Genomic DNA, 108,667 nt, shown 5'->3' with positions numbered 1-108,667 from the left:
AGACGCCTAAAAATTGCGCCGCGGCGGGGGTGTAACTCCGGTCGGGCTACGCCCTCCCTTCGTCACACCCCCGCCGCCGAGTCTCATCCTGATTGACGCTGAATCTCACCTTGTTTGTCGCCGCGCAGTCCCGACACCTCGCGGACGTGCCGGGTGATGCGCAGATCGTTCTGAACCAAAGTTACGCCGGACACGCTGCCGATCTCAGAGGCGTCGATCTAGGTGGCATCGGTGAGGCGGTCGCTGACAGCGTCCTGGATCTGGATGCCTCGGCGAACGAAGTCTCGCGGCCCGTTTCCTCGACTCCGGCCCCCCGCTTACCTTGGCGATGGCGTTTCCGGGAGCGAATATTTGTAATTGTCGCGTAGATCGACCTGCCGCTGGCGCAGATTGACCTCGCAGCGTCCGGATGCAATTCCAATCTTATGACTAGCAATAGCAACAGTCATCAAAACCTCCGCTCTCTTTCTTAACTGCCCAACGGGTTGCACAGCGAAACGTCGCGGCTCTGATTGTTCCGGTAACGGTCCGATAGTCCCCACCTGGAACAAATACGCGGTTGACCGGTTGGCCGTGGGTCAAAGCCTGAAGAACTCATTCGCCGGCGTGCCTATGAAATCTGGGCGAACGAGGGACGGCCGGAGGGTGATGTACCGACGAGAGAGCGCTCGCACGACCGAGCGGCGGAACAGACGGAACCAGAGGGCCGGACGGCCTATCAATGACCGTCATCGAGCGGAGTAGACCCATGCGAGTAGCTGACATTATGACCAAGGATGTGTGCGTTGCGAGCCCCGAGGATACCACCATCGCACTGGAAGGGGCCGAGAGCGGTATCGGCCTTCTTCCCGTTGGCGACAACGATCGGTTGGTTGGGATGATAACCTATCGGGCTTTCGCAGAGCGTTGTGTGGGTGACGGGCGTGACGATCGTGCGCGCGTGGCCGAGATCATGACGGCCGGCGTCAAATACTGCTTCGATGACCAGGAGGTGTCCGATGTTGCGCCCAACATGGGCGACGCGCAGAACCGGCACCTGCCGTTCGTTGACCGCAACAAGCGGCTTGTCGGCATCGTTTCGCTGGCTGACGCAGCGCGACGGGACCCTTCCCTTGCCGGGATAGGCTTGCGGAGCGTGACGAGCCCCGATGGGCTACATAACCGGACTCAGTAGCGATGGCCGGCGTCCGCGAACAGCGCCCCTCGTGGCGCCCTCCCGTTCTCTCTGCATCCGAGGAGCGTGTGTGGGCGAGAGAAGTCGCCCTTCACGCGCACGCGGGCCAATTAGACAAGGCTGGAGAACCCTATATCCGCCACTGCCAACGGGTGGCCGAGGCCGTTGACGGCGACAAAGCCAAGAGTGTTGCCTTTCTTCATGACGTTGTCGAAAAGGCGCCTGGCTGGACATCGGAGCGACTGCTTGATTCTGGCTTTTCCCCGGAGGTGGTGGCCGCCGTTGAAAGCCTGACGCACCGCACCGGGGAAACTAAGGATGCCTTAACGATCCGCGCTGCGTCAAACGCGCTTGCGGCTGTCGTAAAACGCGCCGACCTTTTGGACAATCTCTCCCAAGTGGAAAGGCAAGGCAAGGATGGGACGCAGTATAGGCGAAGACTGGTTCTGCTCGACGCTGCGGCAGCGTACGACGGTCATCGGGCGGAAAGTGAGTCCGCCGACCGAAAGATCGCCGCGTCATCAGCTCGGGGTGAGGCTGGCGAGATCCGCCGCGAAGCCGCCGATCGCGAACGACTTGCTTTGCTTTTGGGAATGGCAGCGGCCGCTTTGATCTATCTTGTTCTCCGGTTCTGAAAGATGGTCGTCAGCGGGGCGCAAGGCTCGATCACTCGAGGGGAACACCATTCATGCGATAGGCAAGTTCGTCGCGCGCACGGCTGAGCCTGCTCTTGATGGTGCCGATCGCACAATCGCACATATCAGCTGCCTCCTTGTAGCTGAGGCCGTATCCGGCAACGAGTACCAGTACTTCCCTGTGGTCGGGTGCTAGCCCCTCGAGGGCGGTACGCAACTCGCCATTCAACACGCACCAATCCTGCGGGGCCGGAATGGGAATTGGAAGGTCGGCGCAGTTGACGGCACCCGGCGCCTCGCGCTTACGCAGCTTGTACTGCGTGCGAAACGCGTTGTGCATGATTGTGAAAAGCCAGGATTTGAGATTTGTTCCAGGTTGAAAACCATCGATACCGCGCAACGCGCGAAACAGCGTTTCCTGCAGGAGATCGTCAGCCTCGAAGCTTGAACTGACAAAGGTTCGCGCAAATGCGCGCAAGGCCGGGATCAGATCGACCACCTGCGTCTCAAGCGGCCGCGTCTGATCGTCGAGAACTGGAATAGAAGGCATTGTAGCTGCCTTTCGGGGTTGCCGGATTTCAATGTTAGTCAATGCGTGGCCGACAATTAAGTTCCCTTGGGTTTTAAGGCAGCGCCGGCCGGGAACCAACGCCCCCTGCGCTTGTTTTTGTTTCGTGTCGTGGATGTGCCTGCACGAAGATCTTGAAGGCTGCTCGAACGGAAAGCGAGGTTCCCGATGGAAGCGCTTGAACTGCAACTGATGGCCCACCGCAAGATCCTGACCGCGCTTATGACGATCGCGGCAGGCGATCCGGATTACTGGCACAAATTGATGGAACACCTTCGCGATGACCTTGTCATCCAAGGCCACGAGGAAGATCCAGGTGTCGTGCCGGGAATGGCGTTCGCCTCCCAAAATGCTCTTAGCGAGGCGCTGAGGACCATTGTCAGCCGTGCCGAACTACGCGCCGGCGATCGGACTAGCTCGGAATAGCCAAGCTTCATTTCTTCAACCTGTTCGCGGTCGTCGGTCCCAGAGCAGTCTGATGCGCCGGCGACCACCAAGGAGGCATTCGGAATGATGGATTTGGAGGTTGACCGGCTTTGGAACGAGCCGGTGATACTGGATCGCGAGGGGCATTTGCTCCGGGTGCAAAGCACGCGGAGCTTATCTGTGTTGGAAAACCATTGGTCCCTGCACGAAGGGCCGGCATATGCGTTGGCTATTGCCACCTGCTAGACGGGCTTTCTAGTGTCCAGGATGCCGGACGCAGCGCGTCGTCGATGCAGCTGCATCACTAACCTTAAGATTGTAGATCGATGTGGCTCCAAGGCGTTTAACTGCCAGATGGACAGCTTGTTCCAGCCGACATCTGCGCAGTCGCGGAGCCTCGCATCCTTTGAGCGTTTGTTGGAACGCACGGCGCCGTAAAAAGCGCGATTGTCGAAGCTGGCCGGCAGGTTACCGCCGATTGTGAATCCGCGCGAGAAAATCACGGATAAGCAGCGCTACCTGATCGAGGTGGGTCTCTAGGAGCCAATGCCCGCCATAGATGAAATGAAGTTCGGCGTCCGGCAAGTCGCGGAGATATGCTCGGGCAGATTTCTCCGGCATGTAGTGGTCGTTGTGTCCCCAGACGATGAGGGCAGGGGGCTTATGGTCCGCCAAATATCCGCGGTGTTGCGGAAACCATGACCGGTTCTCCTTCAAACCTGCGATCAGGTTGACGGCGATTTCCTTCCGCTTTGGTGTCATGAGGGACCAATGCAGTTTCCATAGGTCGGGAGGAATGGCCTCTGCGAGACTAGGCTCCAGGTCGTTCAGGAACTCTTCCCGGAAAATCTCCTCGGTCACCGCCTCGGCCAATGCGCGTTTCATTTCCGGCAACGGAAGCGCCCAGGTCTTTTCAATGTCTGCATATTTGGGGCCCAAGGCATCTTCATAGGGGATGTCGCCGTTCTGAATGATGAGCCCGACGACGGATGCCGGCCGTAGAATGGCCATGCGAATTCCGATCGGCGATCCGAAATCATGCAGATACAGAACGAAGCGATCGATCTTAAGTGCGTCGATGAAGCTGCTCAGAAATGCTGCGTATCCGTCGAAGCTGTAGTCGAAATCCTCCGGCGTCCCGCTGTAGCCCGCACCGGGGAAATCCGGAGCGATCAGGTGCCAGCGGTCGGAAAGCCGTGGCATTAGATTGCGAAACTCGTAGGATGAACACGGATATCCGTGTGGTAGCAAGACAACCGGAGCATCTTGTCGTCCAGCTTCCCGATAGAAGACCTCAATGCCGGCAACCATGATCCGCCGATGCCGTACCAGCGTGTCCATAGCTAATCCTCCACACGATGAGCTGACTGCTTTCGAAGGGCATCGACCGATCACCAACAAGCGCAGCCGCTCGTGACCGGGAGATAACTGGTACCATCGCCGGTTGTTCCCTTTCGGGGAACCGGCGAGCGAATATGCTTGATACCCGAAGGTTGCCGCAAGGGCGACAGCGCATTCAATTTCAATATCTTGCGCATATATCTTGAAGCGACAGATGATCCGTGCCCTAATGTTGCTGACGCCGGCGCGCCTTCCCAGTCTCGATGATCGGCTATGCCGGCCGTCTTCGCGCTCCGGTTATGCCGTCGAAGCCGAAGCACGACGCAATGCCAGATACTCCCAAATGGCAACGCCAAAGAGGGTCGCTGTCGCCAGAAACTGGAGATGATAATTGGCGGCAAGCGCAGAAAGCACTCCTGCAAGGGCAAGGATCGCGAACCCGACAATGTGCGAAATCGGGAACTGGTGCGCCGCGGCCAACTTTATCCAGATGTTGCCAGCCAAAAAAAGCGCCGGGCCTCCGAGTATCGCCAGAGCGGTTTGCATCGTGCTTTCATCTTTGGCATGGGACAGGCTGAAGTCCTCTCCGACTGCCGTCAGGATGACGCCAGAAACGATTGGCAGATGGCCGTATGTGAAGAGATTGAGCGCCAATGTCTCGGGTTTCGACGTAGCCTCCGCTTTGTTGGCGGCTTTTTCCTGGCCGTGATGGAAGTAGATCCACCACATGAAACCGGTGCTTAAAAACGCGCTGCAGAAGACAGCGAAGGTCATGTCGTCCGCCATGTGCTCTGCGGCGGAGCGGCCGGTCGTCAGGATCGTTTCACCGAGGCAGATGATTACGAACAGCGCACAACGTTCTGCCATATGCTTGCCAGAAACGTCCAACGTCTCGGGCGCTGATTTCCCCAGGCCAGGAAGATAGTACCGCAGGGCCGGAGCCAGATATTCGACGAGAAGAGCGGTACTCCAAAATGCAATTCGCGGAGTCGTCTCCATTTGAGAACCCACAAGCCAGAAGGCGCTTGCAAGGACTAGCCAGAGGGTAATCCGCAGGAACGTCAGGAAAGAGGCCGCATCGACGCGATGATAGGCGTAGAGCATGAAAAAGGAACGCCCTATCTGAATGGCGCAGTAGATCACCGCAAATGCAAATCCATGGTCTCCAAACGCGTCCGGCAAGGCGATAGCCAGCAGGATACCCCCAAACATCAGGAGAAAGAGCATCAGCCGTACTGGATCTTGCTCGGTATCGAGAAGGTTTGTAACCCAGGTCGAGTGAATCCAGATCCACCAGATCGCAAGAATGAGCAGCGCCGCCTCGACAAGGGCTGTGGGGCCGAAGTCGCTAGCAAGTGTCTTTGCGAGCTGGACCAAAGCGAACACAAAAACGAGATCGAAGAACAGTTCGGGAAAGCTTGCTCTGGTCTGGTCGGCGTCGGCCTTCCTTATCCATTGCTTTCCAGTTGCCGCCCCCTTGGCCTCTGTCGGTTCTGCCGCTCGATGTCGCGACGCTGGGTGCATTATTGTTCCTCCGCCCGAGATGGAGAAAGAGGTAGAGCGGGACGGAGTTCCAGCAATATCCCACTCGATGAGGAGAAGGCCTCTGAAGGGATTGGAGAGGAGCACGATTGCTTACAACTATTCCCCCTTTTCGAAGGGGCCGCTCGCTTGCAAAGCGGGGCGTTGATGATGCCCACTTCGACAGAAACCGCCCCTCGAGAGCCGTCCACACACTCCATTTCATGCGGGATCCGAACTAGAAGGCGCAAAGCGGTACTCTGGGTTGTCTAAGCGCTGAGCAGGGTCAACGATCTTCACGCGCCCACATTACAGTCACCGCGATACAACGCATATGCACGGAAGGCCTCGGTCTGCAGGTTAGAGCGCGTTGGATACAACCTGAGTTGCTACCGATATCAACACAGCCGCCAACGCGACCACGGTCCCAAGTCGCAAAGCCTTCATCCAACGTACCCGCGTGCCGTTCCAATCATAGCCCATTTTGCTCCCCTGTCGGGATCATGCCGCTTGGGAATGGTCGTCTCTTTTCCTGTCGAGGACGTAAAACGTTTGCGTCCTCGTGGAAACTAGCCAAAGGATCCCCAGGCGAGGCCTGTCGCTATGATGGGAGCGCCAGGCCTCTGGCCGTCTCCTCCCCGTCCGAAGACGACTGGTGCTCGCTATCACACCGCTTGCCGGAACTCTATTTGCCCATCCGGGCTAAACCCTGTGGCTAATGAGGATATCGCGATGAAATCCCTTGAGTGCAGATGAGTAGCTTGACAGGCATTAACCTGTGGGCTGAGAAATCGGCTCATCTGAATTGGTGCTTGATCGGGAAGTGGCCGCTACTGGTATGGGAGGCGGGAAGGGCGCGTTTTGCCACGTTCAGCTGCGCCGGGGAAGTGTTTGGGGCAGGATATTTCGCAGGAACAATAGCCTTTATGCGACTTTCGAAATACGGAGCCACAGCGCTCTGGGTTGTGGTCCGTCTCGCCGCTGGTCAAATAGCGATCACGTCAGGGACGTCCCCGTTCTGGCTTCGGCAAAACGATGCAAAATCCTTGAGGAATTTCTCCCCCGCCGGACGATGAGCGGGGTCCATGAGCTTTTCCATGATTGCGTCTGGCGTCTCCTTCATAACGGGAAGCCGGAAGAAAATCGTCTCGGAGAAATTTGAGCTTAATGTCAAAAGGACGGTGCGCAGCGCTGCGAGCATGTCGTCGCCTCGGTGCGAAGCGTGGATGAGGGCTATCGGTTTTGCGATTACGGCCTCCCCCGAGACAAGCCAGTCGATGGCGTTCTTGAGGCCTCCGGGAATGGTGCGAACATACTCGGGGCTGGAGATGATTAGCCCATCACTTGCCGAAATTTTCTCGACGAAGCGGATGACGCTTTCTGGGGCGTTTGCGCCCTCCAGATCGGGAGAAAAGATCGGCAGCTCACCAATATTATCAAAGACTTCAATGGTGATATCGGCTGGAGCGAGGAATTGGAAAGCCCTCAACAAGGCCGAATTGGTGGAAAGCCGACGCGTACTTCCTGAAATTCCTAGGATCCTCATTCCTCAAGGATAGTGAAAATTCCGCAGCCAGCAAGCCATCGTGGACGCGGCGCCGCTTTCAAAAGCACATTGTCAACGGTGAGGAAGGTAAAACGAGGGAACAACGGGCGGCCTTTCCTCGTTGAGAAAAACCGGGCGTAGGAGGACCAAACAATGAGTGACGAGCCGCGCGAACGCGATATTTTGTCGTTGAGTGACGACCCGCTGCCAAAGGCCGAGTTTGTTCTCAAGACACCACGCCTGGCGACGCAAAGAGAGCAGCTTGATGTGTTGCGGGCCGACGTGGCCCGGCTTGGCGAGCGCCTCATCGCCATAGCGGAGGGGACTTCCAGACTGGCGGCGCTCGAGGCGACCGTTGTTTTAGAAACGGTAGAAAGCGGTATCAGACGTCATCTCACGCCGGTTCTGATCACCGCGGGTGTTGCCGGTTATATCTGGAGCGCGTTCTTGAGGCGACGATAACTGTGCCCACCTGCTTTCTGCGACGGTGCAGCGCACTCGAAAAGACGTGGCTGAAAAAAGACGATCCCCAAGGAGGGAGCCATCTTACACACGATCCGGAGAGATCCTGGATCGCTTGCGGGTGCATCAATAGAACCGCTCGATCATAGGAATTTTCCCATGCCTGCGCGGCCGTTTCGCTGAAAGCCGTTTTTCAGCCTTGGATGTTCGAGCGCCGTGCCCTTCACTCTCATCTCCAAAAACAGAACGCGATTGCCTTGTCGCAATCGTGGCCATGCCCTAGTTCTTGAAGCGATTTTAGTCTGGGGCCTGCCTCGGCCACGTGCCACAGAACGGGTCGTATTTTATGATTAGGCGGAAAATGCATGCGCGGAAGTGAACGCGTTGAATTGAGGAATAGGACGCGGGATGCACATCAGCGGGTAGACGCCGCGGTCGGCGAGCTCAGCACTATCGAGGACTATCGCCGGTACGTAGCGCGCGTGTTGCCGTTTCGTGCGACAATGGACGAAGCGCTGAGGAACGTCTCTTGGCCTGAAGGCTGGAATTGGCGACCATCAGGGGTTGCAGAGCTGCTTGCTCAGGACGCGTGCGATCTCGGCTTGGCACCGGCGCGCCGCATTCGGACTGATTTCGATTTTTCCGACCCAAGCGCGCTGCTCGGTGCCCTCTACGTGGTGGAAGGGTCGTCTCTCGGTGCGCGGGTCTTGCGTCAGAGGGCGTTGAAGCTTGGTTTCGATGAAACCTTCGGCGCGAAGCACCTTGTTTCGATGGCGAACGACACGACCCGATGGCCGTCCTTCCTGTCGCTCCTCGAACGAACCCGCGATTTTGACGTCGTTCGGTCTGCCGTCACGGCGAACGCCGTGTTTGCTCTCGCCCAAACTTGCTTTGAAAGTACATATCTTGTCGCCAGTTGAACCCGTCACCCTCGAGACTTGCGACAGGGAGCCCATTCATATCCCCGGGAGCATCCAACCGCACGGTTGTCTTCTGGCGTGCAATGTCGGGTTCACGACGATCGAACGCATATCGGCAAACGCTGCGAAGATGCTCGCCTGGGAGGGCAGCCTCCTTGGGCGGCCTCTTGTCGACGTGCTCGGCCCAAAGTTGTTGCATGATCTGCGCAATGCGCTTGCGGCCGCGGGAGCGGCCTCACGACCGGCCCTTTTGCTCGATGTCGCTTTTGGCGACCGCGTGTTCGACATTGCCGTCCACCTTCACAAGTCGGCCGTCATCATTGAGTTCGAGCCGGCGCCGTCGATCGGTCAGCCCTTGCATATCGCGCGCGAGATGATTGGCCGTATCAAGGACATCACCGACGTCGACCGTCTCGTGCAGCGCGCGTGCCGGATCGTTGCCGGTACCATCGGCTATGACCGCGTGATGATCTACCGCTTTGAGCAGGACGGATCAGGCAAGGTCGTCAGCGAAGCGAAACGCGCCGATCTTGAGAGTTTTCTGGGCCAGTATTTTCCAGCAAGCGATATCCCCCAGCAGGCCCGCGCACTTTATCTCAAGAACACCATTCGCGTCATTTCGGACGCGAGCGGTGCGCGCGTCCCGGTCGAGCCGGTTCTGGACGGATCCGGCGAACCATTGGACCTCAGTTTCGCGCACTTGCGCAGCGTTTCGCCCATCCATTGCGAATACTTGCGCAACATGGGCGTCGCCGCGTCGATGTCGATTTCGGTTGTTCTGGACGGCCAGCTCTGGGGGTTGATCGCCTGCCACCATTATTCGCCGCGCGCCCTGCCGATGGCTCAACGCGTTGCGCTTGAAGTGTTCGGCGAATTTTTCTCGCTGCACCTGAAATCTCTGAAGGAACGTCGCCGGGTTGCGGCCGTCGCCGGCACACGCGAAGCGCTCGACCGTTTTCTCATTTTGTCCTCCCATCACGAGGATGTGGGTGAGCTGTTGCGCCAAAGCCTGCGTGAATTCTCGCAGTTGCTGGCAAACGACGGCATCGGCGTCATGGTCGATGGCAAATGGGCGGGGATCGGCACCGCTCCGCCGGACGAAGAAAGAGCCGCTCTTCTGGACTTCATCCGCACTGTCAGCGAAGGGCGCGTTTGGGCGACACATGCCCTGTCACAGAAGTTCCCGGAGGCATCGGCCTACAGCGAGCGGCTTTCGGGCGTTCTCGCCATTCCCCTTTCGCAAACCGGCTCGGATTGCCTGGTGTTTTTTCGCAAAGAACTGGTCCAGACCCTCAACTGGGCCGGCAATCCTGAAAAGACCTATGAGGCAGGTCCACTCGGCGACCGTCTCACACCACGCAAGAGCTTTGCGATCTGGAAGGAGACAGTCCAGGCGCAGGCGCAGCCCTGGTCGGAGGCCGAGCGGGAAATCGCCGAGATCGTCCGGGTCGCGATCGTCGAGGTGGTGCTGCGACACAACGAGCTGATGGCGGGCGAGCGCCGCAAGTCCGAGGTTCGGCAGCGGATGCTGAACCAGGAGCTTAGCCACCGCGTCAAGAACATCCTCGCCGTCATCAAATCTCTGGTGACAAGCCCCCAACAGCACAAGAAATCGCTCGAAGAATATGTTTCGACGCTGCAGGGTCGCATCGAGGCGCTCGCAATCGCGCATGACCAGGTCGTGCGCGGAGATGGCGGCGGGATCCTGGCGGATCTCCTGGAGGCCGAACTCCAGCCTTACCGGACAAATCTGTCGACAATTACGCTCGAAGGTCCTGCCGTCTGGCTCGACAGCCGCGCTTTTTCGGTAATGGCGCTGGTGTTTCACGAGCTCGCGACCAACGCCGCCAAATACGGAGCGCTTTCGGTGACGGCTGGCGAAGTAGAGGTGCGCTGGACGATGACCGGCTCCGATTGCGACGTCTCCTGGCGCGAGCGAAACGGTCCACTCGTCACTCTGCCGTTACGCAGGGGATTCGGTAGTGCCCTCATCGAGCGCAGCGTCCCCTACGATCTTCATGGGCGCAGCTCCGTCCGCTTCGAACCATCGGGGCTTGAGGCAGAGTTCAGCATCCCCTCCCCACACGTCAAACTCACCGCGTTAGGTCCGACAATGGAAACATATACGGTCGGTACCGCCGCTCCCGAACAAAGCGGCCTTGGCCGTGCAAACCCCAGGGTTCTGATCGTTGAGGATCAGATGCTCATAGCGCTTGATCTCGAAGCGATGCTGTCGGACGAAGGGTTCTCGGAGGTTTCGACGGCGAGCTCCGTGCAGCAGGCCATGGCACATATCGAGAGGACTGCTCCGGAACTGGCGATTCTCGATATCAATCTCGGGCAGACCAATTCGTTCGGGATCGCCGGCGAACTCATGCGCAGAGGCACTCCATTCGTTTTTGCTACAGGCTATGGCGAGGGAGCAGAACTGCCGCCGGACCTTATCGGCGTGCCGATCGTGCGCAAACCCTACAGCAGAAATGCCATCGTCGGAGCGCTTTCACTGCTGTGGGACGAGACCCTGTCCAGAGACGCGCAAAGGGCAGTGACAGGAACGACGAAGGGAAAGACCGAAATCGATGTCTGACATCAAGTCGCTGTCTCGCGAGCAACTCGAAGACGAGATCCTGAGGCTGAGGGCCCTGTCGCAGGGAGGCGCCGCGCTGAAGGTCCATAACGCCAGCGACGACGACGCGCGAGAGGCACGCTATCGAGCCCTTTTCGAGGCGATCGACGATGGTTTCTGCATTATTGGCTTCATCGACGGACCACATGGTCCGCTCAGCGATTACGTACACCTTGAAGCAAATTCCGGCTATGGCCGGCATACAGGCATCTCGGACATCGTCGGCAAACGGCTTCGGGAGATTGAACCCGGCAACGCGGATGTCTGGTTGGACGTCTATGGCAGCGTGTTGCGCACCGGCAAACCAGTGCGCTTCGAGCAGGAGTTCAAATCAGTCGCCAGGCATATCGAAGTTTCGGCCACCCGCATCGAGCCGGCAGGCCTGCGCCAGGTGGCGGTCCTATTTCGCGACGTAACCGAGAGGAAGAAGGCCGAAGCGGCGCTACGCGAGAGCGAAAGCCACGCGCGCGATAACATACAGCGTGTGCAAATGGCGATGGCCGCAGGGGCGATCATCGGCACGTGGCTGTGGGACGTGCCTACCGATCGCTTTACGGTCGACGAAGCTTTTGCGACCGCGTTTGGGTTCGATCCGCAGCAAGGGCGCTCAGGCCTGAGCCTTGCCGATATCGTCGGCGCCGTTCATCCCGACGATCAGGAACGAGTGACGGCCTCGGTCCGAGAGGCCCTGGCAAAAGGCGGAGCCTATGCCCACCAATACAGGACGCGTCGCGAGGACGGGAGGTATCGCTGGCTCGAGGCGAACGGTCGCGTGGAATGCAGCAGTGACGGTGTTGCGCTTAAATTTCCGGGTGTCCTGATCGATATCGAGGAGCGGCGCGCGGTCGAAGCCGAACGTGACCATGCCCTTGCGGCCCTCCGCACGCTCAACGAAACGCTAGAGCAACGGGTAGAGGAACGCACCGCAGCCCTTGTCCAGGCGGAAGACGCCCTGCGGCAGGCGCAGAAGATGGAGGCTGTCGGGCAACTAACCGGGGGCCTGGCGCACGACTTCAACAACATCCTCGCCGGCATCAGCGGCAGCCTTGATCTGATGAAAACTCGGCTCGCCCAGGGCCGTGTGGGTGAGATCGACCGTTATATGACGGGAGCACAAGGGGCGGTGAAGCGGGCTGCGGGCCTAACTCAGCGCCTCCTTGCCTTTTCCCGCAGGCAGACGCTCGATCCGAAGCCGTCGGACATCAATCGCATCGTCGCGGGTATGCAAGATCTGATCAGCCGAAGCGTCGGTCCTGGGGTGGCGGTCGAGACTGTCGGAGCAGGAGGGCTGTGGACGGCCTTCGTCGATGTTGGCCAGCTCGAGAACGCTCTGCTCAATCTTTGCATCAACGCTCGCGACGCGATGCCGGATGGTGGACGCTTGACGATCGAGACCGGCAATCGGTGGCTCGACGAACGCGCTGCGGCCCAACGTGGATTGCCGCCGGGGCAATATGTCTCCTTGTGCGTCAGCGACACCGGTACGGGCATGTCGCCGGATGTGGTCGCCCGCGCCTTTGATCCGTTTTTCACGACGAAGCCGATCGGACAGGGGACGGGGCTTGGCCTTTCCATGGTCTACGGTTTTGCCGGCCAATCCGGTGGTGCCGTGCGCATATACTCCGAAGTGGGCAAGGGCACGATGATCTGCATTTATTTGCCCCGCCACGCGGCCGAAGATCATAGCTCCGACATACCAGCCGACGCGGGGCCCGCGCCTGCAGCGACCGGAGTTCACACCATCCTAGTCGTGGACGACGAACCCCTGGTCAGGATGGTCGCGGTCGAAATTCTCGAAGAGCTGGGCTACGAAGTGCTGGAGGCGAGCGACGGCCCTTCCGCCCTTAAAATGCTTGATGCACGCCCCACAATCGATCTTCTGGTTACCGACGTCGGGCTGCCGAACGGCATGAACGGACGGCAGCTTGCGGATGCGGTGCGCGTCCAGCGTCCCGGTCTTAACGTACTCTTCGTCACAGGGTATGCGGAGAACGCAGTACTCAACCACGGGCACCTCGACCATGGCATGGAAGTGGTCACCAAACCCTTCACAGCTGACGTGCTGGCGCGGCGGGTCGAAAGCTTGATCCGCCAATGACAACTGGGTCTGGCGCGCCAGGCTTGCTGCATTTCGCCGATGGACAGCCAACTGCGCTCAGCTGACGGGACCACCGGGCAATCTGCAAGTCCGCGCTCTTTTCAGGAGTTTCGAAGTGCTCGATAACCCTCGTTCTGGTCAAGCTACGCCCTTGGTCTGAATTTCCGTCCGACCAAAGCCCGTAAGGGGAACAAAAAATCAACCTCCGCATTTAGCTGTCGGCGACGACGGTCGTCGCGGCAAGGCGTTTTCGTTGGAAATTCAATCGCTTTCGATTTCGCGCTGATACCAAAAGGCATTCCCAGTGACGGGCAGAGGAGCAAAACCATGAAAGCGATCGGATCGCTGGCATTTGGCATCGCATTGTCCGTTTGCGCCAGCGCCGCGGCTGCGTCCGTCGCCTCACTCGTGCTGGCCAAGCCCACCGAACCTCCTCTGCTGAAGTCGGCTTCGGCTCCAGATCTTTGGACCGCAACACCGGTCCGGATCGACCGGAGCCAGCAGAACTACCAGCGTTTGCCGCCCGTCTATTCCACTTACGTCACGAACCCGGTTTCGGCGAAGCGAACATCGGGGCGTCTGGCACTCACCGCTCCAACCTTGGTGACCTCCCATACCGGCCTCTCGACAGCCCACCGCGATTGGTGCTCAAGCCGCTACCGGTCCTATAACCCCGAAACCAACGCGTACCGCTCATACGGTGGACAAATACGAACGTGCCAGTCGCCTTACGCGGTCATGTACCCGATCCACAAAGACCGGACGGCGCAAATCGATCGGCGGTTCGTGGGCTACGCGACGGCCGAATCGCGTACCGTCTCGTGTACCGTCCGCTATCAGTCGTATCGAGCCGATGACAACACCTACCAGCCCTACAACGGCCCTCGAAGGCACTGCCTTTATCCATCCCAAGATGCGCGCCTCGAAGCGAGCAACAGCGTGCGGCCCGTGTCGGGGCGATGAGCAGCCCGCAAGTCAACTGCGGCACGAACATTCTTCGGCGGCACCGGCCTCTCCCGGGCGTGCGTTGCGACGGCTGAGGCATTCAAGGGATCGCGATCCCGATGGATAGCGAGAGTAAAGCGGAAGAATGAGCGTTCGTCCGGCTATCCAACCTCTACCGGAACATGGAGATGCAAAGAGTTGGAGAAAATCACGCGAAAGCGCAAATTGCGGTCCAATCGGCCACTGTGGTCCAACACGCGTCATATCAAGGTTGTCGCGCAAAGTCGCATCTCCGTTGACAAAGTCGATGTGTTGATCGTCGGCGCCGGCATCGGAGGGGCGCTGATGGCGTTGTCCCTTGCCAAGCGAGACATGAAAATTCTCGTCGTCGACCGACGCGGCCCGGTACAAGGCAGCACTTTGGCGAGCACTGCGATGATCCAGCACGAGATCGATGTGCCGCTCCACCAGCTCACCTCGATGATTGGAAAGGACAAGGCGCGGCGCGCATGGCAACGCTCCGCAAGAGCAGTGGAAACACTGATTACGCTCGTCGATAATCTTGGAATCGACTGTGGCTTTGAACGAAAGAAGTCTCTTTATCTGTCCGGCAATGCCCATGGTGCCCGAGCGCTTCGCCTGGAGACTGACGCACGTCAGAGCGCTGGCATTTCAGCAAGGTTTCTCAAGTCTGCTTGCTTGCGCGAAGAGTTCGGTCTCAATCGGACTGCGGCAATCGAGTCCGATATTTCTGCAGCCGCAAATCCGGCGCAATTGACAGCCGGCTTGTGGCGCAAAGCCCAGAGGGACGGTGTTTCGCTCATAGGCGACACGGAGATTACCGACGTACGCAGCGTTGAAGGATGGAACGCCGCTGCGACCTCGACAGGCGAAATCATACTGGCCAAGCACGTTGTGTTTTGCACGGGCTACGAGTTTCTCGACGTCGTGGCCCACCAAGGCCATCGGATGGTATCCACCTGGGCGCTTGCGACTAAGCCGCACCATCCACGGCCTGACTGGCTTAAGAACTATGTTCTTTGGGAGGCATCCGATCCATACCTCTATTTTCGCTCGACCAAGGATGGTCGCCTGATTGTTGGAGGGGAGGACGAAGAAAGCGCCACCGCATTTGCGGATCCTATCAAGCTTAGAGCCAAATCCCAGATCTTGCGCGCAAAGCTGTCGGCGCTCCTGGAAATACCAATCGGCGAACCGGATTATCTTTGGGCCGCGCCTTTTGGCATTACCTCTGACGGATTGCCGCTTATCGGAAACGTTCCGGGGCTGGAGAATGTCTATGCTGTGATGGGTTATGGGGGCAATGGCATTACCTACAGCCAGATCGCTGCGGAGGTCGTGTCGTCAGAGATTTTGGGCTACCGCGACCCAGATAGCGAATTGTTTGCCTTTCGCTGAGCTTTGAAGCCAGGCAGCAAGCAGAAAGGCCGCCGGAACGGCGGCCTTTGAAGATAAAGAGTGGAGGTAGCTTTGGATCAATGGAAACGCTGGTTTGAATACCAGTCGTCGATATCTTTCCTCGCCTGATCCTTGGCATATCCATAACGCTCCTGGATCTTGCCTTCGAGTTGCTCGCGTTTACCGTTGATCTGGTCGAGGTCATCGTCGGTGAGTTTGCCCCACTGCTCCTTGACCTTACCCTTAATCTGCTTCCAGTTGCCTTCAACACGGTTCCAATCCATTTTGGGGACGCTCCATTGCTATTTCAGGTACATTTCTTGAACGAGTGAGCTACGCACTTGTTCCGTTATTTGTTGAGACGAATGATGGTGCTGTTTGTCGGGCCCGGCTCTATGAACCTCGAGACAGTTTAGCCGACTGCAGGCCCTGCCTCGTTGGTTTAGGCAATGCTTATCCGTTGCCAGCGGCATTATGCCGGTATGCCGGCAACGGATGAATTTAGGACCCGAGAAGACGCCTTGGGGACATCAGCGCCTGTAGCGCCGCCGCTCCTGTTCAACCTCATCGGGAGTATAGGGAGCGAGCGTCGGATCAAAGCGCCGCCAGCCCTGCTCGGAATAAGAAGCTCGACGCTGCACCGGGTCGACCCAGCTACCGCGGCGTAGGATCGCTTCGGCATCCGCCTGGAGCGCGTCGTCGACCCGTGCCGTGACGACCGCGCCACCGCGCCGTACGCCTTCCGCATAGACATGGGCATGTTCTTCCGGAACGCCCGAATCCGTCATCGCTCCGATAATCCCGCCGGCGGCACCACCTGCTACCGCGCCGGCGGCAGCACCCGCCGCGGTCGCGGCAAGCCAACCGGCTGCGACCACCGGACCGACACCCGGGATGGCCATGACCCCAAGGCCAGTCAAAAGGCCGCCAATGCCACCGACCGCAGCGCCGACACCGGCGCCTGTCCCAGCGCCTTCAGCCGCGTTGCTTTCGTTTGCAGTGCCGTACCGATCCCCAACATTGTTGGAAACGATGCTGATGTCGTCCGACGGCACGCCGCGATCTTCAAGGGCTGACACAGCGGCGCGGGCGTCCGAATAGTCGTCAAAAAGTCCACTAACGGTTTTCATGGGGATTTCCTCGTTCTGGAGTTAGTTGGCAACAATGTTGCCCTGGTAGTCGAGCGCGACCTGCATGGATTTGCCGTCCTTCGAGGCAGTTGCGCGCCAGACGCCCTTGTCGTCGAGCTTTAGACCGGTCACATCGGTGTAGCCGGCGTCAGTAAGGCGATCCTTGGCCTGTTCTTCAGTGAAACTGTTGGCGCCGGCGACGGGCGCTGTTGGATTGGTGGTGTCTGGTGTTGCCACGGCAGGCGTATCACCATCTGCTGTAGCGGGAGGTGTGGCGGTCTGCGCGAGCGCGCCCAAACTCGATCCGCCGAGGAAGACCGCGGCGAGCAGGATATTTTTCATGATTTTGTTCCTCGTTTCGATCCTCGAGATGCGGGCATCCGGAGGAAAAATTTGAGATCATAAGAGCCACATCTCCGTTCGTTTCGACCCGGTGAGCAGCATGATGGATTATATGCAGCAGACTGAGGGAACACTGCGCTTCAGCATCAATGCTCCCTTCAGACGGACTCTACATGGCGTCCATGCCCTTGATGGCATTGTCGAGATGCGACGTGCATTTCTCCATGTCGTTCGCCATCATGGCATCTCTCGCCATGGTGAGTTCCTTGGTGGACTCGATCTTTTTTGCGCCGTCGGAGATTTGCGCGACTTGCTGTTCGGCCTTAGCGATTGAAGCTTCATCGCAAACGACCTTTTGCTGTGCCAGAGCGGGGCTGGCAAATGCCGCGATGAGGGCGAAAGTAGCAATCCGTTTCAGCATTTGTATGTTCTCCATTGGGCCGATACGACACCGGCGTTCACCGCGATTGAACGGCAAAACGGGTCGTTCTGTTCCGTTGATAGCGGGCCGAAAAGCGAAGTTTTTTCAAGGAACATCCAAGCGTTTGGTGCGTTAGGAGCGCGTGCAACTGTGGGTCTAGATGTGCGCTTTTTATGGGCTTTTGGCCGCCTTGAGAGTGAACAGCGAGCGCGGGTGCCGGTGCATAGGACGGAGGGCTTTGCGCGCTAGTCTTGTGGGTGGTCGTCAGGGGCGAAGATGCTCCCCGTCTCATCGCCATCCCAGTAGGTGACTTTCGACGCGTGAACCTTGATCATTAAAAGACCGGGGGTGTCCACGCCTTGGGGAAACCATCTTTCAAGCTCGCTCATCCAATGCTCGGCAAACGTCTGCTTGTCACCCACGAGCGAAGCATTCCCTTGGATTGCAATGAAAATACCGGGTTTGCCGAGAAGGCTCGGACGAGCGGTGTAAGTCAGGGTTACCTTCGGATCTGCCTTGATCTCGGTGATTTTTTGTGACTGCTCAAAGCAAAAGAACCAGGTGTCCCCCCTATAGTCCACGTCGCCATTGTTGCTCATTGGTCGACTGGAGATGGTTCCGTCTGCCTTCTTTGTCGAAAGCATGCCGAAGTCGATATTCTTCAGTTCGTTGGAGATGTCGTTGAGCGTCAAAGTCATCGTGCACTCCCGTTGGCGTTCAGGTCCTAACCGCGAGAGCACAAACAGGTTCCTTGACACCGCCCTGGCGCACGTCGTCGGTCACGGTTCGCTGAAACCGGTCGCGGAAACACGGGAGCGACCTGCAGGATCGTTGCGAAAGATCAGTCCACCCCGCGCCTTCGATCGCGCAGGCACGTAGTCAAGCGTGATCTCCGCGGTCTCTATGACATTATCGTTGTCGGTGATTTCGCCACGTACGACGACGGCGGCCGCCGTTCGGTCGGCTGCATTGTTAACATCGAACATGACCAGATATCCGCCAGCACTCCCCGCGCTGCTGACGATCGTCACCGAGAGGTCCGGAGGCCCATCGGCCTGGGTTGCAGCCTGATAGCTGATCCAGCCAATAAGCGCCGTGATCAGGATGGTGGAAACCGCACCGGTCGTCCATTCGATCCAATGCGCTCGACGATTTTCAACGGAGCCTGGTTTCGGGGTCTTTGCCATCACGTTACCTACAGAATGAGGCGCGCTGCGGCTGCGCCGATTGCGCTCGGGAAGGCGAGGACAGCCGTGGCGACAATCGCTTGTGTTGGATCGAGGCCGTCCAGCCGATGAAACGTCCATAGGCAATAGAGGCTGATCGCGAATGCGATGACGTAACCCGGCGTTGTGAAGCGGATAAGGGCATGCCAGCCAGGTGTGTTCTCATCGAGTTCATGGCCGCCTATGAAAGACAGGGCGTAGACGAAGCCATGCATCAGCAGGATCGACGCCAAGATTGCGGCAATGGCGTGCCACAGCGACATCTTAAAGGATATCAGGATCATTTCTTCGGTTGGGGCGACGTTGAGACCGAGAAACAGAGCCCCAACGACCATCATAAAAAGTTCGCCACCGTAACCATCGCCCCGCGTCTCGCCGATCGGATCCTTCTCGTCCTCGCCGCTTTCGGTTCGTGTCCCCAGTTCGCTGCGGCCGAGCAAGGCGCCAATGCTGGCTGGGACCGCCTGAATGGCGATCATTCCAAGCACTTCCGGCAGGGCCTGGCCAATTTTTAGGACGCCAATCATGAAAAGAACAAAGACACTCGCCGCGATACCCAGGCAGTATGCAATGCTTGCGTCTCGCAGCGCTTCGCGCCACGTCGATACATTTTCAAAGCCGATCCGACGCGCAAGGAGGACAAGCAGCGGAATGTTGACCACAAGCAAAATAAGCAGCCGGTCGCGGTCGATGTAGAGGCCGAGTTCCCACATTTCCATCGTGAGGAACATAGGCAGCGCAAAAAGCAACGCGCCGGCGAAGCCGCGTGCGAGGCCCTTCGCGAAGCGGCCCTGGTCAAAATCGGCCCGCGTCCCGCCCTTGGTCATCTTTCCCTCTCAAGGTTGCTGTCGGCCTCGCAAGGACGCGGCAGCATTTCTCTGACAGAGGTAACGTCGAGAGACAGCGCAAGTTCCTGATGTCCAGCCGGCCGGTCCAGCCCCTCAATGTCGGCGTTTCCTTGCTTGCATCGATCAAGTGCACATCGAACCCGTTCAGCCGTCCGCACTCCGGTGATCGCGACCGGCGCGTAGCGCTCATGCTTTCGTTGCTCAGGGCATTGGAACAATAACAACGTCCACGTCTTTCCACGGGGTTGGTAGCCCTTGGGAAAGGGAATGTTCGTGAAGTTGGAGCAGTAAGCTATGCCCTTGGGTTCTTTCGACAAGGCGGGGAGTGAAGATATCTTGCGAGCGAGGCTTGCGGCCATTGTGGAGTCGTCCTTCGACGCCATCGTCAGCAAGGATCTCGATGGTACCGTGCGAACCTGGAACGGCGCAGCCGAACGCATGTTCGGCTACTCAGCCGAGGAGATGGTCGGGCGATCAATCCTGACGATCATACCCACTCATCTTCACGACGAAGAGCGAGATCTGCTGCAGCGCCTGCGCAAAGGTGAAAGGATTGAACCGTTCGAAACCGTCAGGCAGCGCAAGGACGGCAGCTTTGTAACCGTTTCGCTGACGATCTCCCCGATCCGCAACTCCAAGGGCCGCATCATCGGAGCATCCAAGGTTGCGCGCGACATCACATCCGCAAAGGACCGTGAAAGGCGAATTCGCCTGCTGCTGCGGGAGGTCAACCACCGGGTCAAGAACCACTATGCCATCATTCTTTCGATGATCCGGCAGAGCAGGAGCGAAGAAACGGAACCTGCGGTTTTCCAGAAGGACCTTGAAAACCGCATATGGGCCCTTTCGGCATCCCACGACCTGATTGCGTCGGCAGATTGGCAAGCAACAGATCTAAGAGGCCTGGTCGAAAAGCAGATCGCAGCGTTTCATGCTGAAGCGTTCTGTCAGATTTCTGGCCCGGGCATCGCGCTTGCCCCAGCTGCAATCGAAAATCTTGGGATGGCGATCCACGAGTTAGCCCTTCATTCGTCAAAGGGCGGCGTATTGCGGTCGCGTGCCGGCACGATTTCAATTACCTGGGCGCTGGCCACTTCCCCGGCAGGCCTTGCCTTTTCGATGTCTTGGGATGAGCACCCTGGCCCTGAAGGTCGCGACTATCAGTTGCCGCGCTCGGGTTTTGGCGCGGTCGTGCTAAAGAGGACAGTGCCGCAGGCCCTAAACGCCAAGGTGGAATCCGCCCACGGAGACGGATTTGCCCGGTGGCGGTTGGTCGGGCCCGCGGACCGCTTCCTGGAGTGGCCGCGCTTCTCTCTGTGAAATCACTGCAGTGACCACTGTGCACTGTCACCAAAATGTGACAGGCGGTGCCTGGCGAGAATGAGGTGGCGGCAGGGAGATGGAAAAAGAACGAGGGAGCCATAGTTAGAGCTCGCAAATTCAGCATTCCGCGGTTTAGCGGGAAAGGTTTTGGGGGCAGACGGGTGAACAAACGGCCTGTTATTTCAAAAGTTTGTACGCTTCGGCGGGCAGGTTTGATAATGCAACATAGAATCAGCGCGAATCCGTCAGGGCTGGTCGAATTCCGACTTCGGCAGGAACCGCCGCTGAACCAGAACGTCTTCGCAATCCAGCCACGCACCGTCAGCACACGGTCGCTGTTTCCACTCAATGCTTGCTCTTTCCTCGGAGTCTGAATGTCCGCCACCGCAACCAGAAGATCGAGCTTGAGTTCGCGCTCGTTCCGCGCGCTTTTGGGCCTAGAAGCGGGCGTGGCCCTCGGCCTGGCAGGCACCCTCTTCTTTTTTGTCGCAAGCAGCGTCGTTGCCTATCTCAACCTGGAGGCCCTGCAACGGGGCAACGAGAGGATTGTACAAACCCACGTTGCCATTGTTTCTCTCGACGAACTGCTGTCGCTTGTTCAGGATGCCGAGACCGGTCAGCGTGGGTTTTTGTTGACCAATAGTGGGGGCTACCTTGCCCCCTACAACGCGGCAGTTCGCGCCATTCGGCCAAAACTCGATCAGATCGGTCAACTGACTGCGAGCAATCCGGGCCAAAGTCAGCGGCTGGTGGCTCTCAGGCAACATGTGGACGCCAAGCTCGCGGAACTCGGGGCGACCATCGATCGGAGACGGGCCGACGGTCTTGAGGCGGCGATTGCGATGGTAAACTCCGATCGCGGCAAGATCGAAATGGATGCCGTCCGCGCGCAGATTGCGGCCATGTCGGGCGCTGAGCTGGAAGTGCGCCTTGATCGATTGGCCGAAATGGAGAATGCGCAGAAGACTGCGCGGCTCAGCACTCTGCTTTCTGGTCTTCTCGGAATTGCTTTGACCGCAGCAATCGCCCTCCTCATTCGCAAGGCCACGATCGTCCGCCGAAGGGATGAATGGCTTCAGGCTGGTCAGGTCGGGTTGGCGTCGGCGATGATGGGCGATCAGTCGATCGAGCAGCTGAGCAAAAGTATTCTCGACTTCCTGGCGCCTTACGCAGGCGCCATTGCCGGTGCGATCTTCATTCGCGGTGATGGTTCGTTCCAGCGGGCTTGTAGTCGTGGCGTTCCGCCCGAGGCGAACTTGCCAATGACGGTTCGACCCCGCGAAGGCCTCTTGGGTCAAGCGGTTGCGGAAGGGGGTTCAATCGTCGTCGACGATGTCCCGGATGGTTACCTGGCCTTCGGTTCCGGGCTTGGGATGGACAAACCACGCCATCTCGCGATCCAGACCGGAAAGGTCGATGGTTCAGTGAATTCGGTGATCGAGCTCGGCTTTCTTGGGCCAATCGACGAGACCATCGTCACCTTTCTTGACCGCGCATCGGAGGCTATCGCGATTGCCGTGAAGGCAGCGACCTATCGCGGCCAGCTTCACGACCTGCTGGAGGAAACGCAACGGCAGTCCGAAGAGTTGCAAACGCAAAGCGAGGAGCTGCGCGTTTCAAACGAAGAGCTTGAAGAGCAGGGGCGGGCGCTGAAGGAATCTCAGGCGCACCTCGAGCAGCAGCAAATTGAACTTGAGCAGACCAATGCTCAGCTGGAAACACAAGCCCAGCGGCTTGAGGCTCAGCGCGACGAGCTGGAGCGCGCGAACGTATCGATATCGGCCAAGGCGAAGGAACTAGAGCAGGCAAGCCAATACAAATCCGACTTCCTTGCCAATATGTCCCACGAGTTGCGCACGCCGCTGAACTCTTCTTTGATTTTGGCCAAGCTGCTTGCGGACAATCCCGACGAAAACCTGACTGAGGAGCAGGTGAAGTTTGCCAAGACGATCCAATCCTCGGGCAATGATCTCTTGAACCTGATCAACGATATTCTCGATCTCTCCAAGATCGAGGCCGGGCATGTCGAAATCCGGCCGGAAACCGTTTCGCTCGAGCGACTGGCCGGCAACCTTCGTCAGGTGTTTCTGCCGCTGGCGACCGAGAAGAAACTCGGGTTTTCCGTTGAACTTGCTGAGGAATGTCCGCTCACTATCGAGACCGATCCGTTGCGGCTTGAACAAATTCTCAAGAACTTGCTTTCAAATGCGATCAAGTTCACCGAGACCGGCAAGGTCACCTTGGTGATTGGTTCGGTTGGCGAGGGCAAGGTTAGCTTCTCCGTCAGCGACACCGGAATCGGAATTGCACAGGAACATCAGCGGGCGATCTTCGATGCCTTCCACCAGGCCGATGGCACAATCAGCCGTAAGTATGGCGGCACCGGGCTCGGCCTTTCCATCTCTCGGCAACTGGCGCGGCTTTTGGGCGGAACGATCGTGCTTCAAAGCCAGGCGGGACGGGGTAGTACGTTTACCGTTACCATCGGGGAACGGTTCGATGTGGCCAAGCCGACAGCTCTTGCGCCAAGTCCAGGAACGCTCGCAACGACGGTCACGGCGCAAAAGGCAGGTACGGTTACGCCCAGGCCGATCCGCCGGATCGACGACGACCGAGATGTTCTGACAAATACAAAACGCGTGCTGCTGGTAATCGAAGATGATGACACTTTTGCCGGCATCGTGCGTGATCTGTCGCGGGAAATGGGCTTCCAGGCAATTGTCGCGGCAACCGCCGAAGAGGCGCTTTTGCTTGCGAAGGAATTCATGCCAAGCGCCGTCGTGCTCGATATAGGGTTGCCGGACCAATCGGGCCTCGCCGTCCTCGACCGGCTGAAGCATGATGTCTTGACCCGTCATATCCCGATCCATGTCGTGTCGGGGAGCGATCACGCCGAGAGTGCCTACTCTCTCGGGGCTGCCGGTTATGCCATCAAGCCCGTCAATCGAGAAGAACTGTTGAAGGTTCTGCAAAAGCTCGAGGCGCGGTTTACGAAACAAATGCATCGCGTCCTGGTCGTCGAGGACGATCCGGTGCAGCGCGAAGCGGTGGCAAAACTGATCGGCACGCAGGACGTCGAGACGGTGACCGCCAGCACCGCCGCCGAATGCCTTGACCTCCTGAAGCACCAGACTTTCGACTGCATGGTGCTTGACCTGTCGTTGCCTGACGCGTCGGGATATTCGTTGCTGGAGACGTTGAGCTCACAGAGCGCTTATGCCTTCCCGCCTGTCATCGTCTATACTGGACGCGAACTCTCGGCGGATGACGAGCAGAAGTTGAGGCGCTTCTCGAAGTCGATCATCATCAAGGGGGCAAAATCCCCCGAGCGACTGCTCGATGAAGTGAGCCTGTTCCTGCATCAGGTGATATCGGAACTGCCGGACGAACAGCAAAAGATGATCCGCAAGGCGCGCAACCGCGATGCGCTGTTGGAGGGGCGTCGCATTCTCGTGGTGGAAGATGATATCCGAAACGTCTACGCGCTAACCAACATTCTTGAACCGCGCGGTGCGATCGTCGAGATCGCGCGCAACGGCCGCGAGGCACTGGAGGTTCTCGAAAAAGCTTCATCTGGCCCCGGGCGCCCGATTGAGCTCGTGCTGATGGACGTCATGATGCCTGTGATGGATGGTTTGGTCGCGACCGCTGAAATCCGAAGGAACCCGACTTGGAAGAAGTTGCCGATCATTGCGCTGACCGCCAAGGCAATGCCGGACGATCAGGAGCGCTGCATTGAGGCTGGGGCGAATGATTACATGGCCAAGCCGCTGGACGTCGACAGGCTGCTGTCGCTGGTGCGTGTATGGATGCCCAAATGAGCGAAGCCACCGCCGTTGAAAAGGTAGAAGACATCGAAATCCGGTTGCTGCTGGAAGCACTGTTTCTCAAATACCACTATGACTTTCGCAACTATGCGATGGCCTCGATCAAGCGCCGCCTGAAAAAGGCGCGCGAACAACTGGGGTTCGATACTTTCTCGGCGATGCAGGAGGGACTTCTGCACGATCAGGCAATGCTGCCGCAATTGCTGCGTTTTCTGACCGTCCAAGTGAGCGAGATGTTTCGCGATCCGAGTTACTTCCAGGCGATCCGGGAAAAGGTCGTTCCCCACTTGAGGACCTACCCTTCCTTGAAGGTGTGGATTGCTGGCTGCAGCAGCGGCGAGGAGCTTTATTCGCTGGTTATCCTGTTTCGCGAAGAAGGCCTCGAAGATCGAACGATCTTCTATGCCACTGACATCAGTCATGAAGCGCTGGAGGCGGCCGAGGCCGGCGTCTATGCACTCGACAGGATACAGCTTTTCACCGAGAACCATCGCAAATCGGGTGGAAAATCATCGTTGTCGGACTACTATCAGGCGGCATACGGCAAGGCGCTGTTCGATAAGACCTTGCGCCGCCATGTCGTGTTTTCGGATCACAGCCTGGTGACCGACGCCGTTTTTGCAGAAATGCACCTCATATCGTGCCGAAACGTCATGATTTACTTCGACCGCGCGCTTCAGGACCGCGCGGTGGGTCTTTTCAAGGACTCGCTCGCTCGCAAAGGTTTCCTCGGGCTCGGCGCCAAGGAGAATTTGCGCTTTTCCCTTCATGCCGATGCGTTCACGGATTTCGTGCGTGAGGAGAAGATCTACCAAAGGCGTGTCGAATGACGCCAGCAAAAGCTCAAGCGGTGATCATTGGCGCTTCGGCGGGGGCTGTCGAAGCACTTTCGGCAATCCTGCCGGCGTTGCCGCGAAGCTTCCCGTTGCCCGTGATCGTGGTCGTTCACGTTCCATCCGACAGGCCGAGCCTTATGGTCGACCTGTTTCGTGCAAAGTGCCGGTTGCCTGTCGAGGAGGCCGAGGACAAACAGTCGCTCGAGGCCGGCACGATCTATTTTGCACCGCCGGACTATCATCTGCTCGTTGAAACGGACAGGAACCTGTCCCTTTCCTCTGATGAGCCTGTCCTCTTCTCCCGCCCGTCAATCGACATACTTTTCGAAAGTGCTGCCGATGCCTTCGGGCCGGATCTTATCGCGATTGTCCTGACCGGCGCCAACCGAGATGGGGCAGACGGCCTGGCGGCTGTCCACAATGCAGGCGGAACGGTGATCGTGCAAAACCCCGAAGGCGCTCACGCTCGCGCCATGCCGGAAGCTGCAATCCAATCATGCCCGAGCGCCCTCGTCCTGTCGCTCGATGCCATTGCCGAATACTTGAAAGAGGTCTGAGAACAACTATGGAGCCCGTCCCGTTTCTACTGGTCGATGACCTCGAGGAAAATCTCATATCGCTGGAGGCACTGCTCCGCCGAGACGATCGCCTTCTCATGAAGGCGCGGTCCGGCGATCAGGCGCTTGAGATCCTGCTTCGACAAGACGTGGCGCTCGCGCTTGTCGACGTTCAGATGCCGGGTCTGGACGGTTTCGAACTTGCCGAGTTGATGCGCGGCAACGAACGCACGCGACACATTCCCATCATCTTTGTGACGGCGGGTATTGCAGACGGCCGACGCCGTTTTCGCGGCTACGAGGCTGGCGCGGTGGACTTCATCCAAAAGCCGATTGAACCGGACGTTCTGTCAAGCAAAGTCGACGTGTTCTTCGAACTGTACCGGCAAAGGCAGCAACTCGCCGCTCAACGAGATGAACTCGCTGCCCAGGCGCAGGCGCTTAAGCAGGCAGCAGAGCACAAGGATATTCTGCTGCGGGAAATCAATCACCGCATCAAGAACCTGTTCAGCCTCACCGCCGGGTTGATCTCGGTGAGCGCCAGGCAAGCCACAACCGTTTCCGATCTAGAGGCTGATCTACGGTCGCGGCTACACGCACTGTCTCGCGCCCACGAACTTACGCTGCCCGACCTTGTCGGGGAGGACGATCGCGGAGATATTGCGACGACGGTTGTGGCTCTGTTGAAGGCGATCGTTGCGCCACACGACCACGCTCACGGCTCTCGAATCCTGATCTCCGGAACGGACGCTCCCCTCGGCGACAAGGCACTGACGTCAATGGCGCTCCTTCTGCACGAACTGACCACCAACGCTGTCAAGTATGGTGCCCTTTCCGGCCCTGCGGGGCAATTGAGCATCGACCTTTCGACTTTCGACGAAGAACTTCACGTCAAGTGGAGTGAACACGGATCACATCCGTTGTCCCAGAGCTCCGAAAGGACGGGATTTGGAACAACGTTGGAGAAAGCGGCAATCTTGGGATTGAACGGATCGCTGGCGCGAAATTGGCGGACAGATGGGCTTTGTCTGGCGCTCCGCATCCCGCTAGCTAGTTTAAAAAACTGATCGGTCCCCGCAAGGACGCTTGACGCACTTTTGTTTGTGGTGTGCTGGCATAAAGCTGCTAATCGAGCAGTTTACCGGGGTTAGTGCCCATTCCCGGTTGCTCCTAAAATCGGTACTCGCCGACGTCCCATTTAATAGGTTAATCGCTCATTCTATAAGGGCGCGCGACCAGAGATATTCATTCGCCCTGCGGACGGGACTCGACGCTGCTCGGGCTTGAATTCCGGTCTGCCTGCCACACCTAAACTTTACCCGGGCCTGCGGAAATATAAACGCTCGTTGTCGCAGTCCCTATCGAAACCGAGCCCGTACGGGCTCGTCCCAGCGGGGCGCATATGAGCCAACGTGAACCTGCCGACGACACGCCCTGGATTAAGAAGGCCGACGAGTTGGAGGCGCTGTTGACGGACGGACTATACCGCGCAGAGTCCGAGACCGATGCTTTCGATGCGACATTCGATGCGATCGAGCGGGCGCTGGGGTGTTCGCGGGCTTCGATCCTGCTTTTTGACCGCCACGGAGTGATGCGATTCGTCGCTTCCCGCGGGCTCTCGGAGGACTATCGTCGGGCAGTTGATGGACACTCGCCGTGGAAGCCGGGAGATCGAGATCCTATTCCCATTTTCGTAAGCGACATAGAGCTTTCTGACGAGCCTCAGGCGCTCAAGAACGCCATACGAGGGGAGGGTATCCGCTCCCTCGCATTCATTCCTGTGACCGTCGATGGCATCGTCGTTGGCAAATTCATGACCTACCGCGACGTCGCTCACGTCTATTCCGCTGACGAAGCCACCCTGTGCCTCACTATCGCCCGGCAACTCGGGTTCAGCATCGAGCGGAAGCAATCGGAAGAGGCGCATCAACGTGCCGAAGAGGGACTTCGCCGCACCAATGAACGGTTGCGTGTCATCCTCGACAGCGCGAGCGAATATGCCATCATAACGCTCGACGCCGACGGACGGATCGCAAGCTGGAACAGTGGCGCTGAACGCCTTTTGGGCTATCTCGACAGCGAGGTCCTTGGTCTCTCCGGCAGTATTTTCTTCAGTCCTGAGGATCGAGCCTTGGAAATCCCACAACAGGAAATGCGAACCGCGGCCGAACGGGACGTGCCGCGAACGAGCGTTGGCACTATCGCAAGGATGGGTCACGGTTTTGGGGCTCAGGTGTCATGCTTCGTGTCGAGGAGAGCGGGCCTGATCGCTACCTCAAGATCTTCCGGGATCGAACAGAGGAAAGAAGGGCGGAGAAGAGGCAGAAGCTCTTGGTGGGAGAGCTCAATCATCGGGTGAAGAACACCCTGGCTACCGTGAATTCCCTCGCGGAGCAAACATTGAAAAGCTCCGAAACGCCCGAGGCGTTCGCCCAGGCTTTTAACACTCGTCTGCTCGTTCTTGCCAAGGCGCACGACTTGCTTACGCGGGAGGCTTGGCAGGCCGTAAACCTGAGCGATATCGCTCAAACGGTTCTTACCGCTTGGATTGAGGACGGGCGCGTCTCGATCCAAGGCGCTGCGATCCGCATCGATCCGAAAAAAGCTCTGGCGCTTTCCATGGCGTTCAACGAGTTGCTGACCAATGCGATCAAACACGGTTCACTTTCGAACCAGGTTGGTCGGGTCGCATTATCATGGCAATGCCAGGAGGTATGCAGCATTCTTTGGGAGGAGCGCGGCGGACCTCCGACGTCTGAACCGGACCGCCAAGGGTTCGGTCTACGGGTTCTAAACCGAGGTCTAGCCCACGAACTCGGATATCCGGTCGAACTGCGGTTCGAACCGGATGGCCTCAGATGCACAATGAGCATGGATTTCAGTAGCAAACAGCCCTCGGGAGCGCAGTAAAGTTGACAATTTCAACAACATTAGCGGGACGTCGAGTGCTCGTCGTTGAAGACGAAATGCTGGTGGCAATGTCAATCGAGGACACTCTGCTTGCGGCTGGAATGCAGATTGTGGGCCTTGCTCCGACTGTGGATCGGGCGCTGCAATTACTTAACGACGCGACGAAAATCGACGTCGTCGTGCTCGACATGAACCTCAAGGGACACAGCGGGCTTCCCGTGGCTGACGCGTGTTATCAGCAATCGATTCCGTTTCTTGTCCTAAGCGGATATGGGACGTCGGCCTTGCTTGGGACCAGCCACACAGCTCCAGTTCTCTCCAAGCCGTTTTCGAACTCTGTCCTGGTGGAAGCGCTGGACGCGGTACTTGAGCAGAAGAACGGGGAGGCATCTTCATCCGTGTGATCAGAATGAATGCCCTGCCCCGAGGTAGCCTGCCCGTCCTTTCGGCCTCCTCTGGTGCGATTGCCTAACGTCATTTGGCGCGATGGTGGCTCTTGGCCTGCACCGGCTTACAGATCGGCAATGTCGCCCTGCTCGCTGACGGGGGGGGCGTCTGTTTCCATGACCGTCGCAGGCCACTCCAAAAGAAGGCCAGCGCAGCTCCGAGCTCCGTCGACGTCATCGAGGAAGGATCTACAATCTGTGTGCCATCGACACGAATGATCGTCACTTGGACGCGGGCCGTCGCGGAACTCAGCGTCAACGAAGGAGCGGAAACTAAAACCGTTCCAGCATCTTCTTGAGAGTTACGTTCTGCGCACGGAGTTGTTCCCCCAGCAGTTTTCGGAGGCGGCTGTTTTCCGCATCAAGTGAAACCAACTCTTCCAAGAGCATCGTTGGCGCCGATCTCGACTCCAGATCCGACTGTTGCTCTGTAGGTTCCGAAGCGGTCCTCGGGGAGGGGCGGGGAGGATGCTTCCCGCTGGCGCGTTTCGGTAAACCGCGGGTCCTGGCGACAGTGAGCGGGCCGATTGCGGTCTCGCGAGCTTCATCAGCGACATTGGAAATTAAATGCGCCGCAGCGACCTGGTCAGCCACCTCATTCGCCGGCTCGGGCGCCGTGATCACGGCCGGTTCGTCAACAAAACTCGGGACATGAGCATCAGAGGCGGGATCAATGCCGCCGTCGGCATTCAATTCTTGACGGCCGAACAGATGAGCCGCTTCGTTTTCAACCTCGCGCGCAAGGGTCTTGAGATCTGTGTTGCCCCAGATCGAACCCGCTTGCACTTTTGGCTGACGGCGGCCGGACTTGAACTCAACAACGAACCTGCGTTGTGGCGTTTTCATATAGTTTGAACCCAATGTAGATCGACGTGCTGCGGCATGATCGGCTGCACAACGTTGGGTGCAACCTCGCATCTCAGCCGCCCGCCAAAGGAGCGGTGGAGCCACAGCGCCCAGCGCGTGGCTTCTCCGGGCCTCAATCTATGCCAAGCCTCTTGCGCAGGTCGGCATTCTCAGTGCGCAGTTTTTCCGCCAGGAGTTTTCGCAGCTTCTGGTTCTCGGCGTCGAGCTTCACCAGTTCGGCGAACTCGTCGCTGGCCGACGCGGGCTTTTTGCTCGTCTTATCATCCGCCTTTAAGCTACCCTTCCAATTATAGTAGGTCTGCTCGGATATTCCTGCGCTTTTAATCGCATCTTTGATCGTGCTCGTGCCGTCTGCGACCTGGGCCCCGATCTGCCTCAGCTTCTCGAGTTTATCTTGTTCGCTGAACTTACGGGACTTGGTGGGTTGCGTTGATGCTGTTGCCTTCGAAGTCGCCCGTGTGGTTTCCCCAGCCGCTTTCTGACGCTTCGTCGCGCTTCGCTTTGCTCGCTCGGGTGTGTGCACAGTCGTTGCGTCCTCCGCAACCAGGGTGGTTGGCGTCGTGTTTTCGTCAGGCATTAGTGATCCCTTTTTTATGGTCGCCCTTTTTTCAACCGAGTGAAGACCAGAGTCAACATTACTTGCCGGTCGATTTTTGGTGTCGATCCAATAGGGTATACGGATTGGCTAGAACTTTCCATGCTGGAGCAACTAGACACTAAACCCGAGGGTCCAGATCGGCGTTCGTCGACAAGGCTTCAATTGCACTGCAGGCTCAACGGTTGTCGATGGGGCGGCGTAGCACTTCCCCATCGACAGAAAGGTTCAAATTGCGTGCATTGGCAGCTGTACTCATCTTGCCTTTGCTTTGCCAAGGACAGATGTGACGGCCTCGACCGCCGCTTTCACCACAACATTGGCCTCGTCCTTTGTGAGGCAAAGCGGTGGCGCAAAGCCGAGGATATCACCTTGCGGCATGGCCCGCCCGATGACGCCGCGCTCAAGCAGGGCAGCCGCAACTTGCGGGCCGATCTTCTTTGCCGGATCGAAAAATACCCGGTCGTCCTTATCCTCGACGAACTCAATTGCGGCCATCAGGCCATCGCCACGTACTTCGCCCACATGTCTGTGGTCAGCGAGTGACTTCGTCAGTTCAAAGCGGAAATAGGCACCCCTGCTGCCGGCATTTTCAACCAGGCCCAACTCGTCGATCAGTTCGAGGTTGGCGACCCCCGCGGCCGCACAGATCGGATGGGCGGAATAGGTCCAGCCATGGCCGATCGCGCCCAGTTCGTCAGATCCTTGCACCAGCACCTGCCACATCTTATCCGATACGATCGTGCCGGAAAGCGGCGCGTAGGCCGAGGTCAGACCCTTGGCAATGGTGATGAGGTCGGGCTTCATGCCGTAGTGGTCCGATCCGAACATCGTGCCGAGACGGCCGAAGCCGGTCACCACCTCGTCTGCGACGAGCAGGATGTCGTATTTTTCGAGTACAGCCTGGACCTTCTGCCAGTAGCCCTTCGGCGGCGGCACGATGCCGCCAGTACCGAGGATCGGCTCGCCGATGAGGGCGGCGATCGTCTCCGGTCCTTCCGCAAGGATCATCTCCTCGAGCTTGTCGGCGCAATATTGCGAGAACTGCTCTTCATCCATCGAGCGATCGGGGCGTCGGAAGAAGTAGGGTGCTTCGGTGTGCAGGATCGGCGCGCGCGGCAGGTCAAAGGCGTTGTGGAATAGATGCAAGCCGGTCAGGGAGCCCGTCATGACGCCGGAGCCGTGATAGCCGCGCCAGCGGGAGATGATCTTCTTCTTTTCCGGCCGGCCAAGGATGTTGTTGTAGTACCAGATCAGCTTGATGTTGGTCTCGTTGGCATCGGAGCCTGAAAGACCGAAATAGACGCGGCTCATGCCCGCCGGCGCACGATCGATGATCATCTTGGAAAGCGTGATCGACGCTTCCGTACCGTGGCCGACATAGGCGTGATAATAAGCAAGGTTCTTCGCCTGCTCGGCGATCGCGTCTGCGATCTTCTGCCGGCCGTAGCCCACATTGACGCAATAAAGGCCAGCAAAGGCATCGAGGCTCGTCCTGCCGCTGGTGTCGGTAATATACACACCTTCGCCGCCGCCGATCACCCGGGTCGGTGTTTCACCACGCGCATGCATGCCCATATGCGTGGAGGGGTGGAAGAAGTGATCACGGTCCCAGGCGCTGAGTTCGTTGCTTTTTTCGAGCATGGTCTTTCCTTTCGCGTATGAAATGTGGCGCCTGCGCTCAGGCGGCCGTGTCGATGCAGAGATATTTGAGTTCGGTGAAGGCCTCGATGCCGTGGCGGGAGCCTTCGCGGCCAAGGCCCGACTGTTTCCAGCCGCCGAAGGGGATCGGTCCACCGGTGATTTTCACCCGATTGATCGCGACCATCCCGTACTCCAAAGCCCGTGCAAGACGCATCTGGCGCGCTCCGTTTTCGGTGACGACATAGGCGACGAGGCCGTACTCGGTGTCGTTTGCCCGGGCGACTACTTCGGTCTCGCTGTCGAAAGCGGTGACCGCGGCAACCGGGCCGAAGGTCTCCTCACGCATGATCAGCGCATCGTCCGGTACATCCGTCAAAAGGGTCGGCTCGAAGAACAGAGCGCCTGTCTTGTGGCGCTTGCCGCCCGCCAGCAGCTTTGCGCCGCGCTTCAGCGCATCGGCGACCTGTTCTTCCACCTTGGCGACGGCACGCTCGTGCATCAGGGGGCCGATCTCGGCGTCTGGTTCGAGGCCCGAGGCAACCTTCAGCGCTTCGATGCGAGCCTTGAAGGCCCGCGTGAAGTCCGCAAGCGCAGGGCGCTCGACATAAATACGGTTGGCGGCGAGGCAATCCTGCCCGGATGTGGCGAACTTCGCCGCCATTGCGATGTCGGCAGCCTTCTCGATGTCGGCATCGGCAAAGACGATCAATGGTGCATGGCCACCGAGCTCCATCACCATCCGCTTCATGGTGTCAGCGCACTGGCCCGCAATCAGCTTGCCGATCTGCGTCGAGCCGGTGAAGCTCATGGCGCGAATACGCGGATCGGCATTCATGCGGCCGACGATCGTGGCGGCATCGCCGGTCACCGCATTGAAGGCGCCCGCGGGAAGCCCAGCCCGCTCGCCAAGTTCGGCAAGGGCGAGCGCTGAAAGCGGCGTTTCGCTGGAGGGATGCGCAACGACCGTGCAGCCGGCGGCAAGGGCAGCTGCGGCCTTCCGGGTGATCATGGCTGAGGGGAAGTTCCACGGCGTCACGATCCCGACGACACCCAGCGCCTCGCGCCGCACGATCATTTCGGCTCCGGGCAGATGGCTGGTGACGCTTTCCGCATTCAGCCGCTTTCCTTCCTCCGCGTACCATTCGACGAAGGAGGCCGCGTAGTCGATTTCACCGCGCGATTCGGCGAGTGGTTTGCCCTGTTCCAGCGTCATCAAGAGCGCAAGGTCCTCGCGCGCCTCCAGTATCAGGTCGTGCCACTTGCGAAGAATAGCGGAACGCTGCTGCGGCAGCATGCTGCGCCAGGCGGGCAGTGCGTCACTCGCCGCCGAGATGGCTTCTGCGGCCTCATCGGCACCGAGGGCTGCGACCCAGGCAAGCGTCGCCGACGAGGCAGGGTCCGTCACCTTGAAGCTTGCGCCGTCGCGGCTAGCAATCCAGCGCCCACCGACATAGGAGAGCTCCCTTAAGAGGTGCGGATCGGCAAGGCGGGCAAGCGCGTCGTGAAAGGTCGTGCGGGCAAATACGGCGGTCATGGCAGCCTCCTCTTGGTGTCTGGAGGGAGTCTGCCAGAGGGCGAGGGACAGATTGTCCATTGCCGGGGTGGGCGTCAGAGACTTTGGCTAAAGATTGGCCCGGCCGTAGACAATCTCTCTATTCGGAAGGGGGAAGCAACGTCTCGAGTGGAAGCACGGTCTCCTCCTTCACCGTCTTGGTGACTATGTAGGTGAAGTAGCGGTCGATGCCGAGCTCACGGTCAAGCAGGCTGTCGACAAGGCGCTGGTACGCATCGATATCACGCGCCACGATCTTCAGGATGTAATCGACGCCACCGCCGACCGACCAGCAGGCCACGATTTCGGGCGTTGTCGCGACAGCTCGTTCGAAGCGTTCGAAATCCACTTGCCGATGATTGGCGAGCGTCACCTCCATCATCACGCTGGCAACAGGCGCAACGCGTCGCACCGCAACACGCGCGTGATATCCCGTGACGATGCCGGCCCTTTCCAGCTTGCGCAGGCGCAGCCAGCAGGGCGTTGGTGATAGACCCGCCCGTTGCGCCAGCGCCAGCTTGGTGATGCGTCCGTTCTGCTGGATCGCCTCCAGGATACGCAGGTCGATGGCGTCGAGTTTCATTCGGGGCGCCCTCCGGGCGGGGATCGTGTCAAAGCGGAGGAAAAGACAATGGGAAACCATTTTGGCATTGTCAATTGAACTGATTTTGAGCACTGTCGAAATCATGACAAATTGGCGACCCGACATATCCCAGTTGCGCCGGCCGGCCTATCTCTCCCTCGCCGAGCAGATCGCCCGCGCCATCCAGGAAGGGCATCTGCCGAACGGGACGCGCCTGCTGCCGCATCGCAAGCTCGCCGACGACCTGAAACTTTCCGTGCAAACCGTCAGCCGCGCCTATGACGAACTGATCCGACGAGGGCTCATTTCCGGAGAAATTGGTCGCGGTTCCTTCGTGCAGACAAGGCCGAAGGAGCCTGAGCCACCCTACCTGCCGGAGCGTCTTGGCGAACTGGTGGATCTCTCGATCCTGAAACCTGTGTGCGAGCAACTCCATCTGGAGCGCATGCGCGCAGCCTTCGGGTGGCTGGCGGAGAACCTGCCGTCAAGTTCGGCGCTTTCCTTCCGGCCGAATATGGTTTTCCCGCGCCATCGCACCGTCGCGGCCGAGTGGCTGTCGCGGTGCGGTCTCGATGTATCACCCCTCAATATCAGTCTGACGAATGGCGCAACCTCAGGCATGACAGTGGCGCTGATGAGCGTCGCTCCGCCGGGCTCGACCGTTGCGACCGAGGCGATCAGCCACCACACGCTCGTGCCGCTTTCCAGCTACCTTGGCCTTCATCTCGAGGGCTTGCCGATCGATCGCGAAGGCATGATCCCCGAGGCGTTGGATGAAGCTTGCCGCACCGGCGTCATCCGCGCCGTCTTTCTCCAGCCCTCGGTGATCAATCCGACCGCGGCGTTGATGGGGCCCGAGCGCCGGCAGGCGCTTGCCGAGGTTGCACGACGCCACGATATCGCGATCATCGAGAACGACATCCTGGGGCCGCTTGTGGAAGGTCGGGCGCCGCCGATTGCGGCCTATGCGCCGGAGCGCACCCTCTACGTCACCAGCTTCACAAAGATCACGGTACCGGGCCTGCGCATCGGCTATCTTGCCGCTCCGGATCGCTATGTCGCAGCGGTTGCCAACCGCCATCTCGTCTCCAACTGGATGGCGACGCCTTCGATCGCCGAGATCGCAACACTTTGGGTCAGCGACGGCACGGCGATGGAACTCGTCAATTGGCAGCGCCGGGCACTTGGCGTACGTCACGCGATCGCCGAGGATGCGCTTGCGGGCTTGCCCTATTATAGCCATCCGCAGAGCCTGCATGTGTGGCTACCCTTACCGGAAGGGCATGCGGAGGAAGGGTTCGTATCCCAGGCGCGTCTGCGCGGTGTCGCTATTGCGCCCGGCTCTTCGTTCCGCACGGCCGACCAGGGTTGGCAGCCGGCGGTGCGCATTTCGCTCGGCTCGACCACCGAGCAGGAATTGCGCACCGGACTTGGCATTCTCGCCTCACTCGCCAGCGGAAATCCAGAAGCGCTGTTGCTCGCGATTTGAGTGAACTGCCTTGCAAATGGGCGATGTCAGAATAATTGTACTGATATTATTATTGACATTGACATGATTTTGTTTGCCGCGCATCGTTGCTCCATCACTTGTCTCAATAGGGAGAGACATGCATGGCAGCGCCGATCATCCGCATCGACAACATCACCAAACGCTACGGTCCCTTGACCGTACTCGACGGTTTGTCGATGGACGTGCTGCCGGGTGAAAAGCTGGCGCTTATCGGTCCCTCCGGATCGGGCAAGACAACGATCCTGCGCATTCTCATGACATTGGAGGCGATCAGCGGCGGCCATATCGAGGTCGACGGCGACCAGCTCTATCATATGCCGAAGAACGGCAGCCTCGCGCCGGCCGACGACCGCCATCTGCACAAGATGCGCGAGAAGATCGGCATGGTCTTCCAGCACTTCAATCTCTTCCCGCACAAATGCGTGCTCGACAATGTCACGCTCGCGCCGATGCTGACGAAAGGCATGGCGAAGGCCGCGGCGGAGAAGCGGGCGATGGAGCTTCTCGACATGGTGGGCATGGCCGACAAGGCAAAGAGCATGCCCGCGCAATTGTCCGGCGGACAGAAGCAGCGCGTTGCGATCGCCCGGGCGCTGGCTCTTTCGCCAAAGATCATGCTGTTTGACGAGGTGACCTCGGCACTCGACCCGGAACTGGTCGAAGAAGTGCTGAATGTCATGCGCAAGCTTGCGGTCGAAACAGACATGACCATGCTGCTCGTCACGCATGAGATGGGTTTCGCCCATGATTTTGCCGATCGCATTCTCTTTTTCGACCGCGGCAAGATCGTCGAGGAGGGCAAGCCGGACGAGATTTTCCGCACGCCCAAGCAGGAACGCACGCAGACCTTCCTGCGCAAGATCATCGCGGCAGGGCACCGCGTCTGAGCGGCTTTGCCGCCCGGAAACAAGGCTCCAAACAAAAACCCGGGACAGCCAGAGGAGTTCGCAACTATGAGCATGAGAACCTATTTGACCATAACCGCCAGCGCGGGCGCCCTCACGGCAATGGTTGCCGCAGCGCCAGCCTGGGCCGACGGCAAGCTTGAGGAACTGAAGGAACAGGGTTTCGCCCGTGTCGCCATCGCCAACGAACCGCCCTTCACGGCAGTTGCCGCCGACGGCAAAGTTTCTGGCGCAGCTCCGGACGTCGCGCGTGAGGTCTTCAAGCGCCTCGGTGTCGAAGACATCGTCGCCTCGATCTCGGAATATGGCGCGATGATCCCGGGTCTTCAGGCCGGCCGTCATGATGTCATCACTGCCGGCCTCTTCATGAAGCCGGAACGTTGCAACGCGGTTGCCTATTCAGAACCGATCCTTTGTGACGCCGAAGCCTTCGCGCTGAAAAAGGGCAACCCGCTGAAGCTCAAGAGCTACAAGGATATCGCCGACAATCCGGACGCCAAGATCGGCGCGCCAGGTGGCGGTACGGAAGAAAAGCTCGCGCTCGAAGCCGGCGTCCCGCGCGATCGTGTCATTGTCGTTCCGGATGGCCAGAGCGGCCTGAAGATGCTGCAGGACGGCCGTATCGACGTCTATTCGCTGCCGGTGCTTTCCATCAACGCTCTTGTCGCCAAGGCGAACGACCCCAGTGTCGAAGTCGTGGCGCCGGTTGAAGGCGCGCCGGTCTATTGCGACGGCGCGGCCTTCAAGAAGGGCGAGGAAGCCTTGCGCGATGCCTTCGACGTGGAACTCGCAAAGCTCAAGCAGTCGGGCGAGTTTGCCAAGATCATCGAACCCTATGGCTTCTCTGCCGCGGCCGCGATGTCGACGACCCGCGAAAAGCTCTGCGCCGCCAAGTAAGGCCTCAGCAATCGGGCCTCTTCCCAAACCGGGGAGAGGCAGTCCGCTCCCTCGTATATGGAAGAACGATGACCGACTGGTCCGGCTACATAGGGCTGATCCTTGAAGGCGCGCTCGTGACGCTTGAGCTTACCGTGCTCGGCTCATTGCTCGCGCTCGTCATGGCATTCGTCGCGGGTCTTGGACGCGTCAGCCGCATTTTCGTGGTTCGCGCGCTTGCCACCACCTATATCGAGTTTTTCCGCGGCACGTCGATCTTCGTCCAGCTGTTCTGGGTCTACTTCGTGCTGCCATTCGCCGGCGTCACCTTGTCGCCGCTTCAGGCCGGCGTACTGGCGCTGGGACTGAACGTGGGAGCTTATGGGGCGGAGGTCGTGCGCGGCGCGGTCAAGGCGATCGGCCGCGAGCAACGCGAGGCCTGCATAGCGCTCAATCTCTCGCGCTATCAGTCGATGCGTTACGTTGTCCTTCCGCAGGCCCTGCCGCTGATGCTTCCGACCTTCTGCAACAACGCGATCGAGCTCTTGAAGGGTACGGCCGTCGTGTCGCTGATCTCGCTCACCGACATGACCTTTCAGGCCCAGGTGGTCCGCGCCCAGACCGGCAGCACGCTCGTTCCTTTCGCAACGATTCTCGTGCTCTACTTCCTGATGGCACTCGCCATCTCCAACGGCATGCGCTGGCTGGAACGCCGGGTAACACGCGGCCTTGATGGCGTGAGGACCTGACGATGGAATGGGACTGGAATTTCGTTTGGGAAATCATGCCGACCCTGCTTGAGGGTCTGAAGATCACCATATTGGCAACCGTTTTCGGCGCGGCACTCGCTGCCATCATCGGCCTCGTCTTTGCCATCCTGCGCATGACCGCGCCTAAGCCGATTGCGAAGGTCACGGGCTTCATCGTGGAGTTCATTCGCGGCACGCCGCTCCTTGTCCAGCTCTACTTCATCTTCTTCGTGTTGCCGGATATTGGCGTTCGCCTGCCGGCAATGCTCGCCGGCATCATCGGCCTTGGGCTCCACTATGGCACCTATGCGGCGGAGGTCTACCGCGCCGGTATCGAGAACGTGCCGCGCGGCCAATGGGAGGCGGCCAAGGCGACGAACCTCACCGGCCGCCAGACCTGGGTCCACGTCATCCTGCCACAGGCGATCCCGCCGATGATCCCGGCGCTGGCCAACTATCTGATCGCCATGTTCAAGGAGACACCGCTCCTTTCCGCCATCACAGTGCTCGAACTGATGAACCAGGCGAAAAGCGTGGCCAACAGCAGCTATCGCTACATCGAGCCGATGACGCTGGTCGGGGTCTTCTTCCTGATCATGAGCCTGATCTCCGTCGTCTTCCTGCGCTGGCTGGAAGAACGATACGCCCAAGTGGAGGAGCGCTGATGCGAGCGGCCGATCTTACACTTTCCTCGCGCATGCCGAAGCTGGATGAGCGTCCGCTCGACAAGCGCATCGGCCTGATCATCCTTGCGACCGACCACACCACGGAAGTGGACTTCCATCGCATGGTGGCAAGCGAGCGGATTGGCGTCTATGCGACGCGCATTCCCTACGCGAACCCGGTGACGCCGGAGAACTTGCGCGCCATGCAGCCCTCGCTGACATCAGCGGCCGCACTGATCCTGCCGGACGAACCTCTAGACATCGTCATGTATTCCTGCACCTCCGCGTCCGTCGTCATCGGCGACGCGCAAGTCAAGGCGGCGGTCCATGCGGCCAAGCCAAGTGCGTCCATCGTCACGCCGACTGCGGCGGCGGCCTCTGGCCTCAAGGCGTTCGGTGCCAAGCGGATTTCCGTACTGACGCCCTACACGATCGAGACCAGCGAGCCGATGGCTAACTATTTCGTGTCGCTCGGCTTCGACATCGCCCGTTTCACTTGCCTCGGTCTTGATGACGACCGGGAGATGGCGCGCATTTCTCCGGACGAAATCGTCGCCTTTGCGAAGCAAGCGACGGCGCCAGACAGCGACGCGCTTTTCGTATCGTGCACGGCGGTGCGGGCGGCAGGCGTCGCGGCCGAGATCGAGGCCGTCATCGGCAAGCCGGTCGTTACCAGCAATCTCGCCACCGCCTGGGCCTGCCTGCGCCTCTGCGGCAATGAGACGGCACGGCCGGATCTCGGGCAGCTCATGACACTTGCCTATTTGGACCGGTAGCGATGTCGAACCTTCCCGTAACAGTGGCGGATATCGAACAGGCGGCGCGGCGCATAAAGGGCCGGGTCTTGAATACGCCATTCGTGCTTTCCGCTTCGCTCTGCGAACGCTTCGGTGTGCCCGTCGGCCTGAAGCTTGAGCACCACCAGACGACAGGCAGCTTCAAGCTCCGCGGCGCCACGAATGCCGTGCTCTCGCTGACGTCGGAAGAGCGGGCGAGGGGTATCGTCGCCGCCTCGACCGGCAATCACGGCCGGGCGCTCGCCCATGCCGCCAAGGCCGCAGGATCAGTCGCGACAATCTGCGTGTCCAAACTCGTGCCCAACAACAAGGTGTCGGACATCCGAAGGCTTGGGGCCAATGTCCTGATCGTCGGCAAATCGCAGGACGAAGCCCAGCTTGAGGTGGATCGGCTGATGGCTGAAGAGGGTCTCGTCATGGTGCCACCCTTCGATAATCGAACGGTCGTTGCCGGGCAGGGCACGCTCGGTCTGGAGATCGTCGAGGCAATGCCGGATGTGGCGACGGTTTTTGTGCCGCTTTCCGGCGGTGGGCTTGCGGCCGGTGTCGCGGCGGCCGTGAAAGGGCGGTCACCGAAGACCCGCGTCATCGGCCTTACGATGGAACGTGGCGCGGCAATGAAGGCGAGCCTTAACGCAGGGCGGCCGGTGCAAGTCGAGGAGGTGGCAAGCCTTGCCGATTCCCTCGGTGGCGGCATCGGCCTTGATAACGCCGTGACCTTCGAAATGTGCCGCGCGCTGCTCGACGACGTGATCTTGCTGTCTGAAGCCGAGATCGCGGCCGGTATGCGGCATGCGTATTCCCAGGAGCGCGAGGTGATCGAGGGGGCAGGGGCCGTCGGCATCGCGGCCTTGCTTTCCCGCCGGTTTGGCCGGCTGGAGGGGCCGGTGGCGGTCATCCTCTCCGGCCGCAATGTCGACATGGACCTGCATCGACGGGTCATCAATGGCGGGGTCGATCCGCTAGCGGAGACCGCGGCATGACGGCGATGAGAATTCTTACCGAGGCGGAACTCAGGCGTATCGTTCCGCTCGATCTCGATGCCATTGCCTGCGTCGAAGGAGCGTTTCACGCGCTTGCCACCAAAGCGGTGGCGATGCCGCCGATCCTGAGGCTCGACATCCCTGAAGAGCGCGGTGAGGTCGATGTTAAGACGGCTTACATGCCCGGTCTCGACGGTTTCGCCATCAAGATCAGCCCCGGCTTCTTCAATAATCCGAAGATCGGCCTGCAGAGCACCAACGGCCTGATGGTGCTGCTTTCGGCGAAGACCGGCCTGGTAGAGGCCGTCCTCCTCGACAACGGTTACCTGACGGATGTGCGCACAGCGGCGGCCGGCGCGGTCGCGGCTCGACAACTTTCGCGCCCGGATGCCGCGGTTGCCGCCATCTTCGGCGCCGGCATGCAGGCAAGGTTGCAACTTGAGGCCTTAAGTCTGGTGCGGCCGATCCGCGAAGCGCGCATCTGGGCGAGAGATGCTGCTAAAGCCGAGGCCGTCGCTGCGGACTTGACGGTGAAGCTCGGCTTTCCGGTTCGGGCGGAGGCCGACGGCCGGGCGGCTGTCGATGGTGCGGAGATCATCGTCACCACCACGCCTTCCGAAACACCGGTGCTTCGGGCCGAATGGCTCCAGCCTGGCCAGCATGTCACGGCCATGGGGTCGGACGCCGAGCACAAAAACGAGATCGAGCCCGCCATTGTCGCCACCGCCGGCCTCTATGTCGCCGATAGCCTGAAGCAGACGCGCAGGCTCGGCGAATTGCATCATGCCATCGAAGCGGGCCTCGTGACGGAGGATACGATCTTCCCCGAACTCGGCGAGATCGTCGCCGGGCGCAAACCGGGCCGCAGCGGCCCCGAGCAGATCACCGTGGCGGACCTTACCGGCACGGGCATTCAGGACACGGCCATAGCTACGCTTGCTGGCGCCCGCGCGGCAATGACGGGCGCCGGCACGATCTTCGAGAGTTGAGACCGGCTTTTCGCCGGGTATAGAGGAAAAACCGATGAAACAAGCGAACCTGAAGTTCTCGCTTCCGGAGTATGAAACGCGTCTTCAAAAAACGCGAAAAGCGATGGAAGCCAAGGGCATCGACGTGCTGATCGTCAGCGATCCGTCGAACATGAACTGGCTGACCGGCTATGACGGCTGGTCTTTCTACGTGCACCAATGCGTCGTCGTGCCGCCGACGGGCGAGCCCATCTGGTACGGACGCGGCCAGGATGCCAACGGCGCCAAATTCACCGCCTACCTCAAACACGAGAACATCGTCGGCTATCCGGACCACTATGTGCAGTCCACCGAACGCCACCCGATGGATTACCTCTCGGCCAAGCTCGCCGAACGGGGCCTCGACAAGCTGACGATCGGTGTGGAGATGGACAATTACTGGTTCTCCGCCGCCGCCTTCGCTTCACTAGTGAAGCATCTGCCGAATGCGCGTTTCATCGATGCGACCGCACTCGTCAACTGGCAGCGCGCGGTCAAGAGCGAGGCCGAAATCCGCTACATGCGCAACGCCGCGAGGATCGTCGAAAAGATGCATGAACGCATCTTCGACAAGATCGCGGTCGGCATGCGCAAATGCGATCTGGTCGCGGAGATTTACGATGCCGGTACCCGAGGGGTCGATGGCATCGGCGGCGATTATCCAGCAATCGTGCCGCTGTTGCCCTCGGGCGTGGAGGCTTCCGCGCCGCACCTGACCTGGGACGACCGGCCGATGAAGAGAGGTGAGGGCACCTTCTTCGAGATTGCCGGCTGCTACCACCGTTATCACGTGCCGCTGTCGCGCACCGTCTTTCTCGGCAAGCCGACACAGGCGTTCCTCGATGCCGAGAAGGCGACGCTGGAAGGCATGGAGGCAGGCCTCGAAAAGGCACGGCCCGGCAATACCTGCGAGGATATCGCAAACGCTTTCTTCGCCGTGCTGAAGAAGTACGGCATCGTGAAGGACAATCGCACTGGCTACGGCATCGGCGTTTCCTATCCGCCGGACTGGGGCGAGCGCACGATGAGCCTGCGTCCAGGTGACCGCAGCGAACTCAAACCCGGCATGACTTTCCACTTCATGACGGGCCTCTGGCTCGAGGACATGGGCTTTGAGACCACGGAAAGCATCCTGATCACCGAGAGCGGTGTCGAGTGCCTCGCCAACGTGCCGCGCAAACTGCTCGTGAAGGATTGAGCCATGCGGGAAATCAACCTTCGTCCTTCGCCGATCAGTTCTACGGTCGATTTTTCGGCCGAGGGCGTTCAGCATGGTTTCCTGCGTCTGCCTCACAGCCGCGACGATTCCGCCTGGGGCTCGGTGATGATCCCGGTGACAGTCGTGAAGAACGGGGAGGGCCCGACGGCCCTTCTCACCGGCGGCAACCACGGCGATGAGTATGAGGGCCCGATTGCGCTCTTCGATCTCGCCCGCACGCTGAAGGCCGATGACGTCACGGGCCGCGTCATCATCGTGCCGGCGATGAACTATCCGGCCTTTTTGGCCGGCACCCGCACCTCGCCGATCGACAAGGGCAACATGAACCGAAGCTTTCCAGGCACGCCGGACGGCACGGTCACCCAGAAGATCGCGGACTATTTCCAGCGCACGCTGTTACCGCTTGCCGAGATCGTGCTCGACTTTCATTCAGGCGGAAAGACGCTCGACTTTCTGCCTTTCTGCGCCGCCCATGTGCTGCCAGACAAGGCACCGGAGGAAAAATCCTTCGAACTCGTCAGGGCCTTCGGCGCCCCATGGTCGATGAAGATGCTGGAGATCGATGCCGTCGGCATGTACGACACGGCGGCGGAGGAGATGGGCAAGGTCTTCATCACCACCGAGCTCGGCGGTGGCGGCACGGCGACGGCCAGGAGTGCGCGTATCGCCAAGGCGGGCGTTTCCAACGTGCTGAAGGCGGCAGGTATCTTGAAAGGGGCAGTCGAAAGCGGCGAAACCACGTGGCTCGACATGCCCGACGGCAACTGCTTTTGCTTTGCCGAGGACGGCGGACTTGTCGAACCTTTCGTCGATCTCGGCGACCAGGTGAGGAGCGGGGAAATCGTCGCCCGCATCTATCCGATCGGCCGTACAGGCGACGAACCGCTGAACATACGGGCAAAGATGGACGGCATCCTCGTCGCTCGCCATTTCCCCGGCCTCGTCAAATCCGGTGATTGCGTCAGCGTGCTCGCAACTATTGTCGCGGCATAGGGCTTAAGGACCACCGGCGACCGTCGCGTGCGAGGCATCCCCTAACCGAAAGGGGACGCCTCGCTGACGTCAATAAAACAAGGCCAGGATTTCTAACGCGCCCTGCGAAATTGGCTAACGTCAAGGTCGGACAGTTCTCTCCAAGCGTGTTCGAATTTCGAACTCGCAGATTGCCAGGGTGGCATTGCCCTCCTGGCAGTCACGCGGGCCAGAACAACGCCGCCGGCTCGTTCGACAGTCACGATGACGCTACGGTGCCTGTCGTCTTCAGCGATCTTGTCGGCGATCGACCTGCCATTGGTCACCGCCTGACTGTCATTCGCGTGAAACGCTCCATGGTCATCGCGACTGATCCTGCCGGACAGGTGAATATGAAAGAGGTATCGGGGCATGTTGCCACTCGAGCAATGATAACTTTTCTACTTCTTAGCAGTCTCGTTGATCTATTGCGCGTGACAGTTGCGTGACATGGCTTGTGGGGCGTGACGCGGCCATCCATCGATGGCAGGTGAGGTGCGGCCACGCTTGAGAGTGGCCGTGTGGTTGACCACATCATTTTACGGCTCCGCGCTCCCGACACACGGGTCTCGTCCGTCGAACGTGGTGCGCGCCAGGCAGAGGCGCTTTCGTATCCTGCTACCTCTTACGCTCTTTTCGCGTGAGGGCTGCTCCTTGGTACGGCGACTGTGGAGCGTTCAACCAAGCGGACGCCGAGATTGACCCGGCGCACATTGATTTCGGGGTCGTTGATCCGTTCCAGCAGGAGTTGGATGCCGGCACGGCCAAGCTCACCCCGGTCGATCCGCATCGTCGTCAGCGGCGGGCGGCTGTGCCGGGCGATCGCGATATCGTCGACCCCGATGATCGAGAAGTCTTCCGGAACCGAGTGACTACTCGCTTCGAGAGCTTGCATGACGTTGATCGCGATTAGATCGGTGCTGCAGAAGAACGCGGTTGTGTCGGTGAAACGCCCCTGCTTTATGGCCTGCCGTATCGCCGGCGTGGTGTCGGGCTCTTGCAGGCCCATGCGACCGAGATCAAAGATGTGTCTATTTTCGTCGAAGGCAATTCCGGCCTCCTCCAGCGCGATCCGGAAGCCTTCAAGGCGCCGGCGTAGCGACAGGCGGTGGGGAATTGTCACGTGCACGATCTCGCGGTGGCCGGCCGCAAGTAACCTTTGTGCAGCGAGCCAGCCGGCAGACCAGTTGTCGGGCAGCACGCATGAGAGCCGCATCGTCCGGTCCATGCCGTTGATGATGACGGCCGGGATGCCGCTATCGACAATCCTGTCGATCATGACGGGATGGTCCATGCCGAGCACGACAAGGGCGCCCGGCCGGATGTCGCGCAGAATGTCAGAGATTTCGCTGATCGCGATCTCCGCATCCAGCGAGACAAGCCTGACGTCGATCCTGAGCGAGCTTGTGCTGGCCTCTGCAAGCACGCCCTGGATCACGTCCTCGTAGAAAGCCGAACTGGCATAAAACTGTGCCGGCATCACCAGCACAGTGCTCTCGACGCCGGCGCGGATCAGCGAGCGGGCCGCCCGGACCTGGTAGCCCAGGCGCTCCGCATGGTCGAGGATCTTGCGCCGGCTTTCGTCGCCGACGCCACCGCGATTGTTGAGCACCTTCGATACGGACGCGACCGAAACGCCCGCGGCGTCGGCGATGTCCTTGAGTGTCGGGGCGTTCGATTCGTCATCCATTTCGACGAAGGTTCCTATCTGGCCGGAGTGGGCGAGATTGATCGCGGCTGCATGGTCATGATCGTCCACTACCAGAAGAAGCGCGTGTGCCCAAGCGAACGCATCAGCGCCTCCATGAAATAATAGTCGCCGTAGGGCAGCATCGCATCGGAATAGCCGGCGCTGGCATGGGCTGCGCCATGGGCGAGCAGCCCTTCGGCCTTGGGATCGCCCGTCAGATCGCAAGTGTCGAGCAGGCCACCGATCAGGCGATCGCCGAATGCGTACCAGCGTTGTGCCTCCTCCGGTTCACAAAGCCCGGCGAGGATGAAGATGCCGGCCGCCATGATCGCGCCGGCGGAACTGTCGCGGGGCGCTGACTTGGCATCAGGAACCGAATAGTCCCAGACGGGGACGCCGTCGTCGCCCATCAGAGCTTCGGCCTTGGCAGCCAGACGTCTGGCGGCGTCGGCGAAGTGAGGGTTGCCGGTGGTTGCCGCGCACTGCGCATAGCCATGGATCAGCCAGGCCTGGCCGCGTGACCAGCAGGAATCATCCGCATATCCTTGATGGGTCTCCCCGCGCAGGGGCTTACCGCTTGAAGGGTCGAACAGGAAGGTGTGGAAGCTTGTGTCGTCGGCGCGAACCAGGTGCTTCAGGGTCGTTTCGGCGTGGCCATCGGCGGCTTCGGCAAAATCGCCGCGGCCGGTCTCGCGGTGGGCCCAGTGTAGCAGCGCGAGGTTTTGCATCGTATCGACGATGACGCGCCCATTGACGAATTCGGAGCGAATGCCACCGTGGATCGAGCGAGCATTCCAGGCCTGGATATATCGTGCATCCGGGCGATAGCGCTCAAGCAGCCTCGCCGCAGCTTCAAGAGCGAGGTCGCGAGCCTCCCGGTCGCCTGTCAGCAGCCACTCCGCAACGCAGCTCAAAGAAAACTGGAAGCCGAGATCGTGGTCTTGCGCATCGCGATGGCGCAAGATGTCGCGAAAAATGGCGCGGCGGGCCCGGGCGGCGTTCAGGAAGCTGGGATCGCCCGTGAGTTCCAGCGCAAGCCAGAGCTGGCCGGCGTGAAAGCTCACGACCCAGTCAAAGGGCCCGCAATAGCTCCACGTCTGATCCGGCAGGCCAATCTTCGGATTGCGCAGACCGATTGTCGGCATGGTCTGGCGCAATTTGGCAATGCAGCGTTCCAAAGCCTGCTGGTGACGTTCGCGATTGGGGCGATTGCCAACCATTTCGACCGCGTTGAAGTAGCTGTTTCGTTCGATGCGCATGATAAGCCTCACGTTGGTTTCGTGAAGTTTTCGCACAAATACGATAATTTCGTCAACTACGAAACTTTCTGTTGACGGGAAAATTTCTAACCGCTAGGAATCGGATGCTCGGGAGGAGCCGGGCATCGCTGGAGAGAGATACAATGTCCACATTAGGGACAACTGAAAGGCCGGCTGCCGGCAGCGGGTTCAGGCTCGCAGAGAGCCTGGCCGGGTACGGCTTTATCACGCCGTGGCTTATCGGCTTTTTTCTGCTGACGCTCGGGCCTGCTGTCGCCTCGTTCTATTTGTCTCTGACCGACTACAGCGGCCTTGACGCAGCAAACTGGGTTGGCGCGGAGAACTACGTGCGCATCGCGACCGATGATCCGCGCTTCTGGACGGCGATGAACGTGACCTTCACCTTCGTGCTGCTGTCGGTTCCCTTGAAGTTGCTTTTTGCGCTTGCCGTGGCAGTGGCGCTAAACCGGGGGCTTGAAGGCCTGTCGCTCTTTCGTGCGATCTTCTATCTGCCGTCACTGGTCGGCGGCAGCGTCGCCGTGGCGGTCCTGTGGCGACAGGTGTTTGCCGGCGACGGATTGCTCAATCAGGCGCTTAATGCGTTGTTCGGTTTCGAAGGGCCAAGCTGGATCTCGAACCCTTCGACGTCGCTTTATACGCTCGTTCTCCTGGCGGTTTGGCAGTTTGGATCCTCGATGATCATCTTTCTTGCCGGTCTGCGCCAGATCCCGCAGGACATGTACGAGGCGGCAAGCATAGATGGCGCCAGCAAGGCCCGGCAGTTCTTCAAGATCACCTTGCCGCTTTTGACGCCGGTGATCTTCTTTAATGCCGTGATCCTGACGATCGATGCCTTCAAGGCCTTCACCTCGGCCTTTGTCATCAGCGACGGAACCGGCGGTCCGATCGACTCCACGCTGTTTTACACGCTCTACCTCTACCAGGAAGCCTTCACCAATTTCCGCTTCGGCTATGCCTCGGCGCTGGCCTGGGTCCTGGTGCTCATCATCGCCTTCTTCACCGCCATGTCATTTCTGACAGCCAGGTACTGGGTTCACTACGATGACTGATGCCGCTCTTTCGACGACCACCATCGCTTCGCGCGCCGACGCCGGCGTATCTGGCACATCCCCGTGGAAACGTGCTCTGCTTTATGCGCTGCTCGTCGCGGTCAGCTTTCTCATGCTCTATCCGCTGCTCTGGATGGTCGCGAGCTCGTTCAAGCCGGACAGCGAGATCTTCACCTCGACGGGGCTGATCCCGACTGACCCGACAGTCGATGCCTATCGCCGCGGCTGGACCGGCTTGAGTATCGGCTTTGGCTGGATGTTTTTCAATTCGCTGGTGATTTCGCTGCTCGTCGTCATCGGCAACCTCATTTCCTGCTCGATGGCGGCCTATGCCTTCACGCGCCTGCGTTTCAAGGGGCGCGGTTTCTGGTTCACACTGATGCTCGGCACCTTGATGATGCCGCAGCATGCGGTGCTGATCCCGCAATATGTGATGTTCCTGAAGCTTGGCTGGGTGAACTCCATCCTGCCACTGGTGGTGCCGAAATTCTTGGCGATCGACGCCTTCTTCATCTTCCTGATGGTGCAGTTTTTCCGGGGCATCCCGCGCGAGCTCGACGAGGCGGCCATCATGGATGGTTGCGGCCCGCTGCGCATCTTCCTGAAGGTGATCCTGCCGCTCTCAACGCCGGTGTTGGCGACGGCAGCGGTCTTCTCGTTCATCTGGACCTGGGACGATTTCTTTGCGCCGCTCATCTACCTGAATGACATCGAAAAATACACCGCCCAGCTCGGTCTGCGCACCTTCGTCGACTCCACCGGGACGTCGGACTGGGGCTCGCTCTTTGCCATGTCGACGCTGACGGTGCTGCCAATCTTCATCCTCTTCATGCTGTTCCAGCGACTGCTGATCGAAGGCATCGCGACAACCGGCATGAAGCGCTGACACCAACTGGAATTGAGAGATAGGGACGGAAACGATGACGACGCTGGCTTTGAGCAAGATCAAGAAGAGCTTTGGCAATCTCGACATCATCCGCGGCGTCGATCTGGCGATCGGCTCCGGAGAGTTCGTGGTTTTCGTCGGCCCATCGGGGTGCGGCAAGTCGACCCTTTTGCGCATGATTGCGGGGCTCGAGCCGATCAGCGGCGGCGAACTTTCCATCGGCGGCGAGCGCATGAACGAGAAGGAGGCGAGCCAGCGCGGCATCGCCATGGTCTTCCAGTCCTATGCGCTCTACCCGCATATGAGCGTCTACAAGAACATGTCCTTCGGTCTCGAAACGGCAAAGATGCCGAAGCCGGAGATCGACAAGCGGGTCCGCAAGGCCGCCGACATCCTGCAGATTACCCATCTGCTCGACCGCAAGCCGAAGCAACTCTCTGGCGGCCAGCGGCAGCGCGTAGCGATCGGCAGGGCAATCGTGCGCGACCCGAAGATCTTCCTGTTCGACGAGCCGCTGTCCAATCTCGATGCGGAGCTTCGCGTCCAGACGCGCGTCGAGATAGCCAAGCTGCACAAGGATATCGGCGCGACGATGATCTACGTCACCCATGACCAGGTGGAGGCAATGACGCTTGCAGACCGCATCGTCGTCTTGCGCGCCGGGGTCATCGAACAGCACGGCACGCCGCTCGAGATCTATAACCGGCCCGCCAACCGCTTCGTCGCCGGCTTCATCGGCTCGCCCAAGATGAATTTCCTCGATGCCGTCGCACGCGACATCCGCGACGGCGGTATCTCGATCGATGTTGCCGGCAGAATTGCGCGGCTCCCGATCGAGGAGCGCATCGCGGTTGGCACAAAGGTCAGCCTCGGCCTGCGGCCCGAACATATCGGTATCGACGCGACCGGCGGGCTCGAACTTGGCGCGCTGACGGTCGTCCATGTCGAGCATCTCGGCGGTCAGACCATCGTTTACGGGCGGCTCACCGACGGGCAGTCGCTGACGGTTGCTCTCGATGGCCAACGCCCGATCACTGCCGGCTCAACGCTGGACGTCCGGATTGCCGCGGAAAACTGCCACCTGTTCGACGGGGCCGGCGACCGCATCGGCCATTGATCGCAAAGAGAGATCTCAAGGAACAAATCATGGAGGAGGAGAACATGATCAACAGACGCCATTTTTTGCGTAACGCCGCGCTTTTCGGGGCCGGCGCCACACTCGCGACGATGCCCGCGTTCCGCGCCTTTGCGGAGGATTCCATGCGCCTTTATTGGTGGGGTACACCCAGCCGCGCCGAGCGCACGCTTGGCGTTGCCAAGCTCTTCGAGGCGGCGCATTCCGGCGCCAAGATCGTCGGCGAAGTGGGCGGGAGCGATTACTGGGCCAAACTGACGACGATGATCGCCGGTGGGAACGCCCCGGACATTTTCCAGCTCGAGCCCAGCCGCTTTGCCGATTATAGCCGCCGGTCCACCAACCTGCCGCTCAACGACTATCTCGGCAAGGTCATCCGCACGGACAAGCTGGTGCCAGGTGTGCTCGATCTTGGAACGGTCGACGGCAAGGTGACCGGTATGCCGTTGTCGCTGAACGCCTTTGCCATGATCTACGACGCTGATGCGGTCACGAAAGCCGGGCTTATCCCGCCTTCGGCCAAAACCACCTGGGACGACTTCGCCAAGTTCTCGATCGACCTTACCAAGGCAATAGGCAAGAAGAACGTCTGGGCGGTTGGAAACGCGTCGCGCTACACGTACGCCTTCGAGGCGTTTTTGCATCAGCGCGGCAAGAAGCTCTACACGGAAGCCGGAAAGCTCGGCTATGAGGCCAGCGATGCGGCCGATTGGTTCGGCTATTGGGAGAGCCTCACCAAGAACGGCGGCTGCGTCTCCGCCGAGATACAAGCGCTCGACAAGGTGCTGGTCGACAGCAACCCGCTGGCGACCGGCAACGCGGCCATCGCGATTGCCTTCTCAAACCAGCTCCCTGCCTTCCAGAAGATTTCCAAGAGCACGCTCGATATCACGTCGCTGCCGGTCAGCAGTGCGGATGGTCCCTCCGGACTTTTCTATCGCCCCGGCTTGCACTGGTCGATCGCAAGCACCGCGAAGAACCCGGAACTCGCAGCGCAATTCATCGACTTTTTCGTCAACGACCTGGAGGCCGGCAAGATCCTTCAGGTCGAGCGCGGCGTGCCTGTAAACACCGACGTGCAGACCGCCGTTCTTCCCTCGATCGACGCCACGGCGAAAAAGACGGTCGACTATGTCAACGGCATTGCGGATCGCGTCGGCACCTACCCGCCGGCCGTGCCGCTCGGTGCTGGTGAACTTGACGAGCGCGTCTTCCGGCCGCTCGCCGACAAGGTCGCCTTCGGCCAGCTGACGCCGGCGGAAGCAGGCAACGAACTCGTCTCATCGGCCGACCGCATTCTCAAGGCCTGAGCATCCGCTCCACTTTGCCGGGCCGCGCGGGAAGTCATCCCCCCGCGCGGCAATGTTCGAACGGAAACCTTTGGCATGACCGACACGATCTTCCCCGAAACCCTGTTTAAACCGTGGGCGGGCAATCCGCTCAAAAGCCGCGCCGATGTCGAGGCCGCGCTCAAGGCGCTGGTGGAGCCGGTTGAACAATATCGGTCTGCCGGCGGCGCTCGCATCCGGCTGGATGCGCATGCGGCACATTTCGACCAGGCGTCCGCCGACTTGGAGGGTTATTCCCGTCTGCTCTGGGGCCTGGCACCGGCCGAGGTCGGCGGCGCATCGTGGATCGATTGGACGCCGATCGCGCGCGGTCTTGCCAATGGCTGTGATCCGGCCCATCCGGAATACTGGGGCGACCCGTTCGACCGCAGCCAGCGCCTCGTGGAACTCGCAGCGATCGGATTTGCACTGAGGCTCGTTCCAGACAAGCTCTGGGCGCCCCTGTCTACGGCCGAACGGCGAAACGTTGCTGCCTATCTGCTCAAAGGCCATGCCTGCGAATATAGCGACAACAATTGGAAGTTCTTCCGGTTGCTCGTCAGCATGGGTTTGAGACATGTCGGGGTCGATTGTGATCGAGAACTCGACGACCAGTACCGGCAGGAACTCGACGCGTTCTACCTCGGCGATGGCTGGTATCACGATGGGGATACGCGCCGCGCCGACCACTACATTCCCTTCGCCTTTCACTTCTATGGCCTGATCCTGGCGGCCCTCGATGGCGGCGACTGGACGAAAAGGTATCGGGAGCGGGCTCGACTGATCGCCGGAGACATGGCGAGATGGTTTGCCGATGACGGACCGGCGCTCTGCTTCGGTCGCTCGATGACCTATCGTTTTGCCATTGCCGGCCTCTTCGGCGCCATGGCGCTCGCAGGCGACGAGGAGATCCCCTTCGGACAACAGAAGGGTTACTTCCTGCGTCATCTGCGCTGGTGGGCGAAGCACCCCTTCGCCGCGCGCGATGGCGTGATGCCCGTCGGCTACGCCTATCCCAACCTCATCATGTCGGAACCGTACAATTCCGCGCAATCGCCCTATTGGGCGCTGAAGGCCTTCCTTCCGCTGATGCTGCCGGCGGACCATCCGTTCTGGGCGAGCGATGAGGACGCCTGCCCACAGCGATCCGCCGTCTCCACGCAGCGCCATATCGGTTTCCTGATCGCCAATCCGGCAGGGGATGCCATTGCGCTCTCCTGTGGCCAGCACACGAGCGCCGAGAACACCTTCATCCGCTTCGCGCCTGAGAAATACGCGAAGTTCGCCTATTCGGGGCGATACGGCTTCAGCATCGAGAACGATCTCTGGCGGTTCGACAATTCCGTGCTCGAATCCATGATCGGCTTCAGCGATGACGGCGTGCATTTCCGCGTGCGCGAAACCAACGAAGAGGCGCTCGTCGCCAACAACCTTCTCTATGCGCGTTGGCGGCCCTTCGCCGATGTCTTGGTCGAGACCTGGCTTTACTGGGACGGCGATTTCCAGGTTCGGCTTCACCGCATCGACACGCCGCGGACGCTCGCCACGATCGAAGGCGGCTTTGCAGTCGGGCGAGACGCCGGCGAAGTTTGCAAACAGGGTGCCGGCCGCGCTGTCGTTGCCACGGCGACGGACCTGTCAGCCATCCTCGACATCGGTTCGACGAACCCTCGGGAGGGCCGCTGCCATATCGCTGCCCCAAACACCAACCTGGTTTCCGCAAAAACCTTGGTTCCGCAATTGCGCGGTACTGTTCCAGTCGGCGTCAGCACGCTCGCCGTCGCCGTGCTTGCGCAGGCCGATGCAACAGAGGGGACAAGGAAACTATCCCGCTTGCCTGCAGCACCCGACGTCGGAGCGCTGCGACGGCGCGTGTCCGAGACGGGGACAACCGTAACGCTGATGCGCGGCGTACCGCTCTGACATCCTCGATCCTGCCACAACGACCGAAAGACTTGATATGACGATCCCCGATTTTACATCCCGCCACGCCATCGATCCGCTTGCTGCCGCAGCGATGGGAACCGACGAGCTGCGTCACAATTTCCACATTGGCGGTTTGTTTGCGAGCGATCGCGTCAACCTCACCTATACCCATTACGACCGCATGGTGATCGGTGGGGCGATGCCGGTCGAGGCGGAGCTGACGCTCGAAGCCATCAAGCCGATGGGAACGAAGACGTTTCTCGAGCGCCGCGAGCTGATTGCCGTCAACATCGGCGGGCCGGGGCGGGCCGTCGTTTCCGGAAAGAGCCATGTGCTCGGTCCCCGTGACATGATCTATGTCGGCATGGGGTCGGACGTGGTGTTCTCGTCGGACGACCGGTCGAAGCCGGCAAAGTTCTATCTGTTGTCAGCCCCCGCGCACCGTACTTACCCGACAGCGCTTTTGACGATCGCAGGCGCGAAACGTCTCGATCTCGGCAGCCTGGAAACATCGAACGAACGATCGATCTTTCAGTTCACCAATGGGATCGAGACCTGCCAGCTGGTCGTCGGAATGACGGAACTGAAGGAAGGGTCGGTGTGGAACACGATGCCGGCGCACATCCATGATCGACGCATGGAGGTCTATCTTTATTTCGACCTTCCGGAGCCGGCGCGGGTTTTCCATTTTCTCGGAGAGCCTTCCGAAACCCGCCATATCGTGATGGCGAACGAAGAGGCGGTGCTGTCGCCGGTGTGGTCTATACATTCCGGTTGCGGCACCTCCAGCTATGCCTTCATCTGGGCGATGGCGGGGGACAATGTCGACTACACCGACGCCGACCCGGTCCCGATGGAGACGTTGCGATGAGCGATCTCTCGGCCTTCAGCCTCGACGGCAAGCGCGTGCTGGTTACGGGTGCCAACACCGGGATCGGCCAAGGCATCGCGGTATCGGTCGCCCGGGCTGGCGGCGAAGTGGTCGCGGTCGGACGCTCGTCCATGGCCGAAACAGTCGAAAAGGTCGAAGCGGCGGGCGGCCGGATCCAGCCGTTTGCCTGCGATCTTAGCGATGGAGAGGCGGTCAAAACGTTGCTTGACCGCGTCTGGGGACAGTGCGGCCCATTGGATGGACTGGTCAACAATGCCGGCATCATTCGTCGGTCGGCCTCCACCGAGCTCTCGGAGGCCGACTGGGATGACGTGATCGACCTCAATCTCAAGGCGGCCTTTCTTCTTTGCCAGGCCTATGGCCGAAAACTCCTGGACGAAAAGCGAGCCGGGCGGATCGTCAATATTGCCTCGTTGTTGTCCTTCCAGGGCGGCATTCGTGTCGCATCCTACACCGCCTCAAAACATGGAGTGCTGGGCATTACCCGCATCCTTGCCAACGAATGGGCAAGCAAGGGCATCAACGTCAATGCGATCGCGCCTGGCTACATCGTCTCCAACAACACCGAGGCGCTGCGCGCGGATGCGGACCGCTCAGCGGCAATCCTTGACCGCATCCCGGCCGGTCGCTGGGGCACGCCCGATGATATTGGCGAGGCTGCCGTTTTTCTCTTGGCGCCGGCATCCCGCTACATGCATGGCGCGGTCGTCCCGGTTGATGGCGGCTGGTTGGCGCGATAAATTGCGTTGCTGCCGTCCGGGTAGCGATCAGGCCGGCGCAGAGGTTAGCCTGCGGGCAATGTCGAAAAAGGCGCTGACCAGTTTCCCGTTGCTGCGCTCGCGCAAACAGATGAGTGCTTCGTCCATCAGCATCTCGGGCGCTTCGATCTCGATGGGAATGAGGCGGCTGTCCTGCCCGAACTCCGCCGACGAAACGAAGCCGACCCCGCCGCCGGCGGCGACGATCTCGCGCACCGCCTCACGACCTTCGGCTTCGATGAGCGGCGTCAGTTGCACGCCACATTGCTGCGACATCGTTTCGAGCTTTTGGCGGGTCTTGGAGCCTTGCTCGCGCATGACCAAGGGGTGCTTCACGAGTTCAGCGAAAGTCACCTTTTTCTTGCCTTGCAGCGGATAGTCACGGCTCGCAAAGGCTATGATCGGCGTGGAGTTGAGTTTCAGGATGTCGAAGTCGCTCGATTGCGGGATCTCGCCGAGAACGCCGATGTCTGCCTCATAGGCGTGCAGGCTGGTGATGACGGTTTCGGTGTTGCCGGAATCGATCGACACCTGGACGGTCGGATAGGTGCGCCGGAAAGCGGCAAGGATATGCAGCAGGTGATGGGCGGCATCGGCAACGATCCGAAGTTTTCCCGCTCTCAGCGCCCGTGATTCCGACAAAAGATCCAGGGCCTGCTGCTCGACGTCGAACATGCGGCGGGTGACTTCCAGGAGCTGTTGGCCCGCCTGGGTCAGCGTCACCTGCTTCTTGTTCCGGTTGAAGAGGAGGACATCATATTCCTCCTCGAGCTTGCGCACCTGATCCGAGACTGCCGGCTGAGTAAGGAAGAGCGCTTCGGCGGCACGCGAGAAACCGCCGTGGATGGCCACGTTATGAAAGGCGCGGAGCTGGACATAGCGCATGCGTACGACGCCTTCTTGAATAGATTTGAACGATAGTTTGATTAAAACGAACGATTTGATTTATGTAAAGCGGGCGCGGATAGTTTTCGGATTCCACCTCTATCCGGAGCGCGCCTCATGAACCTCCCGGCCGTCGTCCTCGAGCTTGCCGCCGCCACCGTCCTCTTGCTCTACGCCGTCAGCCTCGTGAAGAAAGGTGTTGAGGCGGCGGCAGGCGACATCGTCGCGCGTACCGTCGGTGGCGCCGGTGGACGACCGCGTGCGGCCATCTGCGGCTGCGCGGTTGCCATTGCGCTGCAAAGCTCGACGGCGGTCGCCATGCTTGCCGCCGGTTTTGCCGTCAGCGGCGCGCTGGCGCTTGATACCGGCCTGGCGGTGCTGCTTGGTGCCGATCTCGGCTCGGCGCTTGTCGTCAAGATCCTGTCCTTCGACTTGCATTGGCTGGCGCCGCTTCTGATCGCCGCTGGCGGTCTTGCGCATCTGAAGGCATCGACCCGCAAGTCCGTCGAGACCGGGCGTGCAGTGCTCGGCATCGGTCTGCTGCTGCTCTCGCTGCAGATGATCGGCCATGCGACGCAGCCGCTCTCTCAGAGCCCGATGCTGCCTTCCGTCGTCGCTTTCGTCGGCAAGGATGCCTTGAGCGTGATGATCCTTGCCGCCTTCTTCACTTGGGCGCTGCACTCCAGCGTGGCAGCGATCCTGCTGATCCTGACCTTTGCCGTGAAGGGCATCGTGCCCCTGGACGTCGGCATTCCCCTGGTGCTCGGCGTCAACATCGGCGGCGGGCTCATCGCGCTGTGGCTGACCCGCGGTCTGCCGGTCGAAGGCCGACGCCTGCCGCTTGGTAATCTCCTCTTCCGCGCCCTGTTCGCCGCAGCGATCTTCGGACTCTTTTCGCTGCATTCCCCGTTCGACTGGCTTCCTGGGGAGACTGTGGCCGGCAAGCTGGTCAATCTGCATGTGCTCTTCAACGCTGCCCTGGTTCTCGTCGGGGTGATTTTCTGCGGCCCGATGGCGCGCCTCGTTCGGTTGCTCATGCCGGAGGCCGCCGGTGCCAATGATCGTGCGGCTCATGTCAGTGCGCTTGACCCGGCGCTGATCGACAAACCGGCGCAGGCGCTGGCGGCCGCGGCACGCGAGGTGTTGCACATGGGCAATCTTATCGCCCGGATGCTGGAGCCCGTCATGACCGTCATTCACGCGCCGACACCGCAGGCGGTCAAGGCGCTCAGAAGCATCGATGGCGACATCCACGTGGCCCATAGCGCAATCAAGCTCTACATCGCCGCCGTCAACCGCGGCATCCTGACCGAAGAGCAATCGCGGCGCGGCATCGAACTCACCGAGGCAGCGATCCATCTCGAATATGCCGGAGACGTCGTCGCAAAGAGCCTCCTGCAAATGGCCGAGGAGCGGCTTGCGGGCGCAGGGACCTTCTCGCAGGAGGGATGGCGTGAACTCACCTTGCTGCATGCGGCCGTGTCTTCCAACGTCAGGCTGGCGGCCAATCTTCTCGTCTCCCCGGACCCGGTGATCGCGCGCGAAATGGTTCGGCAGAAGGAACATGTGCGTCGCCTGGTCGAAGAAAGCAGCAAGTGCCATCTGGAGCGGCTTCGGCAGGGCATCGCGACCAGCATCCTGTCGAGCGACATGCATCTCGAGATCGTTCGGGCGCTGAAGGAGGTCAATTCGCTGGTGACGACGATGGCCTATCCGCGCCTGCGCGAGAGCGGGGACCTCCTGGAAAGCCGGCTCGTGCCTGCTGCTTAGATATATAAATTGAAACGATAGATTGATACAAAAGAACGATTTTACAGATAGATGTTTCCGCCCCATTGTCGTTCTCGAACACGCCAACCGCGAGGACGGACAATGCCAAACACCGCTTCTGAAAGAACCATCGCGCCCCTGGAAACACCGAGGCTGGGCGAGCCCTATCTCTTGACGCCCGGCCCGCTAACCACGGCCTATCGGGTTAAGGAAGCCATGCTGCGGGACTGGGGTTCCTGGGATGGCGATTTCCGGGCAATGACCGCCAAGCTTCGCCAGGAACTGCTCGAGATTGCCGGCGATGCCAAGGGCGAGTTCGATTGCGTGCCGATGCAGGGCAGCGGTTCGTTTTCGGTCGAGGCGATGCTCGGCAGCTTCGTCCCGAAGGACGGCCGTGTGCTGGTGCTGATGAACGGCGCCTATGGCAAGCGCATCGCCCAGACGCTTTCCTATCTCGGTCGTGACCATGTGACGATCGACAAGGGCGACTACATGCCGCCACGCGGTCCGGAGGTTGCAGCAGCGCTCGATGCCGACCCTGGAATCACCCATGTCGTGATCGTCCATTGCGAAACGAGCTCCGGCATCCTCAACCCGTTGAAGGAGATTTCCGACACAGTCTATTCCCGCGGTCGCAAGTTGCTCGTCGACTCCATGAGCGCCTTCGGCGCAGTGCCGGCCGGTATCGGCGATTTCCGCTACGAGGCGATCGTTTCTTCCGCCAACAAGTGCATCGAGGGTGTGCCGGGCTTCGGCTTCGTTATCGCCCGCAAGAGCGAACTGGAGGCAGCCAAGGGGCGCAGCCATTCACTCAGCCTCGATGTGCATGCCCAGTGGGACTACATGAACAAGACCGGCCAGTGGCGCTTCACGCCGCCGACCCACGTTGTCGCGGCGTTCCTGGAGGCCTTGCGTCTGCATCGGGAAGAGGGCGGTGTCGCCGGTCGCGGAGCCCGTTATGCCCGCAACCGCGACGTCATGGTCGCGGGCATGCGCGAGGCCGGTTTCGAGACGTTGCTTGCCGACCAGTGGCTGTCGCCGATCATCGTCACCTTCTTCAGCCCGGCCCACCCGGCCTTCGCCTTCGACCGCTTCTACGACCTGATGAAGGACAAAGGCTTCATAATCTACCCGGGTAAGCTGACGGTGGTCGACAGTTTCCGCGTCGGCTGCATCGGTCGCATGGACGAGCATGTCATGCGCCGCGTGGTCGAGGCCGCCCGCAACTCACTCTCCGAAATGGGCGTCGACAGCGCCGCTCCCCCGGCCGTCGCCCTTGAAGAACGTCGCCGTCTCGCTGCCTGAACTGAGGAAATTACGATGAACAAGATGTCCAAGATCACCGTTACCGCCAACCGTCGCACCTATCCCTGGCCGAATGTCCCGGCCATCGCCATCTGCCTCGACGGCTGCGAGCCGGCCTATCTCGACGAAGCCATCAAGGCCGGGCTGATGCCGACGCTCGAGCGCATCCGCAAGACCGGGACGGAGCGCACCGCGCTCAGCGTTATCCCGAGCTTCACCAATCCGAACAACCTTTCCATCGCTACCGGCCGGCCGCCGGCGATCCACGGCATCTGCGGCAACTATCTCTACGAACCGCAGACGGGTAACGAAGTGATGATGAACGATCCACGCTTCCTGCGCGCCCCGACCATCTTCAAGGCATTCTACGATGCGGGTGCGAAGGTCGCCGTGGTGACGGCGAAGGACAAGCTCAGGGCGCTGCTCGGCCACGGGCTGAAGTATGACGAGGGCAGGGCCATCTGCTTCTCGTCTGAAAAGGCGGACAAGACGACCGAGGCGGAAAACGGCCTCGACAATGCCTCGGCCTGGCTCGGTCGCGCTGTACCGGAAGTCTATTCGGCCGATCTCTCCGAATTCGTCTTTGCCGCCGGCGTCAAGCTGCTCAAGGAATTTCGGCCGGATGTCATGTACCTGACGACCACCGACTATGTGCAGCACAAATATGCGCCGGGCGTACCCCAGGCGAACGCCTTCTATGAGATGTTCGACAAGTATCTGACCGAACTCGACGCGCTCGGCGCGGCCATCATCGTCACGGCCGACCACGGTATGAAGCCGAAGCACAAGGCGGACGGTTCGCCGGATGTCATCTACGTGCAGGACCTGCTCGACCAATGGCTCGGCAAGGACGCCGCGCGCGTCATCCTGCCGATCACCGACCCCTATGTCGTGCATCACGGCGCGCTCGGCTCGTTTGCCACGGCCTATCTGCCCGAAAGTGCGGACAAGGAGGAGATCATCGAGCGGCTGCAGGCGATCGAAGGCATCGACGTCGTGCTCTCCCGCCCGGAAGCCTGCGTACGCTTCGAGCTGCCCGACGATCGGATCGGCGATCTCGTGCTGATCTCCTCGGAAAACAAGACGCTCGGCACCAGCGAACATCGCCATGATCTGGCGGCGCTGAACGAACCGCTGCGCTCGCATGGCGGCCTGACCGAACAGGCGGTGCCTTTCATCGCCAACCGCAAACTGCCCGAATTGCTGACATCCGCGTCGTTGCGCAATTTCGATGCGTTCTACTACGCGCTCGTCGCAGCCGCCCAGACAACGCACTAGGGAGGGAGCGATGACCAAGGTGGAAACAGCATTTGCAATTCGCCACGAGCCCATGCGGATCGCCGGCAAGACAGTCGATACCGAAGGGCGCATCGAGGTGCGCTACCCTTTCAACGATGCGGTGATCGGCACGGTGCCTGCGGGCAGCGCCGAGCATGCGCGCAAGGCCTTCGAGATCGCGGCCGCCTACCAGCCGAAGCTGACGCGTTACGAGCGTCAGCGCATCCTGCTCAAGGCTGCGGACCTGCTCGTTGCCCGCAAGGAGGAGATCTCTGATCTGATCACGCTGGAGCTCGGGATCTCCAAGCAGGACTCGCTCTACGAGGTCGGCCGCGCCTTCGACGTGCTGACGCTCTCGGGCCAGATGTGCATTCATGACGACGGCGAGATCTTCTCCTGCGACCTCACACCACACGGCAAGGCGCGCAAGATCTTCACCACGCGCGAACCGCTCAACGCCATTTCGGCGATCACGCCGTTCAACCATCCGCTCAACATGGTGGCACACAAGGTCGCGCCGGCGGTTGCGACGAACAATTGCGTTGTGCTCAAGCCGACAGAACTGACGCCGATGACGGCGCTTATCTTCGCCGACATTCTCTATGAGGCCGGCCTGCCGCCGGAAATGCTCTCGGTCGTGACCGGCTGGCCCGCCGATATTGGCATGGAGATGATCACCAATCCGAACTTCGACCTCATCACCTTTACCGGCAGCGTTCCAGTCGGCAAGCTGATCGCGGCCCACGCCCACTACAAGCGGCAGATCCTGGAGCTCGGCGGCAACGACCCGCTGATCATCCTCAACGATCTGTCGGACGACGATCTCGCAAGAGCCGCGGATCTGGCCGTTGCCGGCGCGACGAAGAACTCCGGCCAGCGTTGCACCGCTGTGAAACGCATCCTCTGCCAGGAGAGCGTTGCCGACCGCTTCGTGCCGCTGGTGCTCGAGCGAGCGAAAAAGCTGAGGTTCGGCGATCCGATGGACCGGGCGACGGACCTTGGCACGGTCGTCCATGCCAAGGCGGCGGAAGTCTTCGAGCGGCGGGTGCACCGGGCAGCGGAAGAAGGGGCGGAGATCCTCTACGATCCCGGCCGTAAAGGCGCCCTCTTGCCGCCAATCGTTGTCGACCGCGTTAAGCATTCGAGCGAACTGGTGATGGAAGAAACCTTCGCGCCGATCATACCGATCGTGCGCGCGCCCGATGATGACGACGCGCTGATCGCGCTCTCGAACTCAACCGCCTTCGGCCTTTCTTCCGGCGTCTGCACCAATGACTTCCGGCGAATGCAGAAATACATCGCCGGGCTGAAGGTCGGCACGGTCAACATCTGGGAAGTGCCGGGTTACCGGATCGAGATGAGCCCCTTCGGCGGCATCAAGGATTCCGGCAACGGCTACAAGGAAGGCGTCATCGAGGCGATGAAGAGCTTTACCAACGTCAAGACATTCTCCTTGCCATGGTGATTTCAAGCGTTTCCCCCGCTGATTCACCCCTCTGGGAGCCGCCATGGCGGCTCCCTTTTTATTTGCTCCCGCAGCGTCGCGGGGCTCTGCGCGACGCGCAATCTTAGATCTGCTCCTTCATCCGGCAGATTGTGCGAAATCGTATCGAAACCTGCCGCCGCCTTGGTCAAGCGCGGTTTCCATGCCCAGTTCTGCGGCAGAACATCCATAGTTTTTTTCTTCTAATCGATAAGAATAATAAATTTTACTTACAGGAAACCGCTGCGCAGAATGTTTCCCGAAGCCGATCACAACAGGGCAACGACAAGATTGTCCGCCGCGCTTCCCCGGTTTTACCAGGACCTCAGAGGAGAACTTCAATCATGAACAGACGCATGCTCTTTGTGCTTGCCGGCGCCGTTTCCGCTGTGCTTCCTGCCATCGCTGCCGCTGAAACGCAGCTCACCGTCTACACCGCCGTCGAAGCCGTCGACCTCGACCGCTACAAGGCGACCTTCGAAAAGGCCCACCCGGACATCAAGATCAACTGGGTGCGCGATTCCACAGGCGTCATGACCGCCAAGCTGCTTGCAGAAAAGGACAATCCGCAGGCCGATGTCGTCTGGGGGCTCGCTGCAACCTCGCTGCTTCTCTTGAAGACCGAAGGCATGCTGGAACCTTACCAGCCCAAGGGCGTCGAGACGCTCGACCCGAAATTCGTCGACAAGGACACGCCGCCGAGCTGGGTCGGCATGGACGCCTATGTCGCGGCTCTTTGCTACAACACGGTCGAGGGCGAAAAGCTCGGCCTCAAGCCGCCGACGAGTTGGAAAGACCTGACGAACCCCGAATACAAGGGCCACGTGGTGATGCCGAACCCGGCATCCTCGGGCACCGGTTTCCTCGACGTCTCCGGCTGGATGCAGATGTGGGGCGAGGAGAAGGCCTGGGACTACATGGACAAGCTCCACGAGAACATCTCCGCCTACACCCATTCCGGCTCCAAGCCGTGCAAGATGGCAGGCGCCGGTGAAGCCGTCATCGGCGTGTCCTTCGAGTTTCCGGGCGCCAAGGCCAAGAGTGCCGGTGCACCGATCGACATCATCTTCCCCGCCGAGGGTTCGGGCTGGGAGGCCGAGGCAACCGCAATCATCGCTGGCACGGCAAACCTCGAAGCCGCAAAGACGCTCGTCGACTGGTCGGTCACCAAGGAAGCGAACGAAATGTACAATGCCGGCTATGCCGTCGTTGCCTATCCGGGCGTCGCCAAGCAGGTCGAGCACCTGCCCGACGACATCGCTTCCCGGATGATCGTCAACGACTTCGAGTGGGCCGCAAACAACCGCTCTGACATCCTCAAGGAATGGCAGAAGCGTTACGACGCCAAGTCTGAACCGAAGAGCTGAGCCTGATCGGCTGGGCGCAGCGCCTTTGCGCTGCGCCCGATCGCATTTCTCGGAAAGAAAATCCCTCAAGCCAGCGGAGCTTGCAGATGAGGCATGCCCTGTCGATCGAACCGACGCCCACCAGCCGTCAGCACTTCGCCGATGACGCGGCCGCGGAGCCGGCCCCCTACTTGCAGATCTCGGATCTCTGGAAGACCTATGGCGATTTCGTCGCGCTTCGCGACATTTCGCTGTCGATTGCCAGGGGCGAGTTCGTCTGTTTTCTCGGCCCGTCCGGCTGCGGCAAGACGACGTTGCTGCGAGCCATCGCCGGTCTCGACCTGCAGACGCAAGGCACCATCCTGCAAGACGGCCGCAATATCTCGACGCTGCCGGCTTCCCGCCGCGACTATGGCATCGTCTTCCAGTCTTATGCGCTCTTTCCCAATCTGACGATCGAGCAGAACATCGCCTTTGGCCTGGAAAACACCGGCCGATCGAAGGCGGGGGTCGCATCCCGGGTCGCCGAACTCTTGGAAACGGTCGGCCTTTCGGCGCACGGCAAGAAGTATCCGGCCCAGCTTTCCGGTGGCCAGCAACAGCGCATCGCGCTTGCCCGCGCCATCGCCATCTCGCCGGGGCTATTGTTGCTCGACGAGCCGCTGTCGGCACTCGACGCCAAGGTTCGCGTGCACCTTCGCCATGAGATCAAGGCGCTGCAGAGAAAGCTCGGTGTGACGACCGTCATGGTGACGCACGACCAGGAGGAGGCCCTCGCCATGGCCGACCGGATCGTCGTCATGAACCACGGCGTCATCGAGCAGGTCGGCTCGCCGACCGAAATCTACCGTCATCCCGAAACGCTGTTCGTCGCCGACTTCATCGGCGAGACCAATCAGTTCGAAGCCCGGGTTCTTGGAGATGACGAAGTCGAGATCGGCCACTCCGCCTTTTGCTGTTCGACGGAGGATTTTTCCGCCGGCCATGCGGCAACGGCGGTCGTCCGCCCGGTCGACATCATTCCCCACGGAGCCGATGCCCATGCCGTCAACGCCAGCGACCGGCCGGCCACACCGCAGAACCTGATCGATGCCGAGGTGCGCGAGATGGAGTTCCTCGGCATGTTCTGGCGCACGCGCCTGACGGCCCCGCGTCTCGGCGAGCGCACGCTGGTTGCCGACTTCTCCGTCAACGCGGTGAGACGCCTCCGGATCGAAACCGGCGGCGCCATCCAGGTGGAGATCCCGCGCGAACGCCTGCTGCTCTATCCGAGGGGGGCTGGACGATGAACATGGTTCTGGAAGCACCCCACCTTCCCCTGATCGGCAAGCGGCTGCGCCAGGAATCCTCCAAAGACGACCGCATCAAGCTCGGCTTCATGGCAGTCATCGGGCTATATCTGGTCGTCGCGCTTGGCGCGCCGCTCTTCGTCATGCTGTCGAAGTCGCTGTCGACCTACCGGTTCGAGCTTTCGGCTTTCGAGTTCCAGGTGAGCGACGAGACGGGGGCGAACTGGGGGCCGGTCGTCACCGCCGAAGACCTGAACCGGGAACTCGGGGCGGTGACGGAAGCCGAGCTTTCCAGCAGTTCCGACGGACGGCTCGCGGCCACAAAATTATTCCCGGATTTCAAGTTCCGCAGCCCCGTTCACTACCGTATTCGCGGCACGAACGACGATGCCGCCTTCCTGGTCGGCTCCACCCTCGAAAAGGGGACTGAGTGGCGGGACTATGATTCCGGTACCTTCCGGCGCGTCGTGCTGCGACCCGCGCGCGCTCTGGGTTTTACGAACTTCACGACCTATTTCTCGACGCCGGCGCTTGCGCAGTCGATCTACAATTCCGTGCTGATGGCGGTGATCAGCACGGTGTTCACGATCTCGGTCGCCTTTGCGCTTGCCTACGGCCTGACGCGCAGCTGCATGCCGCTCAAAGGGCTTTTCCGCGGCATCCTGACGATCCCGATCCTGGTGCCGTCACTCTTGCCGGGCATTGCACTCGTCTATCTCTTCGGCAATCAGGGCATCTTCAGGGATTGGCTTTTTGGCTATTCGATCTACGGGCCGATCGGCATCGTCATCGGCTCTGTTTTCTTCACCCTGCCGCATGCCTTCCTGATCATCCTGACGGCGCTCTCGATTGCCGATGCTCGCCACTATGAGGCGGCCGCATCGCTCAAAGCCAGCAAATGGCGGACCTTCACGACCGTCACGGTGCCCGGCGCGCGCTTCGGCATCGTCTCTGCGGCCTTCGTCGTCTTCACGCTTGTCATCACCGATTTTGGCCTGCCCAAGGTGATCGGCGGACAATACGGCATGCTCGCCGTCGACATTTACAAGCAGGTGATCGGCCAGCAGAACTTCGAGATGGGCGCGGTCGTTTCCGTCATCCTGCTGGTGCCGGCGGTGCTTGCCTTTTACGTCGACCGGCACATGCAGAAGCGGCAGGTAGCGCTTCTGTCGGCGCGCGCCGTGCCCTATCAGCCGAAGCCCAATGCCCGCATGGACGGTCTGTGCTTCACCTTTGCCTGCTTCGTCAGCCTCTTCATCCTCGGCATGATCGCCATGTGCCAGATCGCAGCGGTGGTGAAGTTCTGGCCCTATGACCTGACGCTGACAGCCAAGAATTTTGCCTTCGACCTGATGGACGGTGGCGGCTGGGCCGCCTATGGCAACTCGATCCGGCTCGCGCTTTTGACGGCACTCTTCGGTTCGATCGTCGTCTTTGCCGGCGCCTACATGGTGGAGAAGGCCGATGGCTTCCGCTTCGGCCGTGGCCTCTTTCACTTCCTGGCGATGATGCCGATGGCGGTGCCCGGCATGGTGCTCGGCCTTGCCTATATCTTCTTCTTCAACAACCCGGCCAATCCGCTGCACCCGATCTACGGCACGATGACGATCCTCGTCGTCTCGACCGTGACGCACTTTTATACCGTCGCGCACCTGACCGCGCTGACGGCGCTGAAGCAGATGGACCCGGAGTTCGAATCCGTCGCCGCGTCGCTGAAACAGCCCTTCCACCGGCTGTTCTTTCGGGTCACGGTGCCGGTCTGCCTGCCGGCGATCCTCAACATCGCTATCTATCTCTTCGTCAATGCGATGACGACCGTCTCGGCGGTGGTGTTTCTCTACTCGACCGACACCAAGCTCGCGTCAGTCGCCGTGCTAAACATGGACGACGCCGGCGATATAGCGCCGGCCGCGGCCATGGGCATGATGATCTTTTACACTAATGTTGCGGCCAAACTTGTCCACGCGCTGATCGCGCGCGGTCTGCTCGCGCGCACCCAGGCTTGGCGCTAACCCGCAACCAGCCCTTCGCAAAGCGCCGCCGTCCTTCGTTCTGAAGGACGGCGGCGCTTTTGTCCGCGTCACTCTACGCCACCCGGAGCTCCGCCATCACCACTTTGCGGTCGTTTCCTGCGCGCAGGCGCTCCATCTCGTTGAGACGCGAACGCTGCGGCGTAAGGCCGTAGCGTTCGCGGTAGGTGCGGGAAAAGTGCGAGGCGGTGGAAAAGCCGCAGGCGACCGCGATTTCGATGACCTGAAGCGACGAGGTTATGAGCAGCAGGTGAGCGCGCTCGAGCCTGAGGTCGAGATAGTAGCGCGCCGGCGTGCGCCCCATTTCTCTTCGAAACAGGCGCTCGATCTGGCGCCGGGAAAGTCCGGTCGAGGGCCACATGTCGGCGAGCTTCAATGGCTCGGCAAGATTTGCCTCCATCTTTTCGATGACACGGATCAATAGAGGGTTGTCGATGCCGAGACGTGCCTGCAACGGTAATCGCTGGCGCTCGCCGGTCTCACGCAGCCGCTCGCAGAGTGCCGCCTCGCAGATACGGGTGGCCACGTCCCGACCAAGGTCCTCTTCGATGATGTGCAGGAACATGTCGAAGGGCGCGTTGCCGCCGGCGCAGGTATAGATCCCGCCGTCGATCTCAAAGGCGGTCTGGCGCGGGTCCGCGATGAAGAACCGCTCGGAGAAGTCTGGAAAGTGTTCCCAGTGAACGGCGCAGCGACGCTCATCGAGCAGCCCCGCGCGCGCTAGGCAGTAGACGCCGCCGCCAAGCCCGGCGAGGCGCGCGTTGCTGCGAGCGCCTGATCGCAGCCAGGCCTCCAGGGCCCTGTCGGCCGATGGCTTCTTGCGGCCGCCACAGATGACGATGAAGCCCGGATCTGCATCGCGGCCAAACCGGTTGCGTTCGGCCGAGAGCGGCGCCGCTACCGGAATGCCCGTGCCGCAGGATGAAACGGCGGGTGCTCCATCCGCCGCTACAAGGTGCCACCCGTATACCGGGCGGCCGGCCACGTCATTGGCGAGGCGTAGCGCTTCGATCGCCGCGGAGAAGCCATGGAGGGTAAATCCATCGAGCAGGTAGAAGGTGAAGTGGCGAGCCTGCGTACATGGCTGTTGCATTGTCTCTTCCTGAGGGCGTCGAAGTGGTGCGCGGAAAGAATAGTTACATTATGCAACATATTGGACCGTTGCCAATCCCGTTAAAACGAGGATCCGAAGAAATCCGCTCGAAATCCGTGCGGGTGAGGGGCTACTACGCGTGCGCTGCGGCGTGGACAGCCGTTGCAGCTTGTCAAATGGACAAAAATGGACACAGATAGTCACATGTCAGAACAACAAAACGCCCGCGCTCTTGCTCCACGCCGTCACGGCGAGATCCTCAGGCGGCTTGCAGCCGACGGTACCGTTGGTATCACCGAGCTTGCGGATTTCTTCGATGTTTCGCGTCAGACCATCAGGCGCGATCTGAAGCTTCTTGCCGATCGCGGCCAGCTCGATCTTGTCCATGGCGGCGCCACCCTGTTCGAGCCGACGGAAGCGGCCTTCGTCGAGCGGCGGGAGGAGAATGCCGGGCCAAAAGCGCTGATCGGTCGTGCAGCAGCAGGTCTCGTGCGCGACGGCATGGTGATCTTCCTTGATTCCGGCACGACGACGCTTGCTGTGGCCCATGCCCTGACTGGGCGAAAAAACTTAACGATTTGCACGACTTCGCTATCGATCGCCTTGCTGATGTGCCGACAGCCCCAGGTGCGCGTTCATATGCTCGGCGGCGAAATCGATCCGGATGAAGAAGCGGCCATCGGTATCGATGCGCTCGAGGCGATCAGCCATTTCCGCGTCGACGTCGCGTTCTTAGGCGGCGGGGGCCTGTCGCCCGATGGAGAGGTGACCGACTTTACCCGCAGCGGCGCCGAGCAGCGCTCGCGCATGGTGGCAACGGCGGCCAAAGCCTATTTCGTACTCGACAGTTCCAAGTTCGGACGGCTGACGCCGCTTCGCATTCCCCGCTTCGAAGCCGCCGCCGGAGTGATTGTTGACCGACATCCGCCGGAGGCGATCCGCGAGGCGCTCGAGCGCAAAGGTCCAGCCCTGGTCGTTGCAGAACAACAAATGTAATCTTTTGTAACTTTATGTCTTGTTCTTTGTCTACGTTTTGTTACCGTGCGGCCTTCCATGGGTTCGGGAGGTCGTTTCATGGCGCAGGAATTTCCAACACAGGCACAGGTCGTCATCGTCGGCGGCGGTATTATAGGCTGCTCGGTCGCGTATCACTTAACCAAGCTCGGCTGGAACGACGTCGTTTTGCTGGAGCAGGGGCAGTTAAGCGGCGGCACCACCTGGCATGCGGCCGGTCTCGTCGGTCAGTTGCGCAGCCACGCCAACATGACGGGCCTCATCAAATATTCGACCAAGCTCTATAGCGAGCTTGAGTCCGAGACCGGCCTTGCCACGGGCTGGAAGAATTGCGGCTCGCTCTCGGTTGCCCGCACGCAAGACCGCATGACCGTGTTGAAGCGCACGGCGGCCTCTGCTCGCGCCCAAGGCGTCGCGATCGAGGTGATCTCGCCGAAGCAAGCGCAGGAGCTCTGGCCGGTCATGGCGATCGACGATCTCGTCGGCGCCGTCTGGCTGCCGGGCGACGGCAAGGCCAATCCAACAGACCTCACGCAGTCGCTCGCCAAAGGCGCCCGCAATCGCGGCGCCCGCGTGATCGAGCGCGTCCGGGTCACAGGCATTTCGACCAAAAACGGCGTCGTCACCGGCGTCGAAACCGATCGGGGGGCCATTGCCGCGGAGATCGTCGTCAACTGTGCCGGTCAATGGGCACGCAAGGTCGGCCAGATGTGCGGCGTCACCGTGCCGCTGCACTCGGCCGAGCACATGTATATCGTCACCGGCCGCATCGAGGGCGTACATCCTGACCTGCCGGTCATGCGCGATCCGGACGGCTACATCTATTTCAAGGAGGAAGTCGGCGGGCTCGTCATGGGTGGCTTCGAGCCGGAAGCCAAGCCCTGGGGCATGGCAGGCATTCCCGACGATTTCGAGTTCGCCCTCTTACCTGACGATTGGGATCAGTTCGAAATCCTGATGCACAATGCGCTGCAGCGCGTGCCGCAGCTTGAAACATCCGAGGTGAAGAAGTTTTACAACGGCCCGGAGAGTTTTACCCCGGACAACAATTTCATTCTCGGCGAGGCGCCCGAACTAAAGAACTTCTTTGTCGGCGCAGGCTTCAACTCCATGGGGATTGCCAGCGCCGGCGGGGCAGGTCGAGCCCTTGCCGAGTGGATCGTAAACCGCGCGCCGACCATGGATCTTTGGCCGGTCGATATCCGTCGCTTCGCGGGCTTCAACAACAATCCGCGCTGGCTTCACGATCGCGTCAAGGAAACGCTCGGTCTGCACTATGCGATGCCTTGGCCGAACCGGGAGCTGGATACGGCACGCCCCTTCCGCCGTTCGCCTCTCTACGATCGGCTTGCCGCCAAGGGCGCGTGCTTCGGTTCGAAAATGGGATGGGAACGGGCCAACTGGTTTGCTGCGGAAGGCGAGCGCCCCGTCACCGAGTATTCCTTCGGTCGGCAGAACTGGCATGAAGCGGTCAAGCGCGAGATGAAGGCAACGCGCGAGGCCGCCGGCATTTTCGACCAGACCTCCTTCGCCAAGCTGCTTGTGCAGGGGCGGGATGCGGCAGCAGCGCTTAACCGCATCTGCGCTGCCGACATCGACGGCGAGATCGGCCGTTCTGTCTATACCGGACTCTTGAACGCGCGGGGCGGCTACGAGAGCGACCTGACCGTCATGCGACTTGCGGCCGATCGCTTCATGCTGATCACAGGTTCGGCCCAAGCGGTGCATGATGCGGACTGGATCCGCAAGAACCTTGCCGCGGACGCCCACGTGACTTTGACCGACGTGACGTCGTCCTATGCAGTCCTGGCGCTGATGGGACCGAAATCGCGCGACATCCTCTCGAAGCTTACCTCGGCGGATATCTCGAACGAGGGCTTTCCCTTCGCGACTATCCGCGAGATCGATATCGGTTACGCCACGGCCCTTGCCAACCGCATGACCTATGTCGGCGAACTCGGCTGGGAACTGATCGTGCCGACAGAATTCGCTGTCGGTGTTTACGAGGCGCTGCACGAGGTCGGTCGCGCCTTCGGCCTGACGGATTGCGGCTACTATGCGCTTGAGGCTTTGCGGCTGGAGAAGGGCTACCGCGCCTGGAGCCGGGAACTGACGCCCGACATCAACCCCTACGAGGCTGGTCTTGGCTTTGCGGTTGCTCTGGGAAAACCCGGCGGCTTTGTCGGCCACGATGCGCTCGTGGCCGCAAAGACCAAGGGCCTGCCCTCGCGCCGCATCGTTCAGTTTACCCTGGACGATCCCTTGCCCATGCTTTGGGGCGGCGAACTGATCCTGCGTGCGGGAAAACCGGTCGGCGAGGTCCGCTCCGCCGCCTACGGTCACACGCTTGGGCGTTCGGTCGCACTCGGCCTGCTTGAAAACCCTGAAGGCGTGGACAAAACGTTCCTCGAGGGGGAGCGCTTCGAGATCGATCTTGCAGGCATTCGCTATGCCGCGACGGTGCATCTGGCCCCGGCATATGATCCGCGTGCGCTGAGGGTCAAGATTTAGACCATCTTTTCGCGATGCGACGAATTGCGCGTGTTGATCTTCCCGCGAGCCCGTCTAGGCGGGCTCGCGTTCCAGCAAGAGCTTTGCCGTTTGCCAGAGGTCCTCGACCCTGCGGCTGCGCGTCGCGGCGTGACGGTAAAGCCGAATTTCGAGGTCGAGATTCCAGCCCTTATCCGTAGAGGCGGGTACGAGGCCACCGGCATCGATCGCGTCACGGGCAAGGCTTTCGGGCAACCAGCAGACGCCGGCACCCGACATCGCCATGTTCATCAGCCCGGCACTGATCGTGTTTTCATGCGTCGTGCGGCGCCGGAAGGGCGGGCGCCGCAGCATGAGACGCGAAAGGGCGACCCCGAAGAACGAATTGAACCCGTAGCTCAGATAGGGAATAGCGAGCCGCGGCTGCGCCACAGCCCGGTCGAGAATATTCAGCCCCGGTAGCGTACCATCGGGGATAGAGACGTTTGCGGCGGCGAGCGGGATCAGCCGATCATGGGCGATCGTCAGCGACGAGAATTGTGCGCGGTCGAGATGGAATGGCACCTCCGAATGCGCATAAGTCAGGAAGAAATCCGCCTCGTCACCGATGAGGGCGTCAAGATTGGCCTCGATGCCGCCGCGGTCGGGCATCAGCGAGGTGCTGAAAGCGCCACCTGCGTTTTCGAGCAGTTTGAGCCAGCCAGGGAAGATCGTTACCGTCAGCGTATGGAGCGCGGCAAAGCGGATGAGGCCTTCTTCGTGAGACGGGCGTAGCGATTCGCGCGCTGCATAGAAGGTTCGGATTGCCTCCTGCGCTATGGGCAGGAAATTGCGACCTGCCGGCGTCAGTTCCGCCGGCATGGTGGCGCGGTTGATCAGCGTTGCCCCGAGCCAACGCTCCAACTGTTTGATGCGGCGGCTGAACGCCGGCTGAGTCACGTTGCGCAACTCGGCAGCGCGCGAAAAACTCCACGTGTCGGCGAGGGTCACGAAGTCCTCCAGCCACTTGATCTCCATGCCCAGATCTCCCCTGCGTTGCAGCTGAGGGGATCATAAGTCGTTGGAAAGAAATCGCTATGCCGATATTGCATCAGCCTTTGCTAAAAGCGAATTAGCCAAACCCCGACAAACCTTCCACGTTGCGCCCAAGGCAAACAGTTCTGATTTCGAGGCAGCGAGGAGGCTCACGAAATCAGGCTGATAACAAAAGGGGGATTGTTAATGGCCTTCCAGCTTCACGCTGATCTTATTCTGCACAACGGCCGAATCTGGCGAGGCAGGGAGGAGGGGATCAGCGAGGCCGTTGCCATTTGGCAGGGCAAGGTTCTGGCCACCGGCAGCGATGCCGAGATGGCGAGCCTCAAGGGGCCCCATACCAAGGTGATCGATCTCGAAGGCCGTTTTGCCAGCCCCGGTCTTATCGACAATCACCTTCACCTGATCTCCACCGGCATCACCATGGGCTGGGTCGACGCGACCCCTGCCGCTGCGCCGACGCTTGCCGCCCTTATGGAGAAACTTGCCGAACGCGCGGCCGTCACGCCGAAGGGCGCATGGGTGCGGGCACGGGGCTATGACCAGGTCAAGCTCGATGTCGGCCGGCATCCGACCCGCGAGGAACTCGACCGCGCCGTACCGGATCATCCCGTGCTGCTGACGCGCGCCTGCGGCCATGTGGCCATCGCGAATTCGCTGGCGCTGAGCCTGGCGGATGTCACCGAGGCGACGCCGGTGCCGGACGGCGGCGTAATCGGCACCACGGACGGGCGCCTCAACGGGTTCCTGGCGGAAAACGCGCAGAACCTCATCAAGACGGCTATTCCCGAGGTGACGACGGAGGAGTTGATCGACGGCATCGAGCGGGCAGGGCGCTATCTTCTGTCGCTCGGCATTACGAGCTGCATGGATGCGGCGGTCGGCCAACTTGCCGGCTTTGCGGAAATCCAGGCTTATGAGATGGCCAAGCTTTCCGGCCGCCTGCCGGTGCGCGTCTGGCTGACACTGCTCGGCGATCCCGGCGTCTCGATCGTAGAGGATTCCTGGCGTGCCGGGCTCATTTCCGGTGCGGGCGACGACATGTTGCGCGTCGGGGCCGTGAAGATCTTCCTCGACGGCTCGGCCGGCGGGCGCACCGCATGGATGTCGAAGCCCTATCTTGGTGAGCCCGACAATATCGGCGTACAGATGCTGCCGGATGCCGACGTCGAGGCGATCGTCAAATCCTGCCACGACCGGGGCTATCAGATGGCTTGCCACGCCATCGGCGACGGTGCGATCGAGCAGCTGATCACGGCCTACGAAAAGGCGCTGGCCGGTAATCCCGATCCGGATCGGCGCCATCGCATCGAGCATTGCGGCTTCTCGAGCCCGGAGCAAGATCGGCGCATGAAGGCGGCAGGCATCCTGCCGGCGCCGCAGATGGCCTTCATCCACGATTTCGGCGACAGCTACGTTTCCGTGCTTGGTGAGGAACGGGGCAAGGCCTCCTACCAGATCGGCACCTGGATGCGCATGGGTCTCAAGCCCTCGACCGGCTCGGATTCGCCCGTCTGCTCGCCCGATCCCTTCCCGAACCTTCACGCCATGATCACGCGCAAGACCGGCAAGGGTACCGTGATGGTGGAGGCGGAAAAGCTGAGCCGCGAGGAAGCGTTGCAGGCCTACACGGAATACGGCGCCTATTCTCAGAAGGCCGAAGACGTGAAGGGCAGGCTTGTGCCGGGACAATGGGCCGACATCGCCGTCTTCGACAACGACCTCTTGGAGGCACCGGCCGATACCATTCTCTCAGGCACACGCTGCCTGATGACCCTGCTTGCAGGCCGCGTCGTGCACGACGCACGCTGACGACCTGAAAGACCAATCAACACAAAGCCGAAAACGGCACGAGAGGGAAAACAGCATGCTGAAAAGATTGACATTGGCCGCAATGCTCGGCCTCGGGGTGGCAACCGGAGCGCTGGCTGCCGGCGAACGCCACGGCGGAACGCTCGTCTTTACCGCACCCTATGGCTCGAGCTTCGCCACGCTCGACGTTCAGGCAAGCCCGAACACCCAGGAGGAATTCATCACCCAGGCGATCCACCGCGCGCTCTACAGCTGGGATTCGATCCAGAACAAGCCGGTCCTGGAACTCGCTAGCTCGGAAGAGGTGTCCGAGGATGGTACGGTGCACACCTATCGCCTGCGCGAAAATGCCGTCTTCCACAACGGCAAGCCACTGACGGCCGACGACATCATCTACAGCTACAAGCGCATCGCCAACCCGAAGAACGCCTTCCCGGGCGCAAGCTACATTGCCGTCATCAAGGGTGCGGATGCGTTCATCGCCGGCAAGGCTGAGGAGATTTCCGGTCTCAAGAAGATCGACGACCACACGCTGGAGATCACCTATACCGGACCGATCAACCCCGGCTTCCCGCTGATGCAGAACACGACGGTGATTTATCCGTCTGATGTCAAGGATGAATCGAGCTTCGCCAAGACCCCCGTTGGCCTCGGCGCCTTCGTCTTCAAGGAGCACGTGCCGGGATCGCAGGTCGTTGTCGAAAAGTTCGACAAGTACTACGAAGAGGGCAAGCCCTATCTCGACCGCATCAACATCGTGCTGATGGCCGAGGACGCCGCGCGCGACGTCGCGTTCCGAAACAAGGAAATCGATGTCTCGATCCTTGGCCCGACCCAATACCAAGCCTATCAGGGTGAAGACGCCTTGAAGGATCACCTGCTCGAAGTTGCCGAGGTCTATACGCGCAACATCGGCTTCAACCCGGCCTTCGAACCCTTCAAGGACAAGCGGGTCCGCCAGGCGATCAACCATGCGATCAATGCGCCGCTGATCATTGAACGGCTCGTCAAGAACAAGGCCTACCCCGCCTCCGGCTGGCTGCCGCTGTCTTCGCCGGCCTTCGACAAGGACAAGGTGCCCTACGCCTTCGATCCAGAGAAAGCGAAAGCGCTCCTGGCGGAAGCAGGCTATGCCGATGGCTTCGAGTTCGAAGTCACGGCGAGCCCGAACGAAAGCTGGGGCGTGCCGATCGTTGAAGCCATCCTGCCGATGCTGAAGAAGGTCGGCGTCACCGTGAAGCCGAAGCCGGTCGAAAGCTCGGCGCTTGGCGATGCCGTGACGTCGAACAACTTCCAGGCCTTCATCTGGTCGAACCTGTCCGGTCCCGACCCGCTCAATGCACTGCGTTGCTTCTATTCCAAGACGGCGCAGTCCGCCTGCAACTACGCGAGCTATGCGAGCCCGGATTTCGACAAGCTCTATGAGGCGGCCCAGCAGGAACGCGACCCCGCCAAGCAGAGCGATCTGCTGCGCCAGGCCAACAACATCGTGCAGGACGATGCGCCGGTCTGGTTCTTCAACTACAACAAGGCGGTCATGGCCTACCAGCCCTGGATCCACGGCCTTGTCCCGAACGCCACGGAACTGGCGGTCCAGCCCTATGACGAGATCTGGATCGACGACACGGCGCCGGACGCACGCAAGTAAGCCCTGAGAGGTTCGGGGCGGCTTCGGCCGCCCCACACATCAGTTGTCCCACCCAACCGGGTGGCCAAAATGGAACCGCTCATGCTTCGTTTTACCCTGCGCCGCATTCTGCAGGTCGTCCCGACGATCGTCGTGGTGGCGCTGCTGATCTTCGTTATCTTCTCCGTCGTCCCCGGTACCTTCGCGGCCAGTCTCTTTGCCGACGGAAAGCGTGCCGCCGATCCGCAAATGATCGCTCGCCTCAATGAGGAGTTCGGTCTGAACAAGCCGCTGATGGAGCGCTTCGTGACCTATGTTACGGATCTCGCCCAGTTCGATCTCGGCACCAGTTTCCGCACCCGCCAGCCGGTCATTGACCTCATCAACGACCGGCTGGGCGCCTCGCTTCAGCTGGCCGTCGCCGCCATGGTCTTCGCCATCGTCGTCGGCGTGCCGCTCGGCTTTCTTGCAGCACTCAGGCCCGGTTCGATCCTCGATACGGTGACGATGATCGGGGCGGTTTCGGGCCTCTCCATGCCGCAGTTCTGGCTCGGCCTTCTGATGATGTATCTCTTCGCCCTGCAACTGAACTGGCTGCCCAGTTTCGGTTACGGCGACGGCTCGTTTCGAAACCTCATCCTGCCGGCCGTGACCCTCGGCGTCACGCCGCTCGCGCTGCTGGCGCGCACCACCCGGGCGGGCGTGCTCGACGTTTTGAACGCCGACTTCATTCGCACCGCCCATTCCAAAGGCATGAGCGAGGCGAAGGTGGTGCGCTGGCACGTGGCGCGCAATGCGCTGGTGCTGATCGTCACCACGGTCGGCCTGCAGTTCGGCTCGCTGATCGGCCAGGCCGTCGTCATCGAAAAGCTGTTCGCCTGGCCGGGCATCGGCTCGCTGCTGGTCGACAGTGTGGCGATCCGCGACATTCCCGTGGTGCAGGGCACGATCCTCGTCATCGTGCTGTGGTTCCTGATCATCAACACCGCCGTCGATCTGGTCTATGCCGCGATCGACCCGCGCATCAAGCAGGAGTGACGACCGTGCGCCTCGGCTTCAACTTCTGGCTCGGTGCGACGCTGACTGCGCTCGTCATCTTCGCCGGTGTCCTTGCCCATTGGATCGCGCCCTTTGACCCCGTGCTCGATGCGGACTTGATGAACTCCGAACTGCCGCCGGACGCCACCTTCTGGTTCGGCACGGACGGGCAGGGACGGGACGTCTATACCCGCATTCTTTACGGCGCGCAGATCTCGCTGACTGTTGGCATCGTGTCGCAGGTGATCAACTCGATCATCGGCGTCACGCTCGGCATGACGGCCGGCTATTGGGGCGGCTGGTGGGACGATCTGGTCAACGGCCTGACCAACGTCATGCTCGCCATCCCCTCGTTGATCTTCGCGCTTGCCGTCATGGCGGTGCTTGGCCCCGGCCTGCCGTCGCTCTTGATCGCGCTTGGCCTCACCAACTGGAGCTGGACCTGCCGCATCGCCCGGTCTTCGACGCTCTCGCTGAAATCGCAGGGCTACGTGCAGGCGGCCCAGACGCTGGGCTATGGCGACCTGCGCATCATGTTCACGCAGATCCTGCCCAATATGATGGGGCCGATCCTCGTCATGGCGACGCTCGGCATGGGCTCGGCGGTGCTGTCAGAGGCGGCGCTCTCCTTCCTCGGCCTCGGCATCCAGCCGCCATTCCCGAGCTGGGGTTCGATGTTGACCGATGCCCGCCAACTCATCCAGCTCGCCCCCTGGGCGGCGCTCTTCCCTGGCCTTGCCATCTTTCTTTCGGTGCTCGGCTTCAACCTTCTCGGCGATGGTCTGCGTGACAGCCTCGATCCGCATATGAGGACGCGCAAGCCATGACCGCGCCGCTTCTCGACATCAAGAACCTGCGGCTTGGCGTTTCGCTCGGCCGTTCCAGCTACCATCCACTGCTCAAGGGCGTCTCGTTCCAGATCATGCCCGGCGAGGCCTATGGCCTCGTCGGCGAATCCGGGTCCGGAAAATCGGTCACATCGCTTGCCGTCATGGGCCTTTTGAAACGGCCGCTTGCCGTTACCAGTGGCGAGATATTGTTCAAGGGGCAGAACCTGCTGGCGTTGCCGAAACGCGAGATGCGGCGCCTGCGCGGCAATCGCATCGCCATGATCTTCCAGGAGCCGATGACGGCGCTGAACCCGCTTTCAACGGTCGGGCGACAGATCGCCGAGATGTTCGTGCTACATCAGGGAAAAAGCTGGGCGGAAGCCGAAAAGCTCGCCGTCGAAGCGCTCGGGAATGTGCGCGTGCCCAACCCTGATCGCCGTGCCAGGAACTATCCGCACCAGATGTCCGGCGGGCTGCGCCAGCGGGTGATGATCGCGATGGCGCTTGCCTGCAGCCCGGACCTGTTGATCGCCGATGAGCCGACGACGGCACTCGACGTAACCGTGCAGGCCGAGGTGCTACGCCTCATCAAGGAACTCTGCGCGGCGCGCGGGACGGCCGTCCTCTTCATCAGCCACGACCTTGGCGTCATCGCCAGCATCTGCCAGCGCGTCGGCGTGATGTATTCGGGCTGCCTCGTCGAGGAGAACGAGACGCGGGCGCTCTTTGAAAGCCCGCGGCACGAATACACCCGCGGCCTGCTCGGCGCCCTGCCGCGCCTTGGCAGCCGCAGCGAACATGGGCGGCAGCGGCTCGTCGACATCGACAGCATCATCGCCGACCGCTCGAAGCTGACGGAAAGCCGCTTCATCGCGCCACGCGAACGGGAAGGGAGCCAGCCATGACCGCGCCGCTGCTTCAGGTGGACGATCTCCATGTCCGTTTCCCCATTTCCGGCGGCGGCCTGCTCGGCAAAGGACGGCGTACGCTTCACGCCGTCAACGGCATCAGCTTCGAGCTTGCCAAGGGCGAATGCCTGTCGATCGTCGGTGAATCCGGTTGCGGGAAATCGACGACGGCGCTTTCCATTCTCGGCCTGCAGGAACCGACTGAGGGCATGATCCGCTATCGCGGTCAGCCGCTCGCGGGGCCCGGCGCGCCGCAACGGATGGACCGGGCGAAAGCGGTGCAGATGGTGTTCCAGGATCCTTATGCCTCGCTCAACCCCCGCCAGTCCGTGCGCACCTCGCTTGCAGCACCGCTGCGGCTGCACGGCATTACCGCCGCCTCGGAAATCGAAGGCCGCATCGAGGCGATGCTCAAGAATGTCGGCCTGACGCCCGAACAGGCCAAACGCTATCCGCACGAGTTCTCCGGCGGCCAGCGCCAGCGTATCGGCATAGCCCGCGCGCTGATCCTCGAGCCTGAGATCGTCGTGCTCGACGAGCCGGTCTCGGCCCTCGACGTGTCGATCCGTGCGCAGATCATCAATCTGCTGCTCGACCTTCAGGAAAAACTCGGCCTCTCCTATCTGATGATCAGCCACGATCTGAGCGTGGTGGAACATATGAGCGACCGGGTGCTGGTGATGTATTTCGGCGAAGTCGTGGAAGAGGGCGGCTGGCGCGAGATTTTCGAAGTCCCCACCCATCCCTACACGCGCCGCCTGATCGCCGCCATTCCCGATCCGGATGCTGCGCTGAACCCGGCGGAAAGGCAGGCGAGCGACGCCACCGTGCCGCAACTTGCCGGCCGCAGCTTCGTTTCCGATGGCAGCACCGCGCCGGATGTTTTTACCGCGCCTGTTCGATCCGAACTGATCGAGATCGGCGGGAACCATAGGGTTCGGATGGCTTTGGCCTAACCGATGGAATGCGCTGAGCGAAGCCCCGTTCCGCCCCGCGGCAAAGATAGGCTAGGTTGCTCAACGTCCGAACTTGGAATCATTGAAATCTAGGATGAACCCGATGAAACGCATGCCGAAGATCGCCGTGATCATGGATGAAAACACCAGTGCGGGCGGTGGACGCTATGACGTCTCGAGAAATTACTTTTCCGCCCTGCGCCGCGCCGGCGCCTTTGCCTTCGGCATCCCCTATGTTCCCGATCTCGTCGACCAGGTCGTCGAAGATTTTGATGGGTTCTTAAGCGTCGGCGGCCGCATCAACTTCCCGAAAAGCTGGTATGTCGAAGGAGACCAATCCCAGTATCCGCCCTCGGATCGGCTAGCCGTCGACATGGCATTGATGGAAAGTTTCCTTGCGCGCGACAAGCCTGTGCTCGGCATCTGCAACGGCATGCAGATGCTCGGCTGCCTCAACGGTTGCCGGATGGTTTCCGATGTCCATTCGTCGTGGCCCGACGCGCTCAATCACGACCAGGCCAATTTCTCGCATGACGTCAGCGTTGTCCCCGGTACCAGAATGGCCGACATCCTCGGCATCGAAACATTCACCGTGAACACGTTTCACCGCGAGGCGATCGTGGAGGTATCGGGCGCGGTGACCGTTACGGCCCGAGCCCCGGATGGTGTCGTTGAAGCGATCGAGATCGGCTCGCAGACCTTTGCCATGGGCCTTCAATGGCACCCCGAAATGCTGGATGCCGACAGCCATCCGGGCGCTCGCGTCTTCGACGCCTTCGTCGAGGCGTCAAGCCGACACCTTCGATAACCTGTTCCAAGGCCCTGCTGCGTTCTGTCGGAAGCACATTCTGCCCTCTCCCGATTGACGTTGGCGGCTCCAGCAAATAGGGCCAAGCCGACAGGCGTGCCAAACGCCAACAAGACAGCAACAGGAGTGTATAGTGAGCGAACCGACCGTAGCAGAGGCAACAGATCGCATTTACGCATCGCTGCAGGCAGACAATGCCGACATCGATCTTCATATCGCAACCCTCAAGGCAGCATTGATGCGGGCAGGTTTGAAAGAGGCCGTATTCGACCCGACCAGGCTCGTGCAAAACAACCGTTCCGGACGGAAGCTGATGCAGGCGTACTTTCGGCAGCGCGGCGTAACGGTGAAATTCTCGGCCTAGCAAGGTCGTTCAATGATGCCAGAAAGGCCGCAGTCGGGTGGCCGAATGGGTGCCTGCCTGGTCGGACTGCGGTGGCTCACCAGGCTCAGCGATCCCGGTTTCCGCTCGTCGGCTGGCTGCCAAGGTGAACCTCTCGGCGCGCGACCCTTTCAACCGGTCAGGTCGCGCGCAAATGGGCTCTGGCCGCCTTTCGAAGCGGCAGTCCGGTAAGCTCACCAAGTTCGTGCTTCAACTCCGCGCTTTGGCGATGGCGTCCTTCAGTCCTTTTTCATCCAGAACGCCGGGAATGATCGCCGAACCGATGACGAAGGATGGCGTGCCGGCGAAATTGAAGGCGAGTGCCTGACTGTAGTTGCGGTCGAGCAGCCCGGAAATCTTGGCATTGTGCGTGTTCACGGCTGCGGTCAGCTCCTTCATCGAAAGACCCGCCCCGGTCAGCGCCTTCTCGATGTCGTCCTGCGACAGCCTCGCCTTGGTTTTCATCAGCGCCTCCATCGCCGGCTGGTATTTGCCGATCTGGGCGGCTCCAAGCACTGCCTGTGCGGCGAAGACGGAGGCTTCGCCCAAGATCGGCCAGTCCTTCAGCACGAGCCGCACGTTGCCGTCGGCCTTGACCACCTTCTCGACCGTCGGATGCACTTTCTTGCAGTAAGGGCACTGATAGTCGAAGAACTCGACGATGGTGACATCGCCCTTCGGATTGCCAAGGACGGGCGCGTCCTTGTCGAAAAACACCTCCTCCTTGGTCAATTGCTGGGCGAAGGATGATCGGCCTCCGACAAGCACGGCGGCGGCGGTCGCGACCGTGGCCGTCAGAACGGTTCTGCGGGTGAACATCAGATTTCTCCTTGTGCGATTGGATTGGGGCCGAGAGCGACGGCGCGTGCGGCGATTTCGAGGATCATGCCGCGCAGGCAAACGACGAAAGTCGGAAAGGCCGGGGCTGTCATTCTGCCTGCTTCCTGTCCTCAGATGCAAAGGCGGCGAGCCGTTCGGCGATTGCCTCGCGGGAGATTTCGCCGAGATGGGTGGCGGCGAGCGTACCGTCCGGGTTGATGAAAAGTGTGGCAGGAAGGCCGATCGCGCCGTAGTGCCGGGATAGGCCCGAGAAAGGGTCGAGAAGGATGGTTTCCAGGTCGACGCCTGTTTGGCGCAGATAGGATTCTATCGCCGCGCGGCTTTCGCCCTGGTTGGCGAAGAGAAAGTCGACCTCAGGATTCCTTTCGGTCATCTCCGCCATCATCGGCATTTCCCGCCGGCAGGGCGGACACCAGCTTGCCCAGAGATTGAGAACCGCCGGGCGGCCCTTGCGCTCGGCGATGGCGAGGCTCTCGTTACGTGCGAGAACGGCATAGGACGTTTCCGGGGCACGGGGTGCAGCGCCGCTATCGGTGAGGGTTGTGGCGACGACCCAGACGAAGAGGCCGGCCGCAAGCGGCAGGATCGCCCAAGGAGCGGCTTTCGGTGCGTTTCGCCAGAGCATCACTGCGGCGAGGAAAACACCGAGGAATCCGCCCGTCGGGGAAAAGCCGCCCTGCCAGATGGCGAGAACTCGCAACGGCTCCTGCAGGAAGCTCTCGGCATGGATGAGCACATGCCCGGCGCGCGCGCCGACAACGCCGAAAAGTGTGGCAGCCGTCGTAAAGGTGCCAAGCCGGTTGTGGATGCGGGCGGCAAGGAGCGAGCCGACAAGCATGAAGACGATCAACCCGGCGATGACCGAAAAGCGATCGGCGGAAAAAGCGAAGGGACCTATTGCGACGGCGTTCATTGCGCGCTGCCCTTGGCCATCCGTGCCGCCTCCGCAAGCGAGCCGGCCGTGATTTCTCCGACGAGGCGCGTACCGGGGGCCTCCTCTTTGCTGCGGTTGAAGAAGATCATAGTCGGCGGGCCAACGACGGCAAGTGATCGCATCAGTGCGCCATTCTCCGCATCGAGGGTGCTGACGTCGAGGCTGACCAAGCGGATCCCGTCAAGGCTCGCCGCGACATCAGGCTTTGTCAGAACGGACCGCTCGATCGTGCGGCAGGTGACGCACCAGCCAGCGGTGACATAGACGAGGGTGGGTTGCCTCCCGGAGGCTGCGGTGTCGAGAAGGCGGGAGAGTGCGCCGGCCGAGCCGACCTTGGTAAAATCCGACTTCTGGATGGCGGCTGTTTGGTCAGCACTCGCCGCCCCCTTGAGCGGGCCGAGCGGAGTGAGCGGATCGCTGGCTCCAAGGCCGAGGCCCACCAGCAGCAGACTACCCCAAATGAGCGAGACGACGGCGGTCAAGCGCGTCAGTACGCCGTAGCCGCCTGTGGACCGCAGCCCGTCGGGAGCGACCGCGTAGATGCCGAAGGCAAGGGAAAACACGGCCCAGGGCAGGAGGACGAAGCGCTCCGGCACAAGCGGCGTCGCAAGCCAAATCGCCGTTCCCAGGAATGCGAAGCCGAAGACGTGCCGGACACGTTCCATCCACGCGCCGGCGCGTGGAAGCGCCTTGCCGCCGATTGTCGCCATGATGATGAGCGGGATGCCCTTGCCAAGGCCAAGGGCGAAAAGGGCGAGTGCGCCGACCGCAATGTCACCGGTCCGGGCGATGTAGAGGAGGGCGCCGGCAAGCGGCGCGGTTACGCAGGGGCCGATGAGGAAGGCGGAGGAAAGACCGAGCAGGGCGGCGGCGGCGACCGAGCCGCCCTTCTGCCGGCCGCCGCTCAGGCGGTTGCCGATCACTGCCGGCAGCTTGATGTGGAAGAGCCCGAAGCTGGAGAGCGCCAGCAGGACGAACAGTGCCGCGACCACGCCGATCGCGACGGGCGATTGCATCACGATCTGGAGGTTTTGCCCCGACCAAGCGGCCACGATGCCAAGGAGACCGAAGGCGGACGCAAGGGCAAGCACATAAGCGGAGGCGAGCATGAAACCGCGTCGTGCCGTCAGCCCCTCTCCCTCGCGCGTGAGCATGGCCGCGACGATCGGATACATCGGGAAAACGCAGGGCGTGAAGGCGAGCAGCAGTCCGAAGCCGAGGAAGCCTGCAAGAAGAAGCGCAAACCCGCCACCGGTCATGAGCCGGTCGACCGCCGTTTCTCCGCCGTCAGCTGCGATGGAAAAACCTGTGTCCGGCGCTTCCACGGGCCGTGCGTCCTTGGCAGGCGCAAAGGCAAAACCACCGACCGGTTTGCTGATGGTCATCGCGGCGGTATCGATCGTCCGCGTTGTCGGCGGATAACAAAGCCCGCCATCCTGGCAGCCCTGATAGGTGAGGCGAATGACCGGAGGCGCATTCGCGATCCGGGCCGAAGCCTTTTGGTAATAGACCTCGGTTGTGCCGAAGCCCGGATCGTCCTTGACTGCACCCGGTTCGGTTTGCAGGGTGATCGGCCGGTTACCCTCATCTTCTGCTGCCAGGAAGTCCCTGTAGAGATAGTAGCCGCCAGCAATCGTCCATGTGATCGCCAGCCGGCCGTCGTCTTGCCTGGCGATCCCAGGTACGAAGGCCTCGTCCATCGGCAGGGGCGCCTCGAGCGCCCGGGCTGGCAGGATGGCCGCAATCAAAACCCAAACCAGTGCCAGCAGACTTGCTTTCCGCATCGTTCTTGCGTCCTCGTCTTCAATCGAGGGCGGAGCGATCAGGCCGCTACCTTAAGGCAGCCTTAAAATGATTGACCAAGGCGAAGGATAGAAACGGGCCGCGCAAGTTAATCCGCTAAGACCTTGGCGCTGGCTCTCGGTGTAATTCCGGAAGTAAAGGCCGAACGATGGTGGGGCAACCGGCGCTGCCGGTTCACCTGCTTATGGACACCGGCCCTTTGGCCGGCGTCCAGACTTCATTGCCTGTGTTGCCTAGTGGGTTGCGCCCGACCCACCGGCTGCGACGATTGCGAAGGGTTGTCCCTCGACCGCGATCGTGCGGGTCTCCTTCAGTGTTTCCGTGTCGATCACGCGTACCAGGCTTTGGCGCGGATCAGTGATGGCGAGGTGATTGCCGGCGACGGCGAGGCGGGGCCTTGCGTCGCGCCAGTGGCCATCTTTGCTGTAGGGCTCCGTGACGATTTCCGATTTGGTGATCACGCCATCCACGACGTCAAGGAGGTGAAGCTTGCCGTCCTCCGTCAGGATATAGGCGTTGCGTGACTTTGCCGGATCGAGGATGAAGTCCACCCGCCGCAGCGGCAGTTCGACGAGGCGGTAGGGTTCCTTCGCGTCGGCGTCGATCAGTACGACCTTGTCTTCTCCGTAGTTCCCAAGGAAGAACTGCATAGAAGTGCCGCCGAGCAGTGTGGATACCTTGCCTTCCGGCAGCTTGTCGCCATAGGCGAGCATCTCGAGCTTGGGGCCATCGAGCCCACCTGGGCGTGCGACCAGGACGCCCTCGGCGCAACCGAAGGCGGCCAGGCGGGCGGACGTCGCTTCACCGTGGAGCCCCGTGCAGGTTGCGACATCGCCGACCTGCTTGCCCTCCTTGTCGAGAACACGCAGACCCAGGCGGGGAGGAAGCTCACCTTCCTTTACCGTCGCTTCGAGGTTCGGGACCGAAACGAGAAGATGGTTGCCGGTAGAAACCGCGACGCCATGGTGTGCGGCGGTAGTATCGTAAGCCTTGAGCTCCGCCTTGCCGTCCAGAAGCGCGCTTTCGCCAAGCAGATCGAACTTGCCACCGCGATCGTAGAAGATGGCGAGATCGTCACCATGGGCAACCACGTGGCCGGGCTTTTGTCCGCGAATGGTTGTCCCAAGCAGCCTCGGCTCCTTGACCTCGATGTCCCGGTGCTCGCCGTGATCGGAAAGCGCTATGCCGGTGTCGATGGCATGGATCAGGTTCTGTTCGCCCTGGACGGCAAACACGGTTCGTCCGGTGTCGCTCAGGGAAAGGGCGGCGTAGCCTTCAAGGTCAAAACGGCCGATTTCCTTGTCCGTTTCCAAATCGATGGCGCGGACCACGGGCTGGGTGTGGTCGGCAATGAACAAACGCCAGGTCTCGCGCTGCTGTTCTTCCTCGGCATGAGAGGTCAACGGAAAGGCGAGGGTCGCGAGAATGGTGGTGGCGAAAAGCGCGGGCAAACCGGAGCGGGACATGAAATCTCCTATAATGTAATAACGTAACATGTGTTGTGTTATAGCGTTACATTCGCCTTGTCCAGCGGCAACAAGCTGACGTTTGCACATGCGTCAACGAAGCCGTCACAGGCGGCCCGCGACGGCGGCCTACGTGGCTCGCTGGCGTTAGGGAGTGTGAGGCTCGGTCCTGACGGACCGATTGGCATTCCGCGACTTCGCCTGGAGCGGCGGATGGCGGCATGTGTTGCCGCCACCCTTTGAAATGCTCGGTTCTCCGTTGGTGGGCTTCGCCGATTTTCAGGGCTGGGGGGCTTTGGGCGAGATGGACCAAAACCCGCCATAGGGCCTTCATCAGCGACGAAGGCCGTCAAACGCGGCGGGACCCGGTCATCCTGCTACTTCGCTGTGCCTTCGTTCAGGGGCAGCTTGCTCCCGCGACGCTGCGGTAGGCGGCCGTTCAGAACGATGTAGGCGAGAAGGCCGATCACCAGGCCCCAGAAGGCCCCGCCGATCCCGAGCAGCTTGATGTTGGCGGCGGAGGCCAGGAACGTGATGAGCGCTGCTTCGCGGCAGGCCGGGTCGGCTGTTGCTGCAGCAAGGCTGCCACCAATGGTACCGAGAAGGGCGAGGCCCGCTAGCGTGGTGATGAAGGTCGCAGGAAACGCCATGAACACGGCCGCAAGCGTAACGCCGAACACGCCGACGAGCACGTAGAAAAAGCCCGCGGCGATGCCCGCGATCCAGCGCCTGGACGGGTCTTCGTGGGCCTCCTTGCCGGTTGCGATCGCCGCCGTGATTGCCGCGATATTGAAGGCGTGCGAGCCGAAAGGCGCCATGATCAGCGAACCGAAGCCAGTCGTCGTCACGATCCGGTTGGCGCTGGTCTTGAAGCCGTCATTCCGCAGCACCAGCATTCCCGGCATGTATTGGCCGGTCAGCGTGATGAGAAACAGCGGCAGTGCGACCGAAAGCAGCGCGTTCAGCGAGAACAACGGCATGGTGAAAATGGGCGCCGCGAACTCCAACTTCAGACCCGACAGGTCGACCCGGCCCTCCGCGAGCAGGAACAGGAGCCCGAGAACGAGGATGCCGACCACGGCATAGCGGGCGGAGAAGCGCTTCAGGACGACGTAGGCGACAATCAGCAGGCCGACGAGCAACGGATCGACGCTTGCGCCGCCGAACGCGCCGATGCCGAACTGCAGCAGGATACCGGCGAGCAGGCCCGCGGCAATGCCTGGCGGGATCAGCCGGATGACCTTCTCGAAATAGCCCGAAAGCCCGAGTGCGACGAAGGCTAGAGCCGAGATCATGTAGGCGCCGATGGCCTCGGCATAGGGCGTGGTCGCAAGCGCAGTGACGAGAAAGGCTGCGGCCGGCGTCGACCAGGCGGTGATGATAGGCTCGCGATAGCGCCAGCTCAGCCAAAGCCCCGTCATTCCCACGCCGATCGAGACCGACCAGACCCAGGAAGCCGTCAACTCGGGGCTGAGCCCAGCCACTTTCGCGGCTTGAAAGACCAGGATGAAGGTGCCGCCATAGTTGACGATGACGGAGATCAGACCCGCGACAATGGGATGGGCAAGGTCGTTGAAGCGAAGGGATGACGGGAAAACATGTGATGACATGATCTATCGGGGCTCCTGAAATATCGGGGAGGACTGGCAAGCCGCGTTGACAAATAGCCAGTCATTGGCCCGATATGCCCATCCATTTTTCTGAAGATGATCAGACCATTTGTTCAAGCATTCCCAACTCGAGTCCGTGAAGGCATGGATTGCCCAGCCCGCCCAGGCTGGGATGCCGCTTCATGCGCGCATCCAGCGGGCGATCCGTCAGTTGATCCTCGACGGTGCGCTTGGGCCGGGAAAGCCGCTTCCAGCTTCGCGCGTGCTCGCCAAATCCCTCGGCGTATCGCGCGATACGATCGAAGCGGCCTATGGCCAGCTTCATGCCGAAGGCTTCATCGACCGTCGCGTCGGGAGCGGCAGTTTCGTGGCCGAGGTGAAGGAGTTTGCACCCGGCAGGCGCCTGTCTCCAAGGCGCGCGCAGTCGCCCAACCAGGCAGCGGCTTTGAGCAGGCGGGGCAATGCCACGTTCGGCAGCGGCGGCGTCAGTGAACAGCTGTTGCCCCGCCCCTTCGCCCATGGCGTGCCGGAGACGCGCACTTTTCCGCTCGCGCTGTGGGAGCGCCTCGGACGGCAGGGCTTGCGCGAAACCGGCAGAAGGGCGCTGCTTCACGGCGACCCGCAAGGGATCGAGGAGCTGCGGCGTGCCATTGCCGACTATGTGAACCTAGAACGCGGCGCCCGTGCCACGGCCGAACGGGTGCTGATCCTCACCAGCTCGCAGCAGGCGCTGACATTGTGCGCAAACATGCTGCTCGATCCCGGTGACCGCATCTTCATCGAGGATCCGACCTATTACGGCGCGCGCAAGGCGTTCGATGCGGCGGGGCTCGAATGCGTCCCCATCCGCGTCGACCGCCATGGCATCGCCGTCAACCAGATCAAGGCGGAGACGCGCAAGGTCAAGGCCGTATTCCTGACGCCCTCGCATCAGTTCCCGGCCGGCGCCACGCTGACGCTCGATCGCCGCCTTGCGCTGATCGAATGGGCGAGCCGCCATCAGGCCTGGATCCTCGAGGACGACTACGACAGCGAATTCCACTATGCCGGCAAACCAACGGCCTGCCTGCAGGGCCTCGATCCGCACGACCGGACGATCTACATCGGCACCTTCACCAAATCGCTCTTTCCGGGGCTTCGGATCGGCTATGCAGTTCTGCCGCCTGAGCTGGTCAAGCCGATGACCGTCGCGCGTACTCTGCTTGACGGGCACTCCGCTCCGATGGCGCAAATGACACTCGCGCGCTTCATGGAAGGCGGGCATTTCGGCGCCCATGTGCGCACAATGCGCAGCATCTACGCCGACCGGCTCGACCTTTTGGCGACGCTTGTCGGAAAACATCTGCCGCATATCCTTGAAGCGCGTGTGCCCGATGGCGGCCTGCAGATGCCGTGCGCGCTGACAGGTGCGATCTCGGAGGCCGCGGCCGTCGATGCGGCACGACGTGTCGGGATCGAGATCATGGGATTGTCCGCGCTTCACGCCGGCGGCAAGCCCGAGCCCGGGTTCCTCATGGGGTTTGCCGCTTATACGCCAAGCGAGATCGAGGGGGCGGTGCGGAAGCTGGCTGGTGCCTTCCGGGCCGCGGCGAAGTCATAGGTCGTCCAAGCGCCGCCCCAACGTTTCGGTATTAGTCCTGGATCACGAGCTGGAACCACGTGTCGAGAAATCTGCTGCGCTTGACGGCGTCGAGATAGACGAGCAGCTCCGGTCCCAGTTCGATGAACTGGACGTTTTTCATCGTGTCGAGATCCCGCGACCGGGTCAGGCCGACCTCTTCAAGCGCGCGGTCGGCGCGATCGGAAAGCAGGAAGTCGACCACGTCGCCGGCGGTCGAGCGATTGCGCGCCTTCTCCGGGATCAATGCCGTCCAGGGCAGCGCCAGCACATAGTCCTCAGGGATCACCATCTCGATGGATGCGGTCTTGCTCATCCATTTGCGCACGGCGGACAAGGGCACATTGTAGCCGATGTCGATGCGGCCTTCCGCCATCGCCTGCAGCAGTTCCTCGTTGCTGTCGAATATGCGGGCCTGCGACGCACCGACGGCTCGGGATATGCGCCAGAAGAGCGGCGATCGAAGCGCCTCCTGCGAGGCGAAGGCATAGCTGACATTGTCGATGCCGATGTTGACCAACCCGACCCGGCGTAGCAGGCGCGCGCGGTTCTGCTCCAGCGTGCGCGCAAGCTCCGTCCGCGTGCGCGGGACGTCGAACGGCGCCATCGCGCCCTTGCGCACGACAAAGACCGCCGGATCGTAGCCGATGCTGAAGACTTCGCTGCGCCAGTGAACCTGCTGCGGCGGCCCGTGCTTGACCGCCGAAGCGCGATGCTGCGCGACGCTGCCTTCGTTGGCCAGGTAAACGGCGAGGTCCGGCGTCGGCAGCACGAGCACATCGATCGGGTCGGTGTCGTCGACGCCTGCCAGCAGCCGCGAAATGATCTGGCTCGGCCGGGCCTGCCTGTACTGGCCCTTTGTGTGTGGCATGTCGGCTTGAAGGGCGTCGAGCAATGGCTGCATCGTCGGCTGCGCGTCGACCCCGACGATGGTGAGCCGCTCCGGAGTGGCTCGCGCCGGCGTCGATGCGGCAAAGAGCGCGGCGAGAAGCATGAGCGTGAACCGAGCGATCATGCCGGGGTTCCGCCTTTGGGCAGGCAAACCACGACCGACAACCCGCCTCCATCCCGATCGTCGAGGCTGATGCTGCCGCCCATGGCTTCCGCAACGGTTCTGGCAATGGCGAGCCCAAGTCCGGAACCCGGTTTACTGTTGTCGGCCCGCGAAAAGCGTTCGAACATTTGCTTGCGCATATCCCTCGGGATTCCAGGCCCCCGGTCGGAAACAACGAAGCGGACCAGGCGATTCACCTCTGTCACGGTGATGTCGATAGACCCTGGAGCGTGCACGAGCGCATTTTCGATGATGTTGCGTATCATCTCGCGCAGGCTCACGGCCTCCGCCTCGATCTCGACAGCGTTGCTGGGCAGGTTGAGCGTGAACATGTCGGCGGCGGCGGGATAGGAGCCTTCCGCCTGCAGGCGACGGATGGCTTCCCGCACGACTAGGCGCATGTCGAGGGTCTCGCGCAGGCGCGATTCAATGCCGTGCAGCGTGCTTGCATCCGACAGAAGCTGGTTTGCGAGAACGCTGGCATTGACCGAGTTGGCGTGGATGCGGCCGAGAATGTCACGCAGCCTGCCGGCCGGCGCTTCGTCGATCGAAAGTTCTGCAAGCGCGCGCAAGGCGGTCAGGGGCGTACGCAACTGATGGGCAGCGTCGGCCGTCACGCTCTTCAGGCCCACGAGCACGGAATCGAGCCGACCCATGAAATCGTTGAGCGCCGAGATCAGCGCGCTCACCTCCCTTGGCACCGGGCCGGAGACCGGGCTGAGATCAGAGGAGGCACGGTGGCGCAGATCGGCCTCGACGGTTCTCAGCGGTGCAAAAGCCTGGCGGACCGCAAGCCAGATCAGCAGGAACGCCAGCACGGACACGGCGATTGCGGGAAGGGCGGCATTGAAGGTCAGATGCAACCCAAGTTGATCGCGCGCTTCGCGCGTTTCGCCGACGAGAACGTCGACCCAGCCGCCGCCGGCGGCATCGGTGCTGTAGCGGGCGACGGCGGCGATGCGGATCCGTTCACCCCTGTAGGTGCTGTCGGCCAGCCGCAACTGCGGTCCCGTCCCGTGCGGGATCTCCAGGCCGAGGATCGGCGAGCCGGTAATGATCGTCCCGTCGGGAGCCGCCACCCGGTAGAAGATGCGATTGAGCCGGGACGTGCCGAGGATGGCGAAGGCGGAATGCGGCAGGTCGACGCTTGCGGTGCCGTCCTCGATCGACACCGTATCGGCAATCGAAAGTGCCGCCGCGCCAAGCACCCGGTCAAAAGCTTCTTCGGCCGCGTTGTGCGCATTCCAGCGCACCATCCAGAACAGGAAAAGCCCGATGATGATGAGCAGGGCAGCGCCGCTGGAAAGGATGCGGCGCTCGATCGAGTAATCAGAGCGCACCGCTTGCACCGCTCCCGGAGCGCTGGCGCAGCATGTAGCCTACGCCGCGATGCGTGACGATCTCGATGTCGCAGTCCTCCAGCTTCCGGCGCACCCGGGAAACCAGAAGCTCCACGGCATTCGGCGTGCCCGTGTCCTCGTAGCCGAAGAGTTTCACGACTAGCTGCTCCTTGTTGACCGTCGTGCCGGCACGGGTCGCGAGCGCCTCCAGCACGTCGAATTCGCGGCGGCCGAGGTCGAGCGGGCGGCCTTCGAGCATCACCGCGCGGGCCGAAAGGTCGATGGAAATCGAGCCCAAACGCAGAACCGATTGCGCCGCACCCAGGTGCCGGCGGGAGACGGCCCGGATGCGCGCGACGAGCTCGTGCAGGTCGAACGGTTTGACCAAATAATCGTCAGCGCCTAATTCGAGCAGATCGACCTTGTCGGCCACCTGGTTGCGGGCGGTGATGACGATGACGGGACGCGTCAACCCACCCTGGCGCATGGAACTCAGGATGGCGAAGCCGTCCCGCTTCGGCAGGTTGATGTCGAGGATCACCAGATCGTGCGAGGCGTTGAGGGCGAGCCGCTCTCCTTCCGCGCCGTCGAACGCGGTCGTGACCTCGTAGCCTTCCTTTTCCAGGCGCATGGAAATGGCAAAGGCGATGTCGGGGGTGTCTTCGATCAGGAGAATGCGCATCGCGTTTCCAGGTGACAGGATTGTGACAGTGATACTCCCATACACAGATGGAAAGCAGATGAGAACTATGAAGCTTTCGCCGGGAGAGCGGAGCTTCGGGGAGGGGTGGACATGAACGCGCACAGGCTGTTTCTAGCCGGCCTCGCATTGGCGTGCGTGCTGCTGTTGCCCGTAGCGACAACGGCGAAAGCCGGTTGCGGGACAAGCCCTGATCTCGACGAGCGATATTGCGACGCGGACAAGGACCACGTTGCCGATGCGCCGGCAGACCCTTCGAATTGGCGGGATCCGCAGACGCTCGTCTGGGCCTATGCTCCGATCGAGGAACCGGCCATCTATGCGAGCCTGTTCAAGGATTTCACCACCCATCTCGGTGCCTGTCTCGGCCGCCAGATCGTCTATTACCCGGTGCAATCGAGCAAGGCCGAGATCGAAGCCATGCGGTCCGGACGACTACATTTCGCGGGCTTCTCGACTGGACCGACGGTCGAGGCCGTCAACCGTGCCGGTGCCGTTCCCTTCGCCGCAAAAGGCATCGACAATGCGGTGCGCGGCTACAATCTGATTGCCATCGTTCGCGCCGACTCTCCGTTCAAGACCCTGTCCGATCTAAAGGGGCGGCGCGTGGCGCACGCGTCCGCGTTCTCGAACTCCGGGCACCTGGCGCCACGCGCGCTGTTCCCGGGCGAAGGCCTGAGCCCGGGGGAAGACTACGCGCCGATCATGTCCGGCGGCCATGACAAGTCCATTCTCGGCGTGATCTCGGGCGACTACGACATGGCGGCGGTCGCGTCTGACGTGCTGGAACGTCTGATTGAGCGGCGCATGGTCAAGCGCGAAGACCTGCGCGTCATATTCACCAGCGGCATCTTTCCGACGTCGTCCTTTGCCTATGCGCATGATCTCGCCCCACCGCTGGTCGCGGCGATGAAGCGGTGCTTCTTCGACTTTGAATTCACCCCGGAAATGAAGAGCGAGTTTCACGGCGACGAGCGCTTCCTTCCGATCCGCTACGATCGGGATTGGGCAAGCGTGCGCGAGGTCATCGACAAGGCCGGCGCTTCCACCTTCTGACCTCATCCCACAGCCCGACAGGATGCCGATGCGCCGTGTGCGCAGGCCCTGTCGCGCGCCTACCACAAACGTCACCGCAGGCCGGGCGAACCCGCCCGAGACTGCTGTGCGGCTTCCAACCCACGGGATTGCTATGCGAAACTTTGGCAAAGCCATTTACAATTACAGGGTCCACAACCAGGACCCCACCACGATGGTGGGCGTCGGTCTGGTCGTGCTGTTCGCCTATCTGATTGCCGCGCCCATCCTGCTTCTGCTTAAGGACGCGTTCTTCGTGCAGTTCGCCGACCAGGCCCGCTCCGGCCAATCGATGGGCGAGCTGACGCTTTACTATTTCAACCGCGTCTTCCTGTCGGTGATCGCCACCGACGTGTTCTGGCGGCCACTGCTCCATACCGCAACTATTGCCTTCGGCGCGATAGTGGTTGCGCTGGTGGTCGGGATCCCGATGGCCTGGCTGATCAGCCGCACGGACATGCCCGGAAAGAAGTGGTTCGCCACCGTTCTGATCATCCCCTACATGCTGCCGTCCTGGACATTTGCTCTTGCGTGGCAGACGCTCTTCAAGAACAGGACCACCGGCGGACAGCCGAGCTGGATGGAAGCGCTCGGCTTTGCCCCGCCGGACTGGCTCGCCTATGGAGCCTTGCCGATCACCCTTATCCTGGCGTTGCACTATACGCCCTTCGTCATCCTGCTGTTCGGCAATGCGTTGCGGCAGTTCGATTCGACGCTTGAGGATTCCGCCCGCGTCATCGGCGCCGGCAACGGCGTCATCGCCCGCAAGATCATTCTGCCTCTGATGCTGCCGTCGCTGGTTTCGGCCTGCGCGCTGATCTTCGCCAAATGTCTCGGTGATTTCGGCGTCGCCTATATCCTTGGTGTTCCCGTCGGCTACGACGTGTTGGCGACCTCGCTGTTTCGCGCCATCTCCACCAGTCAGACCGGAATGGGGGCGATCCTTGCGCTCACCATCGTCGTGCTCGGCACCATCTCGATTACGCTCGACATGTACCTGTTGAAGGAAGCACGCCGTTTCGTGGTCATCGGCTCGAAGGGTTCGATGAACCGCACGACGTCGCTTCGCGGGTACCGGCTGCCCGCAGCGGGGCTCGCCACGCTGGTCTTCCTGATCAGCGCCGTCGTTCCGTTGCTGGCGCTCGCCATGACCACGGTGATGAAGGTACCCGGCGTTTTTGCGCTCGACAACTTCACGCTCGCCTACTGGCTGGGCTCCGATCTCGGCACCACGGCGCTCAAACAGGGCATTCTCCTGACGCCCGAATTCTGGCAGGCAACTTGGAACACGCTCTGGATCGTCGGTTCGGCCGCCGCTGGCGCCGGCTTCCTCGGCCTGCTCGTCGGTTATGCCGTTACCCGCACATCCTCGACGATGATCGCCGCCTTCCTGCGGCAAGTGACGTTCCTGCCCTATCTCGTGCCGGGAATAGCCTTTGCCGCCGCCTATCTTTCGATGTTCGCGGTTCAAAGAGGGCCTGTGCCTGCACTTTACGGTACGCCGATCATTCTGGTGCTGGCGATCCTTGCCGACCAGATGCCCTTCGCCTCGCGTGCCGGCATCTCGGCCATGATGCAGCTCGGGCGCGACCCGGAAGAAGCGGCCCGGATTGCCGGTGCCGGCTGGTTCCGGCGGCTGGCATCGGTCGTCGTGCCGATCCAGAAGGGCGCGCTCGTCACAGGAATCCTGCTGCCCTTCATTTCCGGCATCAAGGGACTGAGCCTCGTCGTGGTGCTCGCCGTCCCCGGGACCGACGTGCTGACGACCTATGCGCTGCGGCTGGTCGACTACGGCTACGGCCAGGCGGCCAACGCCGTGGTGCTGATGATCTGCATCATTGCCTTCGTCGGCACGCTGATCGTCCAGAAACTCACAAAAAGCAAATTGTCCGACGGTTTGGGAGGCAAGTAATGTCAAACATCAGCATCCGCGATGTCAGAAAAAGCTACGGCAACACGGCACAGGCAGCTGTCGAGCGGCTGAGCATCGAGATACCGAAATCAGATTTCCTCTGCCTTCTCGGCCCGTCCGGCTGCGGCAAGACGACAACGCTACGCATGATCGCCGGCCTCGAGCACCCGACCGCAGGCCAGATTCACTTGGGTGACCGCACAATCGTGTCGGTCGACGAAGGCATCTACGTGCCGGCGGAAAAACGCGGCCTGGGCCTGGTCTTCCAAAACTATGCGCTGTGGCCGCACATGACGGTCGAACAGAACATCGAGTTCGGGCTGAAGCTGCGCAAGGTCGCCAAGGCTGAACGCGACGCGATCATCGGCGAGGTCCTGGAAAAACTCGCTATCGACCGTTACCGCACACGCCTGCCATCGCAGCTTTCCGGCGGCCAGCAGCAGCGCGTGGCGCTCGCCCGCATGCTGGCGCTCAAGCCCGACATCATCCTGCTCGACGAACCGCTGTCCAATCTCGACGCCAAGCTGCGCCTGGAAATGCGGGCGGAACTCAAGCGGATCCATCAGGAGCTCGGGTCCACCATCGTCTTCGTGACCCATGACCAGTGGGAGGCGATGACGCTTGCAACCACCATCGCCGTCATGAGCGAGGGCGAACTGCAGCAGCTCGGCACGCCTGACGACATCTACGAGCGCCCGGCCAACCGCTTCGTCGCCGAATTCGTCGGCAACCTGCCGATCAACATCATCGAACTCAGCAGCGAGCGATCCGGCGCGCTGGTCGCCTGGATGCAGGCCCACCTGGCCTCAAGGACATTGCCGCAGCCGGCGGCCTCCGTCGGCATCCGCCCGGAATCGGTTCGCCTGGCGCGCACCAAGGTGGAAGGCGCAAAGGAGGGCAAGGTCGTCGAAGTGGTGCCGACCGGCGGAAGCTGGATCGTCGAGCTCTCGGTCGACGGCGAACAGTTCTTTGCAATCGCGGGCGAGCTGCCCGAGGCGGCCCGGGGCGACACCGTGTTCTTCCATGTCGAGCCCCAGCACCTTCACATTTTCGATAACGCGGGTCGGCGTATCGCCGCCTGAAACGAAGCAATCCCATACCGACAGAGCAATTGACCGTAAGGAGGATAAAATGCTGTCAATACAAAAAGGAAGACTGCCAAGGTCCGTTCGCCGCGCCATTCTGGCCGGTGTGTCGCTGGTGGCGCTGGCCGCACCGGCGGCGGCGCAGGACGCAGCCGAGCTCGGCATTTCCGATGCCGACTACACCCTGGAAGCGCTGATCGAGGCGGCAAAAAAGGAAGGGCCGATCACCGTCGTTGATGCGACCGGCAAGATCGTTTCCATGGCCGAAAACTTCACGGCGAAGTACGGCATTCAGGCGACGGGCGTGAAGCTGAGCGGCCAGGATCAGCAGCAGGTCATCCTGCGCGAAGCCGTCGCAGGCAGCGTTCGCTCCGACGTCTTCAACATGAGCAACCTTCCGTCGGTCACCACGGAAATCATTGCGCAGGGCGCAGGTGTAAGCTGGATGCCGCCGGACCTCAAGGAGGTTGTGCCGGCCCAATACCAGACGCCCGCGATCACCAGCCTCAACCCGTGGGTTTGGGCGTACAACACCGACGTCCATGGCGACAAATGCCCGATCGACAACGTCTGGGCGCTGACGACGGAAGACTGGAAGGGCCGTGTCGCCATTCCCGATCCGCTGCTGCGCAACGAGACGATGTTCTGGTTCAACCAGATCGAAACCCACGATGACGACGCGATGCGCAAGGCCTATGAGGCCTTCTTCGGCAAGCCGCTCGAAACGAAAGAGGCAAGCGCAACGGCCGAATGGGTCAAGCGCCTTGCCAGGAACAAGCCGAGCGTGACCCGCAGCGATACGGATGTCGGCCCGATCATTGGTGCGGCCGGGCAGGAAAAACCCTTCATGGGCTTCCTCAGCTCCGCCATCTTCCGTGACGCGAAGAAGAACGGCTACGGCATGGGCATCTGCGCCGGCCTGAAGCCTTGGGTCGGCCAGCTGACCCCGCGCGTGGCGGTGATCGCTTCGGGCTCGAAGCATCCGAACGCAGCCAAGCTCTTCGTTCACTTCATGATGACGGAAGAGGGCATGGCGCCGCAGCTCGCCGACGGCAAGATCTCCTCCAACCAGGAAGCGAAAATTCCGAAGGAAGAGGCCTCGGGCGTCATCGACGTCGTGCATGAACTGCACGTCCCGCATTCCGAGACGTCGGAGGCCGACTTTGCCAAGCTGCAGGATTGGCAGGACTTCTGGATCGTCAATTCGCGATAAGCAAACCAACGTCGAACCTCGCCGGGGATTATTTTCCGTCCCCGGCGAAGTATTGCATGAAGGGAGAAACCCCTCGCGTCGGATGACCAGAGCGCGCATCACCCGGGCAGACGCCGGAGAACGTTTCCCGTTTTGGTGCATTTTTTGCGGAGAACCGGCGCACTGCATAAAGTTGTAGGTACCATCGAAATGGAAAATCCATAAACTCGCGCTAGACCGATCGTCATTCGTGAATCGGGAGCGAGGCATGCAAAGAGACGTGCAGTTCAACGGGCAGAAAGATTGGCGGATCGCGCGATATGCCATCGGCGGCATTGTTGGATTCGCCGTGCTCGCCCAGCTCCTGGTCTATCTCAGCCTGGTCGCCCTGGTCGACCAGCCTTATGCGGCTGCCATGGTCGGTGCCGCGCTAATCTCCCTGCTGATGGGCGTGCCACTGATCGTCGTGGCAGCGACGCAGTTTCGCCGGGCGCAGCGCCTGCGCAACCAGATCAATCATGTTGTCGCCCATGATGCCACGACGGGCTGCGTGACCGGTCGCGGGCTCGTACAGCAGGTCAATGGCCTCGAACGCCGCCGCCAAAGCGCCGGCGAGGAGCTGCATGGCGCGCTCATTCATCTGCGTATCAACAATCTCGATGACGTCGGCGCTGCTTTCGGCCCGGCCTGGAGCGAGGAGCTGCTGCAATTCGTCGCTTCGACGATCAGCACGTCCGTGCGTCGCGACGATATCGTCGCCCGGACGGGCCCAGCCAGTTTCGACGTCCTGCTCGTCGGCGCAACGGAGACGGATGCGGAACATGTCTCAAACCGCCTGACGACGGCGCTGTCGTCCGCCCATTTCTCTGCCGATGGCAGCAAGGTCGACCTCGAACTCAGCGTCGGCGGAGCTTTGTTCGATGGCAGTGTCGATCTGGAACGCTTGCGCCGGGCAGCTGCCTCCGAGACGGTCATGGTTGCCAGCGAGGGCACCCGGCCTGTCGATTTCGTCCGCCTGCCTTCGGCGTGAATGACTGGCGGTAACGTTGCTTGTGCCGGAGTCGTATGCAACGATCGCTCGCGGCGGCTGAGGGCCAGTTCGTTTGTCGCTTTAGGGTTGTGTTGCGCTGGGCCCCACTGTTGCAAAGGGTTGCCTGTCATCTGCAGTACTGTCGTGGAGCTTATTTCAATTCAATAGGTTACTGGAATCTTTCGGCGCAACACCGTTGTTCCATTTTTGCAACATAGCCGTGCGAAAGCTTGGGCCTATCAGGGACCACCCCAAAATTGGTCCCTGCTTTATATTACCTCTGTATTATCTGTCGATAAATAAGGCAGTTGTGACGTACGTTTGGATTAACCAGCATGTCGTACTGATTGCGAGGGGGATAGAGTTGAAAGTGGGGAAATTTATTGGAGGCGGGCTGCTTTCTATTCTGCTCGCGTCGACGGTGTTTGCGGGTGGTGCTGCGGAAGCGATGACGCTGAGGGAAGCGCTTCAGATTGCGATGGAATCGAATCCGGAAATCGGTCAGTCGATCGAAAACCGTGAGGCAATCGAATTCGAACTGCGGCAGGCGCGCGGTCTCTATCTGCCGAGCGTCGACGTCGAAGCATCGACTGGTGTGCGCCACCTCGAAGACAGCAGCCGTCGCCTTGCCTCGATCGAGAACGATCCGCTCTATCCTTCCGACGTCGGGCTGACCATCACGCAGAAGCTCTTTGATGGTGGTGGCCGTCGCGCCGAACTCGAGCGTCAAGCAGCGCGCGTCGATAGCGCCTCCTTCCGGGTGCTGGAGCGTTCCGAGACGATCGGCTTGCAGATCGTTCGCGAGTATTTCGAATATATTCTCCAGCAGCAGATCGTTGCGGAAGCGCGCAAGAACGTCGGCGTGCACCAGTCGATCTTGTCGGATATCAGTTCGTTGATTTCGGGCGGCGCTCTCACCGAGGCAGACCGTCAGCAGGCAAGCGAACGGCTGCTGGCGGCCAAGGCCCGCCTGCAGGAAGCGGAAGAGGCCTTCGATACGGTCAAGATCAGCTTCAACCGCCTGGTCGGACAGCCCCTCACCAATCCATCCATGCCGAAGTCGGTCGCCGGCGCGCTGCCGAAGACACTGGAGACGGCGATCGGCATTGCGCGCACCAACAATCCGCGGATCAAGGCTGCCGACTCCGACATCAATGTCGCGGACTCGCAGGTCAAGGCGGCACGCTCGAACATGCTGCCCGAAGTCTTCGCCGAGGGCCGCGTGCGCTCAGGCAACGATATCGACGGCTCGACCGGCAACACCTGGGACGCACAGGGCCGGATCGTCGCGAAGTGGAATCTCTATCGTGGCGGCATCGATGTCGCCAACGAGCAGGAGCAGATGCGCCGCGCAAGCGAACAGCGCCTGGTCTTCCATCAGGCGCACCGCGAGGTCGAGGAAGCCGTGCGCATCTCCTGGGAGCGCCGCGGCAGCCAGTACGACATCGCCCGCACGCTGAACCAGCAGGCGCAGATGAACGTGCAACTCGTCGAATCCTATCGCGAGCAGCTCAAGGTCGGCCAGCGTTCGCTGCTCGACGTGCTCGGCGCGCAGAATTCGCGTTTCAACGTCAGCGTTCTCGCAAAGACCGCGCAGTATGCCGCGCTTTTTGCCGAGTACCGGCTGCTGGCAGCAACAGGCCAGCTGCTGCCGACCATGAAGATCAAGGCGCCGGCGCAGGCGGAAGCCTATGCGCGCAATGAGTTCAATGTCCCGGATGCGCCGGCCACGGAAACCTATCGTCGTGTGCCGTCGCGCCAGACGAACGACTTGCCGCTCGACCTGTTGGCGCCGATCCGGCAGAAATGAATAGTCCTCGTCAGGGTGGACACAACCGGTGGTAATGCAAGGCATTGACAGGCATGTGCAGATTGGCCCGTCTCTGACCGGCTTTTCCGAGGCGTTCAAGGAGATTTGCATCTTCTTGAACCGCCCCTCGTCAGATAGTGTGCTCTATTCGGACGTGCCCTTCGATCCTCGGTTGCCGAGCGCCGAGGACGTCTCCCGTATTGCCGAGCGGGTCGGCCTGGAAACGGAGCTCGTTTCCGCGCGCGCGATCGGCAATCGTGATTTCGTCTACCCTCTGCTGCTGGTCTTTCGCGATGGCAGTGTCATGGCGCTTCTGGAAGAGGCGCCCGACGGCACGCTAAGCCTATCCAACAGACTGGCGGCGCCCAGCGAGATGCCGATCACACTGTCCGACCTTGACGTCGGCGGGCTCGCCTACGCCTTGTCGTTCTCGGCCACCTACCTCAACACCGCGACTGGCCGCGGCGTCGGCGAGGCGCGCAACATCGACCGCCGCCACTGGCTGACCGCCACGGTCAAGCCGTTCTGGCAGGCCTATGTGCAGGTCGCGATCGCCGCCTTCTTCATCAACGTGCTGGCGCTTGCAGCCCCGCTCTTCACGATGAACGTTTATGATCGCATCCTGCCGAACAAGGCTATCGCGACCCTCTGGGTGCTGGCGCTCGGGATCAGCACCGCCATTCTCTTCGACTTCCTTTTGAAGACTGTGCGTGCGGCGCTGATCGACTATGCCGGCCGCAAGGCGGACCTGAAACTCTCCTACATGCTGTTCGAGAAGATCCTGCATGCGACCATGGCGTCGCGACCGCCTTCGACCGGCGAATACGCCAACCGGGCGATGCAGTACGAATTCGTTCGGGAATTCTTCACGTCGAACACGCTCAGCACGATCATCGACAGTCTTTTCGTCTTCGTCTTCATCGCAGCCGTCTATGCGGTGGCGGGCTGGATCGCCATTATCCCGGCGGTCGCCTTCATCTTCAGTCTCCTGATCGGTTATGTCGCGCAATACAAGATCGGCAACCGCGTCGCCGCCGCGTCGAATGAATCGGCCCAGCGTCAGGCGCTGCTGGTCGAAACGATCAGTGCGATCGAGACGGTGAAGACGCTGCACTCGGAAAAGCAGTTGCTTCGCCGCTGGAACGAGCTCGCCAAGCATTCCTCGAACACGTCCGAGCAGATCAAGGAGATTTCCTCCTGGGCCTCGCATGCGACGCAGTTCGTGCAGCAGCTGGTCACGGTCTGCATCGTCGTTGCCGGCGCCTATGAATTTACCGAGGGCAAGATTTCATCCGGCGCGATCATTGCTGCCAGCATGCTTTCCGGCCGCGCCGTCGCGCCGCTCGGGCAGATCGCCATGACCCTGGCGCGACTGCGCCAGGCCATTCTGTCGCTGCGGATCCTCAATGCCGTGATGGAGCAGCCGGAGGACCGACCGGACACGATCGGCTTCGTCAACCGCGAGATCCGCAACGGCAGCATCACCTTTACGAATCTCGACTTTGCTTACCCGCAAACGGACCACAAGGTGGTCAGCGGTATGAACGTCACGATCAAAGCGGGCGAGCGCGTCGGCATCATCGGCCGCATCGGTTCGGGCAAGACGACAATCGGCCGCCTTCTGGCCGGTCTCTACGCGCCGAGCGCCGGACGCATCCTGCTCGATGGTGTCGATATTCGGCAGCTACACCCCTCCGTCGTCCGTTCGGCCGTCTCGTTCGTGTCGCAGAATTCCGACCTCTTTTCCGGGACCATCAAGGAAAACCTGCTGATGGCGAACCCGACCGCCAGCGACGAAGAGGTGGTTGCGGCAGCGAGACTGGCCGGCGTCGATGAGTTCGTCTCGCATCATCCGCGTGGTTATGACATGCCGGTCGGCGAACGCGGTTCCCAGCTTTCGGGTGGACAGCGCCAGGCGGTCGCCATTGCCCGGCTGCTACTGCGCAAGCCGAAGGTGGTGTTTCTGGACGAGCCATCCGGTGCGATGGACCTCGCCAGCGAGCGCGAGTTGATCAACAAGCTTTCCAATGTCTTCAGCGGCGACGTCACGCTTTTGATCTCAACGCACCGCCATAGCATGCTGAGCCTTGTCGACCGGCTGCTGGTTCTCGACCGAGGGCGCATCGTCGCCGACGGACCGAAGGCTGCCGTTATCGAGCAGTTGCAGCGACGTTCCGGTCCCGCCGGGCCGGCAGAAGGGACGGGGCTATGATCCACCCTTATCTAAATGACGATGAAGCAATGCCGGTCCCCGCGTTTCGGAGGGCGCCGAGATGACTGAGAAACCGCCGCTGGCCGCGCGCGCTGGACTGTTGGTGATCGGCCTTTTGATCAGTTCCTTCGTCGCCTGGGCGGCGATCGCCGAGGTCGACGAGATCGCCCGCGGCGAAGGCAAGGTCATTCCCGTCTCGAAAACGCAGATCATTCAATCGAGCGAGCCCGGTATCGTGCGCGAGATCGCCGTGCAGCCCGGCCAGGTCGTGCGCCGCGGCGACCTGATCCTGCGCCTCGATGATACGGCAAGCGGCTCGTCGCTCGGCGAGCTCGAAGCCAAGGCCCGCTCGCTGCGGGCGCAGATCGCACGGCTGGAACTCGAGGAGACCGGGGCCTACGACAGCAAGTACATCTGCCCCGAGGATATCGCCAAGGTTGCCCCGGCAATCTGCGCCAACGAGGAGCAGTTGCTTCAGGCCAAGGCCGGCAACTTCAACAACAAGCTGTCGGTGATGCAGGCCCGTGAGGGACAGCGCCAGCAGGAATTGGCGGAAGCGGAGGCCAACATCACCCGGCTGAGCGAGAGCATGCAGGTGACCGAGCGCGAGCAGGAGCTGCTCGCGCCGATGGGCAAGCGCAAGCTCGTCGCGCAGACCGAACTGCTTCGGGTCGAAAAGGAACTGACCGACACCAGAGGGCAGCTCGCACTCTGGAAGGAATCGGTCGGCAAACTCGAGGCGGCGCTCAGGGAGGCGTCGCTGCAGGTGACGGAGCTCTCGCTGCAACTGAAGCAGGAGGCGCTGGCCGAAAAAACCGAGGCGCTTTCGCAGCTTTCGGTGATCGATGAGACCATTCGCGGCGCCACAAGCCGCGTTGCCAATACCGACATTCGCTCGCCGGTCGATGGCATCATCAATACGCTCGATGTCAACACCGTCGGCGCCTATGTGACGCCCGGAGCGGTGATCGGCGGCGTCGTTCCGACGTCGGAGACGCTGCTTGTCGAGGCGCGGCTTTCTCCGCGGGATGTCGCCTTCGTTCGCACCGGACAGGCGGCGCTGATCAAGATTTCTGCCTATGATTTCTCGATCTATGGGGGGCTCGGCGGAATTGTCGAGACCGTCAGCGCTGACAGCCTCGTCGACCAGAACAGCGGTGAGACCTACTATCTCGTGCGCGTCAAAACCGACATGGCCGCCCTCGTGAAGGACGGGCGCGAATACGCGATCATGCCGGGCATGATTGCCTCGGTCGACATCATGACCGGCAAGAAGACGATTCTTGCCTACCTGATGAAGCCGATCAACAAGGCCCGCGAGGAAGCGCTGCGGGAGCGCTGACCGATGAACGAGACGCCGCCTCTGGCAGATGAAGAGGACATGAGTGCGCTTCGGTTCCGCGTCGTTACCGTCGGCGGTCAACGCCGCGGCATCAAGCTCGAGGAAATCTACTGGCACTGTCTGGGCGAGCTTGCCGCACGGAATGGCTGTCGGCTCGCCGATATCGTTGCGTCCTGCGAAAGGGAACTCGAAGGCGACGGCAATCTGACCGCACGTCTGCGCTATGTCGCGACCCGCCACCTTCGTGATCAGCTTGAGACGGCCAGAAAGCGCGGCAGCCTGGCGGCCGTCGCCAGCCAGGTACGCGCCAGCCCGTCGCCAGCTTTTGCGCTCACGGGCAGCAAGCACATCGTCGCCTACAACGCGGCCTTCCTCTCCTTCGTTCAGACGCGCGTATTGCGCTCCCAGCAGCCGCAGGCGGCGCGTGGCTTGAGGCTTTCGTTCGACGTTCAGTTCGTCGATCTGGTCCAGCGCTTGAAAGCGGCTCCGGGCGAGCCGCAGCCGGCGGGCTTCACCATCGGGGTGCAGGGGCAGGTTACGCGCGGCAAGCTCAATGCTGCACTCGCCCCGCTCGTGGATCAGGACGTGATCATCGGCTTCATTCTCGGTTGACTGAGTAGTGGTCGCTGCTAACCACAAGGCCGTCAGCCAAGTCGAGCCTGGCGGGCACAGTCAGCGAACGGCGATGCCTTCTCCGGGCATGACGTCGGCAAGCGGTGCGGCGGAGGCGACCTTGTCGCCGGTGCTCTTGATGCCGTGGATCCAGGAACGCTCGGCGCTGACCGAAAACAGCGGCTGATAGCTCGGCAAGGCGGTATCGAGCTTCACCTGGTCGCTGAGGTTATCGAGGATGAAGTGGCCCTGGCTCGTCGTGATCGCGAGGACCGCGTGATATAGGTTGCGCCTGACGTCACGCAGAACCACGATCGACATCGCCTCCGACGGCAGTCCCGCCGCCTTCAACGCGGCCATCTTCAAAATGGCATAGTCTTCGCAGTCGCCCTTGCCTCGGGCAAGAATTTCGTCCGGCGTCGCCCAATAATCCTTGGCCCCGTAGTTTTCCGCGTCCGGCTGGTAGCGAACGATCCGGTTCACAGTCCGGTTGATGCCGCTGATCTTCTGGCGAAAGGCAAGACCATCAGCGTTTTCGATCGCCTGGCCGAGAATGTCGCGGGCGGCGCAACCGCTCTTTTGTGCGCAATCGTTGAAGTCCGCAGCCACCACTGCCGGGTAGACGGTCTTCCACTTGCGGGCGACCGGGATCGCTGACACCCGGAACGCAACCGAGTGGAAAACGGCGGATGGTTCCGACTGAGCGGACGGCTGGGGCCGGAGATCTGGGCGGGTCGCCAGCGCCACTTGCTGCACGTTCTGGCGCCGGAGGGCTTCGGAAGCCTGCTTCGACCAGGTGTCGATGGTCTGCGTTGCGATGGCGGCGAGCGGGCTTGCCAGGCTCACCATCTGATGCAACAGGCCGGGGACGAGCACGGCCGGTTGGCCAGCCTGCGTGGGTGTCGTTGCGAAAAGCGACGCAAGGCCGATCGCGAAGACCGAAGTCTTCAGGTATTTCCTGCCGTGCTTCCAACGCGTCTTATTCATCGCCGTGTCTCTCGGTTTGTTGAGGACACTGTACGAACGAAAAGAAAAATGCCGGTAAAGCGGTATGTATTATTTAGAGTGTTTCGAAGAGATACGTTTTATCTAAAATTTTAGTCAAATTTTATACTTGTGTATTCTTTCGGCTCAAGCCGCTTCTATATCAAGGACGTCGTGGGCTTGCTGACCTTGCCGATGAGGACGGTGGCCGATCACATTCGCCTGTCTCGGAAAAGGCTTGCGCTGGCACCTGGCGAAATAGACGTCCACGTCATTGAACGACGCACGTTTTGCCGTGGCAGCATCAGCGGCGCTGATCCGAAAGCAGGGTTGGTTTCCGAACGATGACCAGAAATACTAAATTTGTACTAACGTCACCAATTTTGGGTATTAGCATAATATAGTATGCTGTTTTAGGTGAGGCTCTTCAGTGCCGATTGCGCTCTCGCAGGGTTGATGTTTTCGTCGCCCGCAAAGGTCGAGGGGTATTTCCATGGCAACCGAAGGCACCGCAATTTCCAACGACGCCGCAGCTCTGTCGGCAGAGGCAATCGAATTCCGCAACGCGCCCGACGGCAAGGCTGACCGCCTGGTTGCGCAGGCCGCTCCCGCAGGCGAGCCGGAACTCATCGACCCCGCGACGGGTGCCCCTGTGAAGGGCGCCGAAACCGTGCCCCAGACAGCGCCCATGCCGACGGAAATCAGCGCCGATGCTTCGAATATCGTGCATTTGCCTGCGGGCGCGTCGATCGAAAAGATCAAGGTCGTTGGCAACGATATCGTTTTGGAACAGCCTGACGGTTCCACGATCACCATTCACAACGCGGCATTGAAGGTCCCGACCTTCCTGATCGGTGACGCCGAAATCCCGCGCGAAACCCTCGTGGCGGTGCTCGGAGAAAACGGCATCAACGTCGCGGCCGGCCCGGACGGCAGCATCAGCGTCGTTTCGAACCAGAGCAGCGGCGGCGACTTCGCAGGGGCTAATGGCGATATCGGCGAGGCCGGACCGGTCATCAACTTGCTGGCGCCGACCGCGCTGCAGTTTCCGACGCTTGAGACGACCGAGCTTCTGCCGCCGACCCTCGATCCCAACGACGCACCGTCGATCATTCCCGACGGCAGCAGCGGCCCCGGCGGCATCTTTGTCAGCGACCGGCAGGTCGATGAAGCGGGCCTCGCCAGCGGTTCGCGCGCCGGTGACGGCAGCGCGTCGGTCAAGGGCATCTTCACCATTTCCGATCCGGATGGTGCCGGCGATATCGCCAGCCTGACGATCAACGGCCGGACCTTTCCCATCGGCGGCCTGGTCGGGCAGTCGGTTGCGGGCGAGTTCGGCGTGCTCACCATCACGGCCTACGATCCCGCGACCGGTGTTGCGCAGTATACCTATGAATTGACGAGCCCGGTCATCGGCTCAGGCGTCAATCCGGGCGCCAATGTCGAACAGGACCGGGATATCTTCACCCTGACGGTCACCGACGGTGACGGCGCGACCGGCACGGCCACGCTGCGTGTCGATATCGTTGACGACATTCCAGTGATCGGCATCACAAATCCAGAGACGGCGCAGGTTGCTGAGGGGCAGACACTGAACGGCAGCTGGACACTGACGGCAGGCGCTGACGGCGTCGGCACGGTGGACGTGACGGTTGGCAACACCACGCAAACGCTGACGTTGACCGCAGGCCAGAAGGTGGACTTCACGCTCGCCGAGGGTACGCTGACGGTCAATGCGGACAAGACCTGGTCGTTCACGGCAGCAAGCAATCTTAACAATGCCGGCGGTCTCGACGTGACGTTCTCGCTGTCGGCCAGGGACGGCGACAACGATACAACGAGCGACAGCCAGACGATCAAGGTGGTGGACGGCGCAGGTCCGTCGGTTGATCCGCTTGCCGCGTCCGCAGCGCTGACGCTCGATGACCAGAACCTTGCCAATGGCTCGACGCCGGTCGGTGGCGCCGAGACGAGCAGCGGCACGATTGGCTTTGTCGCGGGTTCGGATACGATCGCGACAATTGCGTTCGGTGACACCAGCGGGCTGACCAGCGTGCTGGTTTGGGACCGTATTTCCGATACCCAGATCATCGGCCGGGCCGGCGGTACGGCTGTCGTCACGCTCGACCTGGTTCGCGCAGGCGATAGCGCGACGGTGACGGCGACTTTGAACAGCAACTACGCCAGCCATTCCGATGACTTTGCAAACCTCGGTCAGGTCAAGGTGATCGCAACCGATACCGACGGAGACAGGGCCGAAGGCACGGTGACGATCGCGGTCTCTGACGACATGCCGGTCGCTGCCGCCGACACGGACAGCGTGTCCGAAGATGGCGCCGTCTTTGCAGATGGCAACGTGCTGACCGGTTCGGGAGGTGCGGATGAGAACGGCACGGACGGTGTCAAGGATATCGCAGGGGCAGACGGCGTATCGGTGACGTCCGTTTCATTCGGGAGCACAACAGGTCTGGTCGGCGGTTCGACGGCAGGTCAGTTCGGCACGTTGGTGCTGAATTCCGATGGCAGCTATACCTACACGCTCAACAACGCGACGGCCGGTGTGCAAAGTCTCGCCGCGGGCCAGATGGTGACGGATACGTTCACCTACGAGATCACTGACGGAGATGGTGATAGGTCGTCGACGACCGTCACAATCACAATCACCGGCACGAACGATGCCCCGGTCATCACGACAGGCCCGCAGAGCGGCAAGGTCGCGGAGATTGGCGACAATGCCGCTGGCGAGAACACGGTTACGCACACGCAGGGCGGCACGGTCGGCTTTTCCGACGTCGACACGCTGGACACCCACAGCGCCAGCTTCAAGGCGAACGGCGAAGGCTATCTCGGCAAGTTCGCGCTCGGGACGGTCGATCAGGCCGGTGACAAGGTTGGCTGGAATTTCGAGATTGCCGACAGCGTTCTCGACTCGCTTCAGGCCGGCCAGACGCTGACGCAGACCTACGACGTGACCATCAATGACGGTCACGGCGGCACGGCGATCCAGACCGTGACGATCGTGATCACCGGCACCAACGACGCACCGGTCATCACCTCGGGCGTGCAGAGCGGTGCGGTCACGGAGATCACCGACAAGGCGACGGGTGAGAACACGGTCACACACACGCAGGGCGGTGCGGTTGGCTTTAGCGATGTCGATACGCTCGACACGCACACCGCCAGCTTCAAGGCGAACGGCAACGGCTATCTCGGCAC

92 protein-coding genes and 1 pseudogene are annotated in these 108,667 nt (G+C 61.1%); 62 read left to right on the top strand and 31 right to left on the bottom strand.

Annotated elements, in window-relative coordinates; all coding sequences use genetic code 11:
* Window positions 1–592: 592 nt before the first annotated feature.
* From IB262_RS36750 to IB262_RS36745, 3 genes and pseudogenes are all read left to right on the top strand, one after another.
* Window positions 593–725 (top strand): annotated as a pseudogene (locus IB262_RS36750) (DUF2934 domain-containing protein); the annotation flags it as partial.
* Window positions 726–748: 23 nt separating this feature from the next.
* On the top strand, window positions 749–1,174 hold the full coding sequence (locus tag IB262_RS29515) for a CBS domain-containing protein (RefSeq protein ID WP_060609849.1): 426 nt from the start codon (window positions 749–751) through the stop codon (window positions 1,172–1,174).
* Window positions 1,175–1,176: 2 nt separating this feature from the next.
* A complete protein-coding gene (locus tag IB262_RS36745; RefSeq protein WP_192494065.1) occupies window positions 1,177–1,809 on the top strand; it encodes an HD domain-containing protein in 633 nt (210 codons plus the stop codon).
* Between the two features lie 31 nt (window positions 1,810–1,840).
* On the opposite strand, the gene IB262_RS36080 is transcribed toward IB262_RS36745, so the two are convergent.
* The 4 genes from IB262_RS36080 to IB262_RS29490 all read right to left on the bottom strand — a co-directional run bounded on the left by IB262_RS36080 (window position 1,841) and on the right by IB262_RS29490 (window position 7,211).
* Window positions 1,841–2,680, bottom strand: coding sequence for a sigma-70 family RNA polymerase sigma factor (locus IB262_RS36080; protein WP_234824498.1), 840 nt, complete (start codon window positions 2,678–2,680; stop codon window positions 1,841–1,843).
* A 591-nt stretch (window positions 2,681–3,271) separates the two neighbouring features.
* A complete protein-coding gene (locus tag IB262_RS29500; protein ID WP_112772206.1) occupies window positions 3,272–4,144 on the bottom strand; it encodes an alpha/beta hydrolase in 873 nt (290 codons plus the stop codon).
* A gap of 297 nt (window positions 4,145–4,441) precedes the next feature.
* Entirely contained in the window at window positions 4,442–5,668 is a 1,227-nt protein-coding gene (locus tag IB262_RS29495; RefSeq protein ID WP_083523794.1) for a low temperature requirement protein A, read from the bottom strand.
* Window positions 5,669–6,650: 982 nt separating this feature from the next.
* Entirely contained in the window at window positions 6,651–7,211 is a 561-nt protein-coding gene (locus IB262_RS29490; protein WP_113135570.1) for an NAD(P)H-dependent oxidoreductase, read from the bottom strand.
* A 153-nt stretch (window positions 7,212–7,364) separates the two neighbouring features.
* Here IB262_RS29490 and IB262_RS29485 point away from each other — a divergent pair, with 153 nt between their 5' ends.
* The 6 genes from IB262_RS29485 to IB262_RS29465 all read left to right on the top strand — a co-directional run bounded on the left by IB262_RS29485 (window position 7,365) and on the right by IB262_RS29465 (window position 15,681).
* Entirely contained in the window at window positions 7,365–7,673 is a 309-nt protein-coding gene (locus IB262_RS29485; protein WP_090299791.1) for a hypothetical protein, read from the top strand.
* A gap of 365 nt (window positions 7,674–8,038) precedes the next feature.
* Window positions 8,039–8,593: a biliverdin-producing heme oxygenase gene (locus IB262_RS36075; RefSeq protein WP_234852905.1), complete on the top strand. Its 555-nt coding sequence runs from the start codon at window positions 8,039–8,041 to the stop codon at window positions 8,591–8,593.
* Complete coding sequence (locus tag IB262_RS29480; protein WP_234824499.1) at window positions 8,580–11,180, top strand: HWE histidine kinase domain-containing protein; 2,601 nt, start codon at window positions 8,580–8,582, stop codon at window positions 11,178–11,180. Before IB262_RS36075 ends, IB262_RS29480 begins: the two co-directional genes overlap by 14 nt.
* Window positions 11,173–13,317: a response regulator gene (locus IB262_RS29475; protein WP_082566423.1), complete on the top strand. Its 2,145-nt coding sequence runs from the start codon at window positions 11,173–11,175 to the stop codon at window positions 13,315–13,317. The genes IB262_RS29480 and IB262_RS29475 overlap by 8 nt, the downstream gene beginning before the upstream one ends.
* 327 nt (window positions 13,318–13,644) lie before the next feature.
* Window positions 13,645–14,280: a BA14K family protein gene (locus IB262_RS29470; protein ID WP_113554079.1), complete on the top strand. Its 636-nt coding sequence runs from the start codon at window positions 13,645–13,647 to the stop codon at window positions 14,278–14,280.
* A gap of 180 nt (window positions 14,281–14,460) precedes the next feature.
* Window positions 14,461–15,681, top strand: coding sequence for an FAD-binding oxidoreductase (locus IB262_RS29465; RefSeq protein ID WP_127890973.1), 1,221 nt, complete (start codon window positions 14,461–14,463; stop codon window positions 15,679–15,681).
* A gap of 77 nt (window positions 15,682–15,758) precedes the next feature.
* On the opposite strand, the gene IB262_RS29460 is transcribed toward IB262_RS29465, so the two are convergent.
* From IB262_RS29460 to IB262_RS29430, 7 genes are all read right to left on the bottom strand, one after another.
* Window positions 15,759–15,965, bottom strand: a complete 207-nt coding sequence (locus tag IB262_RS29460) for a CsbD family protein (protein WP_034803410.1) — start codon at window positions 15,963–15,965, stop codon at window positions 15,759–15,761.
* Window positions 15,966–16,211: 246 nt separating this feature from the next.
* Window positions 16,212–16,811 carry a general stress protein gene (locus tag IB262_RS29455; RefSeq protein ID WP_060530547.1) on the bottom strand — a complete coding sequence of 200 codons (600 nt, stop codon included), beginning with the start codon at window positions 16,809–16,811 and terminating at the stop codon, window positions 16,212–16,214.
* Window positions 16,812–16,832: 21 nt separating this feature from the next.
* Window positions 16,833–17,153, bottom strand: coding sequence for a PepSY domain-containing protein (locus IB262_RS29450; RefSeq protein ID WP_090299797.1), 321 nt, complete (start codon window positions 17,151–17,153; stop codon window positions 16,833–16,835).
* Between the two features lie 169 nt (window positions 17,154–17,322).
* On the bottom strand, window positions 17,323–17,574 hold the full coding sequence (locus IB262_RS29445) for a hypothetical protein (protein WP_034794901.1): 252 nt from the start codon (window positions 17,572–17,574) through the stop codon (window positions 17,323–17,325).
* Window positions 17,575–17,819: 245 nt separating this feature from the next.
* Window positions 17,820–18,272: a pyridoxamine 5'-phosphate oxidase family protein gene (locus IB262_RS29440; RefSeq protein WP_060608047.1), complete on the bottom strand. Its 453-nt coding sequence runs from the start codon at window positions 18,270–18,272 to the stop codon at window positions 17,820–17,822.
* An 81-nt stretch (window positions 18,273–18,353) separates the two neighbouring features.
* Window positions 18,354–18,761: a TIGR02588 family protein gene (locus IB262_RS29435; RefSeq protein ID WP_034794896.1), complete on the bottom strand. Its 408-nt coding sequence runs from the start codon at window positions 18,759–18,761 to the stop codon at window positions 18,354–18,356.
* 8 nt (window positions 18,762–18,769) lie between these two features.
* Window positions 18,770–19,627 (bottom strand): TIGR02587 family membrane protein, encoded by an 858-nt coding sequence (locus tag IB262_RS29430; RefSeq protein ID WP_192494063.1) that lies wholly within the window; start codon window positions 19,625–19,627, stop codon window positions 18,770–18,772.
* Between the two features lie 315 nt (window positions 19,628–19,942).
* Here IB262_RS29430 and IB262_RS29425 point away from each other — a divergent pair, with 315 nt between their 5' ends.
* From IB262_RS29425 to IB262_RS29390, 8 genes are all read left to right on the top strand, one after another.
* The gene (locus IB262_RS29425; protein ID WP_082573053.1) at window positions 19,943–20,968 is read left to right on the top strand and encodes a PAS domain S-box protein; all 1,026 of its coding nucleotides are present in this window, start codon (window positions 19,943–19,945) and stop codon (window positions 20,966–20,968) included.
* A 377-nt stretch (window positions 20,969–21,345) separates the two neighbouring features.
* Window positions 21,346–24,792 carry a response regulator gene (locus IB262_RS29420; RefSeq protein WP_051659320.1) on the top strand — a complete coding sequence of 1,149 codons (3,447 nt, stop codon included), beginning with the start codon at window positions 21,346–21,348 and terminating at the stop codon, window positions 24,790–24,792.
* On the top strand, window positions 24,789–25,628 hold the full coding sequence (locus IB262_RS29415) for a CheR family methyltransferase (RefSeq protein ID WP_034794888.1): 840 nt from the start codon (window positions 24,789–24,791) through the stop codon (window positions 25,626–25,628). The genes IB262_RS29420 and IB262_RS29415 overlap by 4 nt, the downstream gene beginning before the upstream one ends.
* On the top strand, window positions 25,625–26,191 hold the full coding sequence (locus IB262_RS29410; RefSeq protein WP_034794885.1) for a chemotaxis protein CheB: 567 nt from the start codon (window positions 25,625–25,627) through the stop codon (window positions 26,189–26,191). The genes IB262_RS29415 and IB262_RS29410 overlap by 4 nt, the downstream gene beginning before the upstream one ends.
* Window positions 26,192–26,199: 8 nt before the next feature.
* On the top strand, window positions 26,200–27,258 hold the full coding sequence (locus tag IB262_RS29405) for a response regulator (protein WP_034794882.1): 1,059 nt from the start codon (window positions 26,200–26,202) through the stop codon (window positions 27,256–27,258).
* Between the two features lie 335 nt (window positions 27,259–27,593).
* A complete protein-coding gene (locus tag IB262_RS29400; protein ID WP_192494062.1) occupies window positions 27,594–28,550 on the top strand; it encodes a PAS domain S-box protein in 957 nt (318 codons plus the stop codon).
* Window positions 28,547–29,101, top strand: coding sequence for a sensor histidine kinase (locus IB262_RS29395; protein WP_192494061.1), 555 nt, complete (start codon window positions 28,547–28,549; stop codon window positions 29,099–29,101). Before IB262_RS29400 ends, IB262_RS29395 begins: the two co-directional genes overlap by 4 nt.
* A 35-nt stretch (window positions 29,102–29,136) precedes the next feature.
* Window positions 29,137–29,505, top strand: coding sequence for a response regulator (locus IB262_RS29390; RefSeq protein WP_210187466.1), 369 nt, complete (start codon window positions 29,137–29,139; stop codon window positions 29,503–29,505).
* Window positions 29,506–29,820: 315 nt separating this feature from the next.
* Here IB262_RS29390 and IB262_RS29385 read toward each other — a convergent pair whose 3' ends face one another.
* The 5 genes from IB262_RS29385 to IB262_RS29365 form a co-directional block, all read right to left on the bottom strand.
* Window positions 29,821–30,393, bottom strand: a complete 573-nt coding sequence (locus IB262_RS29385; protein WP_089045756.1) for a hypothetical protein — start codon at window positions 30,391–30,393, stop codon at window positions 29,821–29,823.
* A 133-nt stretch (window positions 30,394–30,526) separates the two neighbouring features.
* Window positions 30,527–30,991, bottom strand: coding sequence for a transposase (locus tag IB262_RS29380; RefSeq protein ID WP_060516660.1), 465 nt, complete (start codon window positions 30,989–30,991; stop codon window positions 30,527–30,529).
* A gap of 273 nt (window positions 30,992–31,264) precedes the next feature.
* Window positions 31,265–32,653 (bottom strand): aspartate aminotransferase family protein, encoded by a 1,389-nt coding sequence (locus IB262_RS29375; RefSeq protein ID WP_192494060.1) that lies wholly within the window; start codon window positions 32,651–32,653, stop codon window positions 31,265–31,267.
* A gap of 37 nt (window positions 32,654–32,690) precedes the next feature.
* On the bottom strand, window positions 32,691–34,187 hold the full coding sequence (locus IB262_RS29370) for an NAD-dependent succinate-semialdehyde dehydrogenase (RefSeq protein ID WP_192494059.1): 1,497 nt from the start codon (window positions 34,185–34,187) through the stop codon (window positions 32,691–32,693).
* 118 nt (window positions 34,188–34,305) lie between these two features.
* A complete protein-coding gene (locus IB262_RS29365) occupies window positions 34,306–34,788 on the bottom strand; it encodes an Lrp/AsnC family transcriptional regulator (protein WP_192444504.1) in 483 nt (160 codons plus the stop codon).
* A 67-nt stretch (window positions 34,789–34,855) separates the two neighbouring features.
* Between IB262_RS29365 and IB262_RS29360 the strand changes: the two genes are divergently transcribed.
* From IB262_RS29360 to doeB, 10 genes are all read left to right on the top strand, one after another.
* Window positions 34,856–36,277 carry a PLP-dependent aminotransferase family protein gene (locus IB262_RS29360; protein WP_226020914.1) on the top strand — a complete coding sequence of 474 codons (1,422 nt, stop codon included), beginning with the start codon at window positions 34,856–34,858 and terminating at the stop codon, window positions 36,275–36,277.
* Window positions 36,278–36,399: 122 nt separating this feature from the next.
* Window positions 36,400–37,185: an ectoine/hydroxyectoine ABC transporter ATP-binding protein EhuA gene (ehuA, locus tag IB262_RS29355; RefSeq protein ID WP_034794806.1), complete on the top strand. Its 786-nt coding sequence runs from the start codon at window positions 36,400–36,402 to the stop codon at window positions 37,183–37,185.
* A 66-nt stretch (window positions 37,186–37,251) separates the two neighbouring features.
* Window positions 37,252–38,100, top strand: coding sequence for an ectoine/hydroxyectoine ABC transporter substrate-binding protein EhuB (gene ehuB / locus IB262_RS29350; RefSeq protein WP_089045759.1), 849 nt, complete (start codon window positions 37,252–37,254; stop codon window positions 38,098–38,100).
* A 68-nt stretch (window positions 38,101–38,168) separates the two neighbouring features.
* A complete protein-coding gene (ehuC, locus tag IB262_RS29345) occupies window positions 38,169–38,828 on the top strand; it encodes an ectoine/hydroxyectoine ABC transporter permease subunit EhuC (RefSeq protein ID WP_034794803.1) in 660 nt (219 codons plus the stop codon).
* Between the two features lie 2 nt (window positions 38,829–38,830).
* Complete coding sequence (gene ehuD, locus IB262_RS29340) at window positions 38,831–39,493, top strand: ectoine/hydroxyectoine ABC transporter permease subunit EhuD (protein WP_034794801.1); 663 nt, start codon at window positions 38,831–38,833, stop codon at window positions 39,491–39,493.
* Window positions 39,493–40,269, top strand: coding sequence for an ectoine utilization protein EutA (gene eutA, locus IB262_RS29335; RefSeq protein WP_192494058.1), 777 nt, complete (start codon window positions 39,493–39,495; stop codon window positions 40,267–40,269). Before ehuD ends, eutA begins: the two co-directional genes overlap by 1 nt.
* A 2-nt stretch (window positions 40,270–40,271) precedes the next feature.
* Complete coding sequence (gene eutB / locus IB262_RS29330; RefSeq protein ID WP_192494057.1) at window positions 40,272–41,273, top strand: hydroxyectoine utilization dehydratase EutB; 1,002 nt, start codon at window positions 40,272–40,274, stop codon at window positions 41,271–41,273.
* The gene (eutC, locus tag IB262_RS29325; RefSeq protein WP_192494056.1) at window positions 41,270–42,262 is read left to right on the top strand and encodes an ectoine utilization protein EutC; all 993 of its coding nucleotides are present in this window, start codon (window positions 41,270–41,272) and stop codon (window positions 42,260–42,262) included. Before eutB ends, eutC begins: the two co-directional genes overlap by 4 nt.
* Before the next feature lie 34 nt (window positions 42,263–42,296).
* Window positions 42,297–43,478: an ectoine hydrolase DoeA gene (gene doeA / locus IB262_RS29320; RefSeq protein ID WP_034794791.1), complete on the top strand. Its 1,182-nt coding sequence runs from the start codon at window positions 42,297–42,299 to the stop codon at window positions 43,476–43,478.
* A 3-nt stretch (window positions 43,479–43,481) separates the two neighbouring features.
* The gene (gene doeB / locus IB262_RS29315) at window positions 43,482–44,492 is read left to right on the top strand and encodes a N(2)-acetyl-L-2,4-diaminobutanoate deacetylase DoeB (protein WP_192494055.1); all 1,011 of its coding nucleotides are present in this window, start codon (window positions 43,482–43,484) and stop codon (window positions 44,490–44,492) included.
* A gap of 643 nt (window positions 44,493–45,135) precedes the next feature.
* Here the strand turns inward: doeB and IB262_RS29310 are convergent.
* Together IB262_RS29310 and IB262_RS29305 are read right to left on the bottom strand one after the other, a co-directional pair.
* Window positions 45,136–46,200, bottom strand: coding sequence for a LacI family DNA-binding transcriptional regulator (locus IB262_RS29310; RefSeq protein WP_127890390.1), 1,065 nt, complete (start codon window positions 46,198–46,200; stop codon window positions 45,136–45,138).
* A gap of 68 nt (window positions 46,201–46,268) precedes the next feature.
* Window positions 46,269–47,459: a glycoside hydrolase family 88 protein gene (locus tag IB262_RS29305; RefSeq protein ID WP_060643679.1), complete on the bottom strand. Its 1,191-nt coding sequence runs from the start codon at window positions 47,457–47,459 to the stop codon at window positions 46,269–46,271.
* 143 nt (window positions 47,460–47,602) lie between these two features.
* On the opposite strand from IB262_RS29305, the gene IB262_RS29300 reads away from it, so the two are divergent.
* From IB262_RS29300 to kduD, 7 genes are all read left to right on the top strand, one after another.
* Window positions 47,603–48,529: a sugar ABC transporter permease gene (locus IB262_RS29300; RefSeq protein WP_192494054.1), complete on the top strand. Its 927-nt coding sequence runs from the start codon at window positions 47,603–47,605 to the stop codon at window positions 48,527–48,529.
* 112 nt (window positions 48,530–48,641) lie between these two features.
* Window positions 48,642–49,415, top strand: a complete 774-nt coding sequence (locus IB262_RS29295) for a carbohydrate ABC transporter permease (RefSeq protein ID WP_226020913.1) — start codon at window positions 48,642–48,644, stop codon at window positions 49,413–49,415.
* Window positions 49,416–49,449: 34 nt separating this feature from the next.
* Window positions 49,450–50,532 carry a sn-glycerol-3-phosphate ABC transporter ATP-binding protein UgpC gene (gene ugpC / locus IB262_RS29290; RefSeq protein ID WP_034794772.1) on the top strand — a complete coding sequence of 361 codons (1,083 nt, stop codon included), beginning with the start codon at window positions 49,450–49,452 and terminating at the stop codon, window positions 50,530–50,532.
* 44 nt (window positions 50,533–50,576) lie between these two features.
* Window positions 50,577–51,860, top strand: a complete 1,284-nt coding sequence (locus IB262_RS29285; protein ID WP_063894955.1) for an ABC transporter substrate-binding protein — start codon at window positions 50,577–50,579, stop codon at window positions 51,858–51,860.
* A 75-nt stretch (window positions 51,861–51,935) separates the two neighbouring features.
* Window positions 51,936–53,801 carry a DUF2264 domain-containing protein gene (locus IB262_RS29280; protein WP_192494053.1) on the top strand — a complete coding sequence of 622 codons (1,866 nt, stop codon included), beginning with the start codon at window positions 51,936–51,938 and terminating at the stop codon, window positions 53,799–53,801.
* A gap of 37 nt (window positions 53,802–53,838) precedes the next feature.
* A complete protein-coding gene (gene kduI, locus IB262_RS29275) occupies window positions 53,839–54,675 on the top strand; it encodes a 5-dehydro-4-deoxy-D-glucuronate isomerase (RefSeq protein ID WP_060581367.1) in 837 nt (278 codons plus the stop codon).
* Window positions 54,672–55,436 carry a 2-dehydro-3-deoxy-D-gluconate 5-dehydrogenase KduD gene (gene kduD, locus IB262_RS29270; RefSeq protein WP_192494052.1) on the top strand — a complete coding sequence of 255 codons (765 nt, stop codon included), beginning with the start codon at window positions 54,672–54,674 and terminating at the stop codon, window positions 55,434–55,436. Before kduI ends, kduD begins: the two co-directional genes overlap by 4 nt.
* Window positions 55,437–55,463: 27 nt before the next feature.
* Here the strand turns inward: kduD and IB262_RS29265 are convergent, their stop codons facing one another.
* Complete coding sequence (locus IB262_RS29265) at window positions 55,464–56,339, bottom strand: LysR substrate-binding domain-containing protein (RefSeq protein ID WP_034794762.1); 876 nt, start codon at window positions 56,337–56,339, stop codon at window positions 55,464–55,466.
* A gap of 117 nt (window positions 56,340–56,456) precedes the next feature.
* Here IB262_RS29265 and IB262_RS29260 point away from each other — a divergent pair, with 117 nt between their 5' ends.
* The 4 genes from IB262_RS29260 (at window position 56,457) to phnY (ending at window position 62,157) form a co-directional block, all read left to right on the top strand.
* The gene (locus IB262_RS29260; RefSeq protein WP_034794759.1) at window positions 56,457–58,109 is read left to right on the top strand and encodes a Na/Pi cotransporter family protein; all 1,653 of its coding nucleotides are present in this window, start codon (window positions 56,457–56,459) and stop codon (window positions 58,107–58,109) included.
* Window positions 58,110–58,211: 102 nt separating this feature from the next.
* Complete coding sequence (locus IB262_RS29255) at window positions 58,212–59,414, top strand: 2-aminoethylphosphonate--pyruvate transaminase (RefSeq protein ID WP_060516642.1); 1,203 nt, start codon at window positions 58,212–58,214, stop codon at window positions 59,412–59,414.
* 15 nt (window positions 59,415–59,429) lie between these two features.
* Window positions 59,430–60,692, top strand: coding sequence for a phosphonoacetate hydrolase (phnA, locus tag IB262_RS29250; protein ID WP_034794753.1), 1,263 nt, complete (start codon window positions 59,430–59,432; stop codon window positions 60,690–60,692).
* Between the two features lie 10 nt (window positions 60,693–60,702).
* Window positions 60,703–62,157, top strand: coding sequence for a phosphonoacetaldehyde dehydrogenase (gene phnY, locus IB262_RS29245; protein WP_034794751.1), 1,455 nt, complete (start codon window positions 60,703–60,705; stop codon window positions 62,155–62,157).
* A 23-nt stretch (window positions 62,158–62,180) separates the two neighbouring features.
* Here the strand turns inward: phnY and IB262_RS29240 are convergent, their stop codons facing one another.
* Window positions 62,181–62,366, bottom strand: a complete 186-nt coding sequence (locus IB262_RS29240; RefSeq protein ID WP_060516634.1) for a hypothetical protein — start codon at window positions 62,364–62,366, stop codon at window positions 62,181–62,183.
* A gap of 165 nt (window positions 62,367–62,531) precedes the next feature.
* On the opposite strand from IB262_RS29240, the gene IB262_RS29235 reads away from it, so the two are divergent.
* The 3 genes from IB262_RS29235 to IB262_RS29225 all read left to right on the top strand — a co-directional run bounded on the left by IB262_RS29235 (window position 62,532) and on the right by IB262_RS29225 (window position 66,822).
* Window positions 62,532–63,542, top strand: coding sequence for a putative 2-aminoethylphosphonate ABC transporter substrate-binding protein (locus tag IB262_RS29235; RefSeq protein WP_089045783.1), 1,011 nt, complete (start codon window positions 62,532–62,534; stop codon window positions 63,540–63,542).
* Window positions 63,543–63,628: 86 nt separating this feature from the next.
* Complete coding sequence (locus IB262_RS29230; RefSeq protein ID WP_192494051.1) at window positions 63,629–64,810, top strand: putative 2-aminoethylphosphonate ABC transporter ATP-binding protein; 1,182 nt, start codon at window positions 63,629–63,631, stop codon at window positions 64,808–64,810.
* 2 nt (window positions 64,811–64,812) lie between these two features.
* Window positions 64,813–66,822 carry a putative 2-aminoethylphosphonate ABC transporter permease subunit gene (locus tag IB262_RS29225; protein WP_034794741.1) on the top strand — a complete coding sequence of 670 codons (2,010 nt, stop codon included), beginning with the start codon at window positions 64,813–64,815 and terminating at the stop codon, window positions 66,820–66,822.
* A 73-nt stretch (window positions 66,823–66,895) separates the two neighbouring features.
* On the opposite strand, the gene IB262_RS29220 is transcribed toward IB262_RS29225, so the two are convergent.
* Complete coding sequence (locus tag IB262_RS29220; protein WP_034794738.1) at window positions 66,896–67,933, bottom strand: GlxA family transcriptional regulator; 1,038 nt, start codon at window positions 67,931–67,933, stop codon at window positions 66,896–66,898.
* Between the two features lie 204 nt (window positions 67,934–68,137).
* Here IB262_RS29220 and IB262_RS29215 point away from each other — a divergent pair, with 204 nt between their 5' ends.
* Both IB262_RS29215 and IB262_RS29210 read left to right on the top strand, forming a co-directional pair.
* Window positions 68,138–68,929 carry a DeoR/GlpR family DNA-binding transcription regulator gene (locus tag IB262_RS29215; RefSeq protein ID WP_034794735.1) on the top strand — a complete coding sequence of 264 codons (792 nt, stop codon included), beginning with the start codon at window positions 68,138–68,140 and terminating at the stop codon, window positions 68,927–68,929.
* A gap of 78 nt (window positions 68,930–69,007) precedes the next feature.
* Window positions 69,008–71,458, top strand: coding sequence for an FAD-dependent oxidoreductase (locus IB262_RS29210; RefSeq protein ID WP_192494050.1), 2,451 nt, complete (start codon window positions 69,008–69,010; stop codon window positions 71,456–71,458).
* A 54-nt stretch (window positions 71,459–71,512) separates the two neighbouring features.
* Here IB262_RS29210 and IB262_RS29205 read toward each other — a convergent pair whose 3' ends face one another.
* The gene (locus tag IB262_RS29205; protein WP_034794728.1) at window positions 71,513–72,454 is read right to left on the bottom strand and encodes a LysR family transcriptional regulator; all 942 of its coding nucleotides are present in this window, start codon (window positions 72,452–72,454) and stop codon (window positions 71,513–71,515) included.
* A 204-nt stretch (window positions 72,455–72,658) separates the two neighbouring features.
* On the opposite strand from IB262_RS29205, the gene IB262_RS29200 reads away from it, so the two are divergent.
* The 8 genes from IB262_RS29200 to IB262_RS29165 all read left to right on the top strand — a co-directional run bounded on the left by IB262_RS29200 (window position 72,659) and on the right by IB262_RS29165 (window position 80,815).
* A complete protein-coding gene (locus IB262_RS29200; protein WP_060516619.1) occupies window positions 72,659–74,284 on the top strand; it encodes an amidohydrolase in 1,626 nt (541 codons plus the stop codon).
* 55 nt (window positions 74,285–74,339) lie between these two features.
* Window positions 74,340–75,932: an ABC transporter substrate-binding protein gene (locus IB262_RS29195; protein ID WP_060516616.1), complete on the top strand. Its 1,593-nt coding sequence runs from the start codon at window positions 74,340–74,342 to the stop codon at window positions 75,930–75,932.
* A gap of 81 nt (window positions 75,933–76,013) precedes the next feature.
* A complete protein-coding gene (locus IB262_RS29190) occupies window positions 76,014–76,949 on the top strand; it encodes an ABC transporter permease (protein ID WP_034794719.1) in 936 nt (311 codons plus the stop codon).
* A gap of 5 nt (window positions 76,950–76,954) precedes the next feature.
* Complete coding sequence (locus IB262_RS29185) at window positions 76,955–77,776, top strand: ABC transporter permease (protein ID WP_034794912.1); 822 nt, start codon at window positions 76,955–76,957, stop codon at window positions 77,774–77,776.
* Window positions 77,773–78,684, top strand: a complete 912-nt coding sequence (locus tag IB262_RS29180; protein ID WP_192494049.1) for an ABC transporter ATP-binding protein — start codon at window positions 77,773–77,775, stop codon at window positions 78,682–78,684. The genes IB262_RS29185 and IB262_RS29180 overlap by 4 nt, the downstream gene beginning before the upstream one ends.
* A complete protein-coding gene (locus IB262_RS29175) occupies window positions 78,681–79,643 on the top strand; it encodes an ATP-binding cassette domain-containing protein (protein ID WP_034794701.1) in 963 nt (320 codons plus the stop codon). Before IB262_RS29180 ends, IB262_RS29175 begins: the two co-directional genes overlap by 4 nt.
* A 103-nt stretch (window positions 79,644–79,746) precedes the next feature.
* Window positions 79,747–80,451: a gamma-glutamyl-gamma-aminobutyrate hydrolase family protein gene (locus IB262_RS29170; RefSeq protein ID WP_082566434.1), complete on the top strand. Its 705-nt coding sequence runs from the start codon at window positions 79,747–79,749 to the stop codon at window positions 80,449–80,451.
* A gap of 130 nt (window positions 80,452–80,581) precedes the next feature.
* The gene (locus tag IB262_RS29165) at window positions 80,582–80,815 is read left to right on the top strand and encodes a hypothetical protein (protein WP_034794697.1); all 234 of its coding nucleotides are present in this window, start codon (window positions 80,582–80,584) and stop codon (window positions 80,813–80,815) included.
* 228 nt (window positions 80,816–81,043) lie between these two features.
* Here the strand turns inward: IB262_RS29165 and IB262_RS29160 are convergent, their stop codons facing one another.
* From IB262_RS29160 to IB262_RS29140, 5 genes are all read right to left on the bottom strand, one after another.
* Window positions 81,044–81,652 (bottom strand): DsbA family protein, encoded by a 609-nt coding sequence (locus IB262_RS29160; RefSeq protein ID WP_034794695.1) that lies wholly within the window; start codon window positions 81,650–81,652, stop codon window positions 81,044–81,046.
* Between the two features lie 109 nt (window positions 81,653–81,761).
* Window positions 81,762–82,586: a TlpA disulfide reductase family protein gene (locus IB262_RS29155; protein WP_060530530.1), complete on the bottom strand. Its 825-nt coding sequence runs from the start codon at window positions 82,584–82,586 to the stop codon at window positions 81,762–81,764.
* Entirely contained in the window at window positions 82,583–84,391 is a 1,809-nt protein-coding gene (gene dsbD, locus IB262_RS29150) for a protein-disulfide reductase DsbD (RefSeq protein ID WP_112975324.1), read from the bottom strand. The genes IB262_RS29155 and dsbD overlap by 4 nt, the downstream gene beginning before the upstream one ends.
* Window positions 84,392–84,643: 252 nt before the next feature.
* Window positions 84,644–85,876, bottom strand: coding sequence for a zinc metallochaperone AztD (gene aztD / locus IB262_RS29145; RefSeq protein WP_112975325.1), 1,233 nt, complete (start codon window positions 85,874–85,876; stop codon window positions 84,644–84,646).
* Window positions 85,877–86,253: 377 nt separating this feature from the next.
* The gene (locus tag IB262_RS29140; protein ID WP_112975326.1) at window positions 86,254–87,486 is read right to left on the bottom strand and encodes a benzoate/H(+) symporter BenE family transporter; all 1,233 of its coding nucleotides are present in this window, start codon (window positions 87,484–87,486) and stop codon (window positions 86,254–86,256) included.
* A gap of 109 nt (window positions 87,487–87,595) precedes the next feature.
* Between IB262_RS29140 and IB262_RS29135 the strand changes: the two genes are divergently transcribed.
* Window positions 87,596–89,086: a PLP-dependent aminotransferase family protein gene (locus tag IB262_RS29135; RefSeq protein ID WP_192494048.1), complete on the top strand. Its 1,491-nt coding sequence runs from the start codon at window positions 87,596–87,598 to the stop codon at window positions 89,084–89,086.
* Between the two features lie 31 nt (window positions 89,087–89,117).
* On the opposite strand, the gene IB262_RS29130 is transcribed toward IB262_RS29135, so the two are convergent.
* The 3 genes from IB262_RS29130 to IB262_RS29120 are packed head-to-tail and all read right to left on the bottom strand — an operon-like array spanning window position 89,118 to window position 92,180.
* On the bottom strand, window positions 89,118–90,119 hold the full coding sequence (locus IB262_RS29130; RefSeq protein WP_112975328.1) for a substrate-binding domain-containing protein: 1,002 nt from the start codon (window positions 90,117–90,119) through the stop codon (window positions 89,118–89,120).
* A complete protein-coding gene (locus IB262_RS29125) occupies window positions 90,116–91,498 on the bottom strand; it encodes a sensor histidine kinase (RefSeq protein ID WP_348646646.1) in 1,383 nt (460 codons plus the stop codon). The genes IB262_RS29130 and IB262_RS29125 overlap by 4 nt, the downstream gene beginning before the upstream one ends.
* The gene (locus tag IB262_RS29120) at window positions 91,488–92,180 is read right to left on the bottom strand and encodes a response regulator transcription factor (RefSeq protein WP_089045773.1); all 693 of its coding nucleotides are present in this window, start codon (window positions 92,178–92,180) and stop codon (window positions 91,488–91,490) included. Before IB262_RS29120 ends, IB262_RS29125 begins: the two co-directional genes overlap by 11 nt.
* A gap of 111 nt (window positions 92,181–92,291) precedes the next feature.
* Here IB262_RS29120 and phnD point away from each other — a divergent pair, with 111 nt between their 5' ends.
* The 9 genes from phnD (at window position 92,292) to IB262_RS29075 (ending at window position 104,467) form a co-directional block, all read left to right on the top strand.
* The gene (gene phnD / locus IB262_RS29115) at window positions 92,292–93,254 is read left to right on the top strand and encodes a phosphate/phosphite/phosphonate ABC transporter substrate-binding protein (protein WP_112975329.1); all 963 of its coding nucleotides are present in this window, start codon (window positions 92,292–92,294) and stop codon (window positions 93,252–93,254) included.
* Window positions 93,255–93,387: 133 nt separating this feature from the next.
* Window positions 93,388–95,184, top strand: a complete 1,797-nt coding sequence (locus IB262_RS29110; protein ID WP_112975330.1) for an iron ABC transporter permease — start codon at window positions 93,388–93,390, stop codon at window positions 95,182–95,184.
* Window positions 95,184–96,266, top strand: a complete 1,083-nt coding sequence (locus tag IB262_RS29105; protein WP_112975331.1) for an ABC transporter ATP-binding protein — start codon at window positions 95,184–95,186, stop codon at window positions 96,264–96,266. Before IB262_RS29110 ends, IB262_RS29105 begins: the two co-directional genes overlap by 1 nt.
* A 49-nt stretch (window positions 96,267–96,315) precedes the next feature.
* Window positions 96,316–97,482, top strand: coding sequence for an ABC transporter substrate-binding protein (locus IB262_RS29100; protein ID WP_112975332.1), 1,167 nt, complete (start codon window positions 96,316–96,318; stop codon window positions 97,480–97,482).
* Window positions 97,483–97,729: 247 nt separating this feature from the next.
* Complete coding sequence (locus IB262_RS29095; protein WP_089045778.1) at window positions 97,730–98,491, top strand: GGDEF domain-containing protein; 762 nt, start codon at window positions 97,730–97,732, stop codon at window positions 98,489–98,491.
* A 448-nt stretch (window positions 98,492–98,939) separates the two neighbouring features.
* Window positions 98,940–100,301: a TolC family outer membrane protein gene (locus IB262_RS29090; RefSeq protein WP_082566420.1), complete on the top strand. Its 1,362-nt coding sequence runs from the start codon at window positions 98,940–98,942 to the stop codon at window positions 100,299–100,301.
* Between the two features lie 34 nt (window positions 100,302–100,335).
* Window positions 100,336–102,513: a type I secretion system permease/ATPase gene (locus IB262_RS29085; RefSeq protein ID WP_112975333.1), complete on the top strand. Its 2,178-nt coding sequence runs from the start codon at window positions 100,336–100,338 to the stop codon at window positions 102,511–102,513.
* A 61-nt stretch (window positions 102,514–102,574) separates the two neighbouring features.
* Complete coding sequence (locus tag IB262_RS29080) at window positions 102,575–103,855, top strand: HlyD family type I secretion periplasmic adaptor subunit (RefSeq protein ID WP_060516593.1); 1,281 nt, start codon at window positions 102,575–102,577, stop codon at window positions 103,853–103,855.
* A gap of 3 nt (window positions 103,856–103,858) precedes the next feature.
* Complete coding sequence (locus tag IB262_RS29075) at window positions 103,859–104,467, top strand: ribbon-helix-helix domain-containing protein (protein ID WP_034794673.1); 609 nt, start codon at window positions 103,859–103,861, stop codon at window positions 104,465–104,467.
* A 60-nt stretch (window positions 104,468–104,527) separates the two neighbouring features.
* Here the strand turns inward: IB262_RS29075 and IB262_RS29070 are convergent, their stop codons facing one another.
* Window positions 104,528–105,454 carry a transglutaminase-like cysteine peptidase gene (locus IB262_RS29070; RefSeq protein ID WP_246802741.1) on the bottom strand — a complete coding sequence of 309 codons (927 nt, stop codon included), beginning with the start codon at window positions 105,452–105,454 and terminating at the stop codon, window positions 104,528–104,530.
* Between the two features lie 490 nt (window positions 105,455–105,944).
* Here IB262_RS29070 and IB262_RS29065 point away from each other — a divergent pair.
* A partial coding sequence (locus tag IB262_RS29065) for a VCBS domain-containing protein (RefSeq protein ID WP_210333368.1) occupies window positions 105,945–108,667 on the top strand: 2,723 nt, incomplete at its 3' end.

This window comes from Ensifer sp. ENS02 (assembly GCF_014851885.1).
Taxonomy (GTDB): Bacteria; Pseudomonadota; Alphaproteobacteria; order Rhizobiales; family Rhizobiaceae; genus Ensifer; species Ensifer adhaerens.
This window is presented reverse-complemented; position numbering and strand designations above follow the sequence as displayed.

Coding starts and splice junctions, on each gene's coding strand:
- kduD (WP_192494052.1), top strand. CDS start 54,672: ATGAGCGATCTCTCGGCCTTCAGCCTCGACGGCAAGCGCGTGCTGGTT.
- IB262_RS29260 (WP_034794759.1), top strand. CDS start 56,457: ATGAACCTCCCGGCCGTCGTCCTCGAGCTTGCCGCCGCCACCGTCCTC.
- IB262_RS29420 (WP_051659320.1), top strand. CDS start 21,346: ATGTCCGCCACCGCAACCAGAAGATCGAGCTTGAGTTCGCGCTCGTTC.
- IB262_RS29370 (WP_192494059.1), bottom strand. CDS start 34,187: ATGACCGCCGTATTTGCCCGCACGACCTTTCACGACGCGCTTGCCCGC.
- IB262_RS29280 (WP_192494053.1), top strand. CDS start 51,936: ATGACCGACACGATCTTCCCCGAAACCCTGTTTAAACCGTGGGCGGGC.
- doeA (WP_034794791.1), top strand. CDS start 42,297: ATGAAACAAGCGAACCTGAAGTTCTCGCTTCCGGAGTATGAAACGCGT.
- IB262_RS29140 (WP_112975326.1), bottom strand. CDS start 87,486: ATGTCATCACATGTTTTCCCGTCATCCCTTCGCTTCAACGACCTTGCC.
- IB262_RS29310 (WP_127890390.1), bottom strand. CDS start 46,200: ATGGATGACGAATCGAACGCCCCGACACTCAAGGACATCGCCGACGCC.
- IB262_RS29455 (WP_060530547.1), bottom strand. CDS start 16,811: ATGAAAACCGTTAGTGGACTTTTTGACGACTATTCGGACGCCCGCGCC.
- IB262_RS29200 (WP_060516619.1), top strand. CDS start 72,659: ATGGCCTTCCAGCTTCACGCTGATCTTATTCTGCACAACGGCCGAATC.
- IB262_RS29090 (WP_082566420.1), top strand. CDS start 98,940: ATGACGCTGAGGGAAGCGCTTCAGATTGCGATGGAATCGAATCCGGAA.
- IB262_RS29400 (WP_192494062.1), top strand. CDS start 27,594: ATGAGCCAACGTGAACCTGCCGACGACACGCCCTGGATTAAGAAGGCC.
- IB262_RS29075 (WP_034794673.1), top strand. CDS start 103,859: ATGAACGAGACGCCGCCTCTGGCAGATGAAGAGGACATGAGTGCGCTT.
- ehuB (WP_089045759.1), top strand. CDS start 37,252: ATGAGCATGAGAACCTATTTGACCATAACCGCCAGCGCGGGCGCCCTC.
- IB262_RS29175 (WP_034794701.1), top strand. CDS start 78,681: ATGACCGCGCCGCTGCTTCAGGTGGACGATCTCCATGTCCGTTTCCCC.
- IB262_RS29230 (WP_192494051.1), top strand. CDS start 63,629: ATGAGGCATGCCCTGTCGATCGAACCGACGCCCACCAGCCGTCAGCAC.
- IB262_RS29450 (WP_090299797.1), bottom strand. CDS start 17,153: ATGAAAAATATCCTGCTCGCCGCGGTCTTCCTCGGCGGATCGAGTTTG.
- IB262_RS29305 (WP_060643679.1), bottom strand. CDS start 47,459: ATGCGCATCGAACGAAACAGCTACTTCAACGCGGTCGAAATGGTTGGC.
- IB262_RS29180 (WP_192494049.1), top strand. CDS start 77,773: ATGACCGCGCCGCTTCTCGACATCAAGAACCTGCGGCTTGGCGTTTCG.
- phnY (WP_034794751.1), top strand. CDS start 60,703: ATGACCAAGGTGGAAACAGCATTTGCAATTCGCCACGAGCCCATGCGG.
- IB262_RS36075 (WP_234852905.1), top strand. CDS start 8,039: ATGCGCGGAAGTGAACGCGTTGAATTGAGGAATAGGACGCGGGATGCA.
- dsbD (WP_112975324.1), bottom strand. CDS start 84,391: ATGCGGAAAGCAAGTCTGCTGGCACTGGTTTGGGTTTTGATTGCGGCC.
- eutC (WP_192494056.1), top strand. CDS start 41,270: ATGACGGCGATGAGAATTCTTACCGAGGCGGAACTCAGGCGTATCGTT.
- IB262_RS29105 (WP_112975331.1), top strand. CDS start 95,184: ATGTCAAACATCAGCATCCGCGATGTCAGAAAAAGCTACGGCAACACG.
- ehuD (WP_034794801.1), top strand. CDS start 38,831: ATGGAATGGGACTGGAATTTCGTTTGGGAAATCATGCCGACCCTGCTT.
- IB262_RS29460 (WP_034803410.1), bottom strand. CDS start 15,965: ATGGATTGGAACCGTGTTGAAGGCAACTGGAAGCAGATTAAGGGTAAG.
- IB262_RS36745 (WP_192494065.1), top strand. CDS start 1,177: ATGGCCGGCGTCCGCGAACAGCGCCCCTCGTGGCGCCCTCCCGTTCTC.
- IB262_RS29430 (WP_192494063.1), bottom strand. CDS start 19,627: ATGACCAAGGGCGGGACGCGGGCCGATTTTGACCAGGGCCGCTTCGCG.
- IB262_RS29295 (WP_226020913.1), top strand. CDS start 48,642: ATGCTCTATCCGCTGCTCTGGATGGTCGCGAGCTCGTTCAAGCCGGAC.
- IB262_RS29130 (WP_112975328.1), bottom strand. CDS start 90,119: ATGATCGCTCGGTTCACGCTCATGCTTCTCGCCGCGCTCTTTGCCGCA.
- IB262_RS29405 (WP_034794882.1), top strand. CDS start 26,200: ATGGAGCCCGTCCCGTTTCTACTGGTCGATGACCTCGAGGAAAATCTC.
- IB262_RS29255 (WP_060516642.1), top strand. CDS start 58,212: ATGCCAAACACCGCTTCTGAAAGAACCATCGCGCCCCTGGAAACACCG.
- IB262_RS29495 (WP_083523794.1), bottom strand. CDS start 5,668: ATGCACCCAGCGTCGCGACATCGAGCGGCAGAACCGACAGAGGCCAAG.
- phnD (WP_112975329.1), top strand. CDS start 92,292: ATGAACGCGCACAGGCTGTTTCTAGCCGGCCTCGCATTGGCGTGCGTG.
- IB262_RS29080 (WP_060516593.1), top strand. CDS start 102,575: ATGACTGAGAAACCGCCGCTGGCCGCGCGCGCTGGACTGTTGGTGATC.
- IB262_RS29475 (WP_082566423.1), top strand. CDS start 11,173: ATGTCTGACATCAAGTCGCTGTCTCGCGAGCAACTCGAAGACGAGATC.
- ehuC (WP_034794803.1), top strand. CDS start 38,169: ATGACCGACTGGTCCGGCTACATAGGGCTGATCCTTGAAGGCGCGCTC.
- IB262_RS29190 (WP_034794719.1), top strand. CDS start 76,014: ATGCTTCGTTTTACCCTGCGCCGCATTCTGCAGGTCGTCCCGACGATC.
- IB262_RS29160 (WP_034794695.1), bottom strand. CDS start 81,652: ATGTTCACCCGCAGAACCGTTCTGACGGCCACGGTCGCGACCGCCGCC.
- IB262_RS29515 (WP_060609849.1), top strand. CDS start 749: ATGCGAGTAGCTGACATTATGACCAAGGATGTGTGCGTTGCGAGCCCC.
- IB262_RS29300 (WP_192494054.1), top strand. CDS start 47,603: ATGTCCACATTAGGGACAACTGAAAGGCCGGCTGCCGGCAGCGGGTTC.
- IB262_RS29085 (WP_112975333.1), top strand. CDS start 100,336: ATGCAAGGCATTGACAGGCATGTGCAGATTGGCCCGTCTCTGACCGGC.
- IB262_RS29500 (WP_112772206.1), bottom strand. CDS start 4,144: ATGGACACGCTGGTACGGCATCGGCGGATCATGGTTGCCGGCATTGAG.
- IB262_RS29170 (WP_082566434.1), top strand. CDS start 79,747: ATGAAACGCATGCCGAAGATCGCCGTGATCATGGATGAAAACACCAGT.
- IB262_RS29225 (WP_034794741.1), top strand. CDS start 64,813: ATGGTTCTGGAAGCACCCCACCTTCCCCTGATCGGCAAGCGGCTGCGC.
- IB262_RS29485 (WP_090299791.1), top strand. CDS start 7,365: ATGAGTGACGAGCCGCGCGAACGCGATATTTTGTCGTTGAGTGACGAC.
- IB262_RS29155 (WP_060530530.1), bottom strand. CDS start 82,586: ATGAACGCCGTCGCAATAGGTCCCTTCGCTTTTTCCGCCGATCGCTTT.
- aztD (WP_112975325.1), bottom strand. CDS start 85,876: ATGTCCCGCTCCGGTTTGCCCGCGCTTTTCGCCACCACCATTCTCGCG.
- IB262_RS29210 (WP_192494050.1), top strand. CDS start 69,008: ATGGCGCAGGAATTTCCAACACAGGCACAGGTCGTCATCGTCGGCGGC.
- IB262_RS29220 (WP_034794738.1), bottom strand. CDS start 67,933: ATGCAACAGCCATGTACGCAGGCTCGCCACTTCACCTTCTACCTGCTC.
- IB262_RS29440 (WP_060608047.1), bottom strand. CDS start 18,272: ATGACTTTGACGCTCAACGACATCTCCAACGAACTGAAGAATATCGAC.
- eutA (WP_192494058.1), top strand. CDS start 39,493: ATGCGAGCGGCCGATCTTACACTTTCCTCGCGCATGCCGAAGCTGGAT.
- IB262_RS29470 (WP_113554079.1), top strand. CDS start 13,645: ATGAAAGCGATCGGATCGCTGGCATTTGGCATCGCATTGTCCGTTTGC.
- IB262_RS29445 (WP_034794901.1), bottom strand. CDS start 17,574: ATGCTGAAACGGATTGCTACTTTCGCCCTCATCGCGGCATTTGCCAGC.
- kduI (WP_060581367.1), top strand. CDS start 53,839: ATGACGATCCCCGATTTTACATCCCGCCACGCCATCGATCCGCTTGCT.
- IB262_RS29265 (WP_034794762.1), bottom strand. CDS start 56,339: ATGCGCTATGTCCAGCTCCGCGCCTTTCATAACGTGGCCATCCACGGC.
- IB262_RS29110 (WP_112975330.1), top strand. CDS start 93,388: ATGCGAAACTTTGGCAAAGCCATTTACAATTACAGGGTCCACAACCAG.
- IB262_RS29415 (WP_034794888.1), top strand. CDS start 24,789: ATGAGCGAAGCCACCGCCGTTGAAAAGGTAGAAGACATCGAAATCCGG.
- IB262_RS29100 (WP_112975332.1), top strand. CDS start 96,316: ATGCTGTCAATACAAAAAGGAAGACTGCCAAGGTCCGTTCGCCGCGCC.
- IB262_RS29205 (WP_034794728.1), bottom strand. CDS start 72,454: ATGGAGATCAAGTGGCTGGAGGACTTCGTGACCCTCGCCGACACGTGG.
- IB262_RS29095 (WP_089045778.1), top strand. CDS start 97,730: ATGCAAAGAGACGTGCAGTTCAACGGGCAGAAAGATTGGCGGATCGCG.
- IB262_RS29070 (WP_246802741.1), bottom strand. CDS start 105,454: ATGAATAAGACGCGTTGGAAGCACGGCAGGAAATACCTGAAGACTTCG.
- phnA (WP_034794753.1), top strand. CDS start 59,430: ATGAACAAGATGTCCAAGATCACCGTTACCGCCAACCGTCGCACCTAT.
- IB262_RS29385 (WP_089045756.1), bottom strand. CDS start 30,393: ATGAAAACGCCACAACGCAGGTTCGTTGTTGAGTTCAAGTCCGGCCGC.
- IB262_RS29120 (WP_089045773.1), bottom strand. CDS start 92,180: ATGCGCATTCTCCTGATCGAAGACACCCCCGACATCGCCTTTGCCATT.
- IB262_RS29380 (WP_060516660.1), bottom strand. CDS start 30,991: ATGCCTGACGAAAACACGACGCCAACCACCCTGGTTGCGGAGGACGCA.
- IB262_RS29285 (WP_063894955.1), top strand. CDS start 50,577: ATGATCAACAGACGCCATTTTTTGCGTAACGCCGCGCTTTTCGGGGCC.
- IB262_RS29425 (WP_082573053.1), top strand. CDS start 19,943: ATGCCCTTGGGTTCTTTCGACAAGGCGGGGAGTGAAGATATCTTGCGA.
- ugpC (WP_034794772.1), top strand. CDS start 49,450: ATGACGACGCTGGCTTTGAGCAAGATCAAGAAGAGCTTTGGCAATCTC.
- IB262_RS29365 (WP_192444504.1), bottom strand. CDS start 34,788: ATGAAACTCGACGCCATCGACCTGCGTATCCTGGAGGCGATCCAGCAG.
- ehuA (WP_034794806.1), top strand. CDS start 36,400: ATGGCAGCGCCGATCATCCGCATCGACAACATCACCAAACGCTACGGT.
- IB262_RS29235 (WP_089045783.1), top strand. CDS start 62,532: ATGCTCTTTGTGCTTGCCGGCGCCGTTTCCGCTGTGCTTCCTGCCATC.
- IB262_RS29435 (WP_034794896.1), bottom strand. CDS start 18,761: ATGGCAAAGACCCCGAAACCAGGCTCCGTTGAAAATCGTCGAGCGCAT.
- IB262_RS29375 (WP_192494060.1), bottom strand. CDS start 32,653: ATGCTCGAAAAAAGCAACGAACTCAGCGCCTGGGACCGTGATCACTTC.
- IB262_RS29215 (WP_034794735.1), top strand. CDS start 68,138: ATGTCAGAACAACAAAACGCCCGCGCTCTTGCTCCACGCCGTCACGGC.
- IB262_RS29490 (WP_113135570.1), bottom strand. CDS start 7,211: ATGAGGATCCTAGGAATTTCAGGAAGTACGCGTCGGCTTTCCACCAAT.
- IB262_RS29240 (WP_060516634.1), bottom strand. CDS start 62,366: ATGGATGTTCTGCCGCAGAACTGGGCATGGAAACCGCGCTTGACCAAG.
- IB262_RS29195 (WP_060516616.1), top strand. CDS start 74,340: ATGCTGAAAAGATTGACATTGGCCGCAATGCTCGGCCTCGGGGTGGCA.
- doeB (WP_192494055.1), top strand. CDS start 43,482: ATGCGGGAAATCAACCTTCGTCCTTCGCCGATCAGTTCTACGGTCGAT.
- eutB (WP_192494057.1), top strand. CDS start 40,272: ATGTCGAACCTTCCCGTAACAGTGGCGGATATCGAACAGGCGGCGCGG.
- IB262_RS29410 (WP_034794885.1), top strand. CDS start 25,625: ATGACGCCAGCAAAAGCTCAAGCGGTGATCATTGGCGCTTCGGCGGGG.